The organism is Lactiplantibacillus argentoratensis (genome assembly GCF_037290055.1).
GTDB classification, from domain to species: domain Bacteria; phylum Bacillota; class Bacilli; order Lactobacillales; family Lactobacillaceae; genus Lactiplantibacillus; species Lactiplantibacillus plantarum.
In genome coordinates this window covers 749,395-864,737 of record NZ_CP147647.1, presented here as the reverse complement: position 1 = coordinate 864,737, position 115,343 = coordinate 749,395, and the positions used below count along the sequence as shown (strand labels likewise).

At 45.1% G+C, this 115,343-nt stretch carries 100 protein-coding genes, 7 tRNA genes, 1 riboswitch and 1 other annotated feature (2 of these 109 only partly in view); of the genes, 27 read left to right on the top strand and 80 right to left on the bottom strand.

The window, feature by feature from the left end; all coding sequences use genetic code 11:
* The 16 genes from rplN to rpsL all read right to left on the bottom strand — a co-directional run.
* Positions 1–325, bottom strand: partial view of a 50S ribosomal protein L14 gene (rplN, locus tag V7R88_RS03985; protein ID WP_003641257.1) — the 5' portion only. The gene continues 44 nt to the left of window position 1, outside the view; only the first 325 of its 369 coding nucleotides appear in the window; the start codon lies at positions 323–325; its stop codon lies off the left edge, out of view.
* Between the two features lie 42 nt (positions 326–367).
* Positions 368–637: a 30S ribosomal protein S17 gene (gene rpsQ / locus V7R88_RS03980; RefSeq protein WP_050338976.1), complete on the bottom strand. Its 270-nt coding sequence runs from the start codon at positions 635–637 to the stop codon at positions 368–370.
* 22 nt (positions 638–659) lie between these two features.
* On the bottom strand, positions 660–854 hold the full coding sequence (gene rpmC, locus V7R88_RS03975; protein WP_003638068.1) for a 50S ribosomal protein L29: 195 nt from the start codon (positions 852–854) through the stop codon (positions 660–662).
* Positions 844–1,278, bottom strand: a complete 435-nt coding sequence (gene rplP, locus V7R88_RS03970; RefSeq protein ID WP_003641256.1) for a 50S ribosomal protein L16 — start codon at positions 1,276–1,278, stop codon at positions 844–846. The genes rpmC and rplP overlap by 11 nt, the downstream gene beginning before the upstream one ends.
* A 2-nt stretch (positions 1,279–1,280) precedes the next feature.
* Positions 1,281–1,934 carry a 30S ribosomal protein S3 gene (gene rpsC, locus V7R88_RS03965; RefSeq protein WP_003638066.1) on the bottom strand — a complete coding sequence of 218 codons (654 nt, stop codon included), beginning with the start codon at positions 1,932–1,934 and terminating at the stop codon, positions 1,281–1,283.
* A gap of 12 nt (positions 1,935–1,946) precedes the next feature.
* Positions 1,947–2,294 (bottom strand): 50S ribosomal protein L22, encoded by a 348-nt coding sequence (gene rplV / locus V7R88_RS03960; protein ID WP_003638065.1) that lies wholly within the window; start codon positions 2,292–2,294, stop codon positions 1,947–1,949.
* Positions 2,295–2,314: 20 nt separating this feature from the next.
* Positions 2,315–2,590, bottom strand: coding sequence for a 30S ribosomal protein S19 (gene rpsS, locus V7R88_RS03955; protein WP_003638064.1), 276 nt, complete (start codon positions 2,588–2,590; stop codon positions 2,315–2,317).
* Positions 2,591–2,632: 42 nt separating this feature from the next.
* Positions 2,633–3,472 carry a 50S ribosomal protein L2 gene (rplB, locus tag V7R88_RS03950; protein ID WP_054399404.1) on the bottom strand — a complete coding sequence of 280 codons (840 nt, stop codon included), beginning with the start codon at positions 3,470–3,472 and terminating at the stop codon, positions 2,633–2,635.
* 23 nt (positions 3,473–3,495) lie between these two features.
* Positions 3,496–3,789, bottom strand: coding sequence for a 50S ribosomal protein L23 (gene rplW / locus V7R88_RS03945; protein WP_003638062.1), 294 nt, complete (start codon positions 3,787–3,789; stop codon positions 3,496–3,498).
* Positions 3,789–4,412 carry a 50S ribosomal protein L4 gene (gene rplD, locus V7R88_RS03940; protein WP_003641253.1) on the bottom strand — a complete coding sequence of 208 codons (624 nt, stop codon included), beginning with the start codon at positions 4,410–4,412 and terminating at the stop codon, positions 3,789–3,791. Before rplD ends, rplW begins: the two co-directional genes overlap by 1 nt.
* An 18-nt stretch (positions 4,413–4,430) precedes the next feature.
* The gene (rplC, locus tag V7R88_RS03935; RefSeq protein WP_003638060.1) at positions 4,431–5,060 is read right to left on the bottom strand and encodes a 50S ribosomal protein L3; all 630 of its coding nucleotides are present in this window, start codon (positions 5,058–5,060) and stop codon (positions 4,431–4,433) included.
* A gap of 37 nt (positions 5,061–5,097) precedes the next feature.
* Positions 5,098–5,406, bottom strand: a complete 309-nt coding sequence (rpsJ, locus tag V7R88_RS03930; RefSeq protein ID WP_003638059.1) for a 30S ribosomal protein S10 — start codon at positions 5,404–5,406, stop codon at positions 5,098–5,100.
* A gap of 649 nt (positions 5,407–6,055) precedes the next feature.
* On the bottom strand, positions 6,056–7,945 hold the full coding sequence (locus V7R88_RS03925; protein ID WP_114648260.1) for a serine hydrolase: 1,890 nt from the start codon (positions 7,943–7,945) through the stop codon (positions 6,056–6,058).
* A gap of 217 nt (positions 7,946–8,162) precedes the next feature.
* Entirely contained in the window at positions 8,163–10,259 is a 2,097-nt protein-coding gene (gene fusA / locus V7R88_RS03920) for an elongation factor G (protein ID WP_054399406.1), read from the bottom strand.
* A 141-nt stretch (positions 10,260–10,400) separates the two neighbouring features.
* Positions 10,401–10,871: a 30S ribosomal protein S7 gene (rpsG, locus tag V7R88_RS03915; protein WP_003638057.1), complete on the bottom strand. Its 471-nt coding sequence runs from the start codon at positions 10,869–10,871 to the stop codon at positions 10,401–10,403.
* A gap of 16 nt (positions 10,872–10,887) precedes the next feature.
* Positions 10,888–11,301, bottom strand: coding sequence for a 30S ribosomal protein S12 (rpsL, locus tag V7R88_RS03910; protein WP_003641249.1), 414 nt, complete (start codon positions 11,299–11,301; stop codon positions 10,888–10,890).
* Positions 11,302–11,563: 262 nt separating this feature from the next.
* Here rpsL and V7R88_RS03905 point away from each other — a divergent pair, with 262 nt between their 5' ends.
* Positions 11,564–12,244 (top strand): prepilin peptidase, encoded by a 681-nt coding sequence (locus tag V7R88_RS03905; protein WP_054399407.1) that lies wholly within the window; start codon positions 11,564–11,566, stop codon positions 12,242–12,244.
* A 411-nt stretch (positions 12,245–12,655) separates the two neighbouring features.
* Here V7R88_RS03905 and rpoC read toward each other — a convergent pair whose 3' ends face one another.
* From rpoC to V7R88_RS03810, 19 genes are all read right to left on the bottom strand, one after another.
* Positions 12,656–16,297 (bottom strand): DNA-directed RNA polymerase subunit beta', encoded by a 3,642-nt coding sequence (rpoC, locus tag V7R88_RS03900; protein ID WP_003641247.1) that lies wholly within the window; start codon positions 16,295–16,297, stop codon positions 12,656–12,658.
* A 17-nt stretch (positions 16,298–16,314) separates the two neighbouring features.
* A complete protein-coding gene (locus tag V7R88_RS03895) occupies positions 16,315–19,929 on the bottom strand; it encodes a DNA-directed RNA polymerase subunit beta (protein WP_003644088.1) in 3,615 nt (1,204 codons plus the stop codon).
* Between the two features lie 246 nt (positions 19,930–20,175).
* Positions 20,176–20,778 (bottom strand): TetR/AcrR family transcriptional regulator, encoded by a 603-nt coding sequence (locus V7R88_RS03890; protein ID WP_060599156.1) that lies wholly within the window; start codon positions 20,776–20,778, stop codon positions 20,176–20,178.
* Between the two features lie 177 nt (positions 20,779–20,955).
* A complete protein-coding gene (locus V7R88_RS03885; protein WP_060599157.1) occupies positions 20,956–23,460 on the bottom strand; it encodes an ATP-dependent Clp protease ATP-binding subunit in 2,505 nt (834 codons plus the stop codon).
* A gap of 18 nt (positions 23,461–23,478) precedes the next feature.
* Entirely contained in the window at positions 23,479–23,946 is a 468-nt protein-coding gene (locus tag V7R88_RS03880; RefSeq protein ID WP_003644086.1) for a CtsR family transcriptional regulator, read from the bottom strand.
* A gap of 489 nt (positions 23,947–24,435) precedes the next feature.
* Positions 24,436–24,509: transfer RNA gene (locus V7R88_RS03875), tRNA-Pro, on the bottom strand.
* Positions 24,510–24,559: 50 nt separating this feature from the next.
* Positions 24,560–24,633: transfer RNA gene (locus V7R88_RS03870), tRNA-Pro, on the bottom strand.
* Between the two features lie 7 nt (positions 24,634–24,640).
* Positions 24,641–24,714 (bottom strand) — tRNA-Arg (locus tag V7R88_RS03865).
* 10 nt (positions 24,715–24,724) lie between these two features.
* Positions 24,725–24,810 (bottom strand) — tRNA-Leu (locus tag V7R88_RS03860).
* Positions 24,811–24,818: 8 nt separating this feature from the next.
* Positions 24,819–24,890: transfer RNA gene (locus V7R88_RS03855), tRNA-Gly, on the bottom strand.
* Between the two features lie 24 nt (positions 24,891–24,914).
* Positions 24,915–24,987: transfer RNA gene (locus V7R88_RS03850), tRNA-Thr, on the bottom strand.
* Between the two features lie 3 nt (positions 24,988–24,990).
* Positions 24,991–25,072, bottom strand: a tRNA-Leu gene (locus tag V7R88_RS03845).
* Positions 25,073–25,488: 416 nt separating this feature from the next.
* The gene (gene serS / locus V7R88_RS03840; protein WP_054397881.1) at positions 25,489–26,766 is read right to left on the bottom strand and encodes a serine--tRNA ligase; all 1,278 of its coding nucleotides are present in this window, start codon (positions 26,764–26,766) and stop codon (positions 25,489–25,491) included.
* Between the two features lie 282 nt (positions 26,767–27,048).
* Complete coding sequence (locus V7R88_RS03835; RefSeq protein ID WP_054397878.1) at positions 27,049–27,684, bottom strand: deoxynucleoside kinase; 636 nt, start codon at positions 27,682–27,684, stop codon at positions 27,049–27,051.
* 359 nt (positions 27,685–28,043) lie between these two features.
* Entirely contained in the window at positions 28,044–28,817 is a 774-nt protein-coding gene (locus tag V7R88_RS03830; RefSeq protein ID WP_060599158.1) for a M15 family metallopeptidase, read from the bottom strand.
* A 327-nt stretch (positions 28,818–29,144) separates the two neighbouring features.
* On the bottom strand, positions 29,145–30,596 hold the full coding sequence (locus V7R88_RS03825; protein ID WP_054397873.1) for an amino acid permease: 1,452 nt from the start codon (positions 30,594–30,596) through the stop codon (positions 29,145–29,147).
* A gap of 143 nt (positions 30,597–30,739) precedes the next feature.
* Positions 30,740–30,921, bottom strand: a riboswitch (Lysine riboswitch).
* 58 nt (positions 30,922–30,979) lie between these two features.
* The gene (gene alsS / locus V7R88_RS03820; protein WP_054397870.1) at positions 30,980–32,662 is read right to left on the bottom strand and encodes an acetolactate synthase AlsS; all 1,683 of its coding nucleotides are present in this window, start codon (positions 32,660–32,662) and stop codon (positions 30,980–30,982) included.
* Positions 32,663–32,847: 185 nt separating this feature from the next.
* Positions 32,848–33,372 carry an Rrf2 family transcriptional regulator gene (locus tag V7R88_RS03815; protein ID WP_057717389.1) on the bottom strand — a complete coding sequence of 175 codons (525 nt, stop codon included), beginning with the start codon at positions 33,370–33,372 and terminating at the stop codon, positions 32,848–32,850.
* Between the two features lie 11 nt (positions 33,373–33,383).
* Positions 33,384–33,929: a GNAT family N-acetyltransferase gene (locus tag V7R88_RS03810; protein ID WP_057717390.1), complete on the bottom strand. Its 546-nt coding sequence runs from the start codon at positions 33,927–33,929 to the stop codon at positions 33,384–33,386.
* 62 nt (positions 33,930–33,991) lie between these two features.
* Here V7R88_RS03810 and V7R88_RS03805 point away from each other — a divergent pair, with 62 nt between their 5' ends.
* Positions 33,992–34,786 (top strand): alpha/beta hydrolase, encoded by a 795-nt coding sequence (locus V7R88_RS03805; RefSeq protein ID WP_060599159.1) that lies wholly within the window; start codon positions 33,992–33,994, stop codon positions 34,784–34,786.
* Positions 34,787–34,981: 195 nt separating this feature from the next.
* Here V7R88_RS03805 and V7R88_RS03800 read toward each other — a convergent pair whose 3' ends face one another.
* On the bottom strand, positions 34,982–35,644 hold the full coding sequence (locus V7R88_RS03800) for a phosphatase PAP2 family protein (RefSeq protein WP_054397864.1): 663 nt from the start codon (positions 35,642–35,644) through the stop codon (positions 34,982–34,984).
* Between the two features lie 260 nt (positions 35,645–35,904).
* On the opposite strand from V7R88_RS03800, the gene V7R88_RS03795 reads away from it, so the two are divergent.
* Complete coding sequence (locus tag V7R88_RS03795) at positions 35,905–36,942, top strand: LCP family protein (protein WP_060599160.1); 1,038 nt, start codon at positions 35,905–35,907, stop codon at positions 36,940–36,942.
* Between the two features lie 271 nt (positions 36,943–37,213).
* On the opposite strand, the gene V7R88_RS03790 is transcribed toward V7R88_RS03795, so the two are convergent.
* The 4 genes from V7R88_RS03790 to V7R88_RS03775 form a co-directional block, all read right to left on the bottom strand.
* Positions 37,214–37,675, bottom strand: a complete 462-nt coding sequence (locus V7R88_RS03790; RefSeq protein ID WP_003641229.1) for a threonine/serine exporter family protein — start codon at positions 37,673–37,675, stop codon at positions 37,214–37,216.
* A 33-nt stretch (positions 37,676–37,708) separates the two neighbouring features.
* Positions 37,709–38,458 (bottom strand): threonine/serine exporter family protein, encoded by a 750-nt coding sequence (locus tag V7R88_RS03785; RefSeq protein ID WP_226319747.1) that lies wholly within the window; start codon positions 38,456–38,458, stop codon positions 37,709–37,711.
* Positions 38,459–38,626: 168 nt separating this feature from the next.
* Positions 38,627–38,827 (bottom strand): cold-shock protein, encoded by a 201-nt coding sequence (locus V7R88_RS03780; RefSeq protein WP_003641227.1) that lies wholly within the window; start codon positions 38,825–38,827, stop codon positions 38,627–38,629.
* Between the two features lie 251 nt (positions 38,828–39,078).
* The gene (locus V7R88_RS03775) at positions 39,079–39,726 is read right to left on the bottom strand and encodes a metal-dependent transcriptional regulator (RefSeq protein WP_003641226.1); all 648 of its coding nucleotides are present in this window, start codon (positions 39,724–39,726) and stop codon (positions 39,079–39,081) included.
* 213 nt (positions 39,727–39,939) lie between these two features.
* Between V7R88_RS03775 and V7R88_RS03770 the strand changes: the two genes are divergently transcribed.
* Entirely contained in the window at positions 39,940–40,284 is a 345-nt protein-coding gene (locus V7R88_RS03770; protein WP_003644081.1) for a hypothetical protein, read from the top strand.
* A gap of 503 nt (positions 40,285–40,787) precedes the next feature.
* Here V7R88_RS03770 and V7R88_RS03765 read toward each other — a convergent pair.
* Positions 40,788–41,252 carry a MerR family transcriptional regulator gene (locus tag V7R88_RS03765; protein WP_338816480.1) on the bottom strand — a complete coding sequence of 155 codons (465 nt, stop codon included), beginning with the start codon at positions 41,250–41,252 and terminating at the stop codon, positions 40,788–40,790.
* A 129-nt stretch (positions 41,253–41,381) separates the two neighbouring features.
* Between V7R88_RS03765 and V7R88_RS03760 the strand changes: the two genes are divergently transcribed.
* Both V7R88_RS03760 and V7R88_RS03755 read left to right on the top strand, forming a co-directional pair.
* Positions 41,382–42,860, top strand: coding sequence for an MDR family MFS transporter (locus V7R88_RS03760; RefSeq protein ID WP_003641223.1), 1,479 nt, complete (start codon positions 41,382–41,384; stop codon positions 42,858–42,860).
* A complete protein-coding gene (locus V7R88_RS03755; RefSeq protein WP_214334623.1) occupies positions 42,860–43,582 on the top strand; it encodes a DUF4811 domain-containing protein in 723 nt (240 codons plus the stop codon). Before V7R88_RS03760 ends, V7R88_RS03755 begins: the two co-directional genes overlap by 1 nt.
* A gap of 771 nt (positions 43,583–44,353) precedes the next feature.
* Here V7R88_RS03755 and V7R88_RS03750 read toward each other — a convergent pair.
* Both V7R88_RS03750 and V7R88_RS03745 read right to left on the bottom strand, forming a co-directional pair.
* Positions 44,354–45,496, bottom strand: a complete 1,143-nt coding sequence (locus V7R88_RS03750; RefSeq protein ID WP_338816479.1) for a hypothetical protein — start codon at positions 45,494–45,496, stop codon at positions 44,354–44,356.
* Positions 45,497–46,470: 974 nt separating this feature from the next.
* The gene (locus tag V7R88_RS03745; RefSeq protein WP_003641218.1) at positions 46,471–46,689 is read right to left on the bottom strand and encodes a helix-turn-helix domain-containing protein; all 219 of its coding nucleotides are present in this window, start codon (positions 46,687–46,689) and stop codon (positions 46,471–46,473) included.
* A 330-nt stretch (positions 46,690–47,019) separates the two neighbouring features.
* Here V7R88_RS03745 and V7R88_RS03740 point away from each other — a divergent pair, with 330 nt between their 5' ends.
* From V7R88_RS03740 to V7R88_RS03705, 8 genes are all read left to right on the top strand, one after another.
* Positions 47,020–47,721 carry an AzlC family ABC transporter permease gene (locus tag V7R88_RS03740; protein WP_003641217.1) on the top strand — a complete coding sequence of 234 codons (702 nt, stop codon included), beginning with the start codon at positions 47,020–47,022 and terminating at the stop codon, positions 47,719–47,721.
* Positions 47,718–48,044, top strand: coding sequence for an AzlD domain-containing protein (locus V7R88_RS03735; protein ID WP_003645729.1), 327 nt, complete (start codon positions 47,718–47,720; stop codon positions 48,042–48,044). Before V7R88_RS03740 ends, V7R88_RS03735 begins: the two co-directional genes overlap by 4 nt.
* Positions 48,045–48,533: 489 nt before the next feature.
* Positions 48,534–50,435: an asparagine synthase (glutamine-hydrolyzing) gene (gene asnB / locus V7R88_RS03730; protein ID WP_338816478.1), complete on the top strand. Its 1,902-nt coding sequence runs from the start codon at positions 48,534–48,536 to the stop codon at positions 50,433–50,435.
* Between the two features lie 4 nt (positions 50,436–50,439).
* Complete coding sequence (gene dapG / locus V7R88_RS03725) at positions 50,440–51,642, top strand: aspartate kinase (protein WP_003641214.1); 1,203 nt, start codon at positions 50,440–50,442, stop codon at positions 51,640–51,642.
* Between the two features lie 194 nt (positions 51,643–51,836).
* On the top strand, positions 51,837–53,318 hold the full coding sequence (locus tag V7R88_RS03720; RefSeq protein WP_338816477.1) for a UDP-N-acetylmuramoyl-L-alanyl-D-glutamate--2,6-diaminopimelate ligase: 1,482 nt from the start codon (positions 51,837–51,839) through the stop codon (positions 53,316–53,318).
* A 343-nt stretch (positions 53,319–53,661) separates the two neighbouring features.
* Positions 53,662–55,062, top strand: coding sequence for an MFS transporter (locus tag V7R88_RS03715; RefSeq protein ID WP_338816476.1), 1,401 nt, complete (start codon positions 53,662–53,664; stop codon positions 55,060–55,062).
* Positions 55,046–56,062: an alpha/beta hydrolase gene (locus V7R88_RS03710; RefSeq protein WP_338816475.1), complete on the top strand. Its 1,017-nt coding sequence runs from the start codon at positions 55,046–55,048 to the stop codon at positions 56,060–56,062. Before V7R88_RS03715 ends, V7R88_RS03710 begins: the two co-directional genes overlap by 17 nt.
* Positions 56,063–56,206: 144 nt before the next feature.
* Positions 56,207–56,536 carry a bacteriocin immunity protein gene (locus tag V7R88_RS03705; RefSeq protein ID WP_338816474.1) on the top strand — a complete coding sequence of 110 codons (330 nt, stop codon included), beginning with the start codon at positions 56,207–56,209 and terminating at the stop codon, positions 56,534–56,536.
* A 208-nt stretch (positions 56,537–56,744) separates the two neighbouring features.
* Here V7R88_RS03705 and V7R88_RS03700 read toward each other — a convergent pair whose 3' ends face one another.
* The 6 genes from V7R88_RS03700 to V7R88_RS03675 all read right to left on the bottom strand — a co-directional run bounded on the left by V7R88_RS03700 (position 56,745) and on the right by V7R88_RS03675 (position 62,343).
* On the bottom strand, positions 56,745–57,413 hold the full coding sequence (locus V7R88_RS03700) for a histidine phosphatase family protein (RefSeq protein WP_003644074.1): 669 nt from the start codon (positions 57,411–57,413) through the stop codon (positions 56,745–56,747).
* A gap of 131 nt (positions 57,414–57,544) precedes the next feature.
* Positions 57,545–58,114, bottom strand: coding sequence for a GNAT family N-acetyltransferase (locus V7R88_RS03695; protein ID WP_016526995.1), 570 nt, complete (start codon positions 58,112–58,114; stop codon positions 57,545–57,547).
* Between the two features lie 50 nt (positions 58,115–58,164).
* A complete protein-coding gene (locus V7R88_RS03690) occupies positions 58,165–58,929 on the bottom strand; it encodes a YibE/F family protein (protein ID WP_011101234.1) in 765 nt (254 codons plus the stop codon).
* The gene (locus tag V7R88_RS03685; RefSeq protein ID WP_338816473.1) at positions 58,926–60,176 is read right to left on the bottom strand and encodes a YibE/F family protein; all 1,251 of its coding nucleotides are present in this window, start codon (positions 60,174–60,176) and stop codon (positions 58,926–58,928) included. The genes V7R88_RS03690 and V7R88_RS03685 overlap by 4 nt, the downstream gene beginning before the upstream one ends.
* Complete coding sequence (locus tag V7R88_RS03680) at positions 60,140–61,141, bottom strand: hypothetical protein (protein ID WP_013355322.1); 1,002 nt, start codon at positions 61,139–61,141, stop codon at positions 60,140–60,142. The genes V7R88_RS03685 and V7R88_RS03680 overlap by 37 nt, the downstream gene beginning before the upstream one ends.
* Positions 61,142–61,560: 419 nt before the next feature.
* Positions 61,561–62,343 carry a flavodoxin family protein gene (locus V7R88_RS03675; RefSeq protein WP_152707152.1) on the bottom strand — a complete coding sequence of 261 codons (783 nt, stop codon included), beginning with the start codon at positions 62,341–62,343 and terminating at the stop codon, positions 61,561–61,563.
* A gap of 333 nt (positions 62,344–62,676) precedes the next feature.
* Here V7R88_RS03675 and V7R88_RS03670 point away from each other — a divergent pair, with 333 nt between their 5' ends.
* Positions 62,677–63,003, top strand: coding sequence for an ArsR/SmtB family transcription factor (locus tag V7R88_RS03670; protein WP_003641203.1), 327 nt, complete (start codon positions 62,677–62,679; stop codon positions 63,001–63,003).
* A 191-nt stretch (positions 63,004–63,194) separates the two neighbouring features.
* Here the strand turns inward: V7R88_RS03670 and V7R88_RS03665 are convergent, their stop codons facing one another.
* From V7R88_RS03665 to V7R88_RS03655, 3 genes are all read right to left on the bottom strand, one after another.
* Entirely contained in the window at positions 63,195–64,076 is an 882-nt protein-coding gene (locus V7R88_RS03665; RefSeq protein ID WP_338816472.1) for an RluA family pseudouridine synthase, read from the bottom strand.
* 42 nt (positions 64,077–64,118) lie between these two features.
* Positions 64,119–65,927, bottom strand: coding sequence for a DNA helicase RecQ (gene recQ, locus V7R88_RS03660; RefSeq protein WP_338816471.1), 1,809 nt, complete (start codon positions 65,925–65,927; stop codon positions 64,119–64,121).
* Between the two features lie 257 nt (positions 65,928–66,184).
* Positions 66,185–66,382 (bottom strand): helix-turn-helix domain-containing protein, encoded by a 198-nt coding sequence (locus V7R88_RS03655; protein ID WP_208663857.1) that lies wholly within the window; start codon positions 66,380–66,382, stop codon positions 66,185–66,187.
* 536 nt (positions 66,383–66,918) lie between these two features.
* Between V7R88_RS03655 and V7R88_RS03650 the strand changes: the two genes are divergently transcribed.
* The 6 genes from V7R88_RS03650 to V7R88_RS03625 all read left to right on the top strand — a co-directional run bounded on the left by V7R88_RS03650 (position 66,919) and on the right by V7R88_RS03625 (position 73,771).
* Entirely contained in the window at positions 66,919–68,151 is a 1,233-nt protein-coding gene (locus V7R88_RS03650) for a hypothetical protein (protein WP_338816468.1), read from the top strand.
* A gap of 35 nt (positions 68,152–68,186) precedes the next feature.
* Entirely contained in the window at positions 68,187–69,593 is a 1,407-nt protein-coding gene (locus V7R88_RS03645) for a C69 family dipeptidase (RefSeq protein WP_338816467.1), read from the top strand.
* A gap of 123 nt (positions 69,594–69,716) precedes the next feature.
* Positions 69,717–69,969 (top strand) — a binding site (T-box leader).
* Positions 69,970–70,046: 77 nt separating this feature from the next.
* Complete coding sequence (gene asnA, locus V7R88_RS03640; RefSeq protein ID WP_003641196.1) at positions 70,047–71,054, top strand: aspartate--ammonia ligase; 1,008 nt, start codon at positions 70,047–70,049, stop codon at positions 71,052–71,054.
* Between the two features lie 38 nt (positions 71,055–71,092).
* Positions 71,093–72,388, top strand: a complete 1,296-nt coding sequence (gene asnS / locus V7R88_RS03635) for an asparagine--tRNA ligase (protein WP_054398823.1) — start codon at positions 71,093–71,095, stop codon at positions 72,386–72,388.
* A gap of 171 nt (positions 72,389–72,559) precedes the next feature.
* Entirely contained in the window at positions 72,560–73,189 is a 630-nt protein-coding gene (locus tag V7R88_RS03630; protein ID WP_338816466.1) for an FMN-dependent NADH-azoreductase, read from the top strand.
* 108 nt (positions 73,190–73,297) lie between these two features.
* Positions 73,298–73,771 carry a MarR family winged helix-turn-helix transcriptional regulator gene (locus tag V7R88_RS03625; protein ID WP_003641193.1) on the top strand — a complete coding sequence of 158 codons (474 nt, stop codon included), beginning with the start codon at positions 73,298–73,300 and terminating at the stop codon, positions 73,769–73,771.
* Between the two features lie 277 nt (positions 73,772–74,048).
* On the opposite strand, the gene V7R88_RS03620 is transcribed toward V7R88_RS03625, so the two are convergent.
* Positions 74,049–75,902: an FAD-binding protein gene (locus V7R88_RS03620; RefSeq protein ID WP_338816465.1), complete on the bottom strand. Its 1,854-nt coding sequence runs from the start codon at positions 75,900–75,902 to the stop codon at positions 74,049–74,051.
* A gap of 164 nt (positions 75,903–76,066) precedes the next feature.
* Between V7R88_RS03620 and V7R88_RS03615 the strand changes: the two genes are divergently transcribed.
* Complete coding sequence (locus V7R88_RS03615; protein ID WP_063723589.1) at positions 76,067–77,050, top strand: LysR family transcriptional regulator; 984 nt, start codon at positions 76,067–76,069, stop codon at positions 77,048–77,050.
* A 70-nt stretch (positions 77,051–77,120) separates the two neighbouring features.
* On the opposite strand, the gene V7R88_RS03610 is transcribed toward V7R88_RS03615, so the two are convergent.
* The 4 genes from V7R88_RS03610 to V7R88_RS03595 all read right to left on the bottom strand — a co-directional run bounded on the left by V7R88_RS03610 (position 77,121) and on the right by V7R88_RS03595 (position 79,294).
* Positions 77,121–77,672, bottom strand: a complete 552-nt coding sequence (locus V7R88_RS03610; protein ID WP_285298615.1) for a helix-turn-helix domain-containing protein — start codon at positions 77,670–77,672, stop codon at positions 77,121–77,123.
* 99 nt (positions 77,673–77,771) lie between these two features.
* Positions 77,772–78,524 carry a helix-turn-helix transcriptional regulator gene (locus V7R88_RS03605; RefSeq protein WP_338816463.1) on the bottom strand — a complete coding sequence of 251 codons (753 nt, stop codon included), beginning with the start codon at positions 78,522–78,524 and terminating at the stop codon, positions 77,772–77,774.
* A 68-nt stretch (positions 78,525–78,592) separates the two neighbouring features.
* Positions 78,593–79,087, bottom strand: coding sequence for a kinase (locus tag V7R88_RS03600; protein ID WP_338816599.1), 495 nt, complete (start codon positions 79,085–79,087; stop codon positions 78,593–78,595).
* An 87-nt stretch (positions 79,088–79,174) separates the two neighbouring features.
* Positions 79,175–79,294: a putative metal homeostasis protein gene (locus V7R88_RS03595; RefSeq protein ID WP_003645748.1), complete on the bottom strand. Its 120-nt coding sequence runs from the start codon at positions 79,292–79,294 to the stop codon at positions 79,175–79,177.
* A gap of 208 nt (positions 79,295–79,502) precedes the next feature.
* Here V7R88_RS03595 and V7R88_RS03590 point away from each other — a divergent pair, with 208 nt between their 5' ends.
* Both V7R88_RS03590 and V7R88_RS03585 read left to right on the top strand, forming a co-directional pair.
* Positions 79,503–83,279, top strand: a complete 3,777-nt coding sequence (locus tag V7R88_RS03590) for a MucBP domain-containing protein (RefSeq protein WP_338816462.1) — start codon at positions 79,503–79,505, stop codon at positions 83,277–83,279.
* 130 nt (positions 83,280–83,409) lie between these two features.
* Positions 83,410–83,940 carry a histidine phosphatase family protein gene (locus tag V7R88_RS03585; RefSeq protein ID WP_338816461.1) on the top strand — a complete coding sequence of 177 codons (531 nt, stop codon included), beginning with the start codon at positions 83,410–83,412 and terminating at the stop codon, positions 83,938–83,940.
* 313 nt (positions 83,941–84,253) lie between these two features.
* Here the strand turns inward: V7R88_RS03585 and V7R88_RS03580 are convergent, their stop codons facing one another.
* Positions 84,254–84,880: a restriction endonuclease subunit S gene (locus V7R88_RS03580; protein ID WP_338816460.1), complete on the bottom strand. Its 627-nt coding sequence runs from the start codon at positions 84,878–84,880 to the stop codon at positions 84,254–84,256.
* 97 nt (positions 84,881–84,977) lie between these two features.
* Between V7R88_RS03580 and V7R88_RS03575 the strand changes: the two genes are divergently transcribed.
* Positions 84,978–85,361: a restriction endonuclease subunit S gene (locus V7R88_RS03575; protein ID WP_338816459.1), complete on the top strand. Its 384-nt coding sequence runs from the start codon at positions 84,978–84,980 to the stop codon at positions 85,359–85,361.
* Positions 85,362–85,401: 40 nt separating this feature from the next.
* Here the strand turns inward: V7R88_RS03575 and V7R88_RS03570 are convergent, their stop codons facing one another.
* The 19 genes from V7R88_RS03570 to V7R88_RS03480 all read right to left on the bottom strand — a co-directional run bounded on the left by V7R88_RS03570 (position 85,402) and on the right by V7R88_RS03480 (position 110,447).
* Complete coding sequence (locus V7R88_RS03570; RefSeq protein ID WP_015379944.1) at positions 85,402–86,319, bottom strand: site-specific integrase; 918 nt, start codon at positions 86,317–86,319, stop codon at positions 85,402–85,404.
* 151 nt (positions 86,320–86,470) lie between these two features.
* Positions 86,471–87,667: a restriction endonuclease subunit S gene (locus V7R88_RS03565; RefSeq protein ID WP_338816458.1), complete on the bottom strand. Its 1,197-nt coding sequence runs from the start codon at positions 87,665–87,667 to the stop codon at positions 86,471–86,473.
* Positions 87,664–89,250, bottom strand: a complete 1,587-nt coding sequence (locus V7R88_RS03560) for a type I restriction-modification system subunit M (RefSeq protein ID WP_053338750.1) — start codon at positions 89,248–89,250, stop codon at positions 87,664–87,666. Before V7R88_RS03560 ends, V7R88_RS03565 begins: the two co-directional genes overlap by 4 nt.
* A 13-nt stretch (positions 89,251–89,263) precedes the next feature.
* Positions 89,264–92,137 (bottom strand): type I restriction endonuclease subunit R, encoded by a 2,874-nt coding sequence (locus V7R88_RS03555; RefSeq protein WP_338816457.1) that lies wholly within the window; start codon positions 92,135–92,137, stop codon positions 89,264–89,266.
* 227 nt (positions 92,138–92,364) lie between these two features.
* On the bottom strand, positions 92,365–94,899 hold the full coding sequence (locus V7R88_RS03550) for a M1 family metallopeptidase (RefSeq protein ID WP_338816456.1): 2,535 nt from the start codon (positions 94,897–94,899) through the stop codon (positions 92,365–92,367).
* Between the two features lie 181 nt (positions 94,900–95,080).
* The gene (locus V7R88_RS03545; protein WP_338816455.1) at positions 95,081–95,653 is read right to left on the bottom strand and encodes an alpha-L-rhamnosidase; all 573 of its coding nucleotides are present in this window, start codon (positions 95,651–95,653) and stop codon (positions 95,081–95,083) included.
* A gap of 106 nt (positions 95,654–95,759) precedes the next feature.
* Positions 95,760–96,092, bottom strand: a complete 333-nt coding sequence (locus tag V7R88_RS03540; RefSeq protein ID WP_338816454.1) for a PTS lactose/cellobiose transporter subunit IIA — start codon at positions 96,090–96,092, stop codon at positions 95,760–95,762.
* A gap of 360 nt (positions 96,093–96,452) precedes the next feature.
* Positions 96,453–97,463: a DUF4767 domain-containing protein gene (locus V7R88_RS03535; protein WP_338816598.1), complete on the bottom strand. Its 1,011-nt coding sequence runs from the start codon at positions 97,461–97,463 to the stop codon at positions 96,453–96,455.
* 130 nt (positions 97,464–97,593) lie between these two features.
* Positions 97,594–98,394 carry a fumarylacetoacetate hydrolase family protein gene (locus V7R88_RS03530; protein WP_338816452.1) on the bottom strand — a complete coding sequence of 267 codons (801 nt, stop codon included), beginning with the start codon at positions 98,392–98,394 and terminating at the stop codon, positions 97,594–97,596.
* Positions 98,395–98,597: 203 nt separating this feature from the next.
* On the bottom strand, positions 98,598–99,038 hold the full coding sequence (locus V7R88_RS03525; protein ID WP_003641176.1) for an Asp23/Gls24 family envelope stress response protein: 441 nt from the start codon (positions 99,036–99,038) through the stop codon (positions 98,598–98,600).
* A 60-nt stretch (positions 99,039–99,098) separates the two neighbouring features.
* Complete coding sequence (locus tag V7R88_RS03520) at positions 99,099–99,521, bottom strand: Asp23/Gls24 family envelope stress response protein (protein ID WP_003644046.1); 423 nt, start codon at positions 99,519–99,521, stop codon at positions 99,099–99,101.
* A gap of 14 nt (positions 99,522–99,535) precedes the next feature.
* Positions 99,536–99,718, bottom strand: a complete 183-nt coding sequence (locus V7R88_RS03515; RefSeq protein ID WP_003641174.1) for a hypothetical protein — start codon at positions 99,716–99,718, stop codon at positions 99,536–99,538.
* Between the two features lie 12 nt (positions 99,719–99,730).
* Positions 99,731–100,276: an alkaline shock response membrane anchor protein AmaP gene (gene amaP / locus V7R88_RS03510; RefSeq protein ID WP_210697023.1), complete on the bottom strand. Its 546-nt coding sequence runs from the start codon at positions 100,274–100,276 to the stop codon at positions 99,731–99,733.
* An 11-nt stretch (positions 100,277–100,287) separates the two neighbouring features.
* The gene (locus tag V7R88_RS03505) at positions 100,288–100,542 is read right to left on the bottom strand and encodes a GlsB/YeaQ/YmgE family stress response membrane protein (RefSeq protein WP_003641172.1); all 255 of its coding nucleotides are present in this window, start codon (positions 100,540–100,542) and stop codon (positions 100,288–100,290) included.
* 239 nt (positions 100,543–100,781) lie between these two features.
* Positions 100,782–102,629: an acyltransferase family protein gene (locus V7R88_RS03500; protein WP_338816451.1), complete on the bottom strand. Its 1,848-nt coding sequence runs from the start codon at positions 102,627–102,629 to the stop codon at positions 100,782–100,784.
* Positions 102,619–103,002 (bottom strand): hypothetical protein, encoded by a 384-nt coding sequence (locus V7R88_RS03495; protein ID WP_011101208.1) that lies wholly within the window; start codon positions 103,000–103,002, stop codon positions 102,619–102,621. The genes V7R88_RS03500 and V7R88_RS03495 overlap by 11 nt, the downstream gene beginning before the upstream one ends.
* A gap of 484 nt (positions 103,003–103,486) precedes the next feature.
* On the bottom strand, positions 103,487–105,991 hold the full coding sequence (locus V7R88_RS03490; protein ID WP_338816450.1) for a CAP domain-containing protein: 2,505 nt from the start codon (positions 105,989–105,991) through the stop codon (positions 103,487–103,489).
* Between the two features lie 497 nt (positions 105,992–106,488).
* Positions 106,489–107,181, bottom strand: coding sequence for a CPBP family intramembrane glutamic endopeptidase (locus tag V7R88_RS03485; protein ID WP_338816449.1), 693 nt, complete (start codon positions 107,179–107,181; stop codon positions 106,489–106,491).
* Positions 107,182–107,483: 302 nt separating this feature from the next.
* On the bottom strand, positions 107,484–110,447 hold the full coding sequence (locus tag V7R88_RS03480) for a DEAD/DEAH box helicase (RefSeq protein ID WP_338816447.1): 2,964 nt from the start codon (positions 110,445–110,447) through the stop codon (positions 107,484–107,486).
* Positions 110,448–110,983: 536 nt separating this feature from the next.
* Here V7R88_RS03480 and V7R88_RS03475 point away from each other — a divergent pair.
* A complete protein-coding gene (locus V7R88_RS03475; protein ID WP_003641165.1) occupies positions 110,984–111,352 on the top strand; it encodes a helix-turn-helix domain-containing protein in 369 nt (122 codons plus the stop codon).
* Between the two features lie 233 nt (positions 111,353–111,585).
* Positions 111,586–111,954 carry a membrane protein gene (locus V7R88_RS03470; RefSeq protein ID WP_003641164.1) on the top strand — a complete coding sequence of 123 codons (369 nt, stop codon included), beginning with the start codon at positions 111,586–111,588 and terminating at the stop codon, positions 111,952–111,954.
* Positions 111,955–112,279: 325 nt separating this feature from the next.
* Here the strand turns inward: V7R88_RS03470 and guaA are convergent, their stop codons facing one another.
* The 3 genes from guaA to V7R88_RS03455 all read right to left on the bottom strand — a co-directional run.
* Entirely contained in the window at positions 112,280–113,836 is a 1,557-nt protein-coding gene (gene guaA / locus V7R88_RS03465) for a glutamine-hydrolyzing GMP synthase (protein WP_338816446.1), read from the bottom strand.
* A gap of 93 nt (positions 113,837–113,929) precedes the next feature.
* A complete protein-coding gene (gene coaA, locus V7R88_RS03460; RefSeq protein ID WP_338816445.1) occupies positions 113,930–114,859 on the bottom strand; it encodes a type I pantothenate kinase in 930 nt (309 codons plus the stop codon).
* A 168-nt stretch (positions 114,860–115,027) separates the two neighbouring features.
* On the bottom strand, positions 115,028–115,343 hold the final stretch of the coding sequence (locus V7R88_RS03455) for a nitronate monooxygenase (RefSeq protein WP_338816443.1). The gene runs 614 nt beyond the window's last position; 316 of the gene's 930 nt are visible here — the last part of the coding sequence; its start codon lies off the right edge, out of view — the gene reads right to left on this strand; its stop codon occupies positions 115,028–115,030.

Below are 115,343 nucleotides of genomic sequence, written 5' to 3'. Positions count from 1 at the left end.
TATCACGTAATTCACGAGCGACAGGTCCAAAGATACGAGTACCTTGTGGAGTCTTGTCATCACGAATAATAACTGCAGCATTTTCATCAAACTTGATGTATGAACCGTCAGCACGGTGAACACCAGACTTAGTCCGGACGATCACAGCTTTAACGACATCATGAGCTTTGACAACACCACCGGGTGTTGCTTGTTTAACCGTAGCAACAATGACATCACCAATGTTAGCAGTTTTACGACCAGAGCCACCTAATACCTTAATAGTAAGGATTTCACGGGCACCGGAGTTGTCAGCAACTTTTAAACGACTTTCTTGTTGGATCACAGTAAGTGTCCTCCCTTCATGTAATTTTATTCAGCTAATAATCTAGATAATAACAGCTTTTTGAACAACTTCAATTAAGCGGAAACGCTTAGTAGCTGATAGAGGACGAGTTTCCATGATCTTGACGATATCGCCAATTTTGGCTTCATTCTTTTCATCATGAGCCTTGAATTTCTTTGAATAACGAACACGTTTGCCGTATACCGGATGGTTCTTATAAGTTTCGACAATAACAACAATGGTCTTGTCCATCTTGTCAGAAACAACGCGTCCTTGGATAACCTTACGGCTGTTACGAGTATCTTCACTCATTCGTGATTGCCTCCTTTATACTCTACTTGTTTAACTCTTGTTCACGCAACGCAGTTTTAATACGCGCAATGTTCTTACGAACTTGTTTTAAACGAGCGGTGTTTTCAAGCTGACCAGTGGCCAATTGAAAACGCAAGTTGAAAAGTTCGTCTTTGTAAGACTTTTCTTTTTCGAGCATTTCAGTAGTGGACAATGCTTTAATTTCCTTAGCCTTCATCTGATTCGCCACCTACTTCCTCACGCTTAACAATCTTAGTTTTAACAGGTAATTTAGTTCCAGCCAAGCGTAAAGCTTCGCGTGCAACTTCTTCAGGAACACCAGCAACTTCAAACATAATCTTGTTACGTTTAACTGGTGCTACCCAACCTGCAGGAGTACCTTTCCCATTACCCATCCGGACACCAACACCTTTTTCAGTGTAGGACTTGTGAGGGAAAATCTTAATCCATACCTTACCGCCACGCTTCATGTAACGGTTCATAGCAACACGGGCAGCTTCAATCTGCCGGTTGCTGATCCAGTGTGATTCGAGGGTTTGTAAACCGTAATCACCAAAAGCAACTGTTTTACCGCCTTTAGCTTCACCGCGCATTTTACCACGGTGAACACGACGATACTTAACCCGTTTAGGTACCAGCATGTTTAGTTTCCTCCTTTAGCAGATTTCTTTTCTGGCAAGATTTCGCCACGGTAAATCCAGGTCTTAACACCTAATTTACCGTAAGTCGTCCGTGCTTCGACCCATGAATAGTCGATGTCAGCACGAAGCGTATGCAATGGAACCGTACCATCTGAGTATGCTTCAACACGAGACATGTCGGCACCGTTTAAACGGCCAGCAACTTGTGTCTTAATACCCTTAGCACCGGAACGCATTGTACGTTGCATAGCACCACGCATTGCACGACGGAAAGCAACCCGGCCTTCCAATTGACGCGCAATACTTTCACCAACTAATTTAGCATCTAAATCAGGCTTCTTGATTTCGATGATGTTGATGTGTACTCGCTTACCAGTTAAATTGTTTAATTCTTTACGAAGAGCTTCAACTTCAGAACCACCCTTACCAATAACCATCCCTGGTTTTGCGGTATGGATTGAAATGTTTACGCGGTTTGCGGCGCGTTCGATTTCAACGGTGGAGACGGAAGCGTCGGCAAGTCGTTGTTCGATATACTTACGGATGCGTAAATCTTCGTTCAAGTAGGCAGCAAAATCTTTTTCAGCGTACCATTTTGCTTCCCAGTCGCGAATGATTCCTACACGTAATCCGGTTGGATTTACTTTTTGACCCACGCGTTATCCCTCCTATTTTTCAGTAACTGTGATCGTAATGTGGCTAGTCCGCTTGTTGATTGGTGAAGCAGAACCCTTTGCCCGTGGACGGAACCGTTTTAAGGTTGGTCCTTCGTTAACAAAAGCTTCGCTTACGACCAAATCTTCGCGATCTAAGTCAAAGTTATTTTCAGCGTTAGCAACAGCAGAAAGTAAAACCTTTTCTACTACTGGAGAAGCACCCCGTGGAGTGAACTTCAAGATTGCTAAGGCTTCGGCAACACTTTTACCTCTGATAAGATCGACAACTAGGCGGACCTTACGAGCGGCAATACGAACAGTTTTTGCAGTTGCACGTGCAGATGTTACTTGTTCAGCCATTCTTTATATCCTCCTAACTATTACTTCGTTTTCTTATCGTCAGTTCCATGACCATGGAACGTCCGTGTTGGTACAAATTCACCTAACTTATGACCGACCATGTCGTCTTGGATGTAAACTGGGACATGCTTGCGACCATCATAAACAGCGATTGTGTACCCAATGAAACTTGGGAAAATTGTTGAACGACGTGACCACGTCTTGATGACAGATTTCTTGTCAGAATCAGATTGTGCATCGATTTTCTTTAATAAATGCGCATCTGCGAAAGGTCCCTTCTTTAAACTACGACCCATCGTGTGACCTCCTCTCGATAACTACAGTAAATTCAAATTTTATTAGTGTTTGCCTGGACGGCGACCACGAACGATAAGCTTGTTTGAACGAGCCTTCTTGTTCCGAGTCTTCTTACCAAGCGTCTTCTTACCCCATGGAGACATTGGAGATGGATGACCGATTGGTGCTTTACCTTCACCACCACCATGAGGGTGATCGTTAGGGTTCATTACAGAACCACGAACAGTTGGGCGCTTACCTTGCCAACGTGTACGACCGGCTTTACCTGAGTTGATTAATTCGTGTTGTTCATTACCAACAGTACCAACAGTAGCACGGCTAGTTAATAATACTAAACGAACTTCACCAGAAGACAAACGAACAATGGCGTACTTGCCTTCCTTACCCAGTAATTGTGCTGAAGTACCAGCAGAGCGAGCTAATTGGCCACCCTTACCTGGCTTCAATTCAATGTTGTGAATAACAGTACCAACAGGAATGTTAGTTAATGGTAATGCGTTACCAACCTTGATGTCGGCTTCGGCACCTGATTGAACTTGCATACCAACTTCCAAACCTTTTGGTGCTAAGATATATGATTTCACACCGTCAGCGTAAACTAATAATGCAATGTTAGCTGTCCGGTTAGGATCATATTCGATTGCCTTAACGGTTGCTGGAACTTCATCCTTAATCCGCTTAAAGTCAACCAAACGGTATTGTTGCTTATGACCGCCGCCACGATGACGAACAGTAATGTGACCATAACTGTTACGACCGGCAGTGTGACTTTGTGAGTCTAATAATGACTTTTCAGGCTTCGTCTTAGTGATTTCAGAGAAATCTGAAGCAGTCATATTACGACGGCCGTTAGTGGTTGGTTTATACTTCTTAATACCCACTAGAGTTACCTCCTAAATTAGATTTATTGTTGATCGTCGTTGAACAACTTGATTTCGTTAGAATCAGAACTTAAGGTAACAATAGCCTTACGACGCTTCTTAGTGTAGCCGGCGTAACGACCTTGGCGCTTAAGTTTTCCTTTAACGTTCATAACGTTCACTTTAACGACTTTAACATCGAAGATTTCTTCGATTGCTTTTTTAACTTGGGTTTTCGTTGCCTGTACGTTGACATCAAATGTGTAGCGCTTGTCGTCCAAGTCAGCCATTGATGCTTCAGTAACTACAGGACGTAAAATTACATCGCGTGCTTCCATTATGCGAGCGCCTCCTCTAATTGATCGAGGGCTTTTTGGGTAACGACTAATTTGTCACTATTAGCGACATCTAAGACGTTAACACCTTTGGCTTTAAGGATCTTAACATTTGGTAAGTTACGACCTGCCAAAGCAGCCTTTTCATTGTCCTCTTCAACCAAAACAAGAGTCTTGGTATCGACGTTGAGGTTGTTTAATACATTTACAAAATCCTTAGTCTTTGGTGCGTCGAAAGCTAAGCTATCAACTGCAACTAAGCTGTTGTCTAAGACCTTTTGTGAAAGGACAGACTTCAAAGCTAAGCGCATAACCTTCTTAGGTAATTTGTAACTGTATGAACGAGGGGTTGGTCCGAAGACAATCCCACCTTTACGCCATTGTGGTGAACGGATAGAACCTTGACGCGCACGACCAGTACCCTTTTGACGCCATGGTTTACGACCACCACCGCGACGAGCACTACGGTTCTTAACTGCGTGAGTTCCTTGACGCATTGATGCACGTTGCATCAAGATGGCATCAAAAACCACGTTTTCGTTTGGTTCAACACCAAACACAGCGTCGTTCAAAGTAACGTCACCATTTTGCGTACCGTCTTGTTTAAATAATGCTACGCTAGTCATGTATTATGTCCTCCTTCCTTATTTACTCTTAACAGATGTTTTAACTGTTACAAATGATTTGTTGGCGCCAGGGACATTCCCTTTAATTAATAAAACGTTGTTTTCAACGTCGGCACGAACGATTTGTAAGTTTTGCATCGTACGTTGGCGATTACCCATCCGGCCTGGTAATTTCTTACCTTTGAATACCCGGTTGATGATGGCACCCATTGAACCAGGACGACGATGGTAACGAGAACCGTGAGCCATTGGTCCACGACTTTGGCCGTCCTTATGGATATTACCTTGGTAACCATGACCTTTAGTGATACCCGTAACGTCAACGGCGTCGCCAGCTGCGAAAATATCCGCTTTGACTTCGTCACCTACTGTGTAATCTCCAAGCTCAACATTACGAATTTCACGAATGAAGCGCTTAGGAGTCGTTTTTGCTTTTGCTGCATGACCTTGAGCAGGTTTGTTCGTCAAGACTTCGCGTTTGTCGTCAACACCTAATTGGATTGCTTCGTAACCGTCATTTTCAACGGTCTTAACTTGCAACACAACGTTAGGTTGAACTTCAACAACTGTAACGGGAACTAATTCGCCGCTTTCAGTGAAGACTTGCGTCATTCCTACCTTTTTCCCTAAGATTCCTTTAGTGGTCATGAGTACACCTCCAATTAATTGATTTTAGTTTTGTAAATTAAAGCTTGATTTCAATATCTACACCGCTAGGCAAGTCTAACTTCATTAATGAGTCGACCGTCTTAGGCGTTGGGTTAACGATATCGATTAACCGCTTGTGAGTCCGCATTTCGAATTGTTCACGTGAGTCCTTAAACTTATGTGGTGAACGTAGAACGGTATAAATAGTCCGTTCAGTAGGCAATGGAATAGGACCTGAAATAGTAGCACCAGTTCTCTTTGCCGTTTCGACAATCTTGTCAGCTGACTGATCAAGAATGCGGTGTTCGTATGCCTTTAAGCGAATACGAATTTTTTGCTTTGCCATTGTTGTGACCTCCTTCGTCTATTTTGAAAATAAGACTAGCTCCGTGAAAATTACCGCCACGTCCCATGACAATGTGGCCGGGCGTGTCGCAACCTTTCACATCAAAGCTAACTACGACTACTTGATGATGGGGATATAGTTATCCCCTTCTAAATACCAAGCACAATCTATAATAAATGAAAAGCTCTGTAATAGCAAGTGTTTTCGCACTTTTTTTATAACCATCGTTGTAAACCGTGTTACCTTTTTTGAACCAGCTCAATTAATGTAACACAAATTCCATCCAATTAATAGCGTTTGCCCCTAATTTCTTTTTGGGGAGCGCTTTACATTTCTCACTGCCGACCTGCTACGTTCACTATGTCCCGCTCTAGATCACACTGGCACCTTCTCAGGGCCGACCTAAGCTTGAGATCCCATCGCTTTTATCATCGGATCATTTAACCGCCCTCAGTGCGTGATTATGCCGCTTCTTTCGTGCTGAGCCGGCCCCTTACTCGCTAACTTGTTCATCTACCTTCTATTATAGTGTCATCTGTTACCATTACTCGACTGTATGCACGGCAAACCGCCAGCTCGGATGCTGGCTGCCGATAAAAAAAGGAACTCGATAGTCGAGTTCCACTTATCATGCCATCGCCCTGCACGCTTAATGTGAAGGTTGCATGATCTTATGGGTCGCCGCTGCAAGTGATTCAACTAGTGTGACCCCTTGTTGCATAGTTGCATCTTGATTCGTATAGATTGCAATGACGTAGCCCTGAGGATCACGATGCTTGTCATAGACGTGCCCAATGCTATTGACCTGCCATCCCAAACCATTATCACTCAGATCCATCCAGCCATTCTTTAATTGGTAGTCGGGTGCATCCTTTGAGACGCCCCAGCTCTGTTCATGACTGACTGTTCCCATTAGATTCTGAATGTAGTGTTTCGAGCGACTCGTCAGGTAATTGGAAGGATAGTAGATGGTACGCAATAATTTCACTTGATCGGCTGGCGTCGTCTTCGTCATACTCCACGAAGTCAAGTTAGCCGTCGTATGTGTCATTTGCAAGTTCTGGTATAAGTTATTGAGCGCACCGTAACTGCCTAAGCCATTGCTCAGTAAACCTGTCGCCGCATTGTTATCGCTATAGCGGATCATCGACTCGGCCAGAGTCTGTTCACCTGATGTGAACGTTAACTGCCCCCGGTCGCGCTGATGTAACAGTTCTGTTAAAATACTAGCCTTGATCGTGCTGGCAACGTAATACCCGCTACCGTCCGTATCTCGATTGTACGTCACACTCTGCTTGCTGCGCGGTGAATAGATGGTAATCCCTACTTTGACGGACTGGTGATCAATAATTTTTTGCCAAGCGGCTAATAACTGTTGCCGTTGCTGTTTCGGATCAACGGCCGTTACCTTCTCCGATGAGTTGGCCGTCGCTTTTGGCTCAGTGCCTGCTTTTCGCTCCGCCTTCACCTGATGTTGCGGCGTTATTTTGCTTGCCTGATAATTAGAAAATGAACCAAGGACGACTAAACAAATCACGGCCACACTGACCAGTAATTGTCGGTGATAGCCACCCACGCGGCGGGTCAGCCACTGATACCCTGCATAGTCGACCATCGCAATTATTAACGCCAGTGGTAACACGCTGAGGGCACGCCCAGGACGAGTCGCACCATCTAGTAGCCACACTAACGCCCAGTAATATAAATACCACAAGTAGGTCGTCATCAGAAGATGCCATTGGCGCACGTTCACTTTCATCGGTTGAACGGTCCACAACAACCAGCCACTCCCCAAACACCCAATTACTAACCATACTAGTTGTAGCCAGTGATTTTGAAAAGTCGCACTGTGACCACCAATCATGAATAGAACTGCATAACAAATCAGTGCAAAGACCGTATCAAGTGGCCCACGCTGAATCGCGGGAGACGTGACGCGTCCGTGATGCCAAGCGACGATCAACCCGCCAACTGCAAACGATAGTAAGAATAAACTGGTGGGCAGCCCGCGACTGGAACGCGTGAACAACCAGCCACTGTTGATGACCAACGCGAATAAAGCCAAGCAACCGTTGCTGAAGATAAGCGTCTGCCGAATCGGCAGTTGCCGGCACTCGGCAATTTGTACGGTTACACGCAGCCACAGTAAGCCAATCACGTAGATGACGACCGGCCAAAGATGAAAGAAGACGTTGTGCATCGTGGCCGCATCGACCGGTAACGACCAAATAATGGTCCGCAATGGCTGTGTGGCCGCCCCATACAGATGTTCAAAAGATGGTTCAACGACCCAGCTTACAGCTAACACAAGAACCAGCAGAACCAATAAGCTCTGTAAGATGAACACGACCTCGTTAATAACTGAGAAACGTGATTCCGTTTGCCTTGGCGCCAACCAGTGCTCGGTCATAATGCCACCTAATAGTGCCATCACAAGCGTAAAACTGACAACTTCCCCATTGATACTCGGGAGTATCTGACTGATTCCCACGAGTATCACCCCAACAAAACCTAACCCGTACCACTTATTCATAAACATGAGTGACTCCTCCACGGGTGATTAGATATTAATACAGAGAATATCTTACCATAATTAATTAGTTATTAGTACGTACTTACCAGCAATTTTGGGGCCACTTGGATTGACATACCATGCCATCCTGCGACACGTCGCAACCGTGTTTTGGTTATCAATAAACTTATGTAAAAAAAGACGTCCAGTCGAAGCTGAACGTCTTTCTTATTATCAATCAAGCTTATTTGGCAGGAGTGCCGCCATTCTTCTTGATGATATCTTCTTGAACTGACTTTGGTACCTTTTCGTAATGATCAAAGGTCATTGTGAAAGTCCCACGACCTTGAGTAGCTGAACGTAATGTGGTTGCATAACCAAACATTTCAGCCAAAGGAACGTATGCATGAACTTCTTGGGCATTCCCACGTTCTTCCATACCTTCGATGTTACCACGACGAGCAGTAACGTGACCCATAACATCACCTAAGTAATCTTCTGGGGCAACGATATCAACCTTCATGATAGGTTCAAGGATAACAGGGCCAGCAGTCTTAACAGCATTCCGCAATGCTAATGATGCGGCAATCTTGAAGGCTGCTTCACTAGAATCGACATCATGGTAAGAACCATCATAGAGCTTAGCCTTAACGTCAACCAAAGGATAACCAGCTAACACACCGTTAGCCATAGCTTCCTTCAAACCTTGTTCAACTGAAGGAATGTATTCGCGAGGAACAACCCCACCGACGATGGCATCTTCGAATTCGAAGCCTTTACCTTCTTCGTTAGGTGTAAATTCAATCCAAACATCCCCATATTGACCTTTACCACCAGATTGGTGAACGAACTTACCTTGAACTTGAGTGCTCTTAGTAAAGGTTTCACGGTATGAAACTTGAGGCGCACCAACAGTGGCTTCAACGTTAAATTCACGCCGCATCCGGTCAACGATGATATCCAAATGCAATTCACCCATCCCGGCGATCAAAGTTTCACCAGTTTCAGGGTTAGTTTCAGCCTTGAAAGTAGGATCTTCTTCAGAAAGTTTTTGTAAGGCAACGTTCATCTTATCTTGGTCAGCCTTAGTCTTAGGTTCAACGGCAACCTGGATAACTGGGTCAGGGAATTCCATTGATTCCAAGTGATATGGATGGTCAATCGAAGTCAATGAGTCACCAGTAGTCGTGTTCTTCAAACCAATTGCAGCGGCGATATCACCAGAGAAAACTTCTGGGATTTCTTTCCGTTGGTTAGAATGCATTTGAAGTAAACGACCAACCCGTTCACGTTTGTCCTTAGTAGCGTTCAAGACATATGAACCAGATTCCAAAGTACCTTGGTATACCCGGATGAAAGTCAAACGACCAACGAATGGGTCAGTAGCAACCTTAAATGCTAAGGCAGCGAATGGCTTGTCATCACCGGCAATCAAGTCAACTTCTTCTTCAGTTTCAGGATCAGTCGCCTTGTATGGCTTAACATCAAGTGGTGATGGTAAGTAGTCCACAACGGCATCCATTAACATTTGAACACCCTTGTTCTTGAAGGCTGAACCAGCTAATACTGGGAAGAATTCAAGTGCTAACGTTCCTTTACGGATAGCAGCCTTAATTTCTTCTTTGCTGATTTCTTCACCGCCAAGGTACTTTTCCATGATGCCGTCATCGATGTCAGCTAAGGCTTCGATTAAGTCATCACGTGCAGCTTGGGCTTCTTCTTTGTATTCATCAGGAACGTCAACCGTATCCCATTCAGTACCAAGTTGATCTTCATCATAAAGATCAGCCTTCATTTCGATTAAGTCAATGACCCCTTCGAAATTGTCTTCGGCACCAATTGGTAATTGGATAGCGTGGGCGTTAGCTTGTAAACGATCATGGATCGTGCTTACAGAGTACTTGAAGTCCGCACCAATCTTGTCCATCTTGTTAACGAAAACGATCCGGGGAACGTTATACGTTGATGCTTGACGCCAAACTGTTTCAGTTTGAGGTTCAACACCTGATTGGGCATCCAATACGGCGATCGCACCATCTAAAACCCGAAGTGAACGTTCAACTTCAACAGTGAAGTCAACGTGCCCTGGGGTATCGATGATGTTAATCCGGTGGTTCTTCCACTGTGCAGTCGTGGCAGCAGAGGTAATGGTGATCCCACGTTCTTGTTCTTGGGCCATCCAGTCCATTTGTGAAGCACCATCATGGGTTTCACCAATTTTGTGAATTTTACCAGTGTAGTACAAGATCCGTTCAGTAGTCGTGGTCTTACCAGCATCGATATGGGCCATAATACCAATATTACGGGTCTTATCGAGTGAGAATTCTCGTGTATTAGCCATTAGAAAATGTGTTACTCCTCTCAATATAAATGGAATTAACAGTATAAAGTTTATTTCAAAAAATGACTACTATATGCGCGCATATAATAGTCACCTTTTTGTGATTAGTTAAAGGCGACCTTTAACCATCTCACGGAAATATTACCAACGATAATGGGCGAAGGCACGGTTGGCTTCAGCCATCCGGTGAGTATCTTCACGCTTCTTAACTGAAGCACCAGTATTGTTAGCAGCATCCATGATTTCACGAGCTAACCGGTCGGACATAGTGTGTTCGCCACGTGAGCGAGCATATTGAACGATCCAACGAAGGCCAAGCGTCGTTTTACGATCTGGGCGAACTTCGATTGGAACTTGGTAGTTAGAACCACCAACACGGCGGGCCTTAACTTCAAGTACTGGCATAACGTTCTTCATAGCTTCTTCGAAGACTTCCAAAGGATCGTTACCAGTTTGTTCTTTGATTTGATCAAAAGCATCATACAAAATAGTTGATGCGGTACCGCGCTTACCATCTAACATTAAGTGGTTAATTAAACGCGTTACTAATTTAGAGTTATACATTGGATCTGCTAAAACTTCGCGTTTTGCAGGTGCACCTTTTCTTGGCATTTAACTTACCTCCTTATTATTTCTTTGGCTTCTTGGTACCATACTTGGAACGGCTTTGGCGACGATCTTCGACACCAGCAGTATCCAAAGCACCACGGATAACATGGTAACGAACACCAGGTAAATCCTTAACACGACCACCACGAATTAAGACAACGCTATGTTCTTGGAGGTTATGACCAATACCAGGAATGTAAGCTGTAACTTCGATTAAGTTAGATAAACGTACACGGGCATACTTCCGTAAAGCCGAGTTAGGCTTCTTAGGAGTCATGGTACCGACACGAGTAGCAACCCCACGTTTTTGTGGCGCTGGGTTATTAGTTGCAACCTTCTTGTAACTGTTATACCCAAAGTTTAACGCTGGGGCATTTGATTTTGATACTTTAGACTTACGGCCTTTGCGAATTAATTGATTAATTGTTGGCATGTTCTAAAGTGTCCTCCTTCCAAATATCTGTTTTTAAGTCCACACACCCAGGTGGTTCTTTTTTGAGTAAAAAAGAATTCCTGGTGCGTGGTTATTGTGCGCTTAGCCGACCAGTCAGCATGTCTGTATTCCTGATACAGGAATCTGTCTGCAAAAAGCACCTTTACTAGACTATCATGACATGCCGAAGTTGTCAATAAATGTCATAAAAAAATACGCGTCGTCCTCATTACGTACCTAGTGATGAAAGGTGGTCCTAACCATGTTAACCAGCAGTCTTTTTATTCTCGGCCTCTGCCTGGGCTCATTCGTGACCTGTATGGCGGAGCGCATCAGCAGCGGACACACACTCATTAGTACCCAACGGTCACTGTGTCCGCACTGCCGGCACCAATTACGGTTCTGGCAACTAATACCATTGCTTGGTATTCTGCTTCAACGGGGGCGTTGCTATGACTGCCACGCCCCAATCAACCTTCGTTCTAGTCTGATTGAATTGCTCTGTGGCGGTTTACTGGCTTCTAGCGGTGCGTCATTTTCATTGACACTGCCACTCCTGATGGGCTACCTGGTGTTGATTTTCAATAGTCTTACTGATTATCTCACTTTTGAAGTCTATCCGCTAACATTGATTCTTCCGGCCGGATTGGGCTTGTGGCAGCAACGACCACCCCTGACGCTCAGTCTCTACCTCGTACTTGCCTTACTAGTCGGACTATACCTGCTGGCCCGGCTAACGGCCACCTTTGGCCTCGGCGATGTTGACATCCTACTCATGCTCGTCTTCATCATTCCTGCCGAAACACTGCTGACCTGCCTCGCCATTGCAGCCGTTGCCGCACTAGTTGGTTTTATCATCAGTGCCCCCCGCCACCGCCTACCGTTCGTCCCCTTCATCAGCTGGAGTTTTATCATGGTCACCCAACTCACGGGTCTCGCATAGACACCGCTGATGCGAGCATGGATTGAAGCGTTCTTATTAAACCTGATTATTGCTCTTCAGCCCATGAGCGCCCTATGCCGACCTCCGATAATAATGAGCCGCCACTTAACTTGATACAATTGGTCAGTAAGTCATTTACCACTTGGCATTCGGCCTTGGAAGGCCAGTATTCAAAACGTGGGTTTAGCTTGAATCGATGGCCACCGCCCACTTGGCAGAAGGACTGGAAAAGCGGCTCAGAGAAACCAACCGAGCACCCCTACACGAATTTAGGCCGTTTGTAGCATTTTATAGCTGGTATTTCTCCTGAAGACTACTCCCTCATCGACGACCAGATGTGGGTGTTTGACCTATAATCGTGCACACAAAAAGGACGACCACAATGGCCGCCCTTTTTTAGCTGCTTAACAATTACTTGCTAGCATCTTGTTCTTGCATTTGTTTTTCAAGGTCGCTGATTGAGTAAACCCCATCAGCCACGTTGCCAACTTCCTTTGGCTTGATATGACGGTAAACCGGCATACCAGTCCCAGCAGGAATGATCTTACCAATGATAACATTTTCCTTAAGACCGATCAGTGGATCGTTCTTACCACGAATAGCAGCATCAGTTAAGACCCGTGTCGTTTCCTGGAATGAAGCAGCTGACAAGAAACTATTCGTTTCAAGAGCGGCTTTGGTAATCCCAAGAATGACTGGCCGTGACGTTGCAGGAATACCACCGGCAATCAAGGTCTTGTAGTTCTCGTCCTTGAAGTCTGCAATATCCATTAACGTCCCAGGCAAGACGTCGGTATCGCCCGGATCCATGACCCGAACCTTCCGTAACATTTGCCGAATCATGATTTCAACGTGCTTATCGCCAATTTCAACCCCTTGCATCCGATAAACCTTTTGAACTTCACGGAGCAAGTAGTTTTCAGTTGATAAGACATCACGCACTTGAATTAATTGCTTAGGATCAATTGACCCAATGTTCAACGCAGCACCACGGTGAATAAAGTCGCCTTCACTAACCGCCATCCGTGCTGTTAACGGCAACGTGTAAGTCCGGGTATCAGTTTCACCCTTAACCGTAACTTCCTTCGTCCGTTCCGCTGGATTTTCTTCAATTAATTCAACCGTCCCAGTAACTTCTGAGATTTCGGCACGCCCTTTAGGATTCCGTGATTCCACAATTTCTTGCACACGAGGCAACCCTTGGGTAATATCGTCCCCGGCAACACCACCGGTATGGAAGTTCCGCATGGTAAGCTGAGTACCGGGTTCACCGATAGACTGTGCGGCAACTGTCCCAACAGCTTCACCAACTTCGACTTCATCACCAGTAGCCATGTTACGGCCGTAGCAATGTTCACAAACCCCATGCTTAGTGTTGCAAGTAAATGCAGAACGGATCGTAACTTCCGTTACACCAGCATCAACGATTTTATGAGCTAAGTCTTCGTCGATCAAGACGTTGTTACCAACAATTTCATCATGCGTTTCAGGATCAAAGACAGTCTTCATCGTGTAACGACCTAAGATCCGGTCATACAACGGTTCGATGACTTCGTTACCTTCCATGATTGCGTGAATCCGCAACCCACGGTCAGTCCCACAATCCTTTTCACGAACGATAACATCTTGAGCCACATCAACCAGACGCCGAGTCAAGTAACCTGAGTTGGCAGTCTTAAGCGCCGTATCGGTCATCCCTTTACGAGCACCGTGGGTTGAAATGAACATTTCCAAGACAGACAAACCTTCACGGAAGTTTGAAAGGATTGGTAATTCCATGATCTTACCGTTAGGGGCAGCCATCAAGCCACGCATCCCAGCTAACTGAGTAAAGTTTGAAATGTTACCACGCGCACCAGAATCACTCATCATAAAGATTGGGTTATCCGCGTTGAAACTTTCGATCAGTTTTTGTTGGATTTGGTCCTTAGCGTCGTTCCAGACACCAATGACCCGTTCATAACGTTCGTCATCAGTAATTAAACCACGACGGAACTGTTTTGAAATCGTATTAACTTGTTTATGGGCTTCGGCAATGATTGCTGGTTTTTCTTTCAAACCAGTAATATCGGCAACCCCAACCGTCAAACCAGACTTAGTTGAAATGTTGTAACCTAAGTCCTTCATCCGGTCAAGCAAGAGTGACGTTGCGGTCACGTGATATTGCTTGTAAACTTCAGCGATAATGTCGGCCAAGAAGCCCTTCTTGAATGGTGGAATAATCTCCTGGGCATCCAAGAATTGATGAATATCTTCACCAGGCTTCAAGAAATACTTGTCCGGCGTGCCAGCAATCAAGTTATCGTTAGTTGGTTCGTTCAAGTAAGGGAACTTGCCAGGCAAAATGTTGTTGAAGATTGCCTTACCAACCGTCGTGACTAAGACTGCTTGCTTCTGATCGTCCGTGAATGGCTTGTCAGGCATTGATGAGACCTGAATGCCGACCCGGCTATGCAAATGTACATAACCTGATTGGTAAGCCTTTTGCGCTTCATTCAAGTCCTTGAAGATCATCCCTTCGCCTTCACGACCGATTTCTTCAGTCGTCAAGTAGTAGTTACCGATAACCATATCTTGAGATGGCGTAACAACAGGTTTCCCGTCCTTAGGCGCCAAAATATGGTGGGCAGCTAACATTAAGAGCCGTGCTTCAGCTTGGGCTTCATCTGAAAGTGGGACGTGAATAGCCATTTGGTCCCCATCGAAATCGGCGTTGTAAGCTTCACAAGCCAATGGATGGAGCCGCATCGCTTTACCACTAACCAAGACGGGTTCGAAAGCTTGAATCCCTAAACGGTGAAGCGTAGGGGCGCGGTTCAAGAGAACAGGATGTTCCTTGATAACGTCTTCCAACACACCCCAGACATCGTCATCGGCATGTTCGATCTTTCGCTTAGCGTTCTTGATGTTAGAAGCTAATTCACGTTTAACCAATTCCTTCATGATAAACGGTTTGAACAATTCCAACGCCATTTGACGTGGTAAGCCCATTTGGTTCATCTTCAGGAAAGGCCCAACATCGATAACCGAACGACCAGAGTAGTCGACACGCTTACCAAGTAAGTTTTGACGGAACCGCCCTTGCTTCCCTTTCAACATGTGTGAAAGAGACTTCAATGGCCGGTTACCAGGACCAGCAACGGGACGGCCACGACGACCATTATCGATCAACGCGTCAACGGCTTCTTGTAACATCCGCTTTTCGTTTTGCACGATAATCCCAGGTGCATTTAAGTCCAACAAGCGCTTCAACCGGTTATTACGGTTGATAACCCGCCGGTACAAGTCGTTCAAGTCAGAGGTGGCAAAACGACCACCTTCCAATTGAACCATTGGCCGTAAGTCCGGGGGAATAACCGGAATTGCGTCCATTACCATCCAAGCTGGTTCGTTACCAGATGTTACGAAAGCTTCGATGATATCAAGCCGCCGAACGGCCCGGGTCCGCTTCTGACCAGAAGCATCCTTCAGAGTTTCCTTTAAATCACGTGCTTCTTTTTCAAGATCCACGTTATTCAATAACCGTTTGATAGCTTCGGCACCCATGGCAGCTTCGAATTCGTTACCATATTGGGCCTTCTTCTCACGGTATTCACGTTCAGAAAGTAATTGCTTCTTTTCAAGCGGCGTATTACCAGATTCGATAACGACGTATGAAGCGAAGTAAATGATTTCTTCAAGTGCCCGGGGACTCATGTCTAAGACTAAGCCCATCCGGCTAGGAATTCCCTTAAAGTACCAGATGTGAGTAACTGGTGCGGCAAGTTCGATATGACCCATCCGTTCACGACGGACTTTACTACGAGTCACTTCGACCCCACAACGGTCACAGACAATACCCTTATAACGAATCCGTTTGTATTTACCACAAGCACATTCCCAATCCTTAGTAGGACCAAAAATCCGTTCGTCAAACAGACCGTCTTTTTCAGGTTTCAATGTCCGGTAGTTAATGGTTTCTGGCTTTTTGACTTCGCCATATGACCAGCTGCGAATCTTGTCTGGGGATGCCAGACCGATTTGCATGCTTTCAAACTTGTTGACATCGATCAAAGGACCGACCTCCCTTTTTATTGATTATCTTGCTGAGCGTTGGTTGTTTCAGAAGGCTTAGCGGCGTCGGCTTTTGCAGCTTTGTCAGCGGCCTTCTCATCTTGTTGTTGTTTAAACTTGCTGAGTGCATCGACATTGACAACTTCATCGTCATCATCATCCATGTCCCGCAATTCGATTTCTTTGTCTTCAGAATCCAAGACTTTCATGTCAAGACCGAGTGCTTGCAATTCCTTAACCAACACGCGGAATGATTCCGGCACGCCAGGCTTTGGAATTGGTTCGCCCTTAACGATTGCTTCATAGGTCTTAACCCGACCAACAACGTCATCGGACTTGTAAGTCAAGATTTCTTGCAAGGTATAAGCTGCACCATAAGCTTCCAAGGCCCAAACTTCCATTTCACCGAAACGTTGGCCCCCAAATTGCGCTTTCCCACCAAGTGGTTGTTGCGTAACCAAAGAGTAAGGTCCGATTGAACGAGCATGGATCTTATCGTCAACCATGTGACTAAGCTTCATGTAGTGCATGACCCCAACAGCGACCCGCTTATCGAACGGTTCACCAGTCCGACCATCATAGACGATCGACTTAGCATCAGAATCAACACCGGCTTCACGAATGGCTTCCCAGATATCTGTATCTTGCGCACCATCAAAGACAGGCGTTGCCATGTGAATCCCTAACTTCCGAGCAGCCATCCCCAAATGCAATTCGAGCACTTGCCCGATATTCATACGAGAAGGCACACCCATTGGGCTTAACATGATGTCAATTGGTGTTCCATCTGGCATGTACGGCATGTCTTCTTCAGGAACCACGATTGAAACCGTCCCTTTGTTACCATGCCGGCCGGCCATCTTGTCACCAACTTGGATTTTCCGCTTTTGCGCGATGTAGACCCGAACCATCATGTTAACACCAGGAGATAACTCATCGCCGTTTTCACGAGTGAAGATCTTAACGTCCTGGATGATACCGCCGCCACCATGAGGAACCCGGAGTGACGTATCCCGAACTTCACGCGCCTTTTCACCAAAGATCGCATGGAGAAGCCGTTCTTCAGCTGACAATTCCGTAACCCCTTTAGGCGTTACCTTACCAACCAAGATGTCACCGTCTTTAACTTCGGCCCCAATCCGGATGATCCCGTCTTCGTCAAGGTTCTTCAATGCATCTTCCCCGACGTTAGGAATTTCACGAGTCATTTCTTCAGGTCCAAGCTTGGTGTCACGTGCTTCTGATTCATATTCCTCAATATGAATTGACGTGTAGACGTCTTCACGGACTAACCGTTCATTAATAATGATGGCATCTTCGAAGTTATAACCATTCCAAGTCATGAAAGCAACTAATGGGTTTTGCCCAAGGGCTAATTCCCCACCTTCCATTGCTGGACCATCGGCTAAGACTTCATCGTTATCAACGTGATCGCCAACTTTAACGATTGGCCGTTGGTTATAGTTCTTACCACCGTTAGAACGACGGAATTTCATTAACTTGTAAGTGTCTAATGAACCATCATCGCGACGAACGCGAACTTCGCGAGCATCAACGTATTCAACCGTTCCTTCATGACGACAAATCAAGGCAATCCCTGAGTCATGTGCAGCTTTATATTCAATCCCAGTCCCAATTAATGGCGCGTGAGGATCAAGTAACGGCACCGCTTGTCGTTGCATGTTGGCACCCATCAAAGCACGGTTAGAGTCATCGTTTTCCAAGAAAGGAATACATGCCGTTGCGACGGCAACCACTTGTTTAGGCGAAACGTCCATGTAATCGACATTTTCGATTGGCGTTTCCAAATTTTCTTCCTTGTTACGAGCTAAAACAGTGTCTTCAACGAAAGAACCATCATCATTCAATGGAGAGTTGGCTTGTGCAATCACAAATTGGTCTTCTTCATCGGCTGCTAAGTAGTCGATCTTATCGGTAACCTTATGCGTTGTCCAATCGACACGCCGGTATGGCGTTTCGATGAAGCCGTAACGGTTGACCTTCGCATAAGAAGACAAACTGTTGATCAAACCAATATTAGGGCCTTCAGGCGTTTCGATTGGGCACATCCGACCGTAGTGGGTATAGTGCACGTCACGAACTTCATATCCGGCCCGATCACGAGTCAAACCACCAGGTCCTAAGGCTGATAAACGCCGCTTATGCGTTAATTCACCTAAGGGGTTGGTTTGGTCCATGAATTGTGACAATTGTGATGACCCAAAGAATTCCTTAATTGAAGCAACCACTGGGCGAATGTTAATCAATTGTTGTGGCGTTACCGTCGCAGCATCTTGAATCGACATCCGTTCACGCACAACCCGTTCCATCCGGGATAACCCAATCCGGAATTGGTTTTGCAATAATTCACCCACGGAACGAATCCGCCGGTTACCCAAGTGATCAATATCATCAGTTGAGCCAAGACCTTCTTGTAAGTTGAAGAAGTAATTAATGGAAGCAATGATATCAGCAGGCACAATGTGCTTGAACTTCAAATCAATGTTGCCATTACCAATCACGTTCACAACCTTTTCAGGGTCGTTTTGTGAATAAACCTTAACAACTTGTAAGACCATTGGATTCGTAACAACGGCTTCGTCAGATGGTGTGTAAGTAACCGTCTTAAAGTCGTCACGTTCCAAGTATGGGGATAGTTTAGCCATGACATTCTTGTCAATGACCGTATCCTTTTGCGCAATAACTTCACCAGTATCAGGATCAGCTAATGTTTCAGCTAACGTTTGGTCCATTAAGCGCGTCTTCATACTTAACTTCTTGTTGACCTTGTAACGACCAACTGGTGCGAAGTCATAACGTTTTGGATCGAAGAACCGCGCAGTCAATAAACTCCGCGAACTATCAGCCGTCTTAGGTTCACCAGGACGTAGCCGTTCGTAGATATCCTTTAAGGATTCTTCAACCCGTGAATCATCGGTGTTCTTATGAACATCCTTTTCCAACGTCAACATCAAACTGTCAGTTTCACCTAACATGTCAATGATGTCATCATCAGAACCATAACCTAAGGCCCGGACTAATTCCGTCAATGGAATCTTCCGCGTACGGTCGATCCGTACGTATGAAACATTCTTGGCGTCAGTTTCAAGTTCTAACCAAGCACCCCGGTTAGGAATAACCGTTGTGCCGTAGCTAGGACGCCCATTTTTATCTAATTCTTCATTGAAGTAAACGCCGGGTGAACGAACCAATTGTGAAACAATGACCCGTTCGGCACCGTTGATAATAAACGTCCCTTGTTCAGTCATTAATGGAAAATCACCGAAGAATACGTCTTGCGACTTAATTTCACCAGTTTCATGGTTAGTCAAACGTAGGGTAACGTGCAATGGTGCCGAGTAGTTGGCATCATGTTCACGAGCTTCTTCGACGGTGTACTTTGGTTCTAATAATTGATAGTCGACAAATTCAAGTGAAAGTTTTCCTGCGAAATCGTCGATCGGCATAATATCTTCAAACATTTCCCGGAGACCTTCATCCAAGAACCATTGGTAAGAATCGGTCTGGATTTCGATCAAGTTAGGCAAATCAAGAACTTCCTTGATACGTGCATAACTTCTACGGGTACGGTGTTTACCGTATTTTACTAAATGTCCGGCCAAGTTGTTCACCCCTTCTTATTATTCCAGAACTCGCCGCCTTCAGCCAAATATTACATTTATGTTACAAATGCATTTTTGACCGAATTTTGGGCATAAAAAAACCAAAAATAGTCGCTTAAGTTGACTATTTTTGGATTTATATTAACGAGCCGCACAGACAATAGATTGCGCGTTCGCTCGAGTTCACGGTTACAGACAAGTTATAATATACATCGTATAACGCGAGTTGTCAACCAGTAGACTCATCCGCTGGTATTAATTTTCTGGTTCGGCTGCGACCCCGTATAAGATCATCTTCAAGAGTGTTTGTACGCGGGTTCGTTCGTCCGCATGCGGATCACCAATCTGATGGAAACTGTTAAACAGTGGGCTCAAGCTAGTGATGTAGAAATTCGTCGCCATCTGTGGCGTTACCCCTGCGTGTAATTGCATCGCCGGATGCTCAAACACGGTTTGAATCGGCTGAACATAGTCAGTTACGAAGATGCCACCCAATTCACGGATATGTTCATGTGTCAATGCTTTAAAGCTGGAATGGATTAACGTGAAGACATCAGCCGGATGCTTATGCGTTAGTAATAGTGAGACTTCTGTTAACTGGTCCAACGGAGACCAATCCGTGTGTGCTTGGATTGCTTCAATCCCCGCCTTGATTTCCGCACCGACCGTCGTAATAACGGCTAAAAAGATGACCTCTTTATCTTTAAAATGGTGATAGAGTGCAGGCTGCGTAATACCGATCGCATTCGCAATGTCACGCGTACTGGTCGCATCATAACCTTTTTTTAAAAACAGTTCCCGGGCGGTATCTAAAATTGCCTGGTGCGTCTTCGCCATCTGTTCGGCTCGTGTCGCCATGTCATCATCTTCTTTCTTGACTTTATTTCCTATTATAATTTACACCAATCCGCACCGAACCACCAGCCTCAGATCTTGCGGTTTGCTTTAACGGTGATCCGTTAGTGCCACTTACGCCAAAAAGATGACGCTCGAAGTGTAACATCACTTCAAGCGTCATCTTTAAGCTAATCGTGCCTACTTCGAGGAAACGGTCGAACGACCATCCGCCTTAGGCTGGTTTTTAATATTAATGGTAATGGCACCCTTGCTAGCACCAATCGTGACTTGGTCATCGACCTTGATTGCACCGGTCAATAGTTCTTCACTCAACCGATCTTCGATTTCAGTCTGCAATGCCCGTCGAATTGGCCGGGCCCCGTACTCAGGATCAAAGCCTGCCTTAGCAACCACGTCAATGGCCGCCGGGGTGATTTTGATCTTGATACCTTGTTGAGCGACCCGATCAACGATTTCTTGAGACATCAACTTAACGATTTCATGTAATTCTTCCTTATTCAATGAATGGAAGACAATCGTTTCATCGATCCGGTTCAAGAATTCTGGGCGGAACGTCTGCTTCAATGTCGCGCGGATCGTCGCAGCGACCGCATTGTAGTCGTTGGCCTTATCAGTTGCACCAAAACCAACGGACTTCTCATCACGAAGCGTGGTAGCGCCGAGGTTCGATGTCATGATTAAGATGGTATTTCTGAAGTCTACCTTCCGACCCTTAGAATCCGTCAAGTAACCGTCATCCAAGACTTGTAACAGAATGTTAAAGACATCTGGATGAGCTTTCTCAACTTCATCAAACAGTACCACTGAGTATGGTTTCTGGCGAACCTTCTCAGTCAGCTGACCACCCTCGTCATAACCAACATAGCCAGGTGCCGAGCCAATCAAACGACTAGTCGAGTAGCGTTCCATGTATTCAGACATGTCGATTCGAATCATGTTGTCTTCAGACCCAAACATTGCCGCCGCTAAGGCCTTTGCAAGTTCCGTCTTACCAACCCCAGTTGGTCCCAAGAACATAAAGGAACCAATTGGCCGACTTGGATCTTTCAAGCCACTCCGCGCACGGCGAATGGCCCGGGCCACTGCGGATACCGCTTCTGGTTGACCAACGACCCGTTCATGCAAAATCTTTTCCAAGTTAACTAAGCGTTCGCTTTCAGATTTTTGCAATTGCGTTAACGGAACACCGGTCCATTCGGCAACGACCTGAGCAATATCCTCACCCGTGACTTGTAAGTCATAGTGTGGCGTCGCGCCCTCAGTCATCTCAGCATCTTGGTCAGCTTCGATTCGATCTAGACGTTGCTTGAGTTGCATCTCCTGCTTACGAATATCAGCGGCCTGTTCAAAGTCTTGGGCTTCGATTGCCGTTTCTTTATCCTCTCGCAGTTGCGCTAACTTGTCCTGATTCTTGGATAGCTTCGTTGGTTGATCCATCTGATCGATACGAACCTTGGCTGCCGCCTCATCCATCAAGTCAATGGCCTTATCAGGCAAGAATCGATCACTGATATACCGACTAGACAGCTTGACTGCTTGATCAACAGCTTCATCCGTAATCGTCACCCGATGATGTTCTTCATACCGTGGCCGTAGCCCATCTAAGATTTCAACGGCTTCGTCTTCAGTCGGTTCATTGACCATGACCGTTGCAAAACGCCGTTCTAACGCAGCGTCAGATTCAATGTACTTTTGATACTCATTTAAAGTGGTTGCCCCAATCGTTTGGAGTTCCCCTCGTGCAAGTGCGGGCTTCAGAATGTTAGAGGCATCGATCGCCCCTTCAGCACCACCGGCACCAATCAAGGTATGCAATTCATCGATGAATAAGATCACATGGCCATCGTTGTAGATTTCATCGATCACTTTTTTCAAGCGATCTTCGAATTCACCACGATACTTGGTGCCAGCGACTAATGAGCCCATATCAAGCATCATCAAACGCTTGTCAGCCATATCAGTTGGTACATCACCAGCCACGATCTTTTGGGCCAGACCTTCAGCAATTGCTGTCTTACCAACCCCTGGTTCACCAATCAAGACCGGATTGTTCTTCGTCCGCCGTGATAGGATCTGAATGACGCGTTTAACTTCCTTGGAACGCCCGACAACTGGATCCATTTCCTGTTCACTAGCGAGTTGCGTCAAATCGCGCGCCAAAGAATCCAAAGTTGGGGTGCCTTCGGTCTTCTTACCACCGCGGTTAGCCGCATTACCCTTGCGCTTACTCATAGCGTCACTGACACCTAGCTTGCGAAGTACGACTTTCCGGGTCTGACCAAGGTCTAAGTTTAAGTTCATTAAAATTCGCGAGGAAAGGATACTTTCATCAGAGAGCATCGCTAACAACAAATGTTCCGTTCCAATCTTGTTGGCACCGAGCCGTTTTGCTTCATCACCAGCAACGGACAAAATTTCTTTGGCCTTTGGTGAATATGGCAAGTAGGTATCCTTGCCAACATTGCTCAACGTCCCATAGCCAGTGAACCGTTCGATTTCTTCACGAATGTCATCTTCACTAACGGCATATTGTTGTAGCACCTTATTAGCAATCCCATTTTTTTCGATGGCTAAGGCTAATAGCAAATGCTCCGTACCAACTGCCTGATGCTTGAAATATTTGGCCTGTTCCTGTGCCAGTACCAGCACACTTTTGGCACTAGGTGTAAATAAGTTATCCATTGCGATTCCTCGCTTTCTTTAGCTTTCGTAACGCAAGTGGTTCAAGATCCCGATAATTATCCGGGCCCGCAGACTGTTTTCTAAGTCCCGGTCCGTCAATCCTAACGTCTCGTGATCGATCGCCACTAAAATCAATTGCGCTTCCCGACGATTTAAGACGTCGTCCTCGTATAAACTCTGGACGACCGCATAGGCATCTCGTTGTGTGATTGAATCACCGATCACTTGTATGAGGGCGTCCAACACATCAGCATCATCGACCAAATTAACCTTTTCAATGCGAATATAACCCCCACCGCCACGCTTACTTTCAACTAAGTAACCATTTTGGATCGTAAACCGGGTCTTAATCACATAATTAATCTGTGAGGGTACCACGTTGAAAAGGTCGGCAATTTCTGACCGTCGAATTTCAACATGCTCCGAGTCCGCCAAAATACTTTTTAAATACTTCTCAATAATATCCGAGATATTTTGACTTTGCATGTGCTTCACCCTTTTCATTATCTTTGACTAATATTGACTATTATTATACGAGGATAATGGAAAAAAGCAAAGAATTTCACCCAAACCGCGGACTAGCATGTGCTTAACGGTTGTTACAGCATAGCACGCCGAACGATTGCTTTCAATTGATTCAACCACTTAATACCCTAGAATGATTAAATTATTAGGTCTCCATATTCATTGAACTACCTATTTAAAATATGTCAAGTTGAGTCACTCCTCATTGCAGGCGATGGGCACTGGTATCACAACGATGAACAGCAGTTCCGAGACTAATTTCTCCGAGCTCATGACTAACAGTGGCTGTTGCCTTGTCGGGATTATGAGTCACAACCACCGTATTCTTCACATGGCTGACTTAGTGAGTAACGTCGCAAAAGTGTCCCCTGACCGTTGAAACACCCCTGCTTACAAAAAAGGCCATAAAAAAATCCAGTCAAATGACTGGATTAGTTGGTTTAACCGTAATCGGGAAAACAGGATTTGAACCTGCGACCCCTACGTCCCGAACGTAGTGCTCTACCAAGCTGAGCTACTTCCCGAGAAAATTAAATAAAAAGCCTTAGCACTTAACTAAGACTGTGTTAAACGATCGGGAAAACAGGATTCGAACCTGCGACCCCCTGGTCCCAAACCAGGTGCTCTACCAAGCTGAGCTATTTCCCGATACTAATGCACCCAGTAGGAGTCGAACCTACAACCTTCTGATTCGTAGTCAGACACTCTATCCAATTGCGCTATGGGTGCTTATTTAAAATGCCGAGGACCGGGATCGAACCGGTACGGTTATCACTAACCGCAGGATTTTAAGTCCTGTGCGTCTGCCAATTCCGCCACCCCGGCAAATTAAAAGCGGAAGACGGGATTCGAACCCGCGACCCCCACCATGGCAAGGTGATGTTCTACCACTGAACTACTTCCGCATAATAAAGCTATTAAATTGTAAATGCCGACTAGAGGATTCGAACCTCCGACCTCCTCATTACTAGTGAGATGCTCTGCCAACTGAGCTAAGTCGGCATGTGCGGGTGAAGGGACTCGAACCCCCACGTCGTAAGACACTAGAACCTAAATCTAGCGCGTCTGCCAGTTCCGCCACACCCGCATGATGTTAATCATGCCTTGTTGCCGGTTCAAACAGTTCTTACTGGTATGCCTTGACAACTATTTAACTTTATCATCATGTTGAATACTTGTCAACAACTTTTTTCAAATAAATGGATAAATATACTTTTTGCTGGATAAACAAGTTATATTTTTCCGACAAGAAATATTATAGCACGGTAGCCGAAAATAGCAAACCCTATTTTCAAAAAAAGGTGAATAAATTTCAGTAAACCCAGCTTTTTCGCCCTTTTGCGCCTGAAATGTTGTCCCGACATTCTGCCCGTCCCGCAATTATTTAGTCAACTCGGCCGTTATTTCCACTCACATTTTAAAATCGACAGTTCCTTTTAATACTCATTAATTATGCAAAAAAAGCGAACTCGCATCACTGCGAGTTCGCTAACTTCATCTCAATTAACCTTGTTTTTCAATCTTCGTCTTACCGTGCATATATGGAACTAATACATCCGGAATCGTAACCGTCCCGTCTTCATTTTGATAGTTTTCCAAAATGGCCGCAACGGTCCGACCGACAGCTAAGCCACTCCCGTTCAAAGTATGAACGAATTGCAATTTGCCATCGTCATCGCGATATTGAATGTGCGCCCGCCGAGCTTGGAAATCAGTACAATTTGAACAACTCGAGATTTCCCGGTACTTGTCTTGTTCTGGGAACCAAACTTCCAAGTCATGTGTCATGGCAGCTGTGAAGCTCATGTCACCAGTCGTTAACGTAATAACGTGATATGGTAACCCAAGTTTCTTTAGCAATGATTCGGCATTGTTGGTCAACTTCTCTAATTCATCCCATGAATCTTCTGGTTTCGTGAACTTAACCATTTCAACCTTATTGAATTGGTGTAAGCGAATCAAGCCTTTCGTATCACGACCAGCACTACCAGCTTCTTCACGGAAGGCTGGTGATAAGGCCGTAAAGTAAACTGGTAATTTTTCAGCTGGAATAACTTCATCACGATAATAGTTGACTAATGGCACCTCGGCCGTTGGAATCAACGTCAAATCTTGCGTCGTAATCCGGAAAGCGTCTTCCTTAAACTTAGGAAATTGGCCGGTACCGTACATAGATTCATCAGTGACCATGTATGGCGGCAAAACTTCCGTATACCCTTCAGCTTCGTGCTGGTCTAAGAAAAAGTTGTAAACGGCGCGTTCCAGTTTAGCACCATCGCCCACGTAGTATAAGAAACGACTACCAGAAACCTTAGCACCGCGTTCAAAGTCTAAGATGCCTAAATCTTCACCGATATCCCAATGTGCTTTCGGCGTAAAGTCAAAATGCCGTGGCGTCCCGATTCGGCGTAATTCAACGGCGTCTTCTTCTTTTAAGCTAACTGGCACGTCGGGATGGGGCATGTTTGGCAAATGTGCAGCCATATCCTGAACTTGGGCATCAACTGTCCGCCGTTCTTCATCCAACGCTTTCACATCGGCACTAACTTTTTGCATTTCTGCAATCTCAGCACTAGCGTCTTCCTTGTTCCGCTTCTTCTGTGAGATTTCACCCGAAACTTGGTTACGCGTTGACTTCAATTGTTCGCTCTTAGCGATCAATTCACGACGCTTTTCATCAGCAGCCAATAAATCATCGATGTCACTCGCAGCAACACCCCGATGACCAAGCTGTTCTTTCACGAAATCTGGGTTTTGACGAATCATCTTAACATCTAACATAACGACGTCTCCTTCTTACTTTTTATCGTAAATAAAAACAGTCTCTCCTCCCAATTGGGACGAAGAGACTGCGATTCGCGGTACCACCCAAGTTCAGGATCATGATTAATCCCACCCTTAAACGGATAACGGCCGTGCCGTGCAGTATTACCTGCCCACATTGTCGCGCCGGAGTTTCGACTGCCGGTTCACACCACCCACCGGTTCTCTGAACGTCTACTTAAAAACGCGCCGTGTTTAATATTCACTGTCTACTATAGAGCATTGATCCTAAAAAGGCAACTAGCCTAAACTGGCCACTTTTTCGTCAATTAACCGAATGACTTCTTTACGCGCATCCGCATCGGCGACAAAATCAAGCTGATCCCCGTCAATCTGCATCTTCGGGCTATGATCGTAATTAGCGTACCAGTCGTCATAACGTTCATTCAAAGTCTGATAATATTTATATAAATCAGGATCTTGATCGATTTGTTCGTAAGAACGGCCCCGCTTTTGGATTCGTTTCAACATCGTCTCAAAAGAAATGTTGATATGAATAAGTAAATCAGGACTCTTTTGATGAGATGCTTCTGGCAATTCCTGCATCATATTGTCCAATAATGAATCATAAATGTCAACTTCGGTAGAGGTTGCTCGGCCAAGATCACCATTCAAATGGAACAATAGTGAATCTTCAAAAATCGACCGGTCTAAGACGTCCAGATCGTTAGCAAAAGCTGATTTAATACTATCCAACCGTTTATTTAAAAAGTAGATTTGTAATAAGAAGGCGTACTTCTTAGGATCCTTATAAAATAACGGCAAAATGGGATTATCATCAACTGACTCGTAAAACGCTTTAGAACCAAAGTGGTTAGCCACTAACTGCGTTAAACTCGTCTTGCCGGCACCGATTGTTCCTGACATTACAAGCATGGGGCGTCTCTCCTTTTAATCACGTCAAAATTTTGATTATCTCTAAAAGCAACACTACATATTGTACGCACCCACGTCTTAAAATGCAATATCTGGTGAGTTAATTCAGTAAAAAACTTCGTGGCCCATGTCAGAAATTCGCAATAAATCAGTCCTTCGAACAGCCGCCCAAAACCGACACACATCAATCTACGCTTTTGAAACTCACCCGAAATACGCCGTGCCCCAATGAGGACTTGTTGTGATGCGCCTATGCCCCTAGCGAGGAAAGTCAGCGAAATTAAAAGCGCCCGTTAGTGACTTCCTAACTGGCGCCATAATTACACTTGATTTAGTCTTCCAGAGCGTGCCAGATCAGGCTACTTGGCCGCCTTTTCGCGGGCCTGCAACAAACTGACGTATTGTTCGAGGGTCAGATTGTGCTTGGTCATAAATTCCGCACTCGCCTTACCAACATAACGGAAATGCCAAGATTCATAATCGATCCCGGTCGATTGCTTACCGTCCTTAGTAAACCGCAACACAAATCCATAGTCTGCCGCGTGATTGATCAGCCACTGCTGGCCCTTGTTCTTATCAGACGATGACAGCAGCTGGTTACCGTGCGTACTGTACCAGTGCGTATTCATGATATCCGCTGCGAGCCCAGTTTCGTGCTCACTACCGCTAGGGACCGCAACATATTCTTTGGTCAGCTTCAGGGCTTCCTTGGCGGATTTCCCTTGGTTCTCATAGGTTTGAATCGATTGGTTCCAAACCTCTTTTTGATAAGCAACGGAACGATATCCCGATACGATGGTCGCCGGATAGCCGGCTTTTTTCGCACCCGCTAGAAAGGCCTCTAGCGGCTTCACAATGGAACTACGGACTTCAATACCATCAACACTTGACTTGCTGAACGTCATCTCAGAGCGCTTATGCCACTTATTGACGACCACTAAGTCACTGTCAGTCGATTTGACACCCTTCGGCAAGGCACTAATTAGTCGCTGCCGTTTGGTCTGCGTCTTAGTCGACTTGGAACTTGCAGAACTACTGGTGGCTTTAGACGTCGACTGATTCGTACCACAGCCCGCCAAAACGCCTGCTAATGACACTAACGCTAGACCTCTTAACAAATTTCTCTTTAACATCTCTCTCGCTGCCTTTCTCATTTCAGCTTAGCATAATCATGCCCGACTCGCGTACGCTTAAGGATAAGTTTGCTAATTTTTAATGATTTCATCTATTCATTCTATCAAATTACCATAGTTAATCGACGCGCACACCCCCCAATTTTGGTTTAATTATATTCAGGATTCCGGTCCTTCTCAAGCACTGCTCCGCGATCAATTGCGGCAGGCTTGGCAACCCCAATCAACACACTAAAAACACGACCGCACTTGGCTGTGATTCACTCGACTAGTGCCATCAAAAAATGCGATTGACTTAACGTCAACCGCATTAATTCAAATTAGCACTTAATCTTGGTGATGTTTTTTGCGTGTTAAATCGACCTTATCTAACGGAATCATCTTGGTGTGGTGTCGAATCTTATAATAAACATACAAGATGATGAATAGTGGAATGCTCATGTAAGTCACTCCAATGGCCTGCCAATCAAGTGTTGCAAATGAATGCAAGTCTTGACCGATAATGACCACGACACACAAGATAAAGGCGAACCAAGGGCCAAATGGGAACCACTTAGCATGGTACCGTAATTCACTCAATTGATGACCCTGCTTAACGAAAGCGCGCCGGAAACGCAGGTGTGAGATTGCAATTCCTAACCAAGCGATAAAGCCCGTTAATCCACTGGCCGATACGAGGAAGATGTAAATCCGTTCCCCGAATAGACTCGATAAGAACGTGAGTAATCCAATCACCGTCGTTCCTAATAATGCCATGATTGGAATCCCACGACGATCGACCCGACCGAACGTCTTCGGTGCGTAGCCTTGTAATGACAGGGAATACAGCATTCGTGTCGAAGCGTACATCCCCGAATTAGCGGCGGATAGTACGGACGTCAAGATAACGGCGTTCATCACACTAGCCGCGGCCGCCAACCCGGCCCGCTTGAAGACTAACGTGAACGGACTGATGGCAATATCGCTTGCCGATGACCCTAAGAGATCCTTCGACGTATAAGGAATGATTGCCGCAATCACGAAAATGGCTAGAATGTAAAATAACAAAATACGCCAGAAAACTTGTTTAATTGCCGCTGGAATACTTTTCTCCGGTGTCGCTGACTCGCCCGCCGTGATCCCGATTAATTCAGTTCCTTGAAACGAAAAACCAGCGACCACGAAAACGCTCAAGATAGTTGGAATCCCACCAACAAACGGCGCCTTTTTATAGGTGAAGTTACTGAGACCAGTGGCATGACCGCCCATGATTCCCACGATCGTCAGCACACCGATGACCAAGAATACGAGTACGGTCACCACTTTAATAAGTGACAGCCAGTACTCAGTTTCGCCAAACGACCGGACTGACAGCGCGTTGATCGTAAAAATCAAAACGAGCGCAATCAGACTAAAGACCCAACCTGGTACGGATGGCAGCCAGAACTGCATGACAATCGCTGCCGTACTAATATCGACCGCTAACGTGATTGCCCAGTTGAACCAGTAATTCCAGCCCATCGCAAATCCGAGCGCCGGGTCAACGAACTTAGTGGCATACGTGGAAAACGAGCCTGAGACGGGCAAATAAGTTGCCATCTCGCCTAGACTAGTCATTAAAAAGTAAACCATAATCCCAATACCCACGTAGGCTAACAACGCACCCCCGGGCCCAGCCGTCGAAATTGCCGAACCGGATGCGACAAACAATCCGGTCCCGATACTACCACCTAGTGCAATCATGGATAAGTGCCGCGTCTGTAGTGACCGATGCACTTCCTGATGTTCTTTTTCTGCCATTGCAGAACCTCCAAAAATCGATTTATATCTAAAAGTGTTCACACCGATTCAGGTAAGCACAACCAATATAAAAAGCCTCTCTGCCTCACGATAACGTGCGCAAAAAGACTTTAATCAGATTGATTGACATAATTGCTGATTTCATCGTCGATAGCGCCCCGCAACTATTCTAGCTGCGACAGTCCTTGATTTATTCAACCAAGGCCCAACGGATGAATCGGTCACTGATTCATCGATTTCGGCGGTTGCCCCGTTCACTGACCTTCATAAGTGGTGACCCACTTCCAGTCGGCTACTATTGTTAACCGCGTCCTCTTCTTTCGATATACTCAACCATTATATCCGACCGACCATCTTTTGACAACCGGTCAATAATGTTAATTTTAATAAAATTGGTCTGGTAACATCGTTTTGCCTAACGCCTTGTTATCAGAATAATCTATTGGAATATCTACGACAACGGGGCCATCCGTAGCAAAGGCCTGATCAAGTACCTTTTCCAAGTCGGCAGGTTGGTCGACCCGCAAGCCAGTGGCGCCGAAGCTTTCGGCATACTTCACAAAATCAACCGGACCGAAGTGGACCGCCGCATCCTCGCCATACTTCATTTCTTCCTGGAACTTAACCATGTCGTAGGTGCCGTCATTCCAGATCAAGTGAACGATATTTTGCTTCAACCGCACGGCCGTTTCTAACTCTTGCGCGGAAAACAGGAAGCCACCATCACCAGAGACCGACACGATTTGCGTGTCCGGCCGAACCAAAGCGGCTGCAATGGCCCACGGTAAGGCTACCCCGAGCGTTTGCATCCCGTTACTGAACAGCAAGTGCCGCGGTTCATAGCTCCGAAAATGACGGGCCATCCAGATATAGTGACTGCCGACATCGACCGTCACCGTCATGTCATCACTGACCCGTTGTTGCAAGGCCGCAATCACTGACAGCGGATGATTCAACTTGGACTGCTTATCAATGTTAGGTACGAAATCACGGGTCTGAAGCCGTTCTTGTAATTCGCCTAAGTAGGTCCGGGCGCTATCACTAATGTCATAGCCCTTCATGTATGGCAACAAGAAGTCCAACGTCTGGGCAATGTCACCGATCAATTCGGTTTCCGGTTGGAAATTATGATCAATTTCAGCGCGCATTGCATCGATAACCACGATACGGGCTTTACCTTCCGCATTCCAGTTGCGGGGTTCATATTCGATTGGATCATAACCGACCGCAATCACTAAGTCCGACTTTTTCAGTAGCATATCCCCTGGTTGGTTGCGGAATAATCCGACCCGGCCGAAGAAATGGTTCGCTTCCAAATCACGTGAGATCACACCAGCTGCTTGGAAAGTCTCGACTACTGGTAAATTAGCCGCGGATACCAAGTTCCGAATGGCTTTCGTCACTTCAGGTGAGGAGGCCCGCATCCCAACAAGCAAGACTGGCAACTTAGCTGCTTTGATCTTTTGTGCTAATAACGTGGCTTCAACTGGGCTAGCTGGTCCAAGCTTTGGCGCTTGAATCGGCGTAATCACGGGTGTCCGCACGATTGAATCAGTCACATCTTGTGGCACACTGACAAAACTAGCACCTTGCTTGGCAGCCGTCGCTTCTTGATAAGCGTTCGCAAGCACTTCTGAAATATTTTCTGGCTCTTGAACTTCCGCACTATACTTCGTAATCGGCTTAAATAGGGCCGCGTTATTCATACTTTGGTGGGTCAATCGCAACAAGTCAGCACGCTGAACTTGACCAGAAATAGCTAAGACTGGGTCGCCTTCAGCGGTTGCCGTGACGAGCCCGGTAGCCAAATTACTAGCACCAGGGCCAGATGTCGTCATCACGACACCGGGTTTCCCAGTGATCCGACCAATTCCGGCAGCGATAAACGCAGCATTCTGTTCATGCCGCGTCACGATCAGCCGTGGGCTCTTTGGGTTGACTGGGTGTTCTAATCGTTCAAAGACCCGGTCAATCTTAGCGCCTGGAATCCCGAAAACGTACTTAACATCGTGATTTACAAGGCTGTCAACAATTGCATCAGCCCCGTAGTATTTCTTATCTGCCATGTTATTCCCCTCTATCTTGTGAAATTCATTGTTAGAATACCATAAAAAAAGCCTTAATAACAGCATTTTCAGCCTTGTGAAATAAAGTGTATCATTTTGAAAATGATCCCCGATTAGAAAAAGCGCGTCAATATTGATTTACCGAGCGAAACCGCTCTCAATTTTTGTTAAGTTTGTACGTCGTCTCACTTATGCGACCGCATCCGGCTCAGCAACGCATTTAACTGACCCATTTTATCATCCGAATAATTCGTCCAATCCAGCACTGGAATCCGGTTAACGACTAACAATTCCTTGATCAACGTCGCCAGTTTTTGCTGGTCCAAAAAATCTAACCATAATTGATCCGCACGCGAGAATATCCCGTTGACCACCTTCGTCCCTTCGTGCGCAACCGGTTCAACATCCTTAAATACTTGGTCAAAATAACCATAGTTTGGAAAAGTCTGCAAGGTCCCCTCGATGGCTGCGACCACATCCGTGATTGAGATATCCTCCGGTGACCGCGCCAGGTGAACCCCGCCGTTATTCCCACTGGTGGACGTAACCAGCCCCGCCACCACTAACTTGCGAATAATCTTACGAATGTACGAGGCGGAACCGCCAATTCGCTCGTGCAAAACATCCGCCGTCAACGGCACATCAGGTTGCTGTGTGGCCAACAATACCAACACACAGGCGGCCTGTTCAAACGATTTTGCGAGTTGCATTAACTCATCTCCTAAAGATTTAATTCCACACAATCAAAGAATAACTCCGTCTGACCAGCGCCAAACGGGGCGTAGTCCGGGTGTCGAACCGCATCGTACTGTCGAAAATTGGCATGTTCTAAGATTCGCTTGGACGCTAGATTATTGGCCAGGCAGCTGGCCGTGATTCGCCGCAAATGAAGTGTCTCGAATCCATATTGTAAAAGGCGCGCAACTGCCGCTGTCATAATACCACGCCCCCAATATCGAGCGTTCAACATATACCCGAGATCCATCTCTAAAGTGGCCGGTTCACCAGTATTAGTCATGCGCTCATATAAGCCCACACTCCCAATCACGTGGTGGATCGTCGTCAACTCAATCGCAAAAATCTGTGGTAGCTTCGCTTGCTGTTTCAACAAAAACTCCGCTTCCATTAAGCTGTGTGCTGGCGTGAAGCCCGCTGATGCCGCAATTGACGGGTCGCGAACTAAATCATAATAGTCCACTGTATCTGCCAACGTAAATGGCCGTAACTCGAGTTGCTCATTACGAGTTGTAACCGTAACCATGCCCATATCTGTTCCACCTGACTTGCGTTATAATAGTTATGTTAACCATATCAAATTGAGGTGATTGCATGCAAGTTATTCAACAAAAATTAACCGCAACGTGCGCGCAATTGACCGGTTATTTGCATCAGCCGGATACGAACGCACATCAAACGAACCTACCCGCCATTATTATCGTCCCGGGCGGTTCATACACGCATATTCCTGTAGCGCAAGCCGAGAGTCTCGCCGTGGCTTTCGCCGGCCACGGCTACCAGGCCTTTTTCTTGGAATATACCCTACTCACTAATCAGCAGCCGCTCGGATTAGCGCCCGTACTAGATTTAGGACGAGCGGTCAACTTACTCCGTCAACACGCAGCCGAATGGCATATTGATCCGCAACAGATCACACCCGCTGGTTTTAGTGTGGGTGGCCATATCGTGGCCCTATATAACGATTACTGGTCAAGTCGCGTGGCGACCGAACTAGAAGTAGCGCCCGCTACGTTGAAACCGAATAACGTGATCCTCGGCTATCCGGTTATCAGTCCGCTACTAGGTTTCCCCAAAGATGATGCGACTTTAGCGACCTGGACTTCAACTCCGGCCGAACTAGCTGCTGACCAGCACGTCAATTCGGATAATCAGCCGACCTTTATCTGGACGACCGCTGATGACCCAATCGTCCCAGCAACCAATACGCTCGCCTATGCGAACGCGTTGGCAACTGCTAAGATTCCCTATGAATTACACGTCTTCAAGCATGGCCCCCACGGACTAGCTCTGGCAAATGATCAAACAGCATGGAAACCAGACGCCAATCAGCCCCACGTGGCGCACTGGTTAACGTTAGCGCTCGAATGGCTAGCTGATAATCGTTAGTTTTCCACTGACGGCTACTAGTAAGCTCTAATATAAGTTGTAAACAAAAAATCGCTCGCTTTACGCGATTCCTCGGTTGGTGGCAATCCCCCCGTTGAGTCGTCTTAAAGCAAACGATTTTTTTATTTTAAGCATATTATTCAGTCACCTGGACGACAGCTGGATAATAAATTAGATTAAGTTTGTTAATTGTCTTTATAAATATGAGCGATAGAAGAGCGGCCACTTTAATAAGCCGGGTGCCCAGAAAACGTAGAACCACTGCATGATTTGACTCCAAGACCACGCTAGTAGCACGGCCCCCAGCGTATCAGTTGGATAATGTGCGTTCAAGTAAATGCGTGAAAAGATGACTAATAGCAGCCACACAACGCTCACCCACTTGACGATCATAGCCATTCGGTAGCTGGGTAACTCGGGAACGACCAACATGATAATCACACTCACCAACACGAAGGTTCCTAGGACGTGACCACTGGGATAGCTATATCCCGTATCCTGCGCCAAATGGCTGATTGGACGCGCACGGCCGATAATGTGCTTGACGATAAAACCTAACACCATCGCACCAACCATGTATGCCAGTGCCCAGAACGCTTGAATCTTATACTTAAACCCGTACATTAGAAACGCCAGGATTATGATCCACAAAACGTCCATTCCGGGTGACGCCAACCAAGCAATCACCTTGTAAAACGCCGTCCAAATACCGCTGTTGCTAATTTGGACCAGTGACGTTAAGGCCACATCTAGTAAATCAATACCAACCGCGCCGTCACTAATAAAATAGCTTAAATAGGCAAATAAAATTACCCCAATGACAAACTTGATCGGCCGACTACGCGACTTATCGATCATCAAAACAAGAACCCCCATTTAATATTAAAATTAACAAAATTATACCATAGTCTATTAATCGACTGAACGAATCATTAATATCTCTCAGGGAACCTTAAAAAAAACAAAGAATTCCCATTTTTATCACGTTTTATTAACAAAAAGGTTATGATTTACCTGACAGTCATCGGTAATCAAGCTAAATCTTACGTGGATTCAGTTTCCGCTGACCCGAAAAAATGCTAAACTATGAATAACTATTACCATTGGAGGAAGAGTTCATGGAAGACATGCCAAGTCGCTCAGAGATGCATCGTGAGAAATCACAAGAAAACAATTCACAGGGGAACGGCAACGGACCCAAGAAGAAACACCCCGTTCGCAATACCGTTTTAATCATCATTGCCGTGTTATTAGTCGGGACCGGGGCCTTTGCCGCGCGGACTTATTTTAATGCCAAGAATGCGGCTGACACCGTCTTTAAGAGTAGTGGTATTAAAAAGAGTCGGAATACAAGTGCCGTGTTAAATGGTAAAAAGCCCGTCTCAATCCTATTACTCGGAACTGATACTGGGGCCCTCGGGCGGAACTACAAAGGCCGGACTGATACGATCATCCTAGCAACGATCAATCCTAAGACCAAGACCACGACCCTGATGAGTTTGCCACGTGATTCTGAAGTGGCTGTCTCCGGTTTTGAACAAGACTTCCCAACCAAGCTAAACGCTGCCTATGCTTATGGTAGTGCTGGAACGACCATCAAGACCGTCCAAAAATGGCTGAACGTGCCAATCGATTACTACGCACTGATCAACATGGGTGGTATGAAAAAAGTTGTTAATGAAATTGGCGGTGTCGACATTACCCCAATTCGGACATTTACCTACGAAGGCTACACCTTTACTAAGGGCCAAAAGGAACACATGAATGGCGCCAAAGCCTTGGCCTACTCCCGGATGCGTTACGATGATCCACTTGGTGACTATGGCCGTCAACAACGGCAACGCCAATTGATCACCGCCATTATTGGAGAAAGCGCGAGTGCTTCCAACTTGCTTAAGCAGGATTTCTTAAATTCACTTGCTAAACAAACGCGGACCGACTTAACATTCGGTAATTTAACTAGTATCGTCACTAATTACCGGAGCGCTACCAAGAACATCGTCTCTGATCACGCCCAGGGTACTGGTAAGATGATTGATGGTCAGTCTTTCGAAGTTGTTTCGCAATCTGAAAAGCAACGGGTCACGAACGTCTTACGTAAGTCTCTGAACTTAAAGGCTGCGACGACCGGTGAAAAATTTGCTAACCAAAACTAACAATTTGATTTAATGATGGGACTTGCGCGGCCCCGTTAATTTAAAAGGACCAACTAAACTGCTCAGTAAAGCAGCTTAGTTGGTCCTTTTTATCTCTTAAATTTGAAGCGCACCCACTAACCTGGGCATGATTTGACCGAGCCTGCCACAAGACACGCCGCTGGCAAACTCAGTGGCCGCTTTTCATGACCGCAGTATTGGCCCTTCACTTAAGCGGTCGCTAACCACACCGCGCCACTCACGAGTTACGACAAATCAAACCAGGGACTGTTCACGACTCCAATCGATGCAACCGCCACTGCCGAATACAAAAGGCAATCAGCCGGTTAAGTAATTCAGCCAATAGGAAACCCAGCGCAATCGCACCGGTAATCATGATGACCTGCAACGTGAATGAGACCGCCTCACGATAATTCCCCAGCGCAAAATTACGCACCATCTGGTAAGCCTGGCTTCCGGGCACGAATGAAACCAAGCTCGGAATATTGAAGATAATGGCGGGCATCTTCTTGTAGCGTGCTGCCAAACTGCTGAGGACCCCGATACCTACCGAGCCAATCAGGCTTCCTAGGACGACCCCGCCATCGAAAGCCTGCACGATCAAGTAGCCACCCCACGTCAAGGTCCCAATCCAGCCCGCGACGTTTAGTGCTTGATGTGGGATATTAATAATCAGGCCAAAGCCCAGTACGGCAATGTATGCTAGCACTAATTGTCCAATCGTGCCCATCATGATCCCTCCAAATGTCCGGGTCACTGCCCGTCCTTAAAATAGTGTGATGACAACGGCGATTCCGAAGCCTAGCGCTGCCGCACTCAGCATCGCTTCCACGCCACGTGCAGGGCCACTAACGAAATTGCCAGCCAGCGTATCGCGCACAGCGTTGGTTAATGGTACGCCGGGTACTAGCGGCATCAGTGCCCCAATAATAATATCATTGACATTGGTTCCCCAACCTAACTGACACACCCATTCGGCACTAAAACCTATCAGTAAGGCCGCCGCCAATTCACTCAGAAATTTGATTTTCAAATACCGATTCAGCAAGTAAAAGACTAAGTATCCCACCGTTCTAATCACAACGGTTGGCCAGGTATTGACAGTTTCTTGGCGAAACATGATCATCAACGGGCCACTGACTAAGGCCGCGCCGACCAATTGAAGCCACAGCGGAAATGACCGCGAAGCCGCATCCAGCTCATTCAGTCGCCGATACAAGGTTGGTAGATCAATCGTCGTGGCCGCAAACTCCCGGGATAACTGATTGACCTGCGCCACTTTTTCCAAGTCGATCGTCCGCTGATTGACCGCAGCGATTTGCGTGGCATTCCGTCCTTGGATCGACATCATGACCCCCGTAATCGTCACGTAAGTATTCGCAGCGACGACGCCCGCATTCTGGGCAATCCGCATCATCGTATCATCTACTCGCGAGATTTCCGAACCATTTTCGACCATAATTTTACCGGCCTTCAAACACGTCGCGATAATCATCTCATCGGCTGTCACTGTCATCCCACCCTTTAATAATCAGAATCACGTTCTCTAATGATTCTTACTTTAGCCAATGTCTGGCCGTTAGTAAAGCCTTATTTATGATAATTAAGTATCCGCCACCGGACAACAAAAAACCGGTGACGAGAATTCATTCCCATCACCGGTTTTAGCCATTTAAGCTGTTAATTATGCTTTTGTAACGTTAACTGCTTGTGGGCCACGATCGCTTTCTTCAACGTCGAAGTTTACAGCTTGGCCTTCATCAAGGCTCTTGAAGCCGTCTTCTTGGATAGCTGAGAAATGTACGAATACATCGCTACCGTTTTCGCGAGTGATAAAACCAAAACCCTTATCAGCGTTGAACCATTTAACTGTTCCGTGTTCCATAATAAAAAATCCTCCTAGTGCATTTTGCACGTATAAAATAATGTAAATCATGATTCGGTACAAATGGGGATAGTTTATTGAAACGATCTGACCAAAATTACCTAACCAAGCTACAAGAGTAATTGTAGCATATTGTTTCTAAAAAAGGTAGCTAAACACCATTATTTCCATGAAATGTTTATGCGACGATAAATGAAACAGAATAACTAACTAACAAATCGCAGTTTTGTTCGGAAATAGCCGCTAATCACTTACTTTACAAAGACGTTATGCGCCGCTTTATAGCTAACTGGGATTTCCTCGCCCGTTTTCTGAATGGAAACGGTAACAGGGCCTTCAAATGGATCGTGTTTTAAAACCGTGACCTGCTGTCCAATCTTGAGCGGCGTATCATGCAAATAAACTAATAAATCATGATTATCAATAAATCGCTCAATCGTAACCGTTGTGCCATCCTGCGTATCTGCTAAACTCACATGACTGTCTTCCTGATAATGACCATCCTTATCGGGAATCGCGCCACCATGCGGACAATGCGTCGGATTGCCTAAAAAGGCTTCCAAAGAATCCACTAGTCGTTCACTGGTCACATGCTCCAGCACTTCCGCTTCCGTATGCACGTCTGGCAAATCATAATCCAATTTATCAACTAAGAAATCTTCCCAGATTCGGTGCTTGCGAACTAACGTTTCAGCGTAGCGAATGCCTTTCTTTGTTAACGAAATCCCAGCATACGGGGTATGCTTAGCCAAGCCTTCCTGAACTAATTTACCGACCATCTCCGTTACAGAGCCGGCCGCGATGTCTAAACTTAAGGCAATTTGCTTATTCGACACCTTTTTTTTCGTACCACCAAGCTCGAAAATAATTTTTAAGTAATCTTCCTTCATGGGGGTCATGAATATTCTTCACCTCAACTAAATAGTTACTTCTGACTCTCTCTAAATATAATTCTAACATCTTACTACAATATAAGACACCAGTTCTAGTCTCTAATAACGACAAAGCTTTGAAATAATTGCCTAATCGTGACATAATTAATTGTAGCGCAAAATAACCAATTTGGTTACTAATTTAGAAACGTGCTTGTTCAACTAAGGAGGAACCGCATCGTGAATGATGATGCTCAATTATCAATTACGCAATTGGATAGTTCTTTGCAGCACAAGGCAGTTGAAGACTTTGCCGCATTCTACTTACCACTTTTTGACGCTAACAACCTTGAAATGATGTCCAACTATGATGTTGCCAGCTATATGACAGACATCAATGAACACCTTACTTACGGCCGCTACATGACCAAGGCTCAGCGCTTGAGTGATACCGTTAGTTTTTCATTTACCGCCTACGTCAACTTGATTGATCGACTCGATCAACAATACTTTACTAGTGGTAATCCAGCACTACCATGGAATGAATGGTTAGCCGCCAAGTTTGCTCAAACTGCGACATCTTAACAATTCCTACTTAATTAACGCGCGCTACTCGTGATTATTTCATATAGAAGTAGAATTAATACTAAATGAAAGACAAGCACCACGCGTACTTATAGATTATTTAAAGAGATTGAGTTGATACTCGGTCTCTTTTTTGTTGATAACCACACTGATAGATTACGTTTTAACGTACGAAAGTACAAAAAAGCCCCAAGCTTTCCCGCAGCACTTGGGACCTCTGGTAAATATCATCACCGGGCGATTGAAGACTACTACTAGTTTCAATTACACGTTGTTTTATGCACGATTACTACCTAGTTCTAGCTAGGCATCTCTCAGCGCTTATTCGCGCTCCGTTGTAAATCCTTTTGCAAAGTTAAACTTCAAAACACGACCAACATGACAACGGTCAACCCAGCCATAAGATCGGTTGACGAACGGGAAACTTAAATGCCCAAGTGACTTACCGACATTTACCAACTTAAATTTAACATTAATTAATCGGTTACACAAGCTGAAGGTTGCTAGCGCTCTGACTTAACGGGATAAAGTCGATAATGTGGCGTCTCATCTTGAATATAACAATAAAGCTGTTGTGTCTTCGCTTCGTCAAAATATCCCAACTTGACCATGTGGTGACCATCCCGTTCTTCGATTCCTTGAAAAGCCGTCATCATAAAGATGCGCATCATTTCCATTTGGTTATTATACCCATCGGCCCGCTCGACAGCCGCTGCCAGTGTAAAACCCTCGTCTAACATCATCTTGATAAAATGAACACGCATCAGCATACCATACGAATAACGATGCGTGGTATTCTTCTCACTCACTTTAAGACTATGAATATAATTTTTCTGTTCCCAGTAACGTAGCTGTGTCTGAGAGACGCCGGTCATCTTCGCCAAATCGCTAATTCCAATCGTAAATTGGTGCTTGCCTAGTTGCTCCTTAAATTTTTTAAAAAATACGTTATCTTCTTGATTGTTCACAGGTCAACCTCTTTTCTGACATTTTCAGTACTCAGTATATTATTTTTAATATTAATGTCAAGTTTGTTGACAAAGTCGATAAATCCGATTATATTAGACAACGTACTTTTTTAGAGAGAAGGGATTTACTTGTCAACTCCTGTTGATACGCATGGGAAACCTTATAACCGTGGCTTGCTCATTGCAGTTTTATTAGTTGGTACTTTTTGTACCGTTCTTAATCAAACGATTTTAACCACTGCCTTCCCAACGTTGATGAAAGATTTCGACATCACAACGTCGACCGTGCAATGGTTAACAACCGGGTTTATGTTAGTCAACGGGATTATGATTCCCGTTAGTGCGTGGTTAAGTTCGCGGATTTCCACTAAATGGTTATATCTTTCCGCAATGGCCATTTTCGAAGTGGGTACTATTATCTGTTGGACAGCACCAAACTTTGGCTTCTTATTGGCTGGGCGTTTGATCCAAGCCGTTGGGGTCGGGGTCACCATGCCATTACTTCAAACGATTATGCTATCTATCTTCCCTGCTGATAAGCGTGGGGCTGCCATGGGGACTGCCGGAATTGTTATCGGTTTGGCCCCAGCCATCGGTCCAACCTTATCTGGGTGGGTTATCGACAACTTATCATGGCGTGATTTATTTGGTTTGATCGTTCCAATCGTCGCAATCGTTCTAATCGCTGGCTTCTTCTTCATGGCCAACGTCTTGGAAACGTCTAAGCCAAAATTAGACTTTGCATCCTTGGTACTTTCTACCATTGGTTTTGGGAGCTTACTATACGGCTTTTCATCCGTTGGTGACAATGGCTGGACGTCAACCGTGGTTCTCTCAACTTTAATTATTGGTGTTATCTTCATCATTGGTTTTATTTGGCGTCAATTGACGATGGAAAATCCATTCCTCCAATTACGGGTCTTCAAGCATGCCGAGTTCACAATTGCAGCTATTTTGAGCTCAGTTGCTAACATGGCCATGGTAGGGGCCGAAATGGTTATTCCACTTTACCTGCAAATTATTCATGGTTTCTCCGCCTTTGAATCTGGGCTATCACTATTAGCTGGTGCCCTAATGATGGGGGTTATGAGTCCAATTACCGGCCGGGCCTTTGACCGTTTTGGTGCCAAACGCTTGGCAATTTTAGGGATGTTTTTACTGACAATCGGGACCATTCCATTTGCCTTCATTACTCGTAATACCGCAACGGTTTACATCGTGGTTCTCTATGCCGTTCGGATGTTTGGGATTGCCATGGTCATGATGCCGGCAACTACCGCTGGGATGAACGCCCTTCCCGTTGAACTAATGGGTCATGGGACTGCCGTTAACAACACGACGCGTCAAATCGCTAGTTCCATTGGGACTGCCATCTTGACTTCCGTCTTATCAAACGTTACGGACGCCACAAAACCAGCTCATAGCTTGATTAAGAGCAATCCACTTGGTTATCAGAACAGCTATTTCAACGCAACCTTAAATGGTTACCACGCGGCTTTCTGGGTTGCCGTGGGCTTCTCAGTTGTCGGGCTCGTCGTCGCGTTCTTCATGAAAGGCAAGCAGCATTCCGTTAAGCCAGTAATGAACACTAAGGAGGTGAACGACTAATGATTCTCGTACTACTCGTTGTTAGCGCAATCGCGCTCTTCTTATCATTTATCTACGTTCACCAAAACACGTTACGAATCAGCCTATCCGTTATCTTTGCGGCACTCTTAGTGACCTCGATCGTCTTCGTCTCCAAGAATGATGGTCAACATTACGGGATGGTCAAAACAACGACGACCACCACGCAATCATTAAAGTCTGCTGGTAGTAGCAAGCAACTTGATTTATTGCTCTATCAAAGTGTGGGTACCGCTGACAAGCACCGGGTCTATATTTATAAAAAGACCACTAATCAGAAAAAAGTTAGCCATACGACAGCCAGCGTCAAGACTGCTAACCAAGTTAAGACGACGACCGCGACACCTAAGTTAGTTACTAAGACGACACGGTGGACTTATAAGAGTAACGCCATGAAGTTCTGGTTTGGCTTAGCCAACAATGACAAACAGTTGATCAAGCGAACCAACTACTTCTATATCAATAAGAACTGGGTCGTACTTAGCACAACCCAAGCTAAACAATTCAGTAAATTGATGAAGCAACAGCAAGCGACATTAAAAGCGCGTGCTAAAGTCTACGTGACTAATCAGGTCAAGGCCGCAATGGTCAAGAACCCGACAATGAGCAAATCGCAACTCGCAAAAGTTCAAAAAGCAGCGGCTGCTCAATATCAAGCCAATGCCATTCAGAGCATGCTTAAAACCGTTAAAGCTAGCAAATAACTTGAACTAACAATTAAAAATAGCTGACAAGACCCCGGCATGCCGGGGTCTTTGTTGTCTAAAGATCATCATGGCTTGTCCCCCCCCCTTTCACTAACGTCTTGCCAAAACTAGCGCCGGCGCCCCAGCGTCAAGACCACACTTATTCAAAATCGATGCGCCGGTTAATTATGCCGGTGGTTTACAAAAAATTCACGTTTCTTTTCTGAAAATGTACACTATCTTTACTAAAACATGATTTTGATGCTTTCGAGCAAATGATACGATTATCACGTACCAAGTTGATTGTTACGATGTCATTAGAAAGTCAGACGTCTAAAGGAATGATTACGTGTACTATCACTCAACATCAGGATTGTTTTGGATCATCATCGCCCTTTTACTTTATATGCTTAGTAAAACAGACCCTAAAAATTTTATAATTAAGCAAATAAGACGATTTGGTTGGCTGATCAACTTGGCTATTCTGACTTACATTATCGTCAGGCAAATTCAGCAACCCACTGGCGTATTACAAATCATGGTCTTAATAGTCATCGGATTTTCAACAATGAGCTCGATTTACGCTCGCTTTAAACATCAGCCTTAATCAACGCTAAGATAAAGGCTTGCCCGTGAGCAACTGGTACTCAGACATGTTCGGCAACAAACTCCACGTAAGAAAACAAGCGTCCGCTTTGATCTAATCAACGCGGACGCTTGTTTTTATGTCGCCCATAACTGCATTATTAAAACTGTCAGACGATCTTTGGTGATTTTACCGCTGAACGACTAACAACTAGCCGACGCAAACAGCCGGTCGGCCACTGACGGTTGAACAGGTGCCGGGTTGAGTAGACTCTCGGCGTCATCGTAGTCATCATCATCGTCATATTGATCATCAGTATCATAATCGTCGTCATCAGACTCACTATCAGTATCATCATCGTAATCGTCATCGGATTGGGTTTCGCTGTCATCGGCGTCATCACGATTCGAATCTTCATCGTCATCATCTTCTGAGTAATCCGAATCGCTGTCAGCATCGCTATTAGTATCGGAATCATCGTCGGTATCGTCATTCGAATCCGTATCTTGATCACTCCAATCGTCATCAGCCGAATCCGCGTCGGTGTCGTTCGTGTCATCATTCGAATCAGTCGTTTGCTCATCCCGATCCGAATAATCGTCATTATCGTCGGCCTGATCGGCATATTCGTCATCTAATTCTTCAGCAGCATCATCCACATCACTATCGTCGGCAAAAAGTGCCAAAATGAACCAATCGGGCACATCGTCTAATGCTGCCATGTTCCACTTGTTTTTAGCGGCAGCAATCTTCCGACGTAACGCCGCTGCTCGTTTCGCTTCAGCCGCACTAACTTTCATATTCGTCTTGGCCTTTTTTGCCGCAGTCAATAACTGTTTTACCTTAGCCTTCAACGGTTTCAAATATGGCTTTTTATCCCAGTTGATGGCTGCGCAACGTTTGAGCACGTCCGCTGAATAGTTGCCGTTCTTCACCTTTAACTGTGCTTTAACATCATCTGACAATTGCTGATATTCCTGATAATCACTGGTTACGGTGACTTTCAACTGTTTCAGCTTATTCATCAAACTTGTTGCCCCGTTCGTAATCTTGACACCCTTATCAACCGTCGTCAGCGCCGTTTTAACTTTTCCGGCCTTCAACTCCGATGTGGTCGTCAAGTAGGCCTGCGTTTGATCCCGGTACGCCTGTGCCTTTTCATCCTTGGGCTTCTGCGCTAGCGCGTTATCAAAATACGTCAGCGCTTTTTGGTATTTATTCTCAGCAACCGCATTTAACCCCTTCTCGATTGACTGCGAATACGCCTTGTTATGGCAGCCAGCTAAACCGACCACCATCAAACATAACAGTATCAATAACGATACCCGCTGCTTCCCCGATTTCATCCCTACTTCACTATCCTTTTTGGTTGGTATTTATGCTTCAATAAGTATACCGTTAGTCCCTCAATCCTACCAGCCCATATAAATTCATTTATATTCCGATTGAACACTTGGTGCTCCAAAACACCAATCAGGACTAATCATGATTAAAACGTGCCGATTAGGTGGATTCCTGTTCGTCAGCCGGTGAGCGTCCTATTCCGACCTCCGGGGCTGAGTGACAATTGCTGGAACGTAGCCGACGTCGATTTGAGCTAACGCACAACCCGCGTCATCTCAAATACGAGTCTTATTCTAAGCCGGAAGAAATTCACTTCCGACTAAGAATAATTTGGCTACTGAGCATTGTCACCCAGCCCCTCCAGTCGGGAACCCGCTCGAATGGCTGATGAACAGCCACTTAACTTGGTACAATTTGTCGTTGGCTATTTTAACACGGGAACTTTAAGTACAATATCAGGATGTATTCTCTGATTTGTCGAAACGTTCAATTATTATGACTGGTGATTCCGAAATAGTGAGCTATCACAATATCACTTTCAGTCTGACAGTTGATTAACAAATTACTGTTTGTAAAAAAACAATGACAAGTCCACTAAATGTTGGGTACGCACACGTCTGCCATTCGAATACTATCCCGACTGGAAGGCGTTTCTGACAATGCCAAGTGGTGAAATTTCACTTAGCAAGCGTCTTGTGCTTGGTTAGTGAAAGGCCAGTACTTGAGACGTGGTTTTTCGGCTCAAATCTGTGCCCACCACGTTCCGGCAATTGGCAGAAATGCCTGGAAGTCGGCGTAGGACGAACCAACCAAATAAGTTTACGCTAACTTGAACTTTTTCCAGCGGGCCTAAGCTGGCTGCTTTTGAACTTAAGTATCGGCACGTTCTAATCATGATTGTTTAATAACGATGAGTAATAAAAAAACAATCGCACCAATTCTAGTAGAATCGGCGCGATTGTTTTGATTTGCTTGTTTATTGAGCTGCACACTGTTCACAAAGTGGCATTAAATCTTTCAGATCCTCGACGGATGAGCCATTTTCTAAGAAGCAATTGACCATATCTAGCCAATATTCATCGTCAGCACTAAAATGTGCGTTGACATCCTTGCAAGGTAACAACCCGGCATTGGTATAGGCGACGATTTTATCAGCAGCGACCCCGCTATGGGCTGCTAATTGTTCCAGAGTCATTTTCTCTCACCATTTGTCCTTTCAAAAAATCAATGTGATTATGTTACGCCCCCAGCTTTTGAAATGCAAGCAACAATTTCGTAACGTCGCGATTAAAAGTCAATGATAATTTTCTTCATTATTTTCACCGAAAGTAGTAAACTAACTCTTAACCCGCCTTTGCCTCATTCGTCACCCTACTATTGGCGGATATCAAGCGTGCTTTTTCATCACAGCACGCACTCAAACTTAACCTACATAGTTATCCTGTTTCACGAACCACACTAATTGTCAGATAATCCCATTTAGTGCTGGTTAACGCATACTTATTGAATCGGAGGTCGTACATTTATGGATTCTAGTTTAACCTTTCGCGCGGGCATCAAAGATGTCATTCCCACCGTCTTTGGATACATTGGCGTTGGCCTAGCAATGGGCATTGTCGCCAACACGAGTCACCTATCAGTTTGGGCCGTTCTGCTCATGTCACTAATCGTCTATGCTGGTTCCGCACAATTTATTATCGTCAGTATGCTCCTAGCAGGTAGTCCGATTTCGGCAATCGTCTTGTCCACTTTTTTGATTAATTCACGCATGATTTTAATGAGCATGTCAGTCGCTCAATATTTCAAAAAAGAGTCGTTATTGCAAAATATCGGACTGGGATCGTTACTAACTGATGAGACCTTCGCGCTCAGCATGAACAAGCTCAATCAGACCAATCAACAATTAAAAACGAGTTGGTTACACGCTGCTAACATTGTGGCTTACTTAGTTTGGGCAGCCGCGACAGTGGTGGGTTGCCTCCTTGGGAACTTGATCACTGACCCTAACCAGTTCGGTCTGGACTTCGCCGTTGTTGGTATGTTCATTGGTTTACTTTACTTGCAGATCATCACGGATCGCAGTAAATCATTGCCGACCCAGTTGTGGGTCGTCCTATTTGTGGCCCTCGCCATGTATTTTCTCATGCGTTGGGTTCCGGGCAACTTGGCTTTGATCTTTGCGACGCTACTCGGTTGCGGTTTTGGAATGGTGGTGGACCACAAATGAGTACTTACATTTTTGTGACCATCTTACTCTGCGGCCTCGTGACTTGGCTATCACGCATTGTCCCGTTTGCCATCATTAAAAATCTGTCAGTCCCCCAATGGCTAATCAGCTTTTTATCATTTGTGCCAGTTGCCATTATGACCGCTATTTTTGTTGAAAGTCTGCTCACCTACCATGCGGGACACTGGCCAGAATTTAATCTCCCAAATATTTATGCCTCAATTCCTGCCATTCTTGCAGGAGTGCTCACCAAAAGTTTACTGGCCGTCGTTATCACAGGCATCGTTGCCATGGCCGTATTGCGCCTAGTTGGCTGGGCTTAGAGTGCAAGGCCACATCTAATTTAATATTCCCACTTAAACGTCCCGCAAATTTGTGCATGAGTTTGCGGGATTTTTCTGTGACTCATTCTGGGATCAGCTTATTTCAAATGGTCCTCAATCGGGGCTTTAGTCTATCATGCCAGCGCTGCCGCCTCACACTCACCAAATAATCGGCCGAAACCTCACCGCTAAACGGCCAATGAACAGGTCACCAGCAGACTGGACGTTTCACGCAGCATGAAATTTTCATTAATGAAAGCGTTCCATCTATGGTCTCCGCTTTATCTTATGAATTAAAGCAAGTATAATAGTCAAAGTGTACGCCACGGATTGTCAAGCGCAATTATAATCATCATTGGTAAGAAACCGTTATAATTGTCCAGATTGCTTTACATCCGTGAGTGAAACGGGTAAATTAACAACGAACCATCTGTACACATATAGTAGATAAGAACTGTCTAAACTTTAAAGATTGAGAGATGAACAGACATGTGCGGTTTTGCTGGTTGCTTAACTGATCGGACTAAAGCGGATAACGCAGCTTACGATCAGACCATCCACGAAATGACTAAAATGATTGTCCATCGGGGACCCGATGATGACGGTTATTTTGCTGATGACAACATTACCATGGGTTTTCGGCGCTTAAGTATCATTGACTTAGCCGGTGGTCACCAACCACTATCTTATGATAATGAACGTTACTGGATGACATTTAACGGGGAAATTTATAACTACGTTGAATTACGTGAACAACTCAAACAAGAAGGCTATGAATTCAAAACAAGCTCCGATTCTGAAGTAATTCTTGCGATGTACGCCAAGTACCACGCTGACGCAACGAAGTACTTACGGGGAATGTTTGCTTTCGTCATCTGGGATAAACAAGAAAAAACGTTATTTGCCGCGCGCGATCAGTTCGGGATCAAGCCGTTCTATTACGCTATCAGTGGTGATGACTTCTATTATGCTTCTGAAAGCAAGGCTATTTACAAGATTCTCAAAGATAAGACCTTCGATAAGAACGCCTTACAAGATTACATGACGTTCCAATTTGTTCCTGAACCAGAAACACTCACGAAAGAAATCAAAATGCTCGCCCCGGGTTGCTCCCTGACTAAAAAGCTAGGTGCTGCGCCACGGATCGACCGGTATTATCACCGTGAATTCCATCCGGTCCAACGTTCTGAAGACGAGTATGCCCAAAAAATCAAAGATGCCTTAATTGACTCGGTTAAGATTCACATGCGCTCCGATGTACCAGTTGGTTCCTTCCTTTCAGGTGGGATCGACTCATCGATCATCGTCGCGATTGCGAAAAACTTTAACCCGAACCTTGAAACGATCTCCGTTGGTTTCGAACGTGAGGGTTACAGCGAACTTGACGTCGCTCAAGAAACCGCTGAAAAACTTGGTGTTAAGAATTACAGCATGACGATTACGCCTGAAGCCTTCATGAAGGCTTTCCCGCACTTTGTGTGGAGCATGGATGATCCGTTGGCTGATCCGGCCGCTGTGCCGCAGTACTTCTTAGCCAAAGAAGCGGTCAAACACGTTAAGGTTTGTTTGACTGGTGAAGGCGCTGACGAACTCTTCGGTGGCTACACCATCTATCATGAACCAGAATCATTGAAACCGTTCCGCTACACGAAACCGATTAATGGTGCCTTGAAGCGTATCGCACTCATGATGCCAGAGGGAATGCGTGGTCGGTCATTCTTACTACGAGGGACCACCCCATTAGAAAATCGCTATGTTGGGAACGCCTTTATCTTTGGTGAACAAGAAAAACAAGACTTCTTCAAGAATTACAATCAGAACCATCCGTTCCAGTCCATCACGCAACCGCTCTATGATGAATCCGTCGACTATGATCCAATCAGTCGGATGCAATTCATCGATATGCACACGTGGTTAAACGGTGACTTGTTGCATAACGCCGACCGGACAACGATGGCGCACAGTTTGGAACTGCGGACCCCGTTTGTTGACCGTGAAGTGTATAACTTAGCAGCCGAAATTCCAGCTGATCTTCGAATTAGTCACGGCACAACAAAGTACATTCTTCGTAAAGCGGTCGAAGACATCGTGCCAGCGCACGTCCTTCACCGTAAAAAGCTTGGTTTCCCAGTACCAATTCGGTTCTGGCTCAAAGATGAAATGTACGACTGGGCTAAGCAGATCATTAACGATTCGCAAACTGACCAATACTTCAATAAGGACTACTTCTTGAAACTCTTAGATGACCACAAGGCCGGCGTTCGGGATAATTCTCGGAAACTCTGGACGGTCCTCACCTTCATGATGTGGCACCGACTCTATGTCGAATCTGACCACTTGATGGATAGCCCCGAAGCTAACGCCGTTGCGGAAAAAGTCGAGGAGTTTTAGATCAATGGAAATTATTGTTCAAAAGTTCGGCGGCACGTCAGTCAAGGACGAAGCCGCCCGTATTCAAGCTTTAAAGCACGTTCAATACGCCGTCGATCAGGGCGATAAAGTCATTGTCGTTGTCTCAGCAATTGGCCGGAAAGGTGCCCCTTACGCCACCGACTCATTACTCGGATTAGTTGGGGCCGAGCACTCCCGCTTAACCAATCGAGAACTCGACATGTTGGTCTCAGTTGGGGAAACCATCTCGACCGCTGTCTTTACCGAGTTAGCGCGTAAGCAAGGCCTAAACGTCACGGCCATGACTGGTCATGATGCTGGCATCGTGACTAACGACGATTTTCAAAATGCGAAGATTCTCCGCGTTGATCCGAAACCAATCACGGACGCCTTTATTGACGCCGACGTGGTAGTCGTAACTGGTTTTCAAGGTGCTACTGAGAGCGGCCACATTACTACGATTGGCCGTGGTGGTTCCGATACATCAGCAGCCATCCTCGGCGCCGCTTTAAAAGCAAAACGTGTTGATATTTTTACTGATGTCAACGGCATGATGACTGCCGATCCACGACTCGTCACCCACGCCCGCTTCATTAAGGCCATCAGCTACGAAGAACTTGCTAACATGGCCCATGAAGGTGCTAAGGTCATTCATCCGCGTGCTGTTGAAATTGCAGAACAAGCTCACGTGCCGATGCGGATTCGGTCAACTTATCAGGAACCCGACGAATTAGGGACTTTAGTCACTGACCGGACCACGACCCAAATCGAACATTATCGTACCGTGACAGGGATTGCACACCAAACTGATTTGACGCAATTTACTGTTCCTACCGATACGTTAAGTTCAAGTGCCATTTTCCAATTGATGGCACAGCACGGTTTGAGTGTTGACTTTATTAACATTACACCACACCAAGTTGTCTTCAACCTGGTTGATGGTGACGCGGACGTTGCCAAGCAGCTACTGACTGACGCGCACGTCCATTGTCAGTCAATTGCGAACTGTGCTAAAGTTTCCGTTGTCGGTGCTGGTATCACTGGGACACCCGGCGTCACTGCTCGGATCGTCTCGGCATTAGCTGCACAACATATCGATATTTTACAATCGACCGATAGTTATACGACCATCTGGGTGCTCGTTAAGGAAGCCGATTTAAAAGCGGCCATGAACGCCTTACATGATGAGTTCTTAGGAATCGAATAACCATCCCTGCAAGTCCGGCTTAATTGCCGGGCTTTTTTGTTGACCTAGATTGGCCTGGAGATGGCACGTTCAACCAGCAGCACACCATGTACCGAGCGATTACAAGCATAATTTCAATTCTCATTTGGGGTGACAATTATCCGGTTTGCATGTATTCTAGAAACAGTAACTTTATTGAAAAGGACGCTAATATTATGCAAGCAAGTCAATTAATTAATAGTTTAAAATTCAAGCAGGTTCAGCCCGCCTTGACCACGGACTTTGATGTCACCATGCTGACGCAGGATACCCGCGAAGTTCAGCCCGGCGCCATGTTTATTGCCGTCGTTGGTTATCACGTCGACGGCCACGACCTCGTTGATCAGGCCATCGAAAAAGGGGCCAAGATCATCGTGGCGTCAAAACCTTTAGACGTCAACGTACCGGTCATCTACGTTGAAAACACCGAACGCGCTATGGCAATTCTCGCCGACGTTTTCTATGGGGCACCTAGTCAAAAGATGCGAATGATTGGGGTGACGGGTACCAATGGTAAGACCACTGTCACCCACCTGATCGAACAAATCTATCGTGACCAGCAGCAAGCCACAGGCCTCATCGGGACCATGTATCGCAAGATCAAGGACGAAAAACTGCCAACTGCCAACACCACCCCCGACGCCATCACAACGCAACGGACCCTAGCGGCCATGCGGGATGCCGGTGTTGAAACTGTCGCCATGGAAGTTTCTTCAATTGCCCTCGTACTCGGACGGGTCTGGGGGATTGATTACGACATCGCCGTTTTCACGAACTTGACGCAAGACCATTTGGATTTCCACAAAACAATGGCTAAGTACACGGAAGCCAAGGCCATGCTCTTTGCACAACTGGGCAATAAGTACAGCGCCGACGGAACTAATAAGGTCGCTGTTCTGAACACCGATGATCCCGTTGGCCGTGAATTTGAACAGTACACGGCAGCGCACGTACTGACATTTGGGCTCAAACCAGATGCCATGATCAACGCACAAAATGTTGAAATCAAGAGCCATGGGACTGAATTTGACCTCTCCGTCTTCGGCCACGTAACCCACGTGACGATGCAACTGATTGGCCAGTTCAACGTGTACAACATGCTGGCGGCCTTTGCCGCAGCTTACGCTAGTGGCATCCCCGAAGACCAAATCATTAAGTCACTGGAGAAGGTTACCGGCGTTAAGGGCCGCTTCCAATCCGTTCCTTCCCACACGGGTGTCAGTGTCATCGTTGACTACTCACACACTCCGGACGGCTTATTGAATGCCCTAGAAACGATTCAAGATTTCGCGACTAAGGATATTTATTGCGTCGTCGGCTGTGGTGGTGATCGCGACAAGACGAAACGGCCAAAGATGGCTAAAATTGCTGTCGAACACAGTACTAAGCCAATCTTTACTTCTGACAATCCTCGGATGGAAGACCCAACCATGATTCTAAATGACATGGTTGCCGGCGTGCCAAACGCCGACGTGCCCGTCTACGAAGACCGCCACGTTGCCATCGCCAAGGCCATTGAAGCAGCACAACCCGGCGACGTTGTTTTAATCGCTGGTAAAGGCCACGAAGATTATCAAATCATCGGCCGGACTAAGCATCACTTTGATGACAGTGAAGAAGCCGCTAAAGCACTAGCTCTGAAACCAACCATTGATTAATGGTCAAAACAGAACTGACCGACAAGGCTATTTTCAATTCTATTTCTGTTAACAATTGGTGACATCCGCGACACGCGTCTTTAACCATTAACACCCCCAGCAACAGCTAATTTGATTGGCCGTTGCTGAGGGTGTTTTTTGCTTGTTTGGCTTTCTCCCAACCAGCGCTACAAAACAGGCATCAGTCGTGTTTGTACAAAAGATGCACCCACCTTTCGATTATTAACCAGCCAAACTATCGCCTATCTTTGATAATTCACCTAATTCGGAAATATAATTATGTTGATAAAAGGGGTTAATTATCATTGTTAGTTTAAGTTTAACTCGTTTGGGGGGATTCATTATGTCAATTTTTCAAACTTGGAAACGTCGTATTGCTTATGGTTCCACTGACATGGCTGGTAATATTATTTGGCAAATGGTCAGCACTTACTTACTGTTCTATTACACAACGGTCGCGGGCATCTCAGCTGCTTTTGCGGGAATGCTGTTCTTCGTCGTGCGCTTCATTGATGCGTTTGATGCATTGATTTATGGTTATTTGATTGATCATACCCACACGAAGTATGGACAATCGCGCCCCTACTTTGTGTGGTTTGGCATTCCGTTAGGGTTGCTGGCCATGTCGCTATTCATGATTCCATCATTTGGCGGCAATACCACAATGCGACTCGTCTACATTTCAATCACTTACACTTTCTTTAGCCTGATCTATTCTGGTGCCAACACGCCCATTACTTCGATTTTACCAAGCTTGACTGATGATAGCGTTGAGCGGACCAAGTTAGCGAGTGCTCGGATGGTCATGACAACCATCGGGACCAGTGCAGTGGCGGCCATCACTTTGCCAATGGTTAAAATACTCGGCAAAGGCAATCAGTCGAAAGGTTTCACCTTCTGGGCTATTATCTTAGGCCTCGTTATCATGGGACTCTTCATCTTTGCTTTTCTCAATCTCAAGGAAACTAACGGTGCACAAAATCCAGACGGTACCACTGAGTCAGCCGAATCACTCTCAATCTGGCAAAGCTTGAAGGGTGCGGCTAGCAACAAACCATGGCTATTATTAGCCTGCTCATTCATTCTGCTACAAACCTTCTGGATGCTACGGGGAAATTCAGCGATCTTCTTTATCAAATACGTCTACGGTCGGCCTGAATTAGCGCCAATTTTCCTGGGGATTGGCTTTGTTTCCGTCATCGGGAATCTGTCCGTACCATTCCTATCACAACGCTTTAAGAACCGTAACGTTTTGCAGTTTTCACTCGTACTGGGCGTTATCGGCCAACTACTGCTGCCAATCGCTGAAAAGATGCGTAGTGTGAGCCTACTAATTGCTGGCTCCGTCATTTTCTTGATTGCGATGGGGATCACGTTCACGATTGTCTTCGCGATGCTATCAGATACCGTTGACTACTCAACGAAAGTACTGGGCCTAAATGAAACCGGATTCTTATCTGCCGTACCAATGATTGGCGCCAAATTAGGAATGGGAATTGGCGGTTTTCTAGCCGGTCAATTTCTCGCATGGGGACAATTCAATGCCAAGGCAGCTGTACAGTCCGGACGAACCATTACATTTATTAATCTCGCTTTTATTTGGATGCCGATTATTTTATTAGCCGCGATGATTTTCATGATGCAATTCTATCGGTTAGACGAAAAAGAATTACAAGCCAACAAGGCCGACGCAGCGGCTAAAGTTGAACCTAAGGAGGATGTTGAATATGATGCCAACAATTAATTCGATTCAAACAACCGTCAACGGCGTCGTCAAAATCGTTAAACCATTTAACAACGACATCGCCGGTGAACAATTTGACCCACACGTCCTTCAAACACTAACGGCCTTCAAACAACCAGCCATCCTTGAAAATGATCTAGCGGCGCTCCGCAGTGGTAGTTTAACCCCCGCCATCGCGGACCCTGTTGGTGATGCGGTTACAGTTCAAAGTCGAAATATTACGGCTCTGAATCGCACGGTCAGCGTTGAATGGCTGACACCACAAAATGTCATTAATCACACAGTACTGGTCTACTTCCACGGTGGTGCCTTTTACGGCGGTGTTCCCGGCAATAATACGGTCCTTTTAAAGCTGGTCGCAGCTAAAAGTCACTGCGAGATTCTTAATGTCGATTACAGCTTAGCGCCAGAAGCACCAGCACCCGCTGGTATTTTAGACGGGCTCGCGATTTTCCAATATTTGGAACAACGTGACGCTGAAACAATGATTACCGTTGCTGGCGATTCGGCTGGCGCTAACGTCATCATGGCCGCAACAAATCTGAATCAACAACTCGGTAGCAATCGTATCAATCAACAACTGCTGTTGTACCCAGTTACCGCCCCAAATGCTGACCACGCCGGTCCACTCTGGGATTTGGCCGCCTTTCCGATTATTGACTCACAGCGTGCCATTCTCACTAACTATCACGACCTCTTTCGGCAACTTGACAGCATCATGACGGATTATTATGTTCCAGAGAACTTTGATTCACATTCTCCACTCATCTCACCGCTACACCAGGAAAACTTCACAATGACACCACCAACCACGATCATGGTCGGCGAGTTTGATCCCTTCCGACCACAAGCTTGGGCTTATGCGCAACGCCTGGCCGCTACCGATACTGCGACTACGTTTATTCAGTATCAGGGCTTGAACCACGCTTTTGCACCATTAGTGGATCAGTATTGGCAAAGTCAAGATGTGGCCCAAGTGATGGCGGCCGCGTTAATTTAGCGACCAGGGCATATCAAAAATCACCAGTATCACGTTGCAGAAATCATATGTAAAAAACAAGCGGACTGATAAAAATCGCCCCGCATTTCACGATCCGAAATGCGGGGCGATTTCGCGTTAAGCTAACCTTTAAGTCTGAGACTTGTGCTATACTCTTGGCATGAGGGGATTAACGTGAACAAAAATGATAAGGCCAAACGTTTAATGCAACAAATCGACGTCGCCTATAATGATCCTGAAGTTAAACAAGACGCACAAGTTCGTGCTGACCTACTTCGCTATGCCATGGAACTCGACAAGAACGGTAACTATTTATTAATTGCCACTAAAGTTAACGGCATGGCAATGCGCGTCATGCGTGATCACATGCACCAACCACTCCAAGCAATTAACACACTCTACACCCAAACCGCCCGCACCTCCGAATATTATTGGGGCGTGGCGGCAGCTAGTATTTTTAGTGGGCTGTGGTAAAGCACTATCACGTGCGAGCGCTCACTATAAATCACATTAACAACAGTTTTGAACCGGAACACAGACAAATAACTTGAATCAACCGTTAATTTCAAAGGGACGCTCCTGACAAACCATGCCAGAAGCGTCCCTTTACTAACTACTTAAAATTTTATCGATCAGAGTCAAGTTAACAGCTAAAGTAAGGCGTTGTACTTGGCTCAGCCATTTACTTCAAGTACCCGGTTTCATTCCAAGTCGTCAGTTCAAAATGCTGATTATCCGTCGTCGATAACACTGTCAGGCTATCATTATCCACGATACCGTGGCCGACTGTCTTCATAACTTGCCCATCGACCACAAAAGGTGCTCGTAATTCTGCTACGGGAACACCCATTAACGCCTTGACAGTCATCGTCGTCACCAGGCCGTGCGATACGATTAATAGTGGTTGCGTGCTAGCTACCCCAACTTGATCAATCAAACGATGTAGCGTCGAAGTCGTTCGGGTGACAAAATCCGCATAACTTTCGCCACCGCCAGCTAGTTCCGGTCGGTATTCGGCGGGTTTAGTAAAAATAACTTGGGCATAGGACTGCGGCTGTACTTCCGCTTCCTGTTTGCCGTCCCAATCACCAAAATCAAACTCACGCAAGCCATCGTCGATTTGAATCGGCGGTTGCCACTGATTGGCAGCCACAATGTATTTCGCCGTATCCAGCGCTCGTTGCTGCGGACTGCTATATACTGCTGAAAATTGGGTGGTGCTTAAGTAATCACCAGCGGCCTTTGCCCCATCGATTCCGCTAGCAACCAGCGGGGAATCTGCTCGTCCACCTTGAAATCGGTGTTCTAAGTTATATTGTGTTCGACCGTGACGAATGAAATAAATCTGCATGGCACGTTCACCTTCCTAATCCGTTCAATAGTTTAATTCTAACTGTGTCATGCTCAATAGAAAAGTCTTCAGTGCCATAATGACGTAAAAAAATACCGTGGTCTAAGAAACACACCACGATATTTCAGTTATTATGATAAAGGCTTAACCAAGTGCTGGTACGGATGTGTGCCAATCATGAGCTGACCATCCGGGACAAAACCATGCCGGTGGTATAACTTAGCTGCCCGGGGATTGCCATCATCAACGTTTAAACTCAGTTTCGTGGCCCCCAGTTGACCAACGAGTCCTGGTAATGCTTCTAGTAAGGCACTACCAACTCCGTGGCCCTGAGCTTGCGGATCAACTGCCAACATGCTTAAATACCACTCATTCGGCCGGGTCTCACCACCTAATTCCAGTGGTGCCTCAAACCCCGCATGATGACCTGAAGTCGTCCGCAACAAATCGTTTACAGCGACTTCATTCTTCGCTAAGTGCCCAAACGCGACACCGACGATTTTGTGAGCCATGACCGCCACAAAAGTCTGCGCTAACCCATCTAAATTGGCCGGTCGCTGATACAACTCAGTCAACATTGCCAATAGGTCGGCCTCGCTAACATTTTTTAAAACTGGCATTTCCATATCACGGTAAATCATCGCAATCAATGGTGCAATTTGAGCACTATCTTGCGGTTGTGCCGTTCGAATTTCCATCATCACAACGCTCCCAACTGTTTTCTCAACCGTAGCAAATCCCGCGGTCATCGTCAATCGTTGTGCTTAATTTGTTGCCGATGTTGAATCGTCATCACCCACGTCGTGACGGGAACTACCAGGATAACGCCAATTAACGAGAATAATACCATTAATACTTCCGCAACAAATATTTTATTATTGATAACACTCCCGAAGGAATAATGTAAGCCCGCAAACCAGATAAACAGCGCCAAGAAGCCACCAAAAAAGCCGAAAAACAAGGTATTAAAAGTCGTCCCGATAATCTGCTTACCAATACTGATACCATCGATATAGAGTCGCTTAGTTGGCAACTGCGGATGCTGCGCCAGAATCTCACTCAGACCAGCCGCAATCGCAATAGCAGCTTCCGCAATGGCCCCTAGTGTACTTAAAATTGCTTCAGTTACCGCTACGCCAATAAAGGACACTCCGATTGCCAATGACATGCCTTCCAAATCTTCACTATCTTCCAAACTAAAGCCCTGCGCCATGATCCAGTTTTCAACGGGAAAAATAATCAGCACTAACATGACCATGACGATCAAAGCTGCAATATAAGCTGGCTTGGCCGCCACTTCGTTGTCCTCCCCAAAGAAAATCGTGAAGGCCAAGATGATTGTCCCAATGACCAACGACACCCCCATTGCTGGAAAGCCCCATGAAATCAAAACAACGGCTAAAAACAACAATCCAAAGTTAAATAACAAACTCAAAAAGGCCGTCGCTCCAGTCTTACCACCAATTAATGTCATCAAACCTAGTAAAATTAATCCTAAAACGGTAATCGTGTTCATGCCATCACCGCCTTAGGCATCAATCGACTGGCTAACCAACTGGCTACTGGAATCGCTAAAACGATACCGATACCAGAAATCAAACTTTGGACCATCCCCAACGACATATTCATTGTAAAAGTGTAACCCCAGCTATTGCCGTTACGGAAATAGAGCAAAGTCATCGCGAAAGTATCCGCCATGAAAATCAAAAATAGCACGTTGATCAAGGGCCCCATAATAGACCGGCCAATTTGAATACCCGACTTAAATACTTGTCGTGGTGCAATGTCCGGGCGCTCCGTTTTCAATTGAAACAATGAAGCAACAATATCTGTTGATTCATCCATGACTGCTCCGAGTGAACCGAGGACTGTTTCGACTAAAAATAACGGTCGGGGAACCTGCGTCACGTACTGCATCGATTCATAAGTCACACCACGCTCATGGGTCACCGCAAAGACGATCAGACTAATAATGACAGCCAGTCCCGTGCCAACCACAGTCGCGCCCAATGTTACTAACATTTGACGACTAAAACCGAGAACTAGCAACAGTGTGAGCACGGCGAAGATTACGGCCAATACGCCAAAGAGCAGGTAAATGTGACCACCATTAGTAGCTAAATCGATCTGAATGGCGGCATAAAATATTACAGCATTGAGTGCGACACTCAAAAAGGCCATCAGACCGCTGAAACGCATAATTAACAAGAGCAGTGCTAGGGCTAACCACGCGACAAACGCCAATGCGGTATCTCGTTTTAACCCCTGAATCGTCACTGCACTACTATGATCGCTAGGAATCCGTAAGAAGACTTGATTACGGACGTGATACGGCTGATCCATTGCGCCCGAGCGCGTATACGTATTCTTGATCTGGTAAGTTCGACCACGATGTGCCTTATTGAGCACCCGGACCGTTACCAACTGTGTCACTGTCGCATCCTTATTCTCAAATTCATCCGTCGTCGTGCTTCGACTCTTAGTCTGCACGTGGGTCACCTGTGCAACTGTCTGCTGATAAAGTCCCGCATTAACCCGGGTCAATCCAACCCCGATTAGTCCTAAAACAATCACCAGCAGTGTTAACCACAACCCCCACCGTTGCTTGATTCGCTGTTTCACATTTTCACCTTTTTTCACTTCAATGGTCACCAGTTTACCACCCATTCCCCAATACAAACTTCGATTCTGGCAATCTTTAACAGAATCTAAGTTTCTACGGTAATCTAGGCCGTTACTTGAACGCGTAAAGCTTTCAGCCAAGCAATTTCTTCCTCATCGTGGAGGCGCTGAGCAATTTTTAGTCCCTTTTCAATCAATGCTAGGGCCTGTTCGGGCTGCTGATGGACCCGCCATTCATAAACGGCAGTTAACTTATAATGAGCCAAAGGTTGGTAACGACGTAATAACTGTTGAACACCATCATCTTGATACCATGCTATGATCTGGGGGTCACGATGATTGGTGACCAAGTTCCAGTACAATGTCGCATCTAAATACTTCGCCAAATCAGCTGGCGGCAACGTATTGAAACTTGGCTCCAAGCGACTCAACCCCGCTAACAGTTCGGGGGTATCCAGCCCATGTTGAAGTCCCCATTCCAGAATCAACCAGGCTTGCCGGACGACTAAATAATTCCGATTGCCACCATCGCGCGGCATAACAATCATACTCGCATCAAGGTCACGGACACTACCGGTCTGAACCTTAACGGCCGCAGCACACGCAGTGACATACGCGGCGGTCATCGCCGCCGTTGATTCGCGTGCCTGCCGAAATTCCTGGCCCGCCGTGGGATAACCGTGCAAGTTCATTGGTAATAATTGGGCGGCTTTCAACGTATTGACCCAGATCCAAATAATGAACGCAAACAACCATAAATCGAAACTAAACTTAAATTGATTCAGAGTTATTAAACTGAGCATGACCGTCAGTAAGTTGAACAGGCCACCGCCAAAACAATAAATGGCGTGATTGAACCGTTTGGCATCCGCCGGGGGTGCTGCCACGATATGTGGATGACGCGTCAGCGGTCGTTCTAATTTCCAATGACCACGAACCCGACTTAATTGAAGTCGAAAACCGGTAATCCGGACAATTCGAGCACCAATTAATCGAAATCCGACCCACTGACCGAGCCAATGGATTAACGTCGCACCTAGTTCGCTGGCGACTAGTGCCAATCCTAGCCAACCGACTGTTGCAATAAATTGTCCAAAAACTTGCATGCTATTCCTCCTCGTACCTTGATTGACAGCCTTTATTTAACAAAATTAATTTTGAAATCAATAACACGTTTTTGGGCATGACCCATGATTAGTTTTTGACAAAGTTAGATTCAAAAACCGGCAGCTTGGATGTGCCAAAACCGAAACCAATCACAGCATGCTGCCAAATAAAAATTCATCTAATTTAACATGTTTTAATTATGGTTCATACGCCTGGCAACCAGTACCAAGTGTCCTCATTTTCTAATTCGACGATACCATATTAATTATACGCGTGGACACTGAAATAATCGCTGGTACTTCGTAATTGCTCTTATTATAGCAAAACAAGCTGACCTCCGGCGATTAAGACGCCAAGCCCAGCTTGCTAATCAATTGAATTTTAATGTCGTTGTTGCTGAATGCACATGCCGTATTCCTTAACGACGCCGGTGTTTAACAACAGTGAAGAAATGTAAAATCATTGCTAAAAGAACATAAAAGACGACGACAAAGACGCCGTAGTAGGCCCAAAAATTGTTCAGCGGAATCAATTGTTGAATCCCCGCTTCGATTCCCATTGTTAGTAGTGCCATCACCGCAATCATGAAGAATAATTGAATATACCGTTTCACCGTACTGTCATCCCTTTCCTTTTTATGTGCAGCCCGCGCGCCGACCCGTTCACATTCTGCTTGCTTAGCAGCTGTGATGGTTTGCATACCCCACGTTTTAGTTACGACAATCTCCCGTAATTTGATGAGACCACCCATCGTCAAAAATTTATCAAGTGTTTTAAACGTTGCGTCAGTCACACCGGTCAAATAATTTTCAATACCACCCGCGTAACAATCCGTGATCGTCACATAATGCTTGTTCTTAAAGCGATCAGGTACTGCTTCACCCACGGAATTAAACCGTGCGATCCGCCCCCGAAAACAGTCACAGAAGTTTTTCATTACCCCCGATAAGCTCCCCAAATAGGTTGGTGCAGCTAATACCCAGACATCCGCCGCCATTAATTTTGCTTCCAGCGCGTCTAAGTCATCATTCGGTTGACTATCGTGATCTGGTCGCAACTCATAATCGTTGAGGTTGACTAGTTCCGTGTCAGCGCTGGCCGCGGCCCCCTTTAAGACGGCTTGCAGTAGCTGGGCAGTCACGCCATCAGCGCGATGCGCACCTAATATTCCTAAGACTTTCACATTTTCCACTCCCATCATTCATTCAAAAGCTATTTTTATTTTAACGCATTTCAACATAAAAATATGGTTATCAAACGAACAGCGATTGTTAAACCCGCTAATAGTACTTACTTTTAACAAAAAGGTTTGACAATCGATTAACGACTTGCTTTAATTATACATAAGTACGAATGTTCCAATAACAATTAGTCTAACTGACAACTTGTAGACTTAAAGTTTTCTTGCTGCAACTATTTCACCAGAACTTGAACATCGAGCTGTCATACCAACACTTAACAACTAATTCAGCGTACTGCCGATGGGGGGAGTTAGTCCTTAAGTGTAAATTGAATTTGAAAGGACGCAGTCACCATGGCTAATTTTCAACAATCCGAAACGGCACTTATTGAAAGTGCCACACTAATTAATATCTTCGCCGAAAAAATTCGGCGTCAGATTATCATTGCTCTGGGGAACAGTGATAATGGTCTCAACGTTACTGATATTACCGCCTTGGTCAATATTTCACGCCCCGCCGTTTCACATCATCTACGCTTAATGCGTGAAGCTGGGGTCATTGATATGCGTAGTAACGGGGTCGAGCATATTTATTTTCTCACGTTAACCGCACCATTACAGCAATTACAGGCAACTTTTGCGACGCTAACGGCTGATAACGCGCCACTTAGTCAGTCGTAAGCACTAGCGCCTCATTCAATAGTCACCGCAACCTTCAGGATAACGCGGGCCTGCAACTTACCCGCTAAACGTTAGCTTGATTTTAGACGGTTGCCAACCAAAAATCGGCACTGCCAGAATGTTCAACTCATTCTAGCAGTGCCGATTTTTATTAACCATTCATCCCGATGGTCACTGGTCCTAAGCTGAACTTAGTCGTGATTCAAGGCTTGCAGATCAGCTGGCAATGCCGCCTCAAAGTGTAAAGTCTGTTCCGAAAAGGGGTCAAAGAACTGTAAACTAGCGGCGTGTAAGGCTTGCCGTTGAATCCACGCCAAGTTACCGCCATACAGCGTATCACCTAATAAGGGGTGCCCAAGCGCCGTTAGATGAACCCGAATTTGATGCGTCCGTCCAGTCACAAGTTCCAACCGTAACCGACTCACGTTATGCTGCAATTGGTCCGCCTCCACTTGATACGTCGTAATGGCGCGTTGGCCCGCCGTAGTGACCGCTCGCCGAGGACTGTCAGCCACCCGGCCAATCGGGCGATCAATTGTGCCACTAGCCGGCGTAATGGTCCCTTCGATCCAAGCTTGATACGTCTTCACTAATTGCGCCGCAATTCGGGGCTCTGTCAGCATCCCCTGCGCCACCCGATGTTTAGCAACTAACACAAGGCCACTCGTATCCCGGTCCAACCGCGTGATCAGGTGCGGTCGTTGATTACTGGCATGACTGGCTATCAAATAACCCTTGATTCGATTGACCAACGTATCGGTCCGATTACTAGGCCCCGGCACGCTGGTTAACCCGGCTGGTTTATTAAGAACGAGCCAATTAGCATCTTCATACTCAATTTGGATTGGTTGTTCGCTGACGACTACCGCTGTATCCGGTGCCTCGTCTGGTAGTTGAATTCCCGCAATATCGCCATCATGAATGGTAATAACGCCCGTTTGAACTTGATTATTGACAAGAAACGCGCCGGTGCCATGCTTGATTGCCTTGATTGTTCGCATACTGATGGCATGCGTCGTCAAGAATCGTTTCATTGCCATTGATTGCCCCTGGTGTTGCCAAGTAAATTGCATACGTGTTACTCCATTTCATCTCGTAGTTTACCAATCAGCCATCTAATCAGTTTCCTCATCGGTGCTAGTTGCTGATTCCGCATGAGCTGCCGCTCGAATCGTCGCCATAAAGGTTTCACCATACTTTTCAAGCTTGCTGGCCCCGACCCCTTTGACCGTTAAGAAAGCTGCGTCGTCTTCTGGCATCAGGTCACACATCGAATGAAGCGTCCGGTCAGAAAAAATCACAAATGGTGGTACGCCCTGTTCTTCCGCCAATTGACGCCGAAGTGTCCGCAACTGTTCGAAGAGGGCACTGTTCTCTGGTACCGTCTGTTGCACCTTTTGGGCCGTCTTTCGGTGTACCGTGGTCGTTCCTTTAAGCACGGCCACTCCACTCGCTGAGACTGTCAGTGTTGGATACTGACCACCCACCGACTGCAAATAACCGCTCGCAGTCAAAAAATCGATCAGTTCCACGACACTCTTCTGTCGCTGCCCGGACATCAACCCGTACGTCGACAACGTATTGAGGTTCGATTCGCGGACCCGTTGATTATTAGCGCCCGTCAATACCTGGGCCACGACCCCTTTACCGAACTGGGAATGAAGCCTAACGACGCACGATAAGACTTGTTGAGCTGCCGTGGTGATATCCTGTGATTCCCGCTGATCAGTACAATTACTACACCGACCACACGGCGCGGATTTTTCACCAAAGTATTTCAAGATAAACTGTTGTAAACAGCCCTGGGTATTCGCATACCGTGTCATCACCTGTAGCTTCTGATACGCCAGGTGTCGGTGCTCCGTATCCATCTCCGACTCATCAATAAAGAAGTGCTGAAGTTGAATATCAACCGGTCGAAAAATCAAAATCGCTTCACTAGGTAACCCATCCCGGCCAGCCCGACCGGCTTCCTGATAATAAGCTTCCAAAGTTCCGGGGACTTGCGCGTGAATCACAAAACGCACGTTACTCTTATCAATGCCCATTCCAAACGCGTTGGTTGCCACCATGACGTCAACACGGTCGTACAAGAAATCCTCTTGGTTTTGCCGCCGAACCGCATCGTCTAGCCCAGCGTGGTACGGCGTGGCCTTAATATCATGCTTTCGCAACAAACTCGTCAGCCGCATCACTTCTTTACGGGTGCTGGCATAAATAATCCCGGCTTCACCATGATTAACTTTCAAATAATCTAAAATGTAACGGTCGGTATCCTGATCCTTGACCACCGTCAAATCCAAGTTATTGCGGGCAAAACCAGTATTCACTTCATGTTGTGGATCAATCGCTAAGCGGCCGCAAATATCCGCAGCGACTTGCTCAGTTGCCGTCGCAGTCAAAGCTAGGACCTGCGGATGGGTCGGCAATTGTTCAATCGCCGTGCTGAGCGCTAAATAACTGGGGCGAAAATCGTGCCCCCACTGTGAAATACAGTGGGCCTCATCAATTGCTAACAGTTGGATGGGCAACCGGCCCAGCGCTTGAATAAAGTAATCCGAATCTAACCGCTCGGGTGCCACGTAAAGTAAGGTATAATCTCCCGCCCGTAGTTCTTGGAGCCGTTCGTTGATCTCTTGGAAATCCAGTGAACTGTTAATAAAAGTCGCCGCGATACCATTATCATTTAACGCGTCTACCTGATCTTTCATTAAAGAAATCAATGGTGAGACAACGACGGTCAGCCCCTGAAAAAGTAACGCTGGGATTTGGTAACATAATGACTTACCACCCCCAGTTGGCATAATCGCTAGGGTGTTTTCACCGGCCAACACTTGTTCAATCACTGCCTTTTGCCCCGGTCGGAATTCATCATATCCGAACGTGGTCTTCAATACTTGCTGTGCCGCCGCTAAGTCAATCATCACACGTAAACTCCCTCTTTGAATTAATACTCTCATTCTACCGAGAATACCGGCCCATGACAAGAACGCGCCCCGGTAATCACTAGGTACGTTAAGTCGCACTTGCGCCACGAAAGCTATCAAAATACCCAAAAGTGCCCGTCCCTATTGATTTTATAGGAACGGACACTTTAAAGAGACCGATATCGATTAAACGACCATGTCAGATTGGCCATCAAAGGGCACTCGCCCACACAGTTTATATGTACAATGCTGACTTAGCCTTGCTTGGGTCGGCCACGGTGATCCACCAAACCTTCCATGCCGTGTTGTCGATATTTTCGTACCCAGGTATAGACTTGTGGATACGAAACATTAAAATGCTTAGCGGCTTCTCGATAATCGTTGCAATGGTTCAGCGTATACTTTACGATCGCAATTCGTTCTTCCAGCGTTGCGCGTCGTCCTCGATCCATGACTCGGCCTCCTCTCATTCACTACTATTCATCATACCAAGAGTTCTCAATTTTTTGTAGCTTTTTCCCCGTGACTTGACTGATTCGTTGCGATTTTTAATAAATTATTTCGAATCAGTCCAGTGCACCTAGCACTCATCTTAAAATAAATTTGTTAACGCAGTTATTTTGCTTGCATTAAAGAACGTATGTTCGTATACTTATATTGAGGTGATTAGCATGCAGTCAGAAAATCTAACCGTTAAATATTTAAATAAAAGCAAAATATTAAAGTTGGACCCCTTTATGTTGTACTTACAAGTCACGCCATTAAAGGCTACCGAACCTACGCCAATCAACTGCATCATCGTCAAACACGCGTTAACTTTATTTTACCAACTCCAGCCTGACGCCCAACTGGCACTCTACGGTCATTATAATACCAGGCACCAATTCGTGATTACCAAATTCATGGTGCGATCTGCAGTGCAAACACTAGCCAGTTAATGTACAAAGCCGCTAAAATATAAGTACTTAGATCAGAGGAGCTGTTGTCGATGATGCCAACGAACCTAACCTTACTTGAGCGTAAGATCTCAAATAACTTGAATTGTCTATACTTTGTCAACCATCCCGTTTACCGTATTCAAAAGGACCATCAATTAGCACTCGCTTCAGAATACAGCCTTGCCGGCAACGTGACCGAAATTATCTGTGATGAACAGCAGCGCTATCATATTTTATTCGTGGCGCGTAAAGAAATTGTCTTAACGGAAAAGAAGGTCGCTAAAGTGACGAATAATCAGCTCGGGCAGGATACTGCTCAGTTTTTGGCGGCACTTGGGTACCAGTTACCCACCACTCAGCCAACCGGCGAACTGAGTCAACCCACGATTTTACCCTCACCAGCAGAATTAAGTGAATTTCCGAGCGCTTATGTGATCATCGACTGCGAATTTGGTATTCTCTTTCGGCGCAGTGGCACCGCTAAGGCCATCAATTGGCACGTCATTGAATCCCCCGGATCACGAGCAAGTATCTTCCAGCTGAGTGCCATCGGCTTTTCCCATCATACGCAAACAGCCCCCTTTTTCAACCGTTACTTCGATAACCCGAACTTCTTACCTGACAAGAAGTTGGCCGGCCTAGCAGAAACTGGCCTAACGACCGTCGCTTATGAGGCACAAGGCGATCCCTTATCGATTTTAAAAGCGTTTATCCAGCAAGTCATCCAGCCGCAAATCCCCCTCGTTTTTTGGGACCAGACTCAGGATATGAAGCACATTCGCTTATTACTAGCCCACTATTACCACCAGTTGACTCCCGCTGAACAGCAATTAGTCAGTCGCCCAGTCGCGATTTTTGACGCTCAAGCCTATACGAACACCTTGATCAATCGTGGCAATCATAAAATTGGCAATCACGACCTACCATTGAACGGCTTGGCAGCACTCTTTAACATCAGTAATCCACACCAACATAACGCACTTTGGGATGTTCAGACAACTGAACTAGTCATGATTAAGCTTGCTGAACTGACGCGTCAGACACCGGTAATCACCGCAACACCTGAACCAGTCGCATTACCGAGCACCGTACCATCAGCGCTGACGCCCATCCAGACAATAAGTCCCGCAACCGCGCACGCCAGCCACGCACAGGTTCACCAGTTACGGGCCCGTGGCAAGACTTACCGTGAAATTGCGGCGGCCACCGGTTTTAGTATTAGCGGAATTAATTATATTCTCAAAAAAGCCCGTTCTATCCCGACCCGCTCAGAAAGCGTATAATGATATTAATAGCTTAAAAGGAGTGTTTTAATATCATGGAAAAACGTATCAAAGGTTCATGTACCACGATTCTCGTCGGTAAAAAAGCCTCAATCGATGGCTCAACCATTATTTCACGAAACGATGATGGTCACGAAGCCCTAGACCCCGAACGATTAGTTGTGGTCAATCCCGAAGATCAACCCCGGCACTATCAGTCCGTCATTAGTAAGGTCGAAGTCGACTTACCTGACAACCCCTTACGGTATACTTCAATTCCAAACTCAATCTTGACCAATGGGACCTGGCCAGCAGCGGGAATCAATAGTGAGAACATCGCCATGTCCGCAACCGAAACCATCACCACGAATTCACGTGTCTTGGGAATCGATCCTTTTGTGGCCGGCGGAATTGGTGAAGAAGACCTCTGTACCCTAGTATTACCATACATTCACAGCGCCAAGGAAGGCGTTACTCGTCTAGGTGCCCTGCTTGAACAATACGGGACTTACGAACCAAACGGTATCGCTTTTTCTGATCAAGACGAAATCTGGTGGTTAGAAACCATTGGTGGTCACCACTGGGCTGCTAAACGTATTCCTGACGATGCTTACGTGGTTGCTCCGAACCGCATGAATATTGACGATTTCGATTTTAACGCTGATGATACCTTAGCTTCAGCTGACCTTGAACAATTAATTGAAGATTACCACTTGAATCCTGACTTTGACCGTGTCAACTTGCGGCACATCTTTGGGAGTGCTTCAATCAAAGATACGGTTTACAACAACCCCCGGGCTTGGTTCGGTCAGAAATACTTCACGCCGGACGTTGTGCAAGATCCAATGGAACAAGACTTACCATTCATCTGCCATGCCAACCGTAAGATCTCTATCGAAGACGTCAAGTTCGTTTTGAGTTCGCACTTTGAAAACACCAAATACGATGTTTACGGGAGTGGCTCTGAAGCTGACAAAACCCTTTTCCGGCCAATCGGAATCAACCGCAACCACGATGTGCACATCTTACAGATTCGCAACAACGTTCCCGCGGCCGTTGCCGGCATTCACTGGTTAGCCTTCGGTGCCAATACCTTTAACACGGTCGTGCCATTTTACGCAAACGTCAATGACACACCAGCTAGCTACAAGGATGCGGATGGCACCTTTAATCTCAACCACATGTACTGGTTAAGCTGTACAACCGCCCTTTTGGGTGACACCGACTACGACTTTTACGTGGACATGCGGAATAGTTACGAACTCGAAGCCATGAGTGCTTACCGTAAAATCGAGAATGATACCGACGCTGACCTGGCTAATCACCAAGACTTCACGGCCTATCTCGAAGCGGCTAACCAACAATTGGCCGATACCGCGATGAAGTTACAAACTAAATTGCTCGGCGATATGGTCATTGCCGGTTCTGAAAAAATGAAATTACGATATAATTTGAATGATTAATTAAGCCCGGTAGCTTGCGGTTTTAGCTGAGATTTCTATGGTGAATTTATGAGACTAAACTAATTTATTTTTAATTTAGTGGTTTACAAATACCAGAATCGTGCTAATATAAATGTCACAAGATAAAAAACGGAGGAAAGAGGAGTACGATTAGTCAACCTGCCAGTGAATCGGGAGTGAGTGGAAACCCGACCAGAACTTGACTAATCCGAAAAACACTTTCTTAGTTGCTAACTGAAATAACCTCGTTAAAGTAGGATTAGCCGTTAACCGGTACGTTACCATCGGTGGTGTATGTTTGTACACTATTTTAAAGCTGGTTTACTGTAAGGTAAACAACTTGGGTGGTACCGCGAAAGAGTCTTTCGTCCCTTGATAATTCAAGGGATGGAAGGCTCTTTTCTTTTATCCTGTAACTAAAATCTGCATTTAATTTTAAAGGAGACCACGCATATGCATTTAATTATTCCAAAGGATTACGATCCTAAATTATCCGTTAAAGAAACCCAACAGGCCATTCGTTACATTCGTGAAACGTTCCAAGATGAATTTGGGAAGCAACTAAACTTATCTCGGCTTTCAGCTCCAATGTTCGTTGAAAAGAAAACCGGTCTGAACGATAACTTAAACGGTGTCGAAAAACCTGTCTCCTTCACCATGCAAGACATGGGTGATGAACAAATCGAAATCGTTCACTCACTTGCTAAGTGGAAGCGGGTCGCATTAAAGCGCTACGGTTTTGACATGCATGAAGGTCTCTACACGAACATGAACGCTATTCGTAAGGATGAAGATTTAGACAACTACCACTCCGCCTACGTTGATCAATGGGATTGGGAAAAAGTGATCAGTAAGGAAGAACGAACCGTTGAAACTTTGAAAGCCACGGTACGTCAAATCTTTAAAGTGATCAAGCACATGGAACACGAAGTTTGGTACAAGTTCCCACAAGCCGTTCACCACTTACCAGACGAAATTCACTTCTTAACCACTCAAGAACTCGAAGATATGTACCCTGACATGACCCCGCGCGAACGCGAAAACGCCATTTGCAAGAAACTCGGCTGTGTCTTCTTAATGCAAATTGGCTGGAAGCTTGATTCCGGCGAACGTCACGATGGCCGCGCCCCCGACTATGATGACTGGAAGTTGAACGGCGATATCCTCTTCTGGTACGAACCATTAGACCAAGCCATCGAAATCTCAAGTATGGGAATCCGGGTCGACGCTGAATCAATGAAGAAACAACTTAAAGACGTGGACGCCGAAGACCGGCTTAGCTTGCCATACCACCAAATGATCTTGAACGCGGACGTCCCTTACACGATCGGTGGCGGGATTGGTCAATCACGGCTCTGCATGTTATTACTTGGCAAAGCCCATGTCGGTGAAGTACAAGCTGCCTTGTGGCCACAAGCCATGATCGACCAATGTGCCGAACATAACATTCATTTACTTTAATCTGATTTAAAATCCAACAAGAAGGAGTGATCAATATCATGGAAACCATTAGTATTATCAACGCTGCTGACCATGTCGATGAACAAGTTAAAATTGGGGTGTGGCTCAGTAATAAGCGTTCTAGCGGCAAAATTGCCTTTCTTCAATTACGTGATGGCACAGCAACTTTTCAAGGGGTAGCTCTCAAAAACGAGCTCGGTGAAACGGCTTTTGCACAACTGACCGACCTCGCGCAAGAAACTAGCCTCTGGGTCACCGGCACGATTCATGCAGATACCCGTTCCCCCTTTGGCTACGAGCTTGCCATCTCACAATTTGAAGTGGTTGGGACTAGTCACGACTACCCGATCACGCCCAAGGACCATGGTATTGATTTCCTGTTGGATCATCGCCATCTTTGGCTACGGTCATCGCGTCCCAACGCAATTATGCGGATTCGCAACGAGGTCATTCGAGCCGTTTATGAGTTCTTCAATGACCGCGGTTTTATTAAGATTGACGCGCCGATTTTGACCGGTTCCGCTCCTGAAGGGACGACTGAATTATTCAAAACTGATTACTTTGGTCAGGACGCCTATTTATCACAATCCGGCCAGTTATACGGTGAAGCTGGCGCAATGGCGTTCGGCAAAATCTTCACGTTTGGACCAACTTTTCGGGCCGAAAAATCCAAGACTCGTCGCCACTTAACAGAATTCTGGCAACTTGAACCTGAAATGGCCTGGATGCATCAAGATGAAAGTCTGGAAGTCCAAGAACAATTGGTGGCCTACCTCGTTCAAGCCGTGATTGACCATTGCCCCCACGAACTGGCCGTTTTGGACCGCGATGTTGCGACGTTGCAAAAGTACACCAAGCTCCCATTTCCGCGAGTTTCGTACGACGATGCTATTACACTACTCCAAGCGAACGGCTTTGACGTCGACTGGGGTGTCGACTTTGGCTCACCGGAAGAGACATTTTTGGCAGAACACTTTGACCAACCAGTCTTTGTCTTGAACTATCCCAAAGCAATCAAGGCCTTTTACATGCAGGCACACCCGACGCGCGATGATGTCGTCATTGCAGCTGACCTGTTAGCACCTGAAGGTTACGGCGAAATCATCGGCGGTTCCGAACGCTCAACGGATTATGACTACTTGAAGGAACGGTTACTAGCCAGCGGTCAAGACTTGCAGGATTACGAGTGGTATCTCGATTTACGCAAATATGGTTCGGTGCCGCACTCCGGTTTCGGTATGGGTCTGGAACGTTTTCTGGCCTGGATCACCTTGCAAGATCACGTTCGTGAAACCATTCCGTTCCCACGTATGTTGCACCGGATTTACCCGTAAAGTCGTTTCAAACTAGTGCTAGTGGCACCGGTTAATCAAGATTAATCGTGCACCCTTTCAGTTCCCCACGCATTTTCGAATGTGTGGGGAACTTTTTTGTCAAATTTGTTGACAAGCAACAATGTTCAAGATAAAATGTTGCTTGTCAACAAAATTAAGGAGCTGTTTAACATGACAAAATTATTAATGATTAATGCCCATCCACACACGACCGTCCCCAGTGCCTCACTGACCGTTGCAGCGAGTTTTAAAACTGCGTATCAGCAAACCCATCCGAACGATGAGATTACGACACGCGATCTTTATCAGGACGGCGTTCCCGCTTTGAACGACACAACCTTCGAAGCTTGGCGTAAACAAAAATACAGTGAAGAACTAACGTCAGTGGAAGCTGAACTACTTAGCCGTCACGCCGCCTGGCTAACTGAATTTCTAGCAGCCGACAAGATCGTCTTCGTTAATCCAATGTACAATCACTTTCTTCCAGCCGAACTCAAACAATACTTAGACTTAACCTCAGTCGCCCGTAAAACTTTTAAGTACACGGTCAACGGCCCGGTCGGCTTATTACCCGACAAACACGTCTTACACATTCAGGCTGCGGGTGGCTACTATCACCAACCTGATCAACACAACCAGGTTGAAGCAGGCGACCCCTACCTCCGTGGCATGATGCAACTGTATGGGATTCAGGATTACCGAACCATCTTCATTGAAGGATTGGACCAATTTCCAGAACAGCGAGAACAGGCCATCACTGCCGCACAGGTAGCAGCAGAAAAACTCGCCGGTGAATTTTAAAACCGGTATAATAATAGTAATAAAAGCTAATGATTAATTGATAATTGCGCGCTAACCACCACGAGAACCAGTCGCCGTGATGCACAACTATCTAAGGGGGGTCAATCGATGTCAATATCCACGGAACAGACAATTCTAACGCAGCTCAAAACGATTCGAACCAAGCGTGCTTCCACTACTGGTGAACAGAAATGGTTACAGCAGCATATCACCGAAGCCAATCTACGCCGCCTGTTGCCGGATATTTCCATCGTTGGCCTACATTTATTATCTGAACTAGAGGCCGGTCCACAAACGGGCATCGACTTAGCCACTAACCTCGGCGTCACTCGAGGTGGTGTGACCCGGGCAGCCAAACGACTCGTAACGCAGGGCTTAATTGGCTCATTCCAGCAACCCGATGATCACAAAAAGATCTTCTACCGCTTAACGCCGAGTGGTCGTAAGCTGGCCCGCTATCATGATAAGATGCATGCAACCCGCAATCATCAAGCAATCACGCTCCTCCATGAACACTACTCACCAGCAGAACTTGCGGTGATTCAACGCTTCTTGGCTGATTTGACGGATTATGAAGCTTAATAAAACCAAAAACACCGCTACGACTAATGCGCGTTCGTTAGTCACAGCGGTGTTTTTGAATTTCTAATGATTAGTGATTTTGTAACCGATACTTGCGAATTGCCATAATCAATGACAACGTGTTGAGTACCAATGATAAACTGCTGAGGATCAAACTAGTTTTTGTAATACGCATGAGCGGCCTTCATTGATTGAATTTGTTAATTCTAGTTTACCGGTATTACGCACTAAAAGATACTAAAAGCACTAGGTGATTCGTGGGTTGTGCGATCAGTGGTTAATCATTTGACACGGTCTGTTCGGCCTGGGATAGCGCGTCCTTGACTGCGGCCTTGATGGCACGGCTCGATACAGAAGCGCCGGAAACTGCATCCATATCATAAGTGTTAGCAGCCACCATTTTTGTCGGCAATTCGGCAACTGCCTGACCACCAACTTCACCAGTCTCATGTTGTTCAACAACTTCAACATGAGTTAATTGTTGGTCAACATACGTGATACGAACCACAACTTGCCCACCAATGCCATCATCTGAGCGCCCTAAGTATTGGTGTTCACCAACTGTGATGTCCGGTGATGCTTCAGCTAGCAAATCATTGGCACCAGTCTGATGCACCGAAGCACTAGTATTCGCATCCGGCTTAGCCACTGCTTTTTCATCGACTAATTGTGTCGTTTCTTCCTTAGGTTTAGCTGCATTTTCACCAGCGATTTTTCCAAAAATCAGGCATTCAGCTAAATTACCGCCACCTTGATACTGATTTGCACAAATACCGCCCAACTCACCTGCACCATACAAGTGCGGTATAGGTTGCTGATTTGCATCTAAAATCTCTGCCCGGTCATTACGACGTGGCCCCCCTTGGGTATTAAGTACGTTGTTTGTTAACTTAAGCGCATAATATGGCCCACCATCAAATGCCCGCATCGTATCAACCTGCCGATTAAACGCGTAGTCAGTACCAGACTCGACAAAATAATTGAAATCATGAACGGTCTTGGTAAGTACCGTACCATCAACTTCCATAACTCGTGCTAAGTCGTTTAGAGTAGTGGCCTTCACAACTAAATCGGTGAGATTATTAATCGGCGTATATTGACTTGCTAACATCTGTTGATACTGAGTTTCATCAAAAACCAAGTATGGATGGACATTTGTCCGCGGTACTCGCCACATTCCATGATCATAAATGTGACCGTGCCGGTTGACTTCACTCTCATCAAAATACCGACTACCGTCATCAGCCACCGTAATAACGCTACCATGGTTAACTTCCGGCCAGCCTAAAATCAAGCGACCACGTTCACCTTGTGGTACGGCAATCGAAAGACCATGTAAAAATCCGAGTGATTCATAATTTTGCATGTGCCAAAAGTCCGCGCCAACTTCTTGGGCCATCTTAATACCAGCACCCTTATTAAACAGCGTGCCTAATGGTGCCAAGTGCTCAGCACCAAGGTAGTCCTGGATGACTTGTTGATTATTTTCAAAACCACCACATGCTAGGACTACGCCATTGGTAGCCCGAACATTAACTAAACGATGCTGACGTTCGATTTGGACACCGATAATTGTATTCGTAGTGGGATCTTGAATCAGATGTTGTGCCGGAGCACTAAGCCAGACATCAATCTGTTGCTGCCGATCTAACACTTTTTGTCGAAGAATTTTCCACAAAGCTGCATCAAAAATGCCATGATGGACAGTTGTAAAGTCATAGGATTGGACTCCATCAAATTCAGGAAACTCATGAACTGCACTGTCTAATGAAATTGGAGAATCAGCAACTGTAAAATCATTTTTGACACTCACCGGGTCAACATTGAGATACTTTTGAACATAGTCGCGCATATTCGCCATGCCCGCTACGAAAGTATCAACCATACTATCGTCTAATTGCATGGGTGCCGTTAAGTTTTGATAATATTTTCTACCCTCATCGAAACTATCTACCGTTCCTAAGAGTTGGGCAGAATAACGGGTATTGCCTCCTTCATGACCATTCGGCGCTGCATCCGTGAGCAATACCTTCGCATGTGCATCCGCCGCAAACCGCGCTGCTGTCGCCCCGGCACCACCAAAGCCAATAACTACCGTATCATATTGATAATCCCATTTAACCTGATTCATTTTTTGAGTATGCTGACCACCCTTTCAAAATCCATTTAACGTATTCTAAAGCACAATTGAAATTGATATTTAAATCACAAGCAGAATCATTTTTTAACTACATTCGTATTATATAACCGCTTTCATTTTTATAGAAATAACAATCTGATTATCTGTTATTACAAATGAGTAATGGGTTATACTTGATTTTAATAAGATTAAGCATTAAAGGTGGCGATTTCACGGAAAATAAATTGTTAGTATTTTTAGAAGCTATTCAACAGCACAATAGTATGACGAAAGCTGCACAAAGTTTATTCATCAGTCAGCCGTACATTAGCCGCACAATTAAAAGTGCGGAAACTCATTTTGGGACCCCCTTAATCGACCGCGGCCATCATCCACTTGAATTAACTTATGCTGGAGAAAGATTACTGACTTATTTGCAAAGTGACGCTCGTCTCCATCAGCGAATGAACACTGAGCTTAAAGAAATCAGTCAAAATAAGTATCAAAGTATGACGATTGGGATTACAACACCAATGGCTAATGCTTGGTTTAGTCAAACACTACCTGCTTTTTATCAACGTTTTCCGAACATTCGCACTAAAATACTAGAAATCACAACATCAAAAGCAGAAACGTTGCTGGCTAGTCATCAGCTAGACTTTTTTATTGGCAAAACAATTCATCAAACTAACGTCAAGACCATCCCTTTGCAGACAATTTCTTTGTCTTTAGTCATTCCAAAAACAGCCGGAATATATCAGTCCAATCAATTTTGGCGACCGTTCACCCCCACCATTCTTACAGGAATGACTGGTGAGCCTGTCATCCGTGCAGTCGGTGAAGCTCGCTTTCAAGAACTGGTTGACCATTACTTTGCCGATAAAGGCATCCAAACGATTCCACTCATTGAAGTCGATAACTCTCGCTTTGCACTAAGCTTGACACTTCAAGGACTTGGTAGCATTGTTCTAGCCACTGCAATGTTGGCAAGACTAGCCACTCAACCAGCCAAGTACCCTATCAATGCGTTCAAATTACCAACAAGCGAGCTCAGCCTTGATTTTAGTATTGCCTATTTACCAAGTCACGTGCTAGCTAAACCGATTGCTTATCTAGTCGAACAAGCTTGTCAAACCTTTAATCCTGCGATTGATTTTTAACATAAAACGCAAACTGTCAGCATCTATTAAGCTAGATGCTTGACAGTTTGCGTTTTACTTTCAAAATCCATCACCGATAGTGAATCATGTTCAACCCCATCAACTGTTGCATTAGTTGCTCATTTTCTGGCGATAGTTTGATTTGTTGCTGCCGCAGACATTTGGAGATGTCTAAATTCATTCTGTCGAATACTCCCAGTACTGAACCAGTTCGTTGTTCCAATAGTTCCTGATAATAAGTTGCCAGCAGCTGTCGTAACGGTTGCTCAGTCGTGGTATTTAGATTAGCAACTAAATCACTAATTATGCCCACAGCAACACGTGCCCGATCCTGCCCCCCGCTGTACCATTTCACCGTCATATCTGTTCGACTCCTTTTACGCAATAACAACTGCCACCATGGTCGCTGAACAGGTCTTCTGCTCAAACCTAATAACTCATCCGTTGAGACAGCAAATAGTTTGCTCAGTGCTACCAACAACTCTAAATCTGGATAACTTTTCCCTAACTCCCACTTGGAAATAGTTTGCCGTGAGACGTGTAACCGCTCCGCCACCGTCTGCTGGGACCATTCATGCTGTTGTCGTTGCTCTTTTATTTTAGTACCAATCACAATTTTCATCCTACCCGCTCCTCTATTAAAATACTAGACTATTGGGTGCACCAATTCATTGCAACACACTTAAGCGCTACCGCAACGGTTGGTTGCAACCACTCAAGATCAAGTCTCGGTATGAAAATGTTGATACAACGACTTTCCTGAAACTAACAATTCCACAACTTGTTGAGGATCACCAACCGTCACACCTTGTCGTTGCAAATAACTGACAAATTGCGGTAAATAGTCGCTGGCCTTCAACGCACATTCCAGCTGATAAGTTTGGGCATTAGTCTTTAAAATCAATTGAAAATAATCCGGATTGAAATCAAATGGTGAAAGTCGTTTGCGACACCGATAACTGATGGTAACCCGCTGCAGATCTGTATAGTGGATTAGTTGGCGTCGTGGACAATTGAACACAATTTGGCGAAACTTCGTCAATGTCGATGCAGCATACGTATGCAACTCAATGGTAGCAGGCTGAATCACCCAGTAACTATTGATTCCCACTGGAACGACCACAATCAATCCAACAATATAAAGTGATAAAAAGAGCCACCACGGCTGATAACCAAAACCAGTAAACAATAGACAAACAAATAGCCAAAATAATCCGAGACCCAGAAGTCGCCCAAAGCTTAGTCGTCGACCAACAATATAGGGCTTTGGAAAGAAAGCACTACCACGAACTAATTCATCCAAGGATAGATTATACAGATCCGACAGTGCCAGTAAATTATCGATTGACGGAATCGCCTTTCCGCGTTCCCACTTGGACACCGCCTGAGTCGTAACAAATAACTTGGACGCTAATTGCGCCTGTGTCAATCCATACTGACAGCGACGCGTTTTCAATAATGCTGCGAGTAACATTGGCTCGCCCCCCTTTATGATTTCAGCTTAATCCTCAACCACGATCAAACCAATCAACTCATGGTTGTTTAGTCACAATCATGTATGGTAGTCATAATTTGTTGAACTTCCGTGGTTAAATCTTGTTGCTCGTCAATTAAGACTTCGTTAGCAACGCCCAACGTATCATGTGGAAGCCACCACCGACGCATGTCTTCCACACCAAAATCACGATGACGCTTTTGATGACGCGCCAAGGTCGTGGCAAAGCTCACTTCAAAATAATAAGTAAGGACGCGTGGAAACGATTGACTAAGCCGCGCCAACATTTTTCCATACCGATCACGTGCTAAGATGCCTTCCACAATGACTACAGGCACACGTCCCAGCCCATAACACGCAATTTGTTCAATCAGACCAATTGAAATATTTCCCGGGTAATCATGACTCATCAGCATGTCGCGACGAACGACATCTTGGGACACTAGCAACGTATGATGGCCCACGCGTCGTTGCAACGCCTGCGCTAGCGTCGTCTTGCCACTCCCAGAATTTCCCCGAATAATCACCAAAGTTGTTTCCATCCACATGTCGGCCACTCATTCCTGTATCTTAATCATACCGCACAGCTAACAAAAAACGTTAGCCAAATTGGCTAACGTTCGCTGATACTATTTGGCTTTACTGGCGTTACGTCGGGCATCATGTAAAATCTTCAATGCGCGTTTCCGCGATTTTAAGTTGGTCCCCCGTAGACGCCTGCGCGCACTTGCTAAATCTTGTTTTTCCATCATGGGTGCCTCCTTTTAAATAGTAATTATTACCATTTAAATTATAATCAATCTTATGCTTACGTCAACTATTATGCAGCTGGCTAACATTGACAGACACAATTAGTTCCCAATAATTAAATTATCATTTATTAGACTAACGACAATGACAATGTTACCCTTAAATTGTCAACGACATTATATAAGTATTTTGAAGGAGTGGGGATCTTTGAAACCAAACAATGTTAATAATCAGAATAAACGTCACCAATCGCGATGGGTAATCACGAGCGCAACCGCCATGATACTGACAACCTTAACGATTGCCAATCAGGCGGCGTCTGCTGACGATACAGTCACGACCACAACCAACGAACCGACCAACAGTCAGTTGAATACGAATACTCAAGTTAACGCTACTCAGGTCAATTTGAAAGCGGATACTTCTACATCAGTATCCACGATAAAATCCGACCAGTCAGCAGTCGCAGCCACGTCACCCACCACATCAACCGGAAGTCCCTCTGAGCACTCGTCGTCAGCGAACACCAACCCACAACAACAATCAGCAAATCCAGCATCACAATCTCAAGCAACTACCACGTCAGAATCAACACCGACCACGGATATTAAGCACCCAACTCAAACCGCACCAGCTCAAACAGCCTCCGCATCAACTACTGAACCAACTACCGAATCAAACACTGAATCAGCGACTGATAGTCAAGCTAAAGCAACGACAACCGATAATCAAGCTTCCAAGCAACCAAGCCAGCAAGCCGCGACCGCGTCGTCCAACTCAACTACCATCGGGGTGAATACTCAGTCCACGACTAGCTCAGCGTTAACCGATGATAAAATTGTTACCAATGTAAACCAGGAAAAGCTGGTTTTGAAAACTAACCAACCGGTCGTTCGCGCCACTAGCCGCACCGCGCAGGAAAATATTAACGATTGGATGCCGAATACGTTATTACAACAAGAGGTACTCAGTCAACTGCGCAAACAGAACCCAGATCGTACCTGGAACTCAGCTGCAGACATCACTAAGGCAGATATGCTACTACTGACCACCTACTATGGCAAGGACACTTACATCGACGGCAAGACTTCCTACTCATTAGAAGGACTACAATATGCCACTAACCTTACGACAGTCTGGCTCAACAACAACTTGAACGCACCGTCTGGCAGCTACTATAGTGATGTCACTGATATTTCACCATTAGCCAACTTACAAAAACTCCAAGTGGTCAATATTCAGCAAAACCGGATCACGGACATTTCACCGCTCGCAAACTTAAAGAATCTAACGGAGGTCGATGCCGCCTATAACCACATTTCAGATTTCTCACCGCTTAAAGGATTCAAGAATCTTAAAGGCACATTCAGTAACCAATTTATCACATTACCACCCGCCTATATTAGTGCAGATAATAATATTGCGACGCTGGCGATTGATTGCTATTTGCAGGATGGCACTAAGGTTCAACTGAAACCCAATGGCGGCGTCGGGGAAACTGTTTTCTACAAAAACGGTCAGCTTTACGTTCGCTGGTACTTTAACGGTGCGGGCGGTGGTAATTACGACAGCAACGGTCATATCTACTACACGAATATGAAGCCCCAGCAACCCGGACTAACAGGTCCGAACTTTAACGGTACCACGGTTATTCCCATGGCCGATTATTATTTCATGACCGCCGCTTCTGACGGTAACAACTTTGTCGTCGTCCGTCCGTACGTCTTAGCCGCCACTGCTGCGCCCATCACGGTCAAATACGTCGACGCGCTTACCGGTGAATCCTTAGTCACCGCCGACCTCACCTTAAACGGCATCGTCGGTCAGCCTTACACGACTCAACGCATTGATGACGACCTACCCAATTATGACTTTACGAACATTGTCGGCAATGCCAGTGGCGTCTTCACGGCGGATACCCAGACCGTCACTTATTACTATACTCGTAAGGACGCCGGCGACATTACGATTCACATGGTCGATACTAACGGCAACTTAGTCTACGAGCCGCAAATTCTACCTGGAAAACACAATCTCGGTAACGCCTACAATTTAGATGCGCCAACCTTTGACCATTTTAAATTACAGCAAACTATCGGCAATGCGGCTGGCGTTTTCACGACTGATCCGCAAAGCATCACGTTTGTCTATGTCCGCTTAGACGCCGGTAACATTACGGTGAAATATCAAGATAAGCAAGGAAACCAATTAAAACCCGATAAGACAATTTCCGGCTCCCAATCACTCGGCAAGGCTTATACGACTGAACCATTGGACATTGAAAATTACACCCTGAAGACAACGCCGACAAACGCCACGGGCACTTTCACAGACCAGGAACAGACAGTCATTTACGTCTATGTGCGCCGCGATGCTGGCCAGATCGTTGTTAAGTATCAAGATAGTGCCGGTAACCAACTTGCCCCCGACAAGCTTTTAGACGGTAAAGAACAGCTAGGAGCAGCCTATCAAACGACAGCCATTTCAATTTCTAACTTTCACCTAGTCGTCACACCCGCGAACGCCACCGGGACCTTTTCAACCGACACGCAAACTGTTATTTACCAGTATGCGCGCTCGAATGCCGGTCATATCACGGTGAAGTATCAAGACGCTAACGGCACGACCTTAGCTCCCGACGACGTCCTAACTGGTGACGGTCAGCTCGGTCGCCCCTACCAGACTAGCGCCAAGGCGATTGAAAACTACCGCTTAATTCAAACGCCGGCGAACGCTACTGGACAATTCAGCGACCAAGCGCAAACCGTCATCTACATCTACGCTCGTGAAGATGCGGGCGATATCACAGTTCAGTATTTAGACGAAAACGGCAAGCAGTTAGCCGCCGATAGCGTATTAAGCGGTCAAGGTCAATTAGGACAGCCCTATGAAACGTCACCGCTGAACATTAACGGCTATACGGTAAAATCGACACAGGGTAACACGACTGGTACCTATACTTTGCAGCCACAACGCGTCGTTTACATTTACGAGCGGACAGCTGGACAGCCGGTCACTGCCAAGTATCAGGACCAAAATGGTAAGTCGATCCATCCTGATGTCGTTCACAGTGGGTATTTAGGCGACAGCTACTCGACTGAACAACTGGTTATCGATGGTTACACCTTTAAAGCCGTTCAGGGTGACGTCAGTGGGACGTTCGGGACTTCTGCTAAGACTGTGACCTACGTCTATGAACGGACGGCTGGGCTACCCGTCACTGCCAAGTATCTGGATGAGCATGGTAAGTCTATCCATCCTGACGTTGTTCACAGCGGGTATTTAGGTGACAGCTACTCGACTGAACAGCTGGTTATCGATGGTTACACCTTCAAGGCTGTGCAGGGTGACGTCAGTGGGACGTTCGGAACTACCGCGAAGACTGTGACCTATGTTTACACTGTAAACACCCCCACAATTCCAGATACCCAAGGAACCGTTACGGTGCATTACATGACCAAGGACGGCATTAAACTAAACGAACCAACCGTGCTGAGCGGCAAGACGGGAACCACTTATCAAACCGTGCCCCTGACGTTCACTGATCATGAACTCGTTGGTCAGCCGGAAAATGCCATGGGTCTCTTCACTGCTGATAACGTAGACGTCACGTACGTCTACCAAGCAACTGACACGACTGGTACCGACGATATTATTGATCCCGAAGAACCGGAACAACCGACTAAGCCGATTAAGCCTGTTGAGCCAACCACACCCGAGACGCCTAACGAACCAGGAACAACCGTAACGCAGCCGGATCGTATTAAGCCGACTCAACCAGCGGTAACTGTAAAACCAGCAACGACCGTGAAACCAACGCTTAAACCCGCGGCCGCCCAGGTAAGTTTGGTCAAAACAACGAGTCCCGTCACTGAACACTCAGCCCAGTTACCACAAACCGACGAACAGACTGGCAAATTAGCGGTCATCCTAGGACTGTTATTATCCGTCGTCACACTCGGTTTCTATGGTAAAAATCGGTAATCATAACGTCATCAGGTCTAACGAAAACGACACTTCATTTTTCGAAGTGTCGTTTTTTTGTCGTTCCTCAGGTAAAAAGGTGCCAATAATGAGATTAATAATATAACTCCGATGAAGGAAGTCCTAATCGATGAAAGTCTATCTCATTCGTCACTCCGAACCAACTTATCAACAGGTCACTACAGCTGGATTAACTGGTTTCGGCCGTGAACTCGGCGCCTTAACCGACCGTGGTATTATGCTGACACAACAATGCGCCCAGCAGCCGTTATTTGCACAAGTCCAATTAATTCTGTCATCCCCCTACACGCGCGCCTTACAAACGGCACTGGAAATTGTGCGTTTTAATGATATTCCACTAAAGGTCGAACTTGGATTACACGAGTGGCTGCCCGATAGCACGGGTAGTCGGACTGATACCGATGAACAAGCGGCCACGGCCTACAAGCTCTATCGACAACACGCCGGCAAGCGCACCATCGCTAGTCCCCTTCCTTACGAAACGGCAGCTGAAATGAAGACCCGAGTTTTGGCAACTTTGAATAAATATGCCGCATCTTATGATTGCATCGCCTGCGTCACGCACGGCGAGGTCATGCGACAGTTTGGCAATCAGAAAGACGTGGATTATTGTGGTGTGCGTGTTATTGCGGTTGATTAGGTAGTTAGGGAAACATGATTTCATTTGGTATGGTGAACCAGATTATGAGCTAGTCAACTTGGCATTTCTGCTTGGCTTGCGAATTGGTGCTTTTCAAAGGTACTTCTACGGTTGTTATTCAAATAATGCAGAAGCACCCACAAATCAGCATAATTATTTTTAATCTTGATAATTATACTAGTATTAAACCAAATGTGGCATAATTATTGATTTATACTCTCCGGGTGATTGATGCCAACTTTCAAGCTGTGCTTAAGATGATTATTTTATCTCATTTTACTCACGCTAAATGTCCTATACCTAATCATAACCATTAGTTTAAATGCAATGAATTAGCTAGAAAATTCTTTACTATTTTAATGACTAATTTCGGGACTTGCTCATTGGCAGCGATAAGGCTATCAAGCCTTAGAAAAAAATGACCTATTTTTCGTTGTTCATTAAATTCGATTGGAACTTCAAAGTGTATCCCAGATACCTTTTTCCAGTCAGACCTAGGCATCTTGGTTCCCGTAGAGATATTAGCAACTTGCTGATACTTTGGACTTTGTATTAGGGCGTACAAGAACGGAGCGAATATACCCTTCTTAGCTTGAAAAACCCAAAAGTCACCAACTGCAATCCCAGGAAAGTTCGGGAATAACCAATTATTGAGATATGGGCGTAATTTACCATAAAGAACATTTTGAGCAACAAATTGAATACCTGACCTGCTATCGGTACGCTTTTGAATAAGACTCTCCGATTTAAGTCTCCCCTCTCCTGATATAATATCGGCATATTCAACATGTGCTAAATTCTCACTATTAGATGATTTCGAAAGACGATCTGCAATTTCTAGTAACTTACGCTGCTCCCAAGTACCAGTTCCTAATATATGACCGATAAGCCTGAAAACTTGGGAGCAGCGTAAGTTTTCTGAATTGTTTTTTAAAAGCAAACTGAAAAATAACTCGCTTTTTTCTTCAGATAAAATTATTTCGGTAGCAACAATGACGTGGAAAAAGCCTGACGCTTCGCGTTCATCAGATGATTATATGAAAACTTATAATATTGTCAAAATGGGGGATATAGTTTTCGAAGGTCATACAACTAAAGAGTTTGCTAATGGAAGATTTGTAGAAAACACTTTAGGCGACGGAATTGTATCTCATATTTTTGACGTGTACAGTCCTGTAATGAAATTAGATTTGTTCTATTGGAAATATTTTATTCATAACGAAAGAAGTATCGGCCCTTTGCTGAAAAGGTCCACTACTAATGCCAGAATGATGTCAAATTTGGTTGAAAGAGATGTTTTAAAACAGTTTCTACCGGTTCCAAGCTCGATAGAACAATCCAGTATTGGGCATATGTTGCATTTGATTGATAACCTTATCGCTGCCAATGAGTATAATTTGAAAAACGCCCTCAGCATTTGAGGACGTTTCGATATGCACTTATTAAAGTAAATCCTATCGTCTATATTAGACTTGCCAGATGTTTCATGACCTTATCGTTATCCTGGTTTTCTAATTCTTGAATGATGTGTAAATAAGTCTGCTGTGTAGTCGTCATATTAGAATGACCTAACCGTCGAGCTACTGAGGCGATACTAACACCAGCATACAATAATAATGAAGCATGTGTATGTCGCAAACCATGGACTGAAATCACAGGAATAGATGCGTGCTTGCATAGACGCTCCAAATAATGATTAACCGTATCATTATAAACTTTTGCTTGAACAAAAATTGGTTGATCTTCGGGCAGCTTTTTAGTCAACTGGGAAAATTGAATCACAGTCTGCCAATCCAGCGGTACTTTACGGACTGATGAGTTATTTTTGGTAGGTGCGAAGTCACTTTTGGCAGATTTATAATCCCAAGTTTTACTAATTGAAAGTGTTTGGTGAGCAAAATCGAAATCAGCAGGAGTAACACCTAAGGCTTCTGCAAAACGAATTCCAGTCTTAGCAATCAGCAAGATGAAGTAGTCCCAATTGACTTCGTTGTTCAGGTTTAATTCATTTAACAATGCCTGCAACTCATACTGATGTAGATACTTCGTTTTATGTTGACGATGCTTAATTCCCTTGATAATTGCTTTCCGTGTCGGGTCGCGATCGATAAACCCTTCTTCCAACGCATCAATAAGTGAACCTTTTAAATGACGATGAAAGTCCATTGTCGTTTGCCGTTCATGGGTTTCCGCATAATCATTGAGCAATTGCTGATATGTCAGCCTTGATAAATCAGCCATCTTTAGATCCGGCGCTAACGTTACCAATTGCCGATGTGACATTTCATATTTGCGATAAGTCACTGGACGGACCGCGTCTAATTTATAGAGCTGCATCCACTGAAAAAAATACTGATGAAACTTAACATGCTGTGCCATAAGAAACCTCCAAAAAATGAGTTAACAACCACTTGTGCGGCCGCTAACTCATTTATACATGAATAATTATTCATTTGGCTAAAATTGACACTTACAAATAAATTAATACTATCGCTGTTCAGTAGGGATAGCCCGTAAAAAATCCATGAATTTAAACAAACATATTTTGCATTAAATATTTCTTCAACTCTTTAAGTTGGTTTAGTTTATCTTCATTGGCAGCGATAAGGTTATTAATTACTGTAAAAAGTTCTGTAATAATTTGTTGCTCTGTAATTTTTGGAATACTAATTCTAATATTTTTCAATACTGGAAATTTTAGATTCCAAGTGTCTGAAGTTAAGCCCTGGGAATTTCTTTGAAATACTTGAATCATTGATTTTCTTTTGAAATTTACCGCCATGAACCCTGCATCAGTGTTGGTGCGTGGTGTAATAACAGTATATGCAGGACTCACAATACCATTATACATCGACAACCCACTCGCCCCCTGCCACATTCGCATCGAGTTATATGCAATATCTCCATACCGAACAACTCGATAGTTGCTTTTATCTGCACTAGAATTATTTTTTCGATCCAATGTATCAAACTTCACAATACCCGAATTTATAGTTACTGATAAAAGTTCACCTTGAGAAGACTTCTCTTTTCGTTCATTAAACAGCTCACCAAGCTTACGCTGCTCCCATGGGTCAGTGAATCCCTTGAAGCGCCATTCCTGAGAAAAAATCTTTTGCATCATCAACTTTTTGAGAGTTTTTAACTGTTCTAGTTTATCCTCATTGGCAGCGATAAGGTTATCAATCAATAATAGCATGTTACCCACTAATACCTGTTCTTTTAGTTTAGGAATATATAACTTAAAGCGGGCATATTCTTTTGAGTTGATTCCAGGTTGGCCAGATCGTTGCGACATCACTTTTACAAATCTATTAAAAGATGTTGTTAAAGTATTTTGAAAAACAAATTCCGAATCTATGTCTTCTCTAACAGACATTTTTATTAAAAAACCGGCGTAATAAACAATACTGTCTGCAGTTCTGTAGATAAAAGTCTTTCCCGTACTTGCTCCAGTTCGCGTAAAGACAATATCACCTAATTTCAATACATAACTATTATCACGTATAAAATCAATATCCGGTGAGGTTAAATGTGTTTGTTTAAATGTGCGTGTCTCGTCATCAATATCTGTAATTCTCAGATACTGATGTTTACCATCGTATGCTTTTGCAGATGCATTTAGTCCATACGTAAATCCATTACTTAGCTCTCCAAGCTTACGCTGCTCCCAAGGGTCACTAAAGCCCTTAAACCGCACTTTTGGCACTAAATTTTCGTTTTTCATTGTAACATCCTCTTAATGGCCTCAAGCTGCTGTTGAGCGACAGGGTCAGTCGCCACTAAATCGGCCATCATTCCGGATAATTCAGATTGTAGGTCGTTGATTTTGACATCCGCTTCACCCATTTCTTTAACCAACTTATCCACATCAACAGGTGGTTCCTCTTCGAATGTATCGACGTATCGCGGAATGTTTAAGTTATACTCGTTTTCCAAAATCTCAGCTACTTCTGCACGATGAGCATACTTATCCACATCTTCACGTTTTTCAAGGGTTTCCAAAATCTTATCGACATTTTCGTCCGTTAAGTTGTTTTGGTTCTTACCCTTTTCAAAATCATTAGACGCGTCAATAAAGAAGATATCCTGACGTTCGCGTCCCTTCTTGAAGACCAATACAACGGTCGGAATACTAGTTCCGTAGAATAAGTTCGCTGGTAATCCGATGACGGCATCTAAGACGTTGTCATGTTCAATCATGTACTGTCGGATTTTTCCTTCCGCAGCACCGCGGAATAAGACACCATGTGGTAATACAACTGCCATCGTACCTTCATTATTTAAGTGATAGAGCATGTGTTCGACAAACGCAAAATCCGCCTTCGACTTTGGTGCCGTCTTCCCATATTTCCGAAAACGTTCATCATCTAATTTATCATCTGGATTCCACTTAGCCGAATAAGGTGGATTGGCAACGACAGCGTCAAAAGTTAGATCATCAAAGTGATCTTCCTCTAAAGTATCGCCTTGACGTAAATCAAACCGATTATAACTAACCTCATGCATCAACAAGTTCATCCGCGCCAAGTTGTAAGTCGTACCGTTGATTTCTTGACCATAGTAGTTTCCAATCGTTGCGTAATTACCCAATTGTAATAACAGCGACCCGGAGCCCATCGTAGGATCATAAACCGTCTTCAAACGATCTTTACCAGCCGTAACAATTCTTGCCAATAACTTAGAAACCTGTTGTGGCGTATAAAATTCGCCCGCCTTTTTCCCGGCCGAAGCGGCAAATTGACCAATCAAATATTCATAGGCATCACCCAAAATATCGATTTTAATATCTTGTTCACCAAAATCAATATTCGACAAGGATAAAATCACTTTGGCAATCAGTTCACTACGCTTGGCAACTGTATTTCCTAACCGTGATGACTGCAAATCCAAGTCTTCGAATAGCCCTTTAAAGTCACTTTCTGACTCTTTGCCTAAGGTCGAATTCTGGACTTCGTTGATGGCATTTTGTAACATTTCAACGTCAAAATCACCAGCGTTAATCTTCTTGACCATAGTCGTAAATAGATATCGTGGTTCAATGAAGAACCCTAAGACGTCAATCACTTCATCCTTCAAATCTTGCATCAAATCGGCATCTTGTTCCGCATCTGCAAAGTCAACATCATCGTCTTGAAGTAACTCATTTGCATAGTTTTCAACTTTTTCGGACAAAAAACGATAAAAGATCAATCCTAAGATATAGTTTCGATACTCACTGGCATCCATATTACCGCGCAAATCATTTGCCACAGCCCATAATCTTTTTTGTAGTTCAGCCTGTTGTTCGGCCTGTTCAATATGACTCATTAAATTCATTCTCCTAGCTTAGTGAATACTTCCGGTCAATAGTCGATACAAAATCCTTAATCTCGCGTTTGGCCTGCCGTTTCTCTCGAAAGCCGAGCCCATTAGCACTTAACTTGTCAATAATCTCTTTGTCCTTGGTCTTACCGTAGAAGTTGTAGTCAGAAATCTGCTCGTTAACGAAGTCTTCCGAAAGGTGGTGTTCTTGTGAAAAGCCCTTAATGGCAGCTCGCTGGCTCTCGGCCATAAAGTTACTCAACGACATGCCGATATCATCGTCTGTATCGAGCGTTGGCAAAACTTCATTCAAAAATTGTTCCAACAATTCAACCTTCGACTTTAATTGGTCATTGGTCGCATTATCCAACAAATGTTCAATTTTCTGAATATCTTGCTTACGTTCGGTCGACGACATTAAGTCAATGCCTGAGATTAAGTTCACAATATAGTCAACATTGATGGTATCAGTCTCCAATAGACTGATATCAAAGTCAACGTCATCTAATATTGAGACGCGCTCCTGCGTTTTACGTTGGTAAATCGTTTGATAAGCCGTAAAATATTTGCCCCGAAAGGCTTCCATCAGCTGATCCGAAAATTCAGGTTCATATTGCGCCCATTCAAAATCATCATACACGCGAATACGATTATATACCCGGAGGACCGCCCGAAACGCCATCACAAACTCATATAGTGCGTCATCGCCTCGGTTATAGAGGTCGTCCACTGACTGGACATCTGGAGTCACCGTCAGTAATTGGCCAATCTTGTCAGTAAATTCAGCTTTTAATTCATCATAATCTGGTGCTAAGAAGCCGGAACTGTCCCCGTCTGAAAACAACGCTACAGCCTCATCCGTCTTATTTTTGATATTTCGATAAGCAATAATATTTCCGAATGGTTTTTGTTTGCCCTCAACACGATTGGTTCGAGAAAATGCTTGGATTAAACCGTGCCATTGCAAATTTTTATCCACGTATAGTGTGGACAACCGTTTGGAGTCAAACCCGGTTAGGAACATGTTCACAACAATCAAAATATCAATATTATCCGTCGGCGTTTGGTCATTATGATCGCGCATCCGCTTAGAAACATCCGCAAAATAATCTTTGAATTTATCCGTTGAAAAATCCGTACCGTACATTTGATTATAGTCCTTCACGACTTGATCTAATCCCATCCGTGAAGTGACATCATCCTGTTTTTGGTGTTCCTCGTTGTCGTCCTCATTGGCAGCCCACGTAAAGATTGTCGTGACCTTCAAATTATGATCAGGGTCCAACCTTCTAAACAACTGATAGTACTTTAGAGCCATGCGTGTATTCGCTACCGTAAAGATTGCATTGTAATGCTTATTCTTTGTAATATGGCTATGATTCAACAAGATATGCTCGACAATCTTGGTCAATCGCTCCTCGGACTCATAGACCTCTTGCGTATCAATTCCTGGTACTTGTTCGTCTGTAATGTCATGGTCAGTCTCTTCAAAGGTCGACAGATACTGAATCGAAAAACCAAGCACGTTACCATCACGAACTGCATCACGAATCAAGTATTGATGCAACTGATTCTCATACAGATCTTTTGTGGTCCGCCCATCGGGTCCCATGTTCTGTTGAAAAATCGGGGTTCCTGTGAACCCGAAGTGTTGGGCATTCTTAAACCAATGGTTCACGTTTTTTCGCATTTCACCCATCTGGCTACGATGGCTTTCATCTTCAATGAAGATTACTTTGCGGTCATGGTACGGTGTCAGAATATCTTTATACCGATCATTAGAGACCGCATTATTCATCTTCTGAATGGTCGTCACGATTAAGCCATTATCATTAGAGGACAGCTGCTTGACTAATGCAGCAGTATTGTCAGTCCGATCCAAGGGACTCTGGCCCCCAGTTGTTTCAGGCAGATAGGCACTAAAATTTTTTACCGTCTGAATATCCAAGTCAGCACGGTCAATCATGAAGATAACCTTTTCAGCATCCGTTTCTTGTAATAACAACTGACTGGCCTTAAAGGAGGTAATCGTCTTACCAGAACCCGTCGTGTGCCACACATACCCATTTTCATGGGGGTGGTCGATAGCTTGCTTAATAATTGCCTCAGTGGCATATATTTGATAAGGGCGCATTAATAACATTTTATGGTCACTACTATCGAACACCGTATATTTTGCGATTAAACTATGTAACCGTGGTTTACTCAAGAAAGTGGTCGTAAAAGCGTCCAAGTCATTCAACCAGTTATTATGTTCATCCGTCCAGTAGAACATGAAGTTTGAATTTAACTCACCATCGCCATTCGCAAAATACCGCGTTTCATTGCCATTGGAAATGACAAATACCTGAACCAGTCGCATGAGTTTTGCTTGTGCGTACGATTCAGTTCGGTAGCGAATAATTTGATTAAAAGCCTGAGTAAATTCAACCCCTTGCCGCTTCAACTCAATTTGGGCAATTGGCATCCCGTTGATCAAGATCAGCACATCATAGCGGTTCTCATGACGACCTTCAACCGTCATTTGATGGCTAACTTCAAAAATATTCTGATCAAATTGTTTTCCATTAAAAATTTCTAGGTATAAGCTGCTATCATCATCACGTTTAATATTAATTTTCCCAGTTGGCTGAACAACTGAGCCACGTAAAATTTGGGCAACTTGATAATGCGTCTTAGCGCCAATCAAATCATTTAATACGGCCTGAAATTCACGGTCACTCAGTGGTGTTCCCTTTAAGCGTTCTTGATTACGTTCACTCAAGACCGCACGAAAATGTGTGTTTAGCGTTTCAACATCGGGAATTTCAACGTAATGATAGCCAATGCTTTGTAACTTTCGAATGAGGTGATTTTCTAATTCCGCCTCAGATTGATGTCCACTTGCCATCATAGGTCCTCCCATCTATACGACTATTAATTAGCCGTAATACTAATCAAGTCTACTCTCCATAATTACCAATATCATATCATATTTAACTGACGCTGTAGGCCAGTGTTAGTTATTTCTATCAATTATTAAATCATTGGCAATAAACTAAACATGGTTTGATTGCAAACTAAAAAGGTAGCCCGCGCTGAAACGTCCAGCATCGAACTACCTTTATAACGAATATTAACTTATTTTACAACTTCCGCGACCGCCGCATTCACAGCGTCACGTTCATCTTCAACTAAGGCAACGCGACTGGCGATTACCTTCGTATCCATCTTAATTTCACGCGTTAAACCAGGCGTGTTGATCTTTGGTTCAAAGAACGCCTTGAATTCTGCTAAACGTTCAGCCGTATGGAAGACCCGTGAAATGACGGTGATATAAGTGGTAAATTCCATGTCACCACCAACCGTGGCTTCCAACCATGACCATTCGTCGCGAATCCAGTCCCAAGCTGCTTGTTCACCAGCTGGATTAGCCAAGACACCGCGGAACCAGGCCCGCAAGTCTTGTGGCTTAATCGTATCCGCATCTTCAAACTTCACAACTAACTGTTTGATTAATTCGGGGTCCGTAGTTGCGGTCAGTGCGTCACAAATGTCAGCCTTGTAACTAGCATCGGCTGTCTGCCGTGACGCCGTCAATAAACTATCGAATAAGTCCTTACTGCCAAAGTTCTTGACTTCATTCCGTAAAATGAAGACCCGCACATCGGCTGGTAAGGTCGCTAACTTATCACGGTTACCTTCGAATAATTCATGGGCAGCCAATACAGCCGCGCTATTCTTGGCGTACAAAGCCGCACTCAAGACGTATGGCCGCGTCAACTGATCATCGTTGGATTCACCAGCTTGTGGCAACCACCCTAACCGTTTAACCTGAGCGGCACTCAATTGGTCAAATAACGTTTGTAAATGCTTTTCTTCATCAGAATCTGGCATAACAAACTTACGTAAGTTACCCGCAACTTGGTACAACGCTGCGTTAACGACCGTTGAATGGCTAGCTGCAAACCGGCTTAATAATGGCACAACGGCTGCGTATGAGATTTGACGACCTTCAGCTAACAAGCGTAAGTCTTGTAACAACTGTAACTGGTCAATGGCCGTTAAGTCATCAACATGCGCTAGAATATCATCCAATAACGTTTGGTCATACTTGACGATGAAGTGGGAGTTATTCCCAACGTTCAAGCGGAATGGTTGCCCACTCGCATCACGTAATTTGGCATAATCGCCGATCGTCACAGCTTGGTCCTTCATAATCGCTGGTGCCGCCTCATAGTTGCTATTCAACGGAATCTGCCATTGACGTCCGACTTCTTCACCTTCACCGATGAAGAACTGTTGTTGTGACAAGGTCAACTGACCGTCAACAACCGCTGCCGTGACCACTGGATAGCCAGGTTGTTCCAGCCATGAATGCATGATGTCTCCAACTTGCATCCCAGAAGCATCTGCTAAGGCGTTCCACAAGTCATCACCCTTGGCATTACCATATTTATGATTGATAAAGTACTGCTTCAAGCCTGCTCGTAAGGCATCATCACCAACTAAGGCCCGCGCCATTACTAACATCCGCGCACCCTTAGCGTAGACAATCGCCCCGTCAAAAATCGAGTCGATTTCGGCCGGATCTTCTACCTGAACGTGGACTGACTGAACCCCATCCGTGGCATCCCGTTGAAGCGCCATTGATGCTTCGGACGTTTGGAAAGTTTCCCAAATATGCCAGTCTGGTTCTAAGGCATCCGTCGCCACATATTCCATCATGTTGGCGAAACTTTCATTTAACCAGAGGTCATCCCACCACTTCATCGTAACCAAATCACCGAACCATTGATGGGCAAGTTCATGGGCAATCACCGTGGCGACCCGTTGTTTCGTTTCGAGGGCCGTGTTGTCAGGATCTAACAGTAAGTAAGCTTCCCGATAAGTAACTAAGCCCCAGTTTTCCATCGCGCCAGCCGAGAAGTCTGGTAAAGCCAGTTGCCATGAGTGTGGCAATGGATATGGCGTCTGATAAAAATCTTCATAAAACTCGATTGAGCGCTTGGCAATGTCCAGAGCAAAGTCGAGCTCGTTAGCCTTGTGAGCTTTAGTACCGAAAACACCGATGGTCACGCCACTCTTGGTCTTCGTCTGCTTTCCTTGTAATTCACCAAAGGCAAACGCAATCAAGTAAGTCGACATCCGCACCGTGGTTTCAAAGTAATGCACGCCATCGGCTTCATAATCTTCAGGCATGTTGCTTAAGATCGTTTCACCATCATGTTCATCGTACTTGATGGCAAGATCAAAAGTCGCTTTAGCTTCTGGTTCATCGACACACGGAAAGGCTTGCCGAGCCGCGGTCGTTTCAAACTGCGTCCCGATTAGTTCTTTCTTCACGCCGTTGACTTCGTAATATGATGGGTAGATACCCATCATCGTGTCCGTCAATTTGGCGCTGTACGTAATCGTCAAAGTTGTTTGACCGGCCTTGGCAAGTTCAATTCGAATTCCTTGAATCGCATCATCCACAGTGAAGGGCACGTCCGCACCATCGGCTTGGACACCAGCAATGGTCAAACCATTCTGATGAATCAGCACTTCCTGCGCCTTAGCATCCCCGGTAATCGTTGATTTCCCCGAAATCAGCTTATCCGCCCGGTTAATATTGATATAAAGATCGTAATGTTCTGGTTGAAATGTTTCGTAAAAATGAGTTGTGGTTGCCATATTATTCTCCTCGTTTTTTAAGAATATATTCATTATACGACAATTGCGGGTGGAATGCGTCCTCTGCCGCCCATGAATTTGTCACGCGACTAGCAACCAATTCTCGACAACCAACATTATCAATAATGACACGGTTCCTTGCATCGTACGATAGCGATAATCATTAATGTAAACAACGCTATTACGCCGCTTGCCTAAAATCATCGATGGTTTCTTCAAACTCCGCATCCGCCAACACCGGCTGCCACTTCAGCGACTGGCCCACCGGCTCTAACATAATGTAGCGACAGCTGTAGCGGCGTTCAAACTGGACCGTTGTCGGCAATAATTCAACGTGGCGCGTATCGTCTTGAATCCAGGCTGTGGGCAACCAGCTGGTCACGCGACTAGCATCGACACTTAGCTCTTGTAATTGCTCAGCAAACCGTGTCCGCATCAGTAACGGCGCGTCCATCGGCGAACCGGCCACGTCAATGGCAACTTGAAAATGGCCGACGTATAGCGCTCCCAAATCATAAATCAAGCGTTCATGTTTATGTAACGCAATTGCACCGGTGACTGGTTGCCACGTGGCTGTCGCTAAGGCAGCCTGATTGATCCTGGTGGCCACAAAGTAGCGTCGTGGCTGAATGGTACGGGTAGTTAGTGGTACTGATATATTTGCCTTTGTCAGTAATTTCGGATTGGCAGTAAAACATTGGTCAGTAAGCTTATGAAACTTGTGATCATCTTCATTGCTAAAAGTAACTGTCATTTATTAACCCCATCTCTATCCGTCTAAGTTGCTACTGAGTACCATCTTCCAAGCTCTAATCATGAATCATCACCGCCACCTTTCAATGGTCAGCCCTACGCACACGTTAAGCCGCTTCTGGCTCCCAGCGTTCAAAAGCGCCAATCAGATTCTCAGTCATCTGTAGTTCGCCCATCACACTAACTAGTGCCGACTGGGCGTTCATAAAGAGTGTCGAGTGCACAAACCGTTGCGCTTTGGCATTCTCGATCAGTCGTCGCATCTGCAACCGCTGGGCCGTCAGCAATTCAGTTTCGGCCTGACGTAATTTTTCACGCGCCGCCTCGTAGCGATAGGCCGCAATCTCGGCTAAGGCAGCCGCAATCAATGAACGGGCGCTGCCGATTTTCAAAATCATCGTCATCGTAACGTTGAGCGTGTGTTCCGTATTTTTCTGCATGTCTACACCTTTTTTCTTTGAATTTCCTACTCTTTGACCAATCATACACACCTACGTTGACGGTAATCTTCATCATCACGCCATTCCCCAAAATGACAGCAATCATGATCGACAATCAGCTTTAAAATATCGCACCGTTCACATGAATGCGCCGGTCATTAGATGTCTTGACACCGTTAACTTATGTCATAGTATAGCATTATTTTCAGAAAACAATTTCAACTTTCCCAATATATACATAAACTTTACAAAATGAAAACCGGGGCAATTTACGTGCATTTGTCCCGGCTTTTATATTAATATTATATTTTCATAGTGATTAATTTATCCCTGCCCAATTATCGATCGTGACACCCTTGATTAATCTAATGCGTCAGCGGCTGGACTGGTCTTTGATTCATCCCCATATTGCCAGTCGCGCATTTGATTTGCCGCGGCTGCTGAAGGATAGGCGTTATTATCGAACCAGGCCCCCGCACCACTAGCATTCATTAGGACTGGAATTTGATGGCCATCAAAATAATGATAACGCACGTATTCAAAGTTACCGGCGCCAGCAGTCTGCTCGGCCCCCATAATATGAATCCATTTTTGCCCCTCAGATGCCACATAGGATAGCTTCAACCCATCGGTATCATTTTGCGTCATCGAATTAATTTTGTGATTGTACTTATCATAGTAATACCAAGTCCCCTGATAACCTTGAGGCCATTGGTTAGCCTTCGCATCACGACTCATGTTCACGTTGAGGGCACTGTCCGTCAGCGTCGTCGGCCGACTGCCCGTAATGATCTTGGCAAAGCCGGCTTGCAAAGCACTGTTCTGCGTATCATGAATAATCAGGTCGTTACCATTAGTCGTCTGGGTCACAAAGACGACTGGCCGACGATTATGCAAGCAGAAAAAGTACGTGATTGGATATTGCGCATCCGCCTTACCGCCCGTTGCGACCGCTACTACTTGAAAGGCACTACTATCTTCGCCATCCTTGGACCACTTGAGATCCACAGACTGTGAGCCCCATTTGATTCGACCGGCTAAACTACTATCAGAAAAAGCCTCGGGAAAGCGAAAGCCTAAGTGATCAGGGACTTTATCATCATACGTCCCAACATAGGTCTGTCCCATCTCGCGTTGCCAAGCCGCCATAAATGTTGACAAGGCCGCTTTCTTACCCGTATTCCACAAGGTTGCTTTAGCCGGCGATGATGATTCACTGCTGGTAGTAGCACTTTGATTAGTAGTCTGCTTGGATGTCACCTTGGTTGACGTCGCCTGTTGCTTTGTCTTAGGCGCTGACGACTTGGACGACATCGAACAACCTGCTAACAATAAACTTCCTAATAATAGTCCGACCCACACCTTTTTCATAATACTCACAACCGGTCCGACACCGGTATCCCCCTATTTAATTACTATTCCCATGGTACCAAAAAAGTCGGTACTGTGCTGGGCGTTATAATATAAACCTTCACCCGCCACACTTACCGACTATGGCTATTTACTTAATCGTGATATTTAGTGTTCCTAAATGCGTGATTTGACCGCGCAGTTGATCGCCGGCTTGCAAAAAGACTTGCGGATTGCGGCCAACGCCGGTTCCACTAGGCGTCCCAGTAAAAATCAAATCACCTGGTTGTAACTCACAGACCGTCGACAGGTAGTGCACTAAATCCGGTACCTTGAAGATCAGTTGGCTCAACGGCGCTTGCTGCATCGTCTGGCCATTGACAGTGGTCGTGATCACCTCATCGTCTAAGTTAGCTAACTCATCGACGGTCGTTAACCACGGCCCGACTGGTGCGTAATTTTCAAACGATTTCCCCATTGAAAACTGGGGATTGTCATTCTCGAACTGAACGGCTCGATCAGATAAGTCTTCACCAACCATCACTCCGGCCACGTGCGCCATTGCATCAGCCGTCGCGATATCGCGCCCACCCTTGCCAATCATCACGACTAGCTCGGTTTCCCAGTCGGTCTCAGGACCATGCGTCGCCACGGTCACGTTCGCTGGTGCCAGTGAACTACTAAACTTCGTAAAGATACTTGGAACCTTCGGCAGCATAATGTGGATCTCCGCCGAATGGTCACGGTAGTTCATCCCCACCGCAAAAATCTGTCGCGGGGCCGTGATTGGTGCCGCTAATTCTTGTGGCGCAAACGTTTCAAGCGAGCCAAGTTGCCGGTCCGCTGCTGGCATATGTAGCGTTTCCAAAACTGTCTTCGCATTTAAAACTGTTTGTCCATGCTGTTCATCCGTAATGATGAACGGTCGGTTGGCCCGCATGCCAATTTTCATATTAATCACCTCATTGATATTATTGTACACTCATCTCATGAATCATAACAATAATGATAGTTGCGTGACGGTCATTCCGGACAATCTTCATGAACGTTCAAACGCAATTACGAACTTAGCTCAGGATATTTCTTCATGTAACGCTCATCACTAAAAAAGGTACCCGCCTAATTTGCGAGTACCTTTAACCATTACGGCTGCCATTAATGTGGGCCGTCATCCTTTGGTTCTGGGTGTTTCTTTTCTGGTGCTTTTTCTTGCTTGTCATTTTGTTGCCGCCACTCTTCTGTCGTTAACATGTCTTTAACGACTAATTTTAACTTAGTCACTTGATAACCAGTCATTGATTTAACGGCCTTGGCAACTTTATCCGCCACCCGCGCTAGAATCTCCTGACCATTCTTACCATAAGCTAGAATGGCCGTCAATTCGATTCCAACCGTCTGATCATCGTCATCGGTATCCACTGAAACGCCGGTTTGCGGGCGATCCTTATCCGTAAAGCGATTGGAAATATCATCAATCAGATTTCCCTGTAAGCTCAATACCCCTTCGACTTCTTGGGCCGTGTTACTAGCAATCTTTGCCAATACCGTATCGTCAAAAACAACTTCTGGTTTTAAAGATGTCGCTGTTGCTTCCATCAAAATTCCTCCTTGTTTTGTCAAAAATCGTCTTACCAATGACTACTCTAAACGACCATGCTATTCAACTTGCCGTTTATCTGTTGATTGATCCGTATTTGGTTTGCCAGTGGCCTGATCTTGCCAATCACGCTTACTCATGACGTCACTGACATGTACCTTAATTTCAATGACCTTCAAGCCAGTATACCGTTCAACATCTTGCTGAACACGTTGACAAATTTGATTGAAGATTTGTCGCATGTCCTTACCATATTCAACGATCATCGTCATATCTAAAGCAACTTGTTTCTTACCAACTTGGGCGTCAACCCCCTGCGTCGGGTCAGCTTCATCACGAAAGCGGTTCGTTAAATTGCTTAACATGCCGCCTTCTAGGGATAACACGCCGTCAACATTGCGTGAAGCTAGACCGGCGATTTTTTCAATCACACCGTCATCAAACGTCAATTGAGTCTGTAATTGTTGTTCTGGTTGTGCCATTGTAATTCCTCCCATTATTTAGATAAATACTCACTCAACTTCTGACTAACTGCAGCCAAATCGACGTGGACAAACCGTCCAATCGCCCAGCCGATCAGCCCTAAAACTGCGACTAATAAGACTGCCGAAAAACTGGTTAATACCCAGACGATACCTAAAAGCAGTCCAATCAGAAAACCATACTGTGCGTTACTCATCAGGACCCTCCTTTACACCACGGTTAACTTACGCTGGTGATTTGCTGGCTTAACTTGCACTACCGGTTGTTCGACCGTCAATCCCAATTGATTCTTCAAATAGTCCTGTGCCAAGGTTGCCGCCTGTTGGGCCGTGGTTTCTAACGATGCGTCAGTATTAACCATCGCATCAATCTTTACTCGTACCCGGCGACGACGCCGTAATTTCAAGTGAACCTCAGGATCAATTAGATTCAACTGATTAACGAGTCGGTACTGCAAATCACGTTCCAAAGCCCGTTGCGGAATCGTTAACTGGCCAACCTTGCCATCATACGTCAACGTGCTGACTTTAACTGGTCGAAACAAGCCGACAATTACCAATAAGATACCAACGATTCCGGCAATAATGGCAAAGACCATCAATAAGATACTCCAAACCATTGGGTAGTTAATCGTCAGATTAGCTAACCAGGACGTCAACCACGGGATCGGGTACAACTGACCCAGTTCAAAAACCGCTAATAACACCAATACAATTCCGACTAACGTCACCGTAAACTTAGCTAAGCGGCTCATCTAATCACCGCCTAACGTTTCTTACGCATGCCGAAGATTGCAGAAACGATTAATACCAAGATAATAGCGCCTAAGATTGAGGGTACCAATGCCATACCAGCTAACGAAGGTCCCCAAGTTCCAAGCAATGCTTGACCAATCCAGGCACCAACTAAACCGGCAATAATATTGCCAATGATCCCCATTGGAACGTCACGGCTGGTAATCGCACCTGCTAACGCACCAATGACACCACCAACAATTAATGACCATAGCCATCCTAACATTCTAATCACTCCTTACAGTTTTATTTGAGTACATGCTTATAATAACCATAATTTTATTTCCGGACAATTAATATGCATATTTACCAAAACAGTTCTTAAAATATCGCTGGTTAGTCGCGACGATCCTTGATACTACGCAATTTAATTGCAGATATAAAAAAACCAGCTTGCCAATTACGCGTCGCAAGCTGATTATTATTGATTGAATTAACTCGGATACTTTCTCTAGTTTTCCTAAACTAGGCTGGTTTTCCCGGCGTTTTCTGAGCGGTTTGCAATGCTTGATTGATCACCTTGGCATATAAAATATCGCCAGCGCGAATACCACCGAAGTGTACGCCATCCGTGCCTTTGAAGACTTCCGGATGTTGCGCGGCAATCTTGCCCCAATCGGCAACCGTAATGAACTTATATTTAGCAGGCAAACGCCGCTCCAAAACAGCCAACTTCGATGAATTCCAGTCAGCATCGGCCCGGGCATTATAAGGTGTCATCAGAATCAACTTGTGCCCCGGCTCCAAGTCATGAATGATCTTCATGGTTTGTTCTTCGTAATCATCCAGTGCGTTGGTTCCAATACAAATTACCACGTACTGCCGCAGCGTATGACTTCGCTGCTGGTTCATCATGACTTTATACGCCAGGTTCATCGTCCGATCGCCTTCCGCATCAATGCTGCTATTTGGGACGTGGTCGCCCAGGTAGCTGCGCGTCCCCAGCGTGACACTGTCACCAATAATGGAAACGCCCGGGGTCTTTTCTTGGTCAGCTTTAGGCGTTGCCTGCTTCTTCTTAGGCGTCACGGCCGCGAGCACGGCTTCATGAGTCGTTCCGATTTTATCAATATCTTGGTAAATCCCACTCACCCATAAATTCTGTTCCAGCGTCGAAAGTTGCGGCGCATTTTTGACCACGACCCCGGTATTGACTGCCAACAGCACTCCTGCAGTGATAACGGGCAACTGCAACTGTCGCCACGTCAACGTATGACCGAAAACGTGCGCGTGTTTGCCCGCAATCACTGGTTCTAACACGTAGTACGACAACGCGGATAGGATAATGGACAGTATCGTCGTTAGCAGCGCCGCCAACCAGTTGACCATCATGTGTGAAAAAATCACGTACAACGGCCAGTGATAGAGATACACGCTGTAGCTCACGTCCGCTAAAAACGTCATCCACCGCGGTTCCTTGAGGTTCGGCGTGTGGTCATGCAACAACCGGGCGCCATAGATCATGATACCAGCGAGTACGGTGGCCAGTAACAGCCCACCCTGATACGTTTGCAACGCATCGAACTTCATCTGGTCGCCTAAAGCAACTAACAAGATAAAACTAATCAGCATCACTGCGCCCGCAATGATCGGATTGCAGTGCGCCGTGGTCCAACGATAGATTGGCCCTTGAGCTTTGATGCCGCTCAGGACACCGATAAGCCCGCCGACAAAGAACGGAAAACAGTGGGTCAGACTTGAAAAGTAGACTGGTGAAAAGTCCTTTAAGCCGACCGCGCCAAAGTACATCATGACAAAGCTTTCAATCGCAAAAGCGGTGGTCAACAGTCCTAAGCCCCAGCGAAAACGGGTCAATGCGCGCCGACCACTCGCCAACCGCCGACTGATTTTAGCGACCAACCACGCAATCAGGCCCCATAAAATATAAAAGTGCATTTCAACCGCTAATGACCACGTATGGACAAATAAGTGCGGAATAAACTTGTTTTCATAACTGCCACCCGTCGCAATTTCAAAATAATTAGTCGTAAATCCGAGAGCCGCCGCGACCTGCTTACCAATGTCGGTCACAAAATCGTGGTCAATCAAGTAAGTTAGCGGTAGCACCAATAACACCGCAATAAATAATGGTGGCACAATTCGATAAAACCGGCGACCATAGAAAGACATTAGTTTAAAGTTATCCGAACGAGCAAACTCGTCCACCATTAATGACGTAATCAAAAACCCTGAGAAGGTAAAGAAGATGTCCACCCCGATAAAGCCACCAGTAAACTGGTTTTGGAAAAAGTGATACGTCAATACCAGCACGAGTCCCGTTATCCGTACTAAACTAAACCATTTAATCCGCATTTTCTAACTTACCGTCCCCCGTAATTTTTTTGGCATAAGTCTTGTTGCCGACCCGCAGTTTGACCACACCATTCAACGCACCCTTGCTGAAGTTGCCTTGCAAGCGCCACCCGTTCGGTGCAATGAATTCGCCTGCACCTTCAAACCGGCCATTGGTAAAATTACCCACGTAGCGCCCCTGTTTGTTAACCTGCAACGTCCCCTGACCGTCAAACTTGTGCTTCAAAACGGCCCCGCTGTAGCTCATCCGTCCGTGATCCAATTGCACACTTTGCTGCTTCGCCGTTGATGGCGTTAGACTGATAACGGCAAAAGTGACAATACCGATAATCGTGATGATTTCAAAAACCATTCTGCTACTGATTTTTCCCATACCTCTATTCCTTTCACAACCTTAATTCCCCTTAAAGCAATCGGCAGTTAGCCACCCTGGATTCCCCAATCATCCACGGGATTATACGGACACATTATGTACCATGGCTGTCAATTGCAACTCTGCATTTAATAACGGATCATTTTTTATTCCGTTAATTATCCATTAATTTAATTCGTTTATTTAAATAATCAAAAAAACTTCAATGGCCGTATTACTTAATATATTACTAAATATTAGCCTTGCCGTGTACAAAATATCAAAAATGAGTTGTCTTTTATTGTTAATACCGGTTATGTTTAATTCACTAAACTTAATATCTAACCACTAAAAAAACAGTCAGGCCAAGGATTTCGGCTGATTGACAACCATAGGTAAGCATTCATTGCCTATCTATCATTCCCGGTATCCATCGGCTATCCTAGTCCAACTGTTTTTATTATTTCATATGATCAATAATTCTAAAAAGCTTTGAGCTCAGAAATTAAGCGCGTTTGCGTAACTTTGTTAAACCCAATAATGAGAACCCTGCCGCTAGTAATCCCACCACAGTCAAACTCGATGACTGTTTTTCATCCGTCTGTGGTAAAGCCGTGGCCTGTGCGGCAACTGGCTGCTGTTTAGCTCCCGCAACCAGCTTGGTTGTCACATCGCCATCTGAAACATCTACGCTAGTACTCGTGGCATTAATGGTACCATTACTATTCGCTACGGTTTTAGTAGCTGTCGCATGTGGTGCGGTAACACCAGTCGATTGGTCAACATTTGTTGTTTCAGCAATTCCATCAGCCGCAGCAGCCGTCGTCGTTGTAAATTTGTTAGCTTCGACGCGTGCCAAGAAGGCTTTAGTAGCCGTTAAATCACCTTGTGCAACGGCGAGATCAACTCTGGCAGCGCCGAGCACCTGCTTAAATTGTGCTAAATCGGTCTTTTTACGATCCAGTTGCGCTTTTCCAGCAGCGAGTTGCTCGTTTGCTGTATCGACTTGAGCCTGCCCCTGCGCGAGTACGGCCTTGGCAGCAGCGAGTTGTTGTTCAGCCGTAGCAATTTGGGCCTTCATGCTTGCAATCCGCGCTGGCAAGGCCGCAATTTCAGCCGTCAGTCGGGCGTTTTCAGCGGTCAAGTCGGCTACCAATGTCTTGGCACTGGCTAAGTCTTTAGCGGCTTGCGTGGCAGTTGCTTGCGCTGCGGCCGTCTTCGCGATTGCTGTCTTCAAATTGCGATCAGGCGATACTTGTTGCTGTTGCGCCATTGCTAATTGCCCTTGAGCTTGCGTCAAAGCAACATTAGCCGCTTTCAAACTAGTTGCAGCGACTTGAACTTGGGCCTGTTTAGTCGTAACAGTCGCTTTTAAACCACTTGTCTGGTTTTGTAAAGCTTGTAAACTGGCATTTTGGTTAGCCAGCGTGGTTGCTAATGTCTTCCCGGTATTTTGTAAACCATTCAAACTAGCCGTTGCCGCAATCAACGTTGCGTTAGCTGCCGCAATCTTCTTCGGATCAGCGGGGGCCGTCTGGACGTAATTGAACGTGACGGCTGGTAAGGCCTTAGTCCCAGTAGCGGCATTCGTATGGGCATTGTAAAACAAGTCATCATACTTGACTTGCTGGGCTTCCGTCATCCCGGCATTATCGACTTCAAACGCTGCCACGTGTTTGGCCAAGTTGATGGCTACTCCGGCATCACCAGTCGAGTATATTAGGTTGACACGGTGACCAAAGGAACCGGACTCAACGTTATTGGATTCATCATACCAACCCATCACAGCATTATAGGCCGTTTCTTGATCGCTCATGAACCATTGCGGATAAACTTGTGTTAAATTTTCTGCATAGCTTGAGCCAGTATGATCCAAGCCACCGTCGACTTGGGCAGCTGCTCGCGCAATCGCATTATTTTGCAACGTCGCCGTCTGTTTCAATGCTGGTTGACCATTCAGCGCCCGTAGCTGATTGATATATTCAAACATATACTGATTGATTTTATCCGCATTAGGCATATACTTGCCATTACTTGGATAGGCGACGCTGACTGTTTCGGCCCCAGTCAATTGAGATTGTGGGAATTCGCCAGCGTCATACTTATTTTGCGATTCCGTCGTGGTCGTTGGCCGTTCTGCTGCCGCTAAAGCTGCTTGAGCTGCGGTCACTTTGGCTTGCGCTGTGGAAACAGCTTGATTATTCGCATTAATTTGACCGGTCGTATTTTGAATCGCTGTCTTGGCAGAATTGATTGCCTGGGTATTTTTATTAACCGCATCTTGCGCTGATGCTACGGCCACTTTAGCTTGATTTGCTTGGGTGGCCGCTTTTTGCTGGGCGGCAGATGCTTGGTCGACCGTCGCCTGTTTAGCGGCAGTGACGGCACTGGCTGCATCGGCATCAGATTGGGCCGTGACCTGTTCAGTTTTAGCTTGCGTCAAGGCCGTGTCAGCCGCGTCCTTAGCCGTTTGTGCTTTCTTCTCGGTAGCTGGCTGGTTGGCGATAGCGACTTTGTTGGCCGCAATTTGCTGTTGGTCAGCAGGAATTTGCGCTTCAGCTGCTGCCATTTGCGACTTAGCAGCGTCAACTTTAGTTTCAGCCTCAGCCATGACTTGATTGTTAGTATCAAGTTGTTGTTGTGCGCGGTCAACTTGGGCTTTACCAGCATCATACTGGGACTGTCCAATCGCAACTAGTTGACTTTGATTAGTCACTTGCCCCTGTGCAGTCGCCACTTTAGCTTGTGCCGTGTTGACTTGGTTTTGAACCGTGGCAACATTCCCCTTGGCAGTCTGCACGTTGGCTTGATACTGTTGCTGACTAGTCGGTTTGACCGTTGCTAACTTTTCGTTAGTTGCCGTCTGAGCGTTCCCCTGCGTGGCACTCGTCTGATTCGTCGTATCGCTGTTGTCAGTTGCCGTGTCGGCCTGCGCATTGTTAACACCCAATTGGGTCCCCACGAATAATGCCGCAGTGGTGATACTGGTATATAATAATTTCTTATTCATAAACTCACTCCAATAAGTTAATATAAATATCATTATAAACCAATGATGTCATAATGCTAGGTGGTGTTTACACCCTTATGTCCTGATTGAACATTGGAAAGTCTTATTTAATCAGGACTATTATGAATTTTAGTCGTTGAATAAGTCGCAAACCAGGAAGTACCATCGTTCCAATTTTACAGTATAAAGTTATTTTGATAATCAACAATTGCTAATCAAACATTACCTAGTTATCATTAATAGCCACTGTTTTCAAAAACAAACGAAACTAGTGTGGTATATTTCTATCCGATTAACGACAGTCTTTCAACAATTCGTATCAGATTGTTAGATAAACATTATTAATGACGTTACCATGACCAATTCCTATCTATTATTAACTCAGCCCTACCAAAACAGGCAGCGCCCAAAATTTGGACGCTGCCTATTTTTTAATCATTACACATCACGCGACTAATACGCGCATGTCAATCGCTACATCAATAGGACAACCTGTTTTAACGTGAAAGCAAGGTCAACATGCCAACCATGGCTAATGAATTATTGATAATGTGCAAAGCGATACTATAGCGAATATCGTTGAACCACACGTACGTAAAAGTCAACACGACGGCGATCGGTAAGTAGACTAGTAGCGCAGGGCTAAACGATAACGTATGGGCAAGGGCAAATACTAAACTCGCAAAAACTAATGCAACCGTGAAACTCACCCAATTTGTGACCCGCGGAAATAACCAACGATACATCAGCCCACGAAAAATCAGTTCTTCGACAATCGGTGCCAGTACTGCCATCATGACAACATTAATGACTGGACTAGTAGTAAATACCTTATCCAAAATCACTTGGTTTTCAGGGGTTTGTTTCACGATAAGTCCCGCCAACACGTTACCTAACTCAACCAGGATAAATAGGCCCACTATCGTTAACGCCGGACGCGTCGGTCGTGATAAACTGGTCACGATTGGCGCTTGACGACGATAAATCGTTACCAGCCACCAAATGAGTAATCCGAGCAAAACTAAACTTGCCACTCCGGCAATTAGTGTTGCCGTGACCGAGAACCCGTGTCGAATTGCTGGCATCATCGTGGGAATCATAGCGAGTTGATATAGTGCGAATAGACCAATTAGTTTAACGATATTGAGGAGCCAGGTGACCGTTCGATTAGTTGAATGCGATTTTGACATATTAAGCCTCTTCTCTATATTTTAAAGTGTATTAGCGCATCTTCTATTGATGTCGTTTAAACGATCCGAATATTTTTGTCTTCCGACCTTAACAGCAATAATTCATTATTAATGATATATCAAATACATCCCCAACTATCACCTAGAACCATTCTCTATCTAGCGAAATTTGACGATCTACATGAATACGAACTATAACAATACACTGTTCAGATTAGCTACCGAATAAGTAAGCTAATTGTCCCAACTTTTTAGTGTGAGTTCTGCTCTATACAACTTAAAAAGTAACAGTCAATAACTTCTTAATTATCCAATAATGGCAACTGACGAGCCGCTACCTCAGCATAAGGCTTACTTTTGAGCCGATGGTAATCACCAATCAAATAAAAATCATGTCTAGCACGCGTCACTGCCACATTCAATAAATTAGGTTTACTAAATGCCCAGTCAGCGCCACCGTCAGTATCCTGGTCAGTTCCAATAATTAGGAAAACAACATCGGCTTCTTTACCTTGAAATCTGTGAACAGTGCCAACATGTTCTTTCAACCATTCCTTAGAAATCACACCGTCATCAAATTCTTTTGGCAACTTGTTAGTAATACCATTAACCACTGCACGGAAGGGGGAAATAACAAACATTTGATCCAAACTTTTGCCTTCATCACGCCGCTTTTTCATTATTCGTGCCAAAGCAGTCACATTTTCAGGGACGAATTGTTGATTCGTTGCTTTTCCTTTTGAGTTAATCCAGCGACTACGTTTAACCTGAGACAGCTTCGTCGGCTTTCCCTGAACCATTTTATTCTCATAAGAAATTTCATTTGCAATTTCAAACATCGGTGAATCACAGCGACGATGAACCCATAACGGTATTCCGACCCATGTATGATCGGACTTATGCATACCATAAATACTACCTTGATCCGCAAGTTGCTGCACAGACGTCGTCGGTAGCAAATATTGTTCTGACACTTTGAAATCACGTGCAATTGTTCTTAATGTCGCCTCATTAGTCGTCACAACCGGTTCAATTTGCGCAGGATCGCCAATCGCGACTAGATGTTTTGCGCGCCACGCGATACCAACCGCAGAAGCCGGCGTCGCTTGACCAGACTCATCAATATAAACATTATCGATAGTGTTCTCACCAAAATTGGCAAACATTCGTCCAACACTGGCTAACGTCGTACTCATGACCGGAATCAGCAGTTGCATAATTTGAAAACCAGCAGTTAGGGCCAAAGTATCTTCAGCAAAGACTAGCTTATCCTGATGCGCGAAAAACTCCCAAGCGTTCGAGATTGGGACACGTGCCTCACAAACAAATACCTTCCGTAGCCGCATTGCAGCAATGAATAATTTTGCACGCTTATTCTGGAGAACCCTACTATTATTTGGTAAGGACTGCTGTCGTTTATCATTCGGCTGTCTCCAGAAGTCATCATTAAAAACAACGATTCCCTCTTTTTCTAATTGTTTTTGGATTGGTTCAACTTCTCGAATGATTTTTTCCTGCTGTGCAATAAAATGAACAACATGCCGTCGTTCTTTTCGCCGATCTGTTAGTCGTTCATTGAGTCCTTCAATTTTTTTATTCAAATTAGAAATATGAAATCTTAGACTATCATGTGTTGGCGTTTCGTGTTGCCAGAAAATCAAAAATCTTTTTTTCGGTAATGTTACTAATCTATGCCTTATATTCTCAATTTTTTGTGTCAAGTTAGCGATTTCTTGATTTAGTACTTCAATCCCCTCGTCTACAACTTTCAACTCAAGGTAAGCCTGATCAACTACGGATGGATTGGCCCGCTCAACGATTGAAATCATTCGATGTAATCGCGCTTTTTCCTGATGAACTGCCTCCAATGCCGTATTAAAATTCTGTCGTGCATCCGCCCAACTATCCGAGTATACACTTAACTGTTTCTTTAATACGCCATGATTAATATGTTTAAATACCTTTTGCTGATTGGCCTTACTCCCCATCGGAACCGCAAACATTCCCCAAGAGTCCGCTGTCTCCAAAATGCGATTCGCTAAATCGCTAAAGTAGTCAATTTCTTCTAGCTGAGTCCGATACTCATCTTGTTTCTCACGATTCTCGTTAGGATACTGTCTGATTTTGTTACGACTCGGAAATTCCTTTGAAATATTGGCAACCGCAGAATTATTATTGCTCGTCACCACAATACCGTACCCTTGTAGGGCAGGAATTAATTCATAAGCATTATACTTACAGTTAGAAAACAGCTCAATGGGTTTAATTCTCCGAAAGCCATCCATTGGCTTTTCCAATTGTGCCATTACTTTAGCTTGTTGTACGATCGTATCGGCAAACACGTCTTGTAATAGCGTTGTTTTTCCGGTCCCCGGTGGTCCATTCACTGTTTTTAGATCAGTCTTAATTGGTCCCTTGTCACGAATCACATTGACTGCCACCTGCTGCATCAATGACTGAAAGTACTTTTCAGGTCCAGGCCACCGCCCATCTGGTAGATTTTCTACATCCAATAATTTTGAAATAAAATCTCGATTCTGATCCACTTCTTGCTTTGTCGCAACATCAGGATTTAAACCTAAATACTTCAATAGTAATGAATCGTCCGCAGACGCCTGCAATACACGCTCAATATCCTCAGTATAGAAACTATTTAACATCGGGGGTTCATCTTGGATTTGAAAGAGTCCCCGCAACTGACCAACGTTACGCGTACCTGCTAACTTAAAAGTCTTCAGTACAATCTGGTTAGCCAGTGCCAAACACTCAGCTAAGTCGGCTCGTTTTCGATCAATAACTTCTTCTAGTTGTTGCGACAATTGGCTCTTGAAGTCATCATATTGTTGACCATGCATCGCTTCCTCAATATTTTCTTGCCGAAGCTTCAAATAAAAATAAGCTGCATAAGGTACCTCAATCTTTTGAAAGGACCAGGCGCTATTAACGATTAATGCCACACTATAGCCCTTAGCAGGATCACGATTTTGAACCATTTCCGTATCCCGAAAACGAATATTTTGAATACTATCTCGTAAATCTTGCTTTTTATATTCACCTAAGTACAAAAGTGAAATCGTCACATGTTGATCACTTGATTGATTATTTTGAGATATTTTTTCATTTATTGTACCTGATTCACGCTTCTGATACGCTGTTTTTCGTATGTCTCCACTAAACCATTTAGCCTTCTTGTCAAGCTCACCACCACTAATTTTTTCAGCTAAATCCCAAGCTCTTAAAATCTGATTAGCTTGCTTATTCTTCACCCTAAAATCCTCCATAAATTCATAACGATACGCCTACCGCTTTCTTCGCCAAATCACTAGGAACAATAATAATCCCCAGAAAACCAGACCTTCCAGCTTCTCCCGATGGCTTGTTTTAGCAATGCTTACAGTAATATGCTTGGTTTGAAATAATTTCACCCGTTGCTCCCCCTTCTCTAAATTTAATTACATTCATTGTACAGTTCTTTCACTTATCCTGACAACCCAAGCTAACAATCAACCTGCCAATTTTTTGTTAGCCATTCAATACAAAACAGAACGCGGGGTTATTGCACCTCCAAATTAGTTGTCATTCAATGTGAAGAAAACACAAATGCCTAGCAACCTTTACGTTTAACCACGAATTCGCTCTAACAACCTGAATGCATTATAATTAATAAGCAATTAATTTATATCGATAAATCATGTTTTATATTAAATAGTTTATTTAAATAAGTTATTTCTTAAATTTTTTATTTAAAAATATAAATTTTACGTTTAAATATTATACAATACGTTCATTGGGAGACTATAACATGCCAGCAAAAACACAAAACAACTTCATTCGAAGACTAATTAACCTTCGTGACAGTCGGAACTGGTCAAAAACTGAGGTGGCCAGGAAATTAGGGTTGAGCAGTATGCAGCGATATGCCAACTATGAATATGGCACGAATGAGCCAGATTTGAACATGCTTAAACAGATTGCAGATCTATATGATGTGACAACCGACTACCTGCTGGGTGAAGATAGCGCATCTAAATGGATTGCTAGAAAAGATACCACTGACTTAAAAGACTTTCTCACAGCTCATGTGGATTCGATGACATACGGAGGCGAAGCACTTACGGAAGAAGAACGCCAACAAGTACGAGTAGCAATGGCCGTCATCTTCTGGGAATAGGGCTAAACGCGACTAACGCCCCTTACGATGAAGTATCTTAATGTTCGAACCAAGTTACTTCGGGCACGCTTATGGAAAGCTTGTTTATCGGCCAGAATATTGGTCACCTTTGTTCATTTATACGAAAAATAAGCCTATCAATACGGGGATTAATGGTTTGGGTAGGCTTCAACAACTTATGTCCAATAAACTGATCGACACGAAAAGCTGTTAATAAAGGGAGGAGCTTCAACATGAAGTCAAAAAATTTAGCACTTACTAACGGGATTGTAGGGCTAGTCGGCGGCATTATTTTATTATTCGGGGGCTGGTTTATTGCTGGTGGCATTGTTAGCGATGCTGCCACTGGATCAGTATCTAATACATCAGGTGCGGCCGCTTTCCTAAACATTTTAAAAATTGCTATTTTAGCATTAGGAATTATTGCATTAATTTATTATAAAGGTGATAAGCGTGTCGGTACTGCATCAGGCGTTTTACTAATTGTCGGCGGCGCAATCGCGCTTATTCCATTCTTAGGTTGGATTGGCGGAATTCTCGCAATTATTGGTGGATCTTTATATTTAGCTTCATTAAAGCATTTTAGTCAACCACAAGCATAGTCTAACCTGCAATCAGTTAGTAATATCAGCCCTAAAAGAACGCATGTGTTAACGATAGAAATCGACTAGTTAAACCAGTACACACTGATATTGATACTTGTCCGACTGCCCTAACATATGCTCTCGTAAACGGAGTATCTTTTATCTTTGATAGCTTTCAATACGATTTTTTATTTTGTACCATATGCTATTCCAAATAAAAAAGTGGTACCATTTCGGTACCACTTTTTTAGTGATTTTCTTTAAATTTATCAGCTTTGTTCAACTTTGAAATCCTTACGAATCTCGTTCTAATGGGATAGAAGTCGTTTAATTTCAATAAATTCTATTCCCATTCAATTGTCGAAGGTGGCTTACTCGTAACATCGTACACGATGCGGTTAACGTGATCGACTTCATTGACGATCCGCACTGAGATCTTTTGTAAGACATCCCATGGAATACGTGCAAAGTCAGCGGTCATACCGTCGATTGATGTTACGGCCCGAATACCAACGGTGTAATCGTAGGTCCGGCCGTCACCCATGACACCGACTGACTTGATGCCTGGTAATACGGTGAAGTATTGCCAGATTTCACGGTCCAAGCCGGCTTTTTTGATTTCATCACGTAAGATAAAGTCACTATCGCGCACGATTTCTAACTTATCTTCCGTAATCTCACCAATAACCCGAATTCCGAGACCAGGGCCGGGGAATGGTTGACGCCAAACAAGGTCAGACGGCATCCCTAGCTTTTCACCGAGTTCCCGTGCTTCGTCCTTAAATAACGTCCGTAGCGGTTCAATCAACTTGAACTGCATGTCTTCTGGCAAACCACCAACATTATGATGTGACTTGATTGTTTGGGCCGTTGAAGTCCCACTTTCAATCACATCGGTGTAGAGGGTCCCCTGTGCGAGGAATTCCATCCCGTTTAACTTCGTGGCTTCTTCATCAAACACTTGGATAAATTCGTTACCAATAATCTTACGTTTCCGTTCAGGATCACTGACACCAGCCAACTTGCTTAAGAAGCGGTCCTTAGCATCAACTTTGATGATGTTCAAGCCGAACTTACCTTCTAGGCTCGCCATAACTTGATTAGCTTCGCCCTTCCGTAACAAACCATGGTCAACGAAAATACTGGTTAATTGCGTGCCAATGGCCTTGTGCAATAACACACCGACGACACTGGAATCAACCCCACCGGAAAGTCCCAGTAAGACCTTTTTGTCGCCAACTTCAGCGCGGATCTTTTCAATCTGCATATCAATGAAATCATCCATTGACCAGTTAGCTTCAGCTTGGCAAACGTCAAATGCAAAGTGCCGTAGAATATCATTACCGTAGTCCGTATTCCGAACTTCAGCATGGAATTGAATCCCATATAACTTCCGGTCAACATCTTGAATTGCCGCAATCGGGCAATTCTTAGAAGTGGCCACCACGTCAAAACCATCAGGTGCTTGAGTAACCAAGTCACCATGACTCATCCACACTGACTGTTCAGCTGGCGTGTCCTTAAATAGGGGCGCCGAGTCACTCGTCACGTCAATGTTTGCCTTGCCGTATTCACGGTTATCAGCTGATTCGACCTTCCCGCCCGCAAGCGTGTAGGTCATCAGTTGCATGCCGTAACAAATCCCCAAGATTGGTAAGCCCAACTTGAAAATCTCCGGGTCAACCCGAAAGGCGCCATCATCGTAAACACTGTTGGGGCCACCAGAAAAGATAATACCTTTCGGGTGACGAGCCTTGATTTCTTCAGCGGTGATCGTGTTCGGAAGTAGTTCCGAATAAACGCCGAAATCACGAATGCGCCGGGTAATCAATTGATTATACTGACTACCGAAATCCAATACCAAAATGGAATCGAAAGACGCGGTATCCGTTTTTGCCAAGTTGTTCACTCCTTTGGATTAATTAATGCTCAATAGGTCTATCATACTGATTTCTAAACGTTCGGTCAACCAGTATGAGAAATTTCTTAGGTGCTAATATTTGCGGAAATACACGGCATCAATCACATGATGCGCAACTTTGTGCAAAATTAAATCCGCACGATTACGGGTTGGCAAGATATAATCATTCAAGTTTTTCAAGTTAACCTCTTCCCAAACACGCTCGGCCATCGCCATCGCGTCCTTCGAATCACCGATCGCCCAAGGATAGAAATAATTCGTCGGATCCTGGAAAGCCGTTTTCATCAGGGCCTTGAAGCGTTCTAAGTACCAATCTTCAATTAAATCGGCATCCGCATCCACATACACTGAGAAGTCCGTAAAATCACTAATGTAGATCGCCTGATTGCTTGGCAATTGCAACACGTTGATTCCTTCAATAATCAAAATATCAGGATGCGTGATCACGTCAAAACGGTTTGGCACAATATCATAAGTCTGATGAGAGTACACCGGGGCCTTCGCTAACGGCTTTCCGCTCTTCACATCGTTCAAGAATTGGATCAGCCGCGTCATATCATAGCTTTCCGGAAACCCTTTGCGTTCCATCAATTGCATCTTCTTGAGCTCGGCATTCGGGTATAAGAAACCATCCGTCGTAATCAATTGCGTCCGCCGGTCTGGATATAAATATTTAAATAGAATCTCTAATAACCGTGCTGTGGTGGTCTTGCCAACTGCCACACTTCCAGACACTCCAATAATAAACGGTGATTGGCGGTTCTGGCGGTGTAAAAAAACGGACTCCGTTTCCCGCCATGACAAGTAGTGTTCATACTTGGCCTGCAACAAATGCGCAAACGGCATATAAATATCACGGACATCGTCGAGACTAATCCGGTCATTAAACGCCTCAATTTCGTGCAAATTGGCTGCGGTCAATGGTACTTGATGCTGATTGTTACGATAAAATTGCTTCCACTGTTCACGTGAGAAACGATAATAGTTCATCTGATCTTCCATGATTTCTGTCTGCCACCATTACTAAATTAATGGGTTGATTATAACATGAAACCCTTATCAAACGCTGATTAAAATTCAAATTAACCGGATTCCTAATTGGTAGCCAATAACCATTAATAGCTCGATACTAGTTAACGCTGACCTAGTACCGAGCTATGCTACTGTATCTTATTCGATTTTCAGTTGTGCCGCGACCTCACGAGCCTGACCAAACAACGTCGTAATAATTTCCTTGACTGGCCGAATTGTCGTCATCATCCCCGCCACTTCGCCGGCCATGGGCGTACCATGTTCCATATCGCCATCTTCAACGGCTTTCGCAAATGAACCGTCCGCTAACGCGTGTAGTTCCGCTACCGGCGCATTAGTTTGCTCCAATTGCAAGTATTGTGCCAACATCGGGTTAACTAGCGCCCGTACCGGATCGCGCTGGCTGCGGCCAGTCACGATTGTATCCGTGTCACTGGCAGCCAATACTCGTTGC

Excerpts from the sequence above, each read along its gene's own strand:
- rpsS (WP_003638064.1), bottom strand. The coding sequence starts at position 2,590 with ATGGGTCGTAGTTTAAAGAAGGGACCTTTCGCAGATGCGCATTTATTA.
- recQ (WP_338816471.1), bottom strand. The coding sequence starts at position 65,927 with ATGATTGACTTAGCGGCGGCACAGCAAGTATTGAAGACCACGTTCGGA.
- V7R88_RS03885 (WP_060599157.1), bottom strand. The coding sequence starts at position 23,460 with ATGGATAACTTATTTACACCTAGTGCCAAAAGTGTGCTGGTACTGGCA.
- dapG (WP_003641214.1), top strand. The coding sequence starts at position 50,440 with ATGGAAATTATTGTTCAAAAGTTCGGCGGCACGTCAGTCAAGGACGAA.
- V7R88_RS03670 (WP_003641203.1), top strand. The coding sequence starts at position 62,677 with ATGGCTAATTTTCAACAATCCGAAACGGCACTTATTGAAAGTGCCACA.
- serS (WP_054397881.1), bottom strand. The coding sequence starts at position 26,766 with ATGTTAGATGTTAAGATGATTCGTCAAAACCCAGATTTCGTGAAAGAA.
- V7R88_RS03615 (WP_063723589.1), top strand. The coding sequence starts at position 76,067 with ATGAGTAATGGGTTATACTTGATTTTAATAAGATTAAGCATTAAAGGT.
- V7R88_RS03625 (WP_003641193.1), top strand. The coding sequence starts at position 73,298 with ATGTCAATATCCACGGAACAGACAATTCTAACGCAGCTCAAAACGATT.
- V7R88_RS03560 (WP_053338750.1), bottom strand. The coding sequence starts at position 89,250 with ATGAGTCATATTGAACAGGCCGAACAACAGGCTGAACTACAAAAAAGA.
- V7R88_RS03530 (WP_338816452.1), bottom strand. The coding sequence starts at position 98,394 with ATGAAAATTGGCATGCGGGCCAACCGACCGTTCATCATTACGGATGAA.
- V7R88_RS03495 (WP_011101208.1), bottom strand. The coding sequence starts at position 103,002 with ATGGGAAAAATCAGTAGCAGAATGGTTTTTGAAATCATCACGATTATC.
- V7R88_RS03830 (WP_060599158.1), bottom strand. The coding sequence starts at position 28,817 with ATGTTAAAGAGAAATTTGTTAAGAGGTCTAGCGTTAGTGTCATTAGCA.
- V7R88_RS03645 (WP_338816467.1), top strand. The coding sequence starts at position 68,187 with ATGGAAAAACGTATCAAAGGTTCATGTACCACGATTCTCGTCGGTAAA.
- V7R88_RS03680 (WP_013355322.1), bottom strand. The coding sequence starts at position 61,141 with ATGCAAGTTTTTGGACAATTTATTGCAACAGTCGGTTGGCTAGGATTG.
- V7R88_RS03780 (WP_003641227.1), bottom strand. The coding sequence starts at position 38,827 with ATGGAACACGGAACAGTTAAATGGTTCAACGCTGATAAGGGTTTTGGT.
- V7R88_RS03630 (WP_338816466.1), top strand. The coding sequence starts at position 72,560 with ATGACAAAATTATTAATGATTAATGCCCATCCACACACGACCGTCCCC.
- V7R88_RS03540 (WP_338816454.1), bottom strand. The coding sequence starts at position 96,092 with ATGCAGAAAAATACGGAACACACGCTCAACGTTACGATGACGATGATT.
- V7R88_RS03790 (WP_003641229.1), bottom strand. The coding sequence starts at position 37,675 with ATGATGGGCACGATTGGACAATTAGTGCTAGCATACATTGCCGTACTG.
- V7R88_RS03880 (WP_003644086.1), bottom strand. The coding sequence starts at position 23,946 with ATGCAAAGTCAAAATATCTCGGATATTATTGAGAAGTATTTAAAAAGT.
- V7R88_RS03675 (WP_152707152.1), bottom strand. The coding sequence starts at position 62,343 with ATGATGGGAGTGGAAAATGTGAAAGTCTTAGGAATATTAGGTGCGCAT.
- V7R88_RS03605 (WP_338816463.1), bottom strand. The coding sequence starts at position 78,524 with ATGTTACTCGCAGCATTATTGAAAACGCGTCGCTGTCAGTATGGATTG.
- rpsG (WP_003638057.1), bottom strand. The coding sequence starts at position 10,871 with ATGCCAAGAAAAGGTGCACCTGCAAAACGCGAAGTTTTAGCAGATCCA.
- V7R88_RS03610 (WP_285298615.1), bottom strand. The coding sequence starts at position 77,672 with ATGAAAATTGTGATTGGTACTAAAATAAAAGAGCAACGACAACAGCAT.
- V7R88_RS03490 (WP_338816450.1), bottom strand. The coding sequence starts at position 105,991 with ATGAATAAGAAATTATTATATACCAGTATCACCACTGCGGCATTATTC.
- V7R88_RS03800 (WP_054397864.1), bottom strand. The coding sequence starts at position 35,644 with ATGATCGATAAGTCGCGTAGTCGGCCGATCAAGTTTGTCATTGGGGTA.
- asnS (WP_054398823.1), top strand. The coding sequence starts at position 71,093 with ATGGAAACCATTAGTATTATCAACGCTGCTGACCATGTCGATGAACAA.
- V7R88_RS03585 (WP_338816461.1), top strand. The coding sequence starts at position 83,410 with ATGAAAGTCTATCTCATTCGTCACTCCGAACCAACTTATCAACAGGTC.
- V7R88_RS03515 (WP_003641174.1), bottom strand. The coding sequence starts at position 99,718 with ATGAGTAACGCACAGTATGGTTTTCTGATTGGACTGCTTTTAGGTATC.
- V7R88_RS03805 (WP_060599159.1), top strand. The coding sequence starts at position 33,992 with ATGCAAGTTATTCAACAAAAATTAACCGCAACGTGCGCGCAATTGACC.
- rpmC (WP_003638068.1), bottom strand. The coding sequence starts at position 854 with ATGAAGGCTAAGGAAATTAAAGCATTGTCCACTACTGAAATGCTCGAA.
- V7R88_RS03735 (WP_003645729.1), top strand. The coding sequence starts at position 47,718 with ATGAGTACTTACATTTTTGTGACCATCTTACTCTGCGGCCTCGTGACT.
- rpsJ (WP_003638059.1), bottom strand. The coding sequence starts at position 5,406 with ATGGCAAAGCAAAAAATTCGTATTCGCTTAAAGGCATACGAACACCGC.
- V7R88_RS03505 (WP_003641172.1), bottom strand. The coding sequence starts at position 100,542 with ATGTTAGGATGGCTATGGTCATTAATTGTTGGTGGTGTCATTGGTGCG.
- V7R88_RS03890 (WP_060599156.1), bottom strand. The coding sequence starts at position 20,778 with ATGGCGACACGAGCCGAACAGATGGCGAAGACGCACCAGGCAATTTTA.
- V7R88_RS03525 (WP_003641176.1), bottom strand. The coding sequence starts at position 99,038 with ATGGAAGCAACAGCGACATCTTTAAAACCAGAAGTTGTTTTTGACGAT.
- V7R88_RS03905 (WP_054399407.1), top strand. The coding sequence starts at position 11,564 with ATGTTAACCAGCAGTCTTTTTATTCTCGGCCTCTGCCTGGGCTCATTC.
- V7R88_RS03810 (WP_057717390.1), bottom strand. The coding sequence starts at position 33,929 with ATGGGCATGGTTACGGTTACAACTCGTAATGAGCAACTCGAGTTACGG.
- asnB (WP_338816478.1), top strand. The coding sequence starts at position 48,534 with ATGTGCGGTTTTGCTGGTTGCTTAACTGATCGGACTAAAGCGGATAAC.
- rplW (WP_003638062.1), bottom strand. The coding sequence starts at position 3,789 with ATGGAAGCACGCGATGTAATTTTACGTCCTGTAGTTACTGAAGCATCA.
- V7R88_RS03690 (WP_011101234.1), bottom strand. The coding sequence starts at position 58,929 with ATGAACACGATTACCGTTTTAGGATTAATTTTACTAGGTTTGATGACA.
- V7R88_RS03565 (WP_338816458.1), bottom strand. The coding sequence starts at position 87,667 with ATGAAAAACGAAAATTTAGTGCCAAAAGTGCGGTTTAAGGGCTTTAGT.
- V7R88_RS03595 (WP_003645748.1), bottom strand. The coding sequence starts at position 79,294 with ATGGAAAAACAAGATTTAGCAAGTGCGCGCAGGCGTCTACGGGGGACC.
- alsS (WP_054397870.1), bottom strand. The coding sequence starts at position 32,662 with ATGGCAGATAAGAAATACTACGGGGCTGATGCAATTGTTGACAGCCTT.
- V7R88_RS03535 (WP_338816598.1), bottom strand. The coding sequence starts at position 97,463 with ATGAAAAAGGTGTGGGTCGGACTATTATTAGGAAGTTTATTGTTAGCA.
- V7R88_RS03815 (WP_057717389.1), bottom strand. The coding sequence starts at position 33,372 with ATGCAACTCGCAAAATCGTTTGAACAGGCCGCCTGTGTGTTGGTATTG.
- V7R88_RS03825 (WP_054397873.1), bottom strand. The coding sequence starts at position 30,596 with ATGGCAGAAAAAGAACATCAGGAAGTGCATCGGTCACTACAGACGCGG.
- V7R88_RS03795 (WP_060599160.1), top strand. The coding sequence starts at position 35,905 with ATGGAAGACATGCCAAGTCGCTCAGAGATGCATCGTGAGAAATCACAA.
- V7R88_RS03500 (WP_338816451.1), bottom strand. The coding sequence starts at position 102,629 with ATGCGGATTAAATGGTTTAGTTTAGTACGGATAACGGGACTCGTGCTG.
- V7R88_RS03650 (WP_338816468.1), top strand. The coding sequence starts at position 66,919 with ATGATGCCAACGAACCTAACCTTACTTGAGCGTAAGATCTCAAATAAC.
- V7R88_RS03520 (WP_003644046.1), bottom strand. The coding sequence starts at position 99,521 with ATGGCACAACCAGAACAACAATTACAGACTCAATTGACGTTTGATGAC.
- V7R88_RS03695 (WP_016526995.1), bottom strand. The coding sequence starts at position 58,114 with ATGATGGAAATTCGAACGGCACAACCGCAAGATAGTGCTCAAATTGCA.
- V7R88_RS03600 (WP_338816599.1), bottom strand. The coding sequence starts at position 79,087 with ATGGAAACAACTTTGGTGATTATTCGGGGAAATTCTGGGAGTGGCAAG.
- V7R88_RS03785 (WP_226319747.1), bottom strand. The coding sequence starts at position 38,458 with ATGACAGTGACAGCCGATGAGATGATTATCGCGACGTGTTTGAAGGCC.
- V7R88_RS03775 (WP_003641226.1), bottom strand. The coding sequence starts at position 39,726 with ATGACCCCCATGAAGGAAGATTACTTAAAAATTATTTTCGAGCTTGGT.
- amaP (WP_210697023.1), bottom strand. The coding sequence starts at position 100,276 with ATGAGCCGCTTAGCTAAGTTTACGGTGACGTTAGTCGGAATTGTATTG.
- V7R88_RS03715 (WP_338816476.1), top strand. The coding sequence starts at position 53,662 with ATGTCAATTTTTCAAACTTGGAAACGTCGTATTGCTTATGGTTCCACT.
- V7R88_RS03570 (WP_015379944.1), bottom strand. The coding sequence starts at position 86,319 with ATGGCACAGCATGTTAAGTTTCATCAGTATTTTTTTCAGTGGATGCAG.
- rplP (WP_003641256.1), bottom strand. The coding sequence starts at position 1,278 with ATGCTGGTACCTAAACGGGTTAAGTATCGTCGTGTTCACCGTGGTAAA.
- V7R88_RS03485 (WP_338816449.1), bottom strand. The coding sequence starts at position 107,181 with ATGTCAAAATCGCATTCAACTAATCGAACGGTCACCTGGCTCCTCAAT.
- rplD (WP_003641253.1), bottom strand. The coding sequence starts at position 4,412 with ATGACTAGCGTAGCATTATTTAAACAAGACGGTACGCAAAATGGTGAC.
- V7R88_RS03740 (WP_003641217.1), top strand. The coding sequence starts at position 47,020 with ATGGATTCTAGTTTAACCTTTCGCGCGGGCATCAAAGATGTCATTCCC.
- coaA (WP_338816445.1), bottom strand. The coding sequence starts at position 114,859 with ATGGAAGATCAGATGAACTATTATCGTTTCTCACGTGAACAGTGGAAG.
- V7R88_RS03555 (WP_338816457.1), bottom strand. The coding sequence starts at position 92,137 with ATGATGGCAAGTGGACATCAATCTGAGGCGGAATTAGAAAATCACCTC.
- rpsQ (WP_050338976.1), bottom strand. The coding sequence starts at position 637 with ATGAGTGAAGATACTCGTAACAGCCGTAAGGTTATCCAAGGACGCGTT.
- V7R88_RS03475 (WP_003641165.1), top strand. The coding sequence starts at position 110,984 with ATGCCAGCAAAAACACAAAACAACTTCATTCGAAGACTAATTAACCTT.
- V7R88_RS03755 (WP_214334623.1), top strand. The coding sequence starts at position 42,860 with ATGATTCTCGTACTACTCGTTGTTAGCGCAATCGCGCTCTTCTTATCA.
- V7R88_RS03575 (WP_338816459.1), top strand. The coding sequence starts at position 84,978 with ATGAAAACTTATAATATTGTCAAAATGGGGGATATAGTTTTCGAAGGT.
- fusA (WP_054399406.1), bottom strand. The coding sequence starts at position 10,259 with ATGGCTAATACACGAGAATTCTCACTCGATAAGACCCGTAATATTGGT.
- V7R88_RS03835 (WP_054397878.1), bottom strand. The coding sequence starts at position 27,684 with ATGCTTGTAATGTCAGGAACAATCGGTGCCGGCAAGACGAGTTTAACG.
- V7R88_RS03745 (WP_003641218.1), bottom strand. The coding sequence starts at position 46,689 with ATGACTCTGGAACAATTAGCAGCCCATAGCGGGGTCGCTGCTGATAAA.
- V7R88_RS03550 (WP_338816456.1), bottom strand. The coding sequence starts at position 94,899 with ATGGCAACCACAACTCATTTTTACGAAACATTTCAACCAGAACATTAC.
- asnA (WP_003641196.1), top strand. The coding sequence starts at position 70,047 with ATGCATTTAATTATTCCAAAGGATTACGATCCTAAATTATCCGTTAAA.
- V7R88_RS03470 (WP_003641164.1), top strand. The coding sequence starts at position 111,586 with ATGAAGTCAAAAAATTTAGCACTTACTAACGGGATTGTAGGGCTAGTC.
- V7R88_RS03710 (WP_338816475.1), top strand. The coding sequence starts at position 55,046 with ATGATGCCAACAATTAATTCGATTCAAACAACCGTCAACGGCGTCGTC.
- rplV (WP_003638065.1), bottom strand. The coding sequence starts at position 2,294 with ATGGCTGAACAAGTAACATCTGCACGTGCAACTGCAAAAACTGTTCGT.
- V7R88_RS03545 (WP_338816455.1), bottom strand. The coding sequence starts at position 95,653 with ATGACAGTTACTTTTAGCAATGAAGATGATCACAAGTTTCATAAGCTT.
- V7R88_RS03700 (WP_003644074.1), bottom strand. The coding sequence starts at position 57,413 with ATGCAGATTTATTTCATTCGTCACGGTCGAACACAATATAACTTAGAA.
- V7R88_RS03620 (WP_338816465.1), bottom strand. The coding sequence starts at position 75,902 with ATGAATCAGGTTAAATGGGATTATCAATATGATACGGTAGTTATTGGC.
- V7R88_RS03750 (WP_338816479.1), bottom strand. The coding sequence starts at position 45,496 with ATGAAATCGGGGAAGCAGCGGGTATCGTTATTGATACTGTTATGTTTG.
- rplC (WP_003638060.1), bottom strand. The coding sequence starts at position 5,060 with ATGACCACTAAAGGAATCTTAGGGAAAAAGGTAGGAATGACGCAAGTC.
- V7R88_RS03655 (WP_208663857.1), bottom strand. The coding sequence starts at position 66,382 with ATGGATCGAGGACGACGCGCAACGCTGGAAGAACGAATTGCGATCGTA.
- V7R88_RS03665 (WP_338816472.1), bottom strand. The coding sequence starts at position 64,076 with ATGCAATTTACTTGGCAACACCAGGGGCAATCAATGGCAATGAAACGA.
- V7R88_RS03925 (WP_114648260.1), bottom strand. The coding sequence starts at position 7,945 with ATGTTTATGAATAAGTGGTACGGGTTAGGTTTTGTTGGGGTGATACTC.
- rpsL (WP_003641249.1), bottom strand. The coding sequence starts at position 11,301 with ATGCCAACAATTAATCAATTAATTCGCAAAGGCCGTAAGTCTAAAGTA.
- V7R88_RS03720 (WP_338816477.1), top strand. The coding sequence starts at position 51,837 with ATGCAAGCAAGTCAATTAATTAATAGTTTAAAATTCAAGCAGGTTCAG.